Origin of the sequence: Amycolatopsis sp. NPDC048633 (assembly GCF_040650695.1) — a bacterium.
Classification (GTDB): domain Bacteria; phylum Actinomycetota; class Actinomycetes; order Mycobacteriales; family Pseudonocardiaceae; genus Amycolatopsis.
In genome coordinates this window covers 614,799-726,511 of sequence record NZ_JBEZHS010000001.1, presented here as the reverse complement: position 1 = coordinate 726,511, position 111,713 = coordinate 614,799, and the positions used below count along the sequence as shown (strand labels likewise).

113 protein-coding genes and 1 tRNA gene (2 of these 114 cut by a window edge) are annotated in these 111,713 nt (G+C 69.7%); 51 read left to right on the top strand and 63 right to left on the bottom strand.

Going from position 1 to position 111,713, the window contains the following annotated elements; translation table 11 throughout:
* The 8 genes from AB0C38_RS03630 to AB0C38_RS03595 all read left to right on the top strand — a co-directional run.
* On the top strand, positions 1–385 hold the 3' portion of the coding sequence (locus AB0C38_RS03630; RefSeq protein WP_360667476.1) for a hypothetical protein. 260 nt of this gene lie to the left of the window's left edge; 385 of the gene's 645 nt are visible here — the last part of the coding sequence; its start codon lies off the left edge, out of view; its stop codon occupies positions 383–385.
* 140 nt (positions 386–525) lie between these two features.
* The gene (locus AB0C38_RS03625) at positions 526–1,164 is read left to right on the top strand and encodes an HNH endonuclease family protein (RefSeq protein ID WP_360665870.1); all 639 of its coding nucleotides are present in this window, start codon (positions 526–528) and stop codon (positions 1,162–1,164) included.
* Between the two features lie 144 nt (positions 1,165–1,308).
* Positions 1,309–2,919, top strand: coding sequence for an ABC transporter substrate-binding protein (locus AB0C38_RS03620; protein ID WP_360665867.1), 1,611 nt, complete (start codon positions 1,309–1,311; stop codon positions 2,917–2,919).
* Entirely contained in the window at positions 2,916–3,869 is a 954-nt protein-coding gene (locus AB0C38_RS03615) for an ABC transporter permease (protein ID WP_360667473.1), read from the top strand. Before AB0C38_RS03620 ends, AB0C38_RS03615 begins: the two co-directional genes overlap by 4 nt.
* On the top strand, positions 3,862–4,677 hold the full coding sequence (locus tag AB0C38_RS03610; protein WP_360665864.1) for an ABC transporter permease: 816 nt from the start codon (positions 3,862–3,864) through the stop codon (positions 4,675–4,677). Before AB0C38_RS03615 ends, AB0C38_RS03610 begins: the two co-directional genes overlap by 8 nt.
* Positions 4,674–6,236, top strand: a complete 1,563-nt coding sequence (locus tag AB0C38_RS03605) for an ABC transporter ATP-binding protein (RefSeq protein ID WP_360665861.1) — start codon at positions 4,674–4,676, stop codon at positions 6,234–6,236. Before AB0C38_RS03610 ends, AB0C38_RS03605 begins: the two co-directional genes overlap by 4 nt.
* A gap of 69 nt (positions 6,237–6,305) precedes the next feature.
* Positions 6,306–7,199 carry a glycosyl hydrolase family 18 protein gene (locus tag AB0C38_RS03600; protein WP_360665859.1) on the top strand — a complete coding sequence of 298 codons (894 nt, stop codon included), beginning with the start codon at positions 6,306–6,308 and terminating at the stop codon, positions 7,197–7,199.
* A gap of 17 nt (positions 7,200–7,216) precedes the next feature.
* On the top strand, positions 7,217–8,323 hold the full coding sequence (locus AB0C38_RS03595; RefSeq protein WP_360665856.1) for a glycosyltransferase: 1,107 nt from the start codon (positions 7,217–7,219) through the stop codon (positions 8,321–8,323).
* Here the strand turns inward: AB0C38_RS03595 and AB0C38_RS03590 are convergent.
* A complete protein-coding gene (locus AB0C38_RS03590; RefSeq protein WP_360665853.1) occupies positions 8,307–10,184 on the bottom strand; it encodes an FAD/NAD(P)-binding protein in 1,878 nt (625 codons plus the stop codon). The genes AB0C38_RS03595 and AB0C38_RS03590 overlap by 17 nt on opposite strands.
* Before the next feature lie 399 nt (positions 10,185–10,583).
* On the opposite strand from AB0C38_RS03590, the gene AB0C38_RS03585 reads away from it, so the two are divergent.
* From AB0C38_RS03585 to AB0C38_RS03575, 3 genes are all read left to right on the top strand, one after another.
* Positions 10,584–11,729, top strand: a complete 1,146-nt coding sequence (locus AB0C38_RS03585) for an LLM class flavin-dependent oxidoreductase (RefSeq protein ID WP_360665851.1) — start codon at positions 10,584–10,586, stop codon at positions 11,727–11,729.
* Positions 11,730–12,076: 347 nt separating this feature from the next.
* Positions 12,077–13,336 carry an MFS transporter gene (locus AB0C38_RS03580; RefSeq protein ID WP_360665848.1) on the top strand — a complete coding sequence of 420 codons (1,260 nt, stop codon included), beginning with the start codon at positions 12,077–12,079 and terminating at the stop codon, positions 13,334–13,336.
* 381 nt (positions 13,337–13,717) lie between these two features.
* A complete protein-coding gene (locus tag AB0C38_RS03575) occupies positions 13,718–14,824 on the top strand; it encodes a GGDEF domain-containing protein (RefSeq protein WP_360667471.1) in 1,107 nt (368 codons plus the stop codon).
* A gap of 6 nt (positions 14,825–14,830) precedes the next feature.
* Here AB0C38_RS03575 and AB0C38_RS03570 read toward each other — a convergent pair whose 3' ends face one another.
* The gene (locus AB0C38_RS03570; RefSeq protein WP_360665845.1) at positions 14,831–15,475 is read right to left on the bottom strand and encodes a TetR/AcrR family transcriptional regulator; all 645 of its coding nucleotides are present in this window, start codon (positions 15,473–15,475) and stop codon (positions 14,831–14,833) included.
* Between the two features lie 89 nt (positions 15,476–15,564).
* On the opposite strand from AB0C38_RS03570, the gene AB0C38_RS03565 reads away from it, so the two are divergent.
* Entirely contained in the window at positions 15,565–16,788 is a 1,224-nt protein-coding gene (locus tag AB0C38_RS03565) for an alpha/beta fold hydrolase (RefSeq protein ID WP_360665842.1), read from the top strand.
* Positions 16,789–16,849: 61 nt separating this feature from the next.
* Here the strand turns inward: AB0C38_RS03565 and AB0C38_RS03560 are convergent, their stop codons facing one another.
* Positions 16,850–17,260, bottom strand: coding sequence for a DUF3151 domain-containing protein (locus AB0C38_RS03560; RefSeq protein ID WP_360665839.1), 411 nt, complete (start codon positions 17,258–17,260; stop codon positions 16,850–16,852).
* 229 nt (positions 17,261–17,489) lie between these two features.
* Here AB0C38_RS03560 and AB0C38_RS03555 point away from each other — a divergent pair, with 229 nt between their 5' ends.
* Both AB0C38_RS03555 and AB0C38_RS03550 read left to right on the top strand, forming a co-directional pair.
* The gene (locus AB0C38_RS03555) at positions 17,490–18,671 is read left to right on the top strand and encodes a hypothetical protein (RefSeq protein WP_360665836.1); all 1,182 of its coding nucleotides are present in this window, start codon (positions 17,490–17,492) and stop codon (positions 18,669–18,671) included.
* Positions 18,672–18,688: 17 nt separating this feature from the next.
* Complete coding sequence (locus AB0C38_RS03550; protein ID WP_360665833.1) at positions 18,689–18,964, top strand: PhdYeFM domain-containing protein; 276 nt, start codon at positions 18,689–18,691, stop codon at positions 18,962–18,964.
* A 93-nt stretch (positions 18,965–19,057) separates the two neighbouring features.
* Here the strand turns inward: AB0C38_RS03550 and fbaA are convergent, their stop codons facing one another.
* Together fbaA and AB0C38_RS03540 are read right to left on the bottom strand one after the other, a co-directional pair.
* Positions 19,058–20,089 (bottom strand): class II fructose-bisphosphate aldolase, encoded by a 1,032-nt coding sequence (gene fbaA, locus AB0C38_RS03545; RefSeq protein WP_360665830.1) that lies wholly within the window; start codon positions 20,087–20,089, stop codon positions 19,058–19,060.
* A gap of 153 nt (positions 20,090–20,242) precedes the next feature.
* Positions 20,243–21,067 carry an LLM class F420-dependent oxidoreductase gene (locus AB0C38_RS03540; protein ID WP_360665827.1) on the bottom strand — a complete coding sequence of 275 codons (825 nt, stop codon included), beginning with the start codon at positions 21,065–21,067 and terminating at the stop codon, positions 20,243–20,245.
* A gap of 63 nt (positions 21,068–21,130) precedes the next feature.
* Between AB0C38_RS03540 and AB0C38_RS03535 the strand changes: the two genes are divergently transcribed.
* From AB0C38_RS03535 to AB0C38_RS03510, 6 genes are all read left to right on the top strand, one after another.
* Complete coding sequence (locus AB0C38_RS03535; protein WP_360665824.1) at positions 21,131–22,039, top strand: aldo/keto reductase; 909 nt, start codon at positions 21,131–21,133, stop codon at positions 22,037–22,039.
* Between the two features lie 82 nt (positions 22,040–22,121).
* A complete protein-coding gene (locus AB0C38_RS03530) occupies positions 22,122–23,036 on the top strand; it encodes an SDR family oxidoreductase (protein ID WP_360665821.1) in 915 nt (304 codons plus the stop codon).
* Between the two features lie 10 nt (positions 23,037–23,046).
* On the top strand, positions 23,047–23,520 hold the full coding sequence (locus tag AB0C38_RS03525; RefSeq protein WP_360665818.1) for a pyridoxamine 5'-phosphate oxidase family protein: 474 nt from the start codon (positions 23,047–23,049) through the stop codon (positions 23,518–23,520).
* Positions 23,521–23,601: 81 nt separating this feature from the next.
* Entirely contained in the window at positions 23,602–25,074 is a 1,473-nt protein-coding gene (locus AB0C38_RS03520) for an NAD(P)/FAD-dependent oxidoreductase (protein ID WP_360665816.1), read from the top strand.
* Complete coding sequence (locus AB0C38_RS03515) at positions 25,071–25,922, top strand: metal-dependent hydrolase (RefSeq protein ID WP_360665812.1); 852 nt, start codon at positions 25,071–25,073, stop codon at positions 25,920–25,922. The genes AB0C38_RS03520 and AB0C38_RS03515 overlap by 4 nt, the downstream gene beginning before the upstream one ends.
* Positions 25,919–26,911: a PDR/VanB family oxidoreductase gene (locus AB0C38_RS03510; protein WP_360665809.1), complete on the top strand. Its 993-nt coding sequence runs from the start codon at positions 25,919–25,921 to the stop codon at positions 26,909–26,911. The genes AB0C38_RS03515 and AB0C38_RS03510 overlap by 4 nt, the downstream gene beginning before the upstream one ends.
* Here the strand turns inward: AB0C38_RS03510 and AB0C38_RS03505 are convergent.
* On the bottom strand, positions 26,906–27,190 hold the full coding sequence (locus AB0C38_RS03505) for a YciI family protein (protein WP_360665806.1): 285 nt from the start codon (positions 27,188–27,190) through the stop codon (positions 26,906–26,908). The two genes, AB0C38_RS03510 and AB0C38_RS03505, sit on opposite strands and share 6 nt — an antisense overlap.
* A gap of 201 nt (positions 27,191–27,391) precedes the next feature.
* Between AB0C38_RS03505 and AB0C38_RS03500 the strand changes: the two genes are divergently transcribed.
* From AB0C38_RS03500 to AB0C38_RS03485, 4 genes are all read left to right on the top strand, one after another.
* Entirely contained in the window at positions 27,392–27,964 is a 573-nt protein-coding gene (locus tag AB0C38_RS03500; protein ID WP_360667468.1) for a SigE family RNA polymerase sigma factor, read from the top strand.
* A gap of 91 nt (positions 27,965–28,055) precedes the next feature.
* Entirely contained in the window at positions 28,056–29,207 is a 1,152-nt protein-coding gene (gene nagA, locus AB0C38_RS03495; RefSeq protein ID WP_360667465.1) for an N-acetylglucosamine-6-phosphate deacetylase, read from the top strand.
* A gap of 24 nt (positions 29,208–29,231) precedes the next feature.
* Positions 29,232–29,609, top strand: a complete 378-nt coding sequence (locus tag AB0C38_RS03490; RefSeq protein WP_360665804.1) for a hypothetical protein — start codon at positions 29,232–29,234, stop codon at positions 29,607–29,609.
* Positions 29,610–29,654: 45 nt separating this feature from the next.
* Positions 29,655–30,362 carry a VTT domain-containing protein gene (locus tag AB0C38_RS03485; RefSeq protein WP_360665801.1) on the top strand — a complete coding sequence of 236 codons (708 nt, stop codon included), beginning with the start codon at positions 29,655–29,657 and terminating at the stop codon, positions 30,360–30,362.
* 139 nt (positions 30,363–30,501) lie between these two features.
* Here the strand turns inward: AB0C38_RS03485 and AB0C38_RS03480 are convergent, their stop codons facing one another.
* A complete protein-coding gene (locus AB0C38_RS03480) occupies positions 30,502–31,893 on the bottom strand; it encodes an FAD-linked oxidase C-terminal domain-containing protein (protein WP_360665799.1) in 1,392 nt (463 codons plus the stop codon).
* An 82-nt stretch (positions 31,894–31,975) separates the two neighbouring features.
* Positions 31,976–32,401 (bottom strand): PPOX class F420-dependent oxidoreductase, encoded by a 426-nt coding sequence (locus tag AB0C38_RS03475; RefSeq protein ID WP_360665796.1) that lies wholly within the window; start codon positions 32,399–32,401, stop codon positions 31,976–31,978.
* Positions 32,402–32,586: 185 nt separating this feature from the next.
* Between AB0C38_RS03475 and AB0C38_RS03470 the strand changes: the two genes are divergently transcribed.
* The 4 genes from AB0C38_RS03470 (at position 32,587) to AB0C38_RS03455 (ending at position 37,347) form a co-directional block, all read left to right on the top strand.
* Entirely contained in the window at positions 32,587–33,117 is a 531-nt protein-coding gene (locus AB0C38_RS03470) for a MarR family transcriptional regulator (protein ID WP_360665793.1), read from the top strand.
* Positions 33,114–35,720 carry a DHA2 family efflux MFS transporter permease subunit gene (locus AB0C38_RS03465; RefSeq protein WP_360665790.1) on the top strand — a complete coding sequence of 869 codons (2,607 nt, stop codon included), beginning with the start codon at positions 33,114–33,116 and terminating at the stop codon, positions 35,718–35,720. Before AB0C38_RS03470 ends, AB0C38_RS03465 begins: the two co-directional genes overlap by 4 nt.
* The gene (locus AB0C38_RS03460) at positions 35,717–36,538 is read left to right on the top strand and encodes a YceI family protein (RefSeq protein WP_360665787.1); all 822 of its coding nucleotides are present in this window, start codon (positions 35,717–35,719) and stop codon (positions 36,536–36,538) included. Before AB0C38_RS03465 ends, AB0C38_RS03460 begins: the two co-directional genes overlap by 4 nt.
* 140 nt (positions 36,539–36,678) lie before the next feature.
* Positions 36,679–37,347 carry a DedA family protein gene (locus AB0C38_RS03455; protein ID WP_360665784.1) on the top strand — a complete coding sequence of 223 codons (669 nt, stop codon included), beginning with the start codon at positions 36,679–36,681 and terminating at the stop codon, positions 37,345–37,347.
* A 1-nt stretch (position 37,348) separates the two neighbouring features.
* Here AB0C38_RS03455 and AB0C38_RS03450 read toward each other — a convergent pair whose 3' ends face one another.
* The 7 genes from AB0C38_RS03450 to AB0C38_RS03420 form a co-directional block, all read right to left on the bottom strand.
* A complete protein-coding gene (locus tag AB0C38_RS03450) occupies positions 37,349–37,762 on the bottom strand; it encodes a VOC family protein (RefSeq protein WP_360665781.1) in 414 nt (137 codons plus the stop codon).
* 176 nt (positions 37,763–37,938) lie between these two features.
* On the bottom strand, positions 37,939–38,679 hold the full coding sequence (locus AB0C38_RS03445) for an SDR family oxidoreductase (RefSeq protein WP_360665778.1): 741 nt from the start codon (positions 38,677–38,679) through the stop codon (positions 37,939–37,941).
* A 2-nt stretch (positions 38,680–38,681) separates the two neighbouring features.
* The gene (locus AB0C38_RS03440) at positions 38,682–39,317 is read right to left on the bottom strand and encodes a nucleoside/nucleotide kinase family protein (protein WP_360665775.1); all 636 of its coding nucleotides are present in this window, start codon (positions 39,315–39,317) and stop codon (positions 38,682–38,684) included.
* Positions 39,314–40,147, bottom strand: coding sequence for a PfkB family carbohydrate kinase (locus tag AB0C38_RS03435; protein ID WP_360667462.1), 834 nt, complete (start codon positions 40,145–40,147; stop codon positions 39,314–39,316). The genes AB0C38_RS03440 and AB0C38_RS03435 overlap by 4 nt, the downstream gene beginning before the upstream one ends.
* 2 nt (positions 40,148–40,149) lie before the next feature.
* Entirely contained in the window at positions 40,150–40,959 is an 810-nt protein-coding gene (locus AB0C38_RS03430) for an ATP-binding cassette domain-containing protein (protein WP_360665773.1), read from the bottom strand.
* A complete protein-coding gene (locus AB0C38_RS03425) occupies positions 40,956–41,957 on the bottom strand; it encodes an ABC transporter permease (protein ID WP_360665770.1) in 1,002 nt (333 codons plus the stop codon). The genes AB0C38_RS03430 and AB0C38_RS03425 overlap by 4 nt, the downstream gene beginning before the upstream one ends.
* On the bottom strand, positions 41,954–42,970 hold the full coding sequence (locus AB0C38_RS03420; RefSeq protein ID WP_360665767.1) for a substrate-binding domain-containing protein: 1,017 nt from the start codon (positions 42,968–42,970) through the stop codon (positions 41,954–41,956). The genes AB0C38_RS03425 and AB0C38_RS03420 overlap by 4 nt, the downstream gene beginning before the upstream one ends.
* Positions 42,971–43,089: 119 nt before the next feature.
* Here AB0C38_RS03420 and AB0C38_RS03415 point away from each other — a divergent pair, with 119 nt between their 5' ends.
* From AB0C38_RS03415 to AB0C38_RS03405, 3 genes are all read left to right on the top strand, one after another.
* Positions 43,090–44,127, top strand: a complete 1,038-nt coding sequence (locus AB0C38_RS03415) for a LacI family DNA-binding transcriptional regulator (protein ID WP_360665765.1) — start codon at positions 43,090–43,092, stop codon at positions 44,125–44,127.
* 69 nt (positions 44,128–44,196) lie between these two features.
* Positions 44,197–45,063, top strand: a complete 867-nt coding sequence (locus AB0C38_RS03410) for a substrate-binding domain-containing protein (RefSeq protein WP_360665762.1) — start codon at positions 44,197–44,199, stop codon at positions 45,061–45,063.
* A 151-nt stretch (positions 45,064–45,214) separates the two neighbouring features.
* Complete coding sequence (locus AB0C38_RS03405) at positions 45,215–46,753, top strand: hypothetical protein (protein WP_360665759.1); 1,539 nt, start codon at positions 45,215–45,217, stop codon at positions 46,751–46,753.
* A gap of 9 nt (positions 46,754–46,762) precedes the next feature.
* On the opposite strand, the gene AB0C38_RS03400 is transcribed toward AB0C38_RS03405, so the two are convergent.
* On the bottom strand, positions 46,763–47,761 hold the full coding sequence (locus AB0C38_RS03400) for a glycoside hydrolase family 76 protein (protein WP_360665756.1): 999 nt from the start codon (positions 47,759–47,761) through the stop codon (positions 46,763–46,765).
* Positions 47,762–47,833: 72 nt separating this feature from the next.
* On the opposite strand from AB0C38_RS03400, the gene AB0C38_RS03395 reads away from it, so the two are divergent.
* A complete protein-coding gene (locus tag AB0C38_RS03395) occupies positions 47,834–49,969 on the top strand; it encodes a molybdopterin oxidoreductase family protein (RefSeq protein WP_360665753.1) in 2,136 nt (711 codons plus the stop codon).
* On the opposite strand, the gene AB0C38_RS03390 is transcribed toward AB0C38_RS03395, so the two are convergent.
* From AB0C38_RS03390 to AB0C38_RS03355, 8 genes are all read right to left on the bottom strand, one after another.
* On the bottom strand, positions 49,970–50,626 hold the full coding sequence (locus tag AB0C38_RS03390; RefSeq protein ID WP_360665750.1) for an RNA methyltransferase: 657 nt from the start codon (positions 50,624–50,626) through the stop codon (positions 49,970–49,972).
* Between the two features lie 14 nt (positions 50,627–50,640).
* Positions 50,641–51,033 carry a DUF2784 domain-containing protein gene (locus AB0C38_RS03385; RefSeq protein WP_360665748.1) on the bottom strand — a complete coding sequence of 131 codons (393 nt, stop codon included), beginning with the start codon at positions 51,031–51,033 and terminating at the stop codon, positions 50,641–50,643.
* 111 nt (positions 51,034–51,144) lie between these two features.
* Positions 51,145–51,309, bottom strand: a complete 165-nt coding sequence (locus tag AB0C38_RS03380; protein WP_360665745.1) for a hypothetical protein — start codon at positions 51,307–51,309, stop codon at positions 51,145–51,147.
* 25 nt (positions 51,310–51,334) lie between these two features.
* On the bottom strand, positions 51,335–51,772 hold the full coding sequence (locus AB0C38_RS03375; RefSeq protein ID WP_360665742.1) for an Asp23/Gls24 family envelope stress response protein: 438 nt from the start codon (positions 51,770–51,772) through the stop codon (positions 51,335–51,337).
* 69 nt (positions 51,773–51,841) lie between these two features.
* Positions 51,842–52,153, bottom strand: coding sequence for a hypothetical protein (locus AB0C38_RS03370; RefSeq protein ID WP_360665739.1), 312 nt, complete (start codon positions 52,151–52,153; stop codon positions 51,842–51,844).
* Positions 52,150–52,506 carry an Asp23/Gls24 family envelope stress response protein gene (locus tag AB0C38_RS03365; RefSeq protein WP_360665737.1) on the bottom strand — a complete coding sequence of 119 codons (357 nt, stop codon included), beginning with the start codon at positions 52,504–52,506 and terminating at the stop codon, positions 52,150–52,152. The genes AB0C38_RS03370 and AB0C38_RS03365 overlap by 4 nt, the downstream gene beginning before the upstream one ends.
* Complete coding sequence (locus AB0C38_RS03360) at positions 52,503–53,102, bottom strand: Asp23/Gls24 family envelope stress response protein (protein WP_360665734.1); 600 nt, start codon at positions 53,100–53,102, stop codon at positions 52,503–52,505. Before AB0C38_RS03360 ends, AB0C38_RS03365 begins: the two co-directional genes overlap by 4 nt.
* Positions 53,093–53,656 carry an RNA polymerase sigma factor gene (locus AB0C38_RS03355; RefSeq protein ID WP_360665731.1) on the bottom strand — a complete coding sequence of 188 codons (564 nt, stop codon included), beginning with the start codon at positions 53,654–53,656 and terminating at the stop codon, positions 53,093–53,095. The genes AB0C38_RS03360 and AB0C38_RS03355 overlap by 10 nt, the downstream gene beginning before the upstream one ends.
* A 159-nt stretch (positions 53,657–53,815) precedes the next feature.
* Between AB0C38_RS03355 and AB0C38_RS03350 the strand changes: the two genes are divergently transcribed.
* Positions 53,816–54,001 carry a CsbD family protein gene (locus AB0C38_RS03350; protein WP_360665728.1) on the top strand — a complete coding sequence of 62 codons (186 nt, stop codon included), beginning with the start codon at positions 53,816–53,818 and terminating at the stop codon, positions 53,999–54,001.
* A gap of 42 nt (positions 54,002–54,043) precedes the next feature.
* Here AB0C38_RS03350 and pyrE read toward each other — a convergent pair whose 3' ends face one another.
* The 4 genes from pyrE to AB0C38_RS03330 all read right to left on the bottom strand — a co-directional run bounded on the left by pyrE (position 54,044) and on the right by AB0C38_RS03330 (position 58,686).
* Positions 54,044–54,607, bottom strand: coding sequence for an orotate phosphoribosyltransferase (gene pyrE, locus AB0C38_RS03345; RefSeq protein WP_360665725.1), 564 nt, complete (start codon positions 54,605–54,607; stop codon positions 54,044–54,046).
* A 27-nt stretch (positions 54,608–54,634) separates the two neighbouring features.
* A complete protein-coding gene (locus AB0C38_RS03340) occupies positions 54,635–57,082 on the bottom strand; it encodes an ABC transporter permease (RefSeq protein ID WP_360665722.1) in 2,448 nt (815 codons plus the stop codon).
* Positions 57,082–57,843: an ABC transporter ATP-binding protein gene (locus AB0C38_RS03335; RefSeq protein WP_360665719.1), complete on the bottom strand. Its 762-nt coding sequence runs from the start codon at positions 57,841–57,843 to the stop codon at positions 57,082–57,084. The genes AB0C38_RS03340 and AB0C38_RS03335 overlap by 1 nt, the downstream gene beginning before the upstream one ends.
* A 75-nt stretch (positions 57,844–57,918) precedes the next feature.
* Entirely contained in the window at positions 57,919–58,686 is a 768-nt protein-coding gene (locus tag AB0C38_RS03330) for an SDR family oxidoreductase (protein ID WP_360665716.1), read from the bottom strand.
* A gap of 71 nt (positions 58,687–58,757) precedes the next feature.
* On the opposite strand from AB0C38_RS03330, the gene AB0C38_RS03325 reads away from it, so the two are divergent.
* Positions 58,758–59,441, top strand: a complete 684-nt coding sequence (locus AB0C38_RS03325; protein ID WP_360665713.1) for a hypothetical protein — start codon at positions 58,758–58,760, stop codon at positions 59,439–59,441.
* On the opposite strand, the gene AB0C38_RS03320 is transcribed toward AB0C38_RS03325, so the two are convergent.
* From AB0C38_RS03320 to AB0C38_RS03305, 4 genes are all read right to left on the bottom strand, one after another.
* On the bottom strand, positions 59,438–60,196 hold the full coding sequence (locus AB0C38_RS03320) for a hypothetical protein (protein WP_360665710.1): 759 nt from the start codon (positions 60,194–60,196) through the stop codon (positions 59,438–59,440). The genes AB0C38_RS03325 and AB0C38_RS03320 overlap by 4 nt on opposite strands.
* 190 nt (positions 60,197–60,386) lie before the next feature.
* On the bottom strand, positions 60,387–62,981 hold the full coding sequence (gene clpB / locus AB0C38_RS03315; RefSeq protein WP_360665707.1) for an ATP-dependent chaperone ClpB: 2,595 nt from the start codon (positions 62,979–62,981) through the stop codon (positions 60,387–60,389).
* A 96-nt stretch (positions 62,982–63,077) separates the two neighbouring features.
* Positions 63,078–64,265: an MFS transporter gene (locus AB0C38_RS03310; protein ID WP_360665704.1), complete on the bottom strand. Its 1,188-nt coding sequence runs from the start codon at positions 64,263–64,265 to the stop codon at positions 63,078–63,080.
* Positions 64,266–64,365: 100 nt separating this feature from the next.
* Positions 64,366–64,851, bottom strand: coding sequence for a MarR family winged helix-turn-helix transcriptional regulator (locus AB0C38_RS03305; RefSeq protein ID WP_360665701.1), 486 nt, complete (start codon positions 64,849–64,851; stop codon positions 64,366–64,368).
* 315 nt (positions 64,852–65,166) lie between these two features.
* Here AB0C38_RS03305 and AB0C38_RS03300 point away from each other — a divergent pair, with 315 nt between their 5' ends.
* The 6 genes from AB0C38_RS03300 (at position 65,167) to AB0C38_RS03275 (ending at position 71,787) form a co-directional block, all read left to right on the top strand.
* Positions 65,167–66,342, top strand: a complete 1,176-nt coding sequence (locus AB0C38_RS03300) for a globin domain-containing protein (RefSeq protein ID WP_360665699.1) — start codon at positions 65,167–65,169, stop codon at positions 66,340–66,342.
* A 351-nt stretch (positions 66,343–66,693) separates the two neighbouring features.
* Entirely contained in the window at positions 66,694–67,797 is a 1,104-nt protein-coding gene (locus tag AB0C38_RS03295) for a globin domain-containing protein (protein WP_360667459.1), read from the top strand.
* Between the two features lie 45 nt (positions 67,798–67,842).
* On the top strand, positions 67,843–68,559 hold the full coding sequence (locus tag AB0C38_RS03290; protein ID WP_360665696.1) for a dienelactone hydrolase family protein: 717 nt from the start codon (positions 67,843–67,845) through the stop codon (positions 68,557–68,559).
* Between the two features lie 145 nt (positions 68,560–68,704).
* Positions 68,705–69,460 carry a lytic polysaccharide monooxygenase gene (locus AB0C38_RS03285; RefSeq protein WP_360665693.1) on the top strand — a complete coding sequence of 252 codons (756 nt, stop codon included), beginning with the start codon at positions 68,705–68,707 and terminating at the stop codon, positions 69,458–69,460.
* Positions 69,457–69,990, top strand: coding sequence for a DUF305 domain-containing protein (locus AB0C38_RS03280; protein WP_360665690.1), 534 nt, complete (start codon positions 69,457–69,459; stop codon positions 69,988–69,990). Before AB0C38_RS03285 ends, AB0C38_RS03280 begins: the two co-directional genes overlap by 4 nt.
* A gap of 243 nt (positions 69,991–70,233) precedes the next feature.
* Entirely contained in the window at positions 70,234–71,787 is a 1,554-nt protein-coding gene (locus tag AB0C38_RS03275; RefSeq protein WP_360665687.1) for an ATP-binding cassette domain-containing protein, read from the top strand.
* 51 nt (positions 71,788–71,838) lie between these two features.
* On the opposite strand, the gene AB0C38_RS03270 is transcribed toward AB0C38_RS03275, so the two are convergent.
* The 7 genes from AB0C38_RS03270 to AB0C38_RS03240 all read right to left on the bottom strand — a co-directional run bounded on the left by AB0C38_RS03270 (position 71,839) and on the right by AB0C38_RS03240 (position 78,787).
* Positions 71,839–72,264: a helix-turn-helix transcriptional regulator gene (locus tag AB0C38_RS03270; protein ID WP_155548123.1), complete on the bottom strand. Its 426-nt coding sequence runs from the start codon at positions 72,262–72,264 to the stop codon at positions 71,839–71,841.
* 5 nt (positions 72,265–72,269) lie between these two features.
* Positions 72,270–73,442, bottom strand: coding sequence for a molecular chaperone DnaJ (gene dnaJ / locus AB0C38_RS03265; protein WP_360665684.1), 1,173 nt, complete (start codon positions 73,440–73,442; stop codon positions 72,270–72,272).
* 36 nt (positions 73,443–73,478) lie between these two features.
* Entirely contained in the window at positions 73,479–74,186 is a 708-nt protein-coding gene (gene grpE / locus AB0C38_RS03260; protein WP_360665680.1) for a nucleotide exchange factor GrpE, read from the bottom strand.
* Entirely contained in the window at positions 74,183–76,063 is a 1,881-nt protein-coding gene (gene dnaK, locus AB0C38_RS03255) for a molecular chaperone DnaK (protein ID WP_360665677.1), read from the bottom strand. The genes grpE and dnaK overlap by 4 nt, the downstream gene beginning before the upstream one ends.
* A gap of 179 nt (positions 76,064–76,242) precedes the next feature.
* Complete coding sequence (locus AB0C38_RS03250) at positions 76,243–77,688, bottom strand: alpha/beta hydrolase (protein ID WP_360665674.1); 1,446 nt, start codon at positions 77,686–77,688, stop codon at positions 76,243–76,245.
* Positions 77,689–77,754: 66 nt separating this feature from the next.
* Positions 77,755–77,988, bottom strand: coding sequence for a hypothetical protein (locus AB0C38_RS03245; protein WP_360665671.1), 234 nt, complete (start codon positions 77,986–77,988; stop codon positions 77,755–77,757).
* A gap of 28 nt (positions 77,989–78,016) precedes the next feature.
* The gene (locus tag AB0C38_RS03240; protein ID WP_360665668.1) at positions 78,017–78,787 is read right to left on the bottom strand and encodes a DUF4097 family beta strand repeat-containing protein; all 771 of its coding nucleotides are present in this window, start codon (positions 78,785–78,787) and stop codon (positions 78,017–78,019) included.
* A 175-nt stretch (positions 78,788–78,962) separates the two neighbouring features.
* On the opposite strand from AB0C38_RS03240, the gene AB0C38_RS03235 reads away from it, so the two are divergent.
* Together AB0C38_RS03235 and AB0C38_RS03230 are read left to right on the top strand one after the other, a co-directional pair.
* Positions 78,963–79,496, top strand: coding sequence for a YbhB/YbcL family Raf kinase inhibitor-like protein (locus tag AB0C38_RS03235; protein WP_360665665.1), 534 nt, complete (start codon positions 78,963–78,965; stop codon positions 79,494–79,496).
* A 5-nt stretch (positions 79,497–79,501) separates the two neighbouring features.
* Positions 79,502–79,966, top strand: a complete 465-nt coding sequence (locus AB0C38_RS03230) for a GNAT family N-acetyltransferase (protein WP_360665662.1) — start codon at positions 79,502–79,504, stop codon at positions 79,964–79,966.
* On the opposite strand, the gene AB0C38_RS03225 is transcribed toward AB0C38_RS03230, so the two are convergent.
* The 3 genes from AB0C38_RS03225 to AB0C38_RS03215 are packed head-to-tail and all read right to left on the bottom strand — an operon-like array spanning position 79,944 to position 81,286.
* Entirely contained in the window at positions 79,944–80,378 is a 435-nt protein-coding gene (locus tag AB0C38_RS03225) for a GNAT family N-acetyltransferase (protein ID WP_360665659.1), read from the bottom strand. The genes AB0C38_RS03230 and AB0C38_RS03225 overlap by 23 nt on opposite strands.
* A gap of 21 nt (positions 80,379–80,399) precedes the next feature.
* Positions 80,400–80,960 carry a TetR family transcriptional regulator gene (locus tag AB0C38_RS03220; RefSeq protein WP_360665656.1) on the bottom strand — a complete coding sequence of 187 codons (561 nt, stop codon included), beginning with the start codon at positions 80,958–80,960 and terminating at the stop codon, positions 80,400–80,402.
* Positions 80,957–81,286 carry an SMR family transporter gene (locus AB0C38_RS03215; protein WP_360665653.1) on the bottom strand — a complete coding sequence of 110 codons (330 nt, stop codon included), beginning with the start codon at positions 81,284–81,286 and terminating at the stop codon, positions 80,957–80,959. The genes AB0C38_RS03220 and AB0C38_RS03215 overlap by 4 nt, the downstream gene beginning before the upstream one ends.
* 153 nt (positions 81,287–81,439) lie before the next feature.
* On the opposite strand from AB0C38_RS03215, the gene AB0C38_RS03210 reads away from it, so the two are divergent.
* The 3 genes from AB0C38_RS03210 (at position 81,440) to AB0C38_RS03200 (ending at position 85,446) form a co-directional block, all read left to right on the top strand.
* Complete coding sequence (locus tag AB0C38_RS03210; protein WP_360665650.1) at positions 81,440–83,653, top strand: (Fe-S)-binding protein; 2,214 nt, start codon at positions 81,440–81,442, stop codon at positions 83,651–83,653.
* Between the two features lie 444 nt (positions 83,654–84,097).
* The gene (locus AB0C38_RS03205; RefSeq protein ID WP_360665647.1) at positions 84,098–84,424 is read left to right on the top strand and encodes a DUF742 domain-containing protein; all 327 of its coding nucleotides are present in this window, start codon (positions 84,098–84,100) and stop codon (positions 84,422–84,424) included.
* A gap of 17 nt (positions 84,425–84,441) precedes the next feature.
* A complete protein-coding gene (locus AB0C38_RS03200) occupies positions 84,442–85,446 on the top strand; it encodes a cation diffusion facilitator family transporter (protein WP_360665645.1) in 1,005 nt (334 codons plus the stop codon).
* A gap of 9 nt (positions 85,447–85,455) precedes the next feature.
* On the opposite strand, the gene AB0C38_RS03195 is transcribed toward AB0C38_RS03200, so the two are convergent.
* From AB0C38_RS03195 to AB0C38_RS03185, 3 genes are all read right to left on the bottom strand, one after another.
* Positions 85,456–86,145, bottom strand: a complete 690-nt coding sequence (locus tag AB0C38_RS03195; protein ID WP_360665642.1) for a CAP domain-containing protein — start codon at positions 86,143–86,145, stop codon at positions 85,456–85,458.
* Between the two features lie 155 nt (positions 86,146–86,300).
* Entirely contained in the window at positions 86,301–90,800 is a 4,500-nt protein-coding gene (locus tag AB0C38_RS03190; RefSeq protein ID WP_360665639.1) for a hypothetical protein, read from the bottom strand.
* A gap of 69 nt (positions 90,801–90,869) precedes the next feature.
* Positions 90,870–91,340 carry a MarR family transcriptional regulator gene (locus tag AB0C38_RS03185; protein ID WP_360665636.1) on the bottom strand — a complete coding sequence of 157 codons (471 nt, stop codon included), beginning with the start codon at positions 91,338–91,340 and terminating at the stop codon, positions 90,870–90,872.
* 73 nt (positions 91,341–91,413) lie between these two features.
* Between AB0C38_RS03185 and AB0C38_RS03180 the strand changes: the two genes are divergently transcribed.
* Positions 91,414–92,610, top strand: a complete 1,197-nt coding sequence (locus tag AB0C38_RS03180) for an FAD-dependent monooxygenase (protein ID WP_360665634.1) — start codon at positions 91,414–91,416, stop codon at positions 92,608–92,610.
* Here AB0C38_RS03180 and dcd read toward each other — a convergent pair.
* Together dcd and AB0C38_RS03170 are read right to left on the bottom strand one after the other, a co-directional pair.
* Entirely contained in the window at positions 92,607–93,188 is a 582-nt protein-coding gene (gene dcd / locus AB0C38_RS03175) for a dCTP deaminase (RefSeq protein ID WP_360665631.1), read from the bottom strand. The genes AB0C38_RS03180 and dcd overlap by 4 nt on opposite strands.
* A 23-nt stretch (positions 93,189–93,211) precedes the next feature.
* Entirely contained in the window at positions 93,212–94,405 is a 1,194-nt protein-coding gene (locus tag AB0C38_RS03170; protein ID WP_360665629.1) for an oxygenase MpaB family protein, read from the bottom strand.
* A gap of 110 nt (positions 94,406–94,515) precedes the next feature.
* Between AB0C38_RS03170 and AB0C38_RS03165 the strand changes: the two genes are divergently transcribed.
* Positions 94,516–94,586 (top strand) — tRNA-Gly (locus tag AB0C38_RS03165).
* A gap of 94 nt (positions 94,587–94,680) precedes the next feature.
* Here the strand turns inward: AB0C38_RS03165 and AB0C38_RS03160 are convergent.
* From AB0C38_RS03160 to AB0C38_RS03125, 8 genes are all read right to left on the bottom strand, one after another.
* Positions 94,681–95,766: a site-specific integrase gene (locus AB0C38_RS03160; protein ID WP_360665626.1), complete on the bottom strand. Its 1,086-nt coding sequence runs from the start codon at positions 95,764–95,766 to the stop codon at positions 94,681–94,683.
* A 94-nt stretch (positions 95,767–95,860) separates the two neighbouring features.
* Complete coding sequence (locus tag AB0C38_RS03155; RefSeq protein WP_176174002.1) at positions 95,861–96,079, bottom strand: helix-turn-helix domain-containing protein; 219 nt, start codon at positions 96,077–96,079, stop codon at positions 95,861–95,863.
* A 19-nt stretch (positions 96,080–96,098) separates the two neighbouring features.
* Positions 96,099–97,730, bottom strand: coding sequence for a replication initiator (locus tag AB0C38_RS03150; protein ID WP_360665621.1), 1,632 nt, complete (start codon positions 97,728–97,730; stop codon positions 96,099–96,101).
* Entirely contained in the window at positions 97,730–98,119 is a 390-nt protein-coding gene (locus tag AB0C38_RS03145; RefSeq protein ID WP_360665618.1) for a hypothetical protein, read from the bottom strand. The genes AB0C38_RS03150 and AB0C38_RS03145 overlap by 1 nt, the downstream gene beginning before the upstream one ends.
* Positions 98,116–99,666: an FtsK/SpoIIIE domain-containing protein gene (locus tag AB0C38_RS03140; RefSeq protein WP_360665615.1), complete on the bottom strand. Its 1,551-nt coding sequence runs from the start codon at positions 99,664–99,666 to the stop codon at positions 98,116–98,118. Before AB0C38_RS03140 ends, AB0C38_RS03145 begins: the two co-directional genes overlap by 4 nt.
* Before the next feature lie 337 nt (positions 99,667–100,003).
* Positions 100,004–100,252, bottom strand: a complete 249-nt coding sequence (locus AB0C38_RS03135) for an AMED_5909 family protein (protein ID WP_360665612.1) — start codon at positions 100,250–100,252, stop codon at positions 100,004–100,006.
* Positions 100,239–100,511 (bottom strand): hypothetical protein, encoded by a 273-nt coding sequence (locus AB0C38_RS03130; protein WP_247059402.1) that lies wholly within the window; start codon positions 100,509–100,511, stop codon positions 100,239–100,241. Before AB0C38_RS03130 ends, AB0C38_RS03135 begins: the two co-directional genes overlap by 14 nt.
* A gap of 533 nt (positions 100,512–101,044) precedes the next feature.
* Positions 101,045–101,518: a hypothetical protein gene (locus AB0C38_RS03125; RefSeq protein ID WP_360665608.1), complete on the bottom strand. Its 474-nt coding sequence runs from the start codon at positions 101,516–101,518 to the stop codon at positions 101,045–101,047.
* Positions 101,519–101,747: 229 nt separating this feature from the next.
* On the opposite strand from AB0C38_RS03125, the gene AB0C38_RS03120 reads away from it, so the two are divergent.
* Entirely contained in the window at positions 101,748–102,590 is an 843-nt protein-coding gene (locus AB0C38_RS03120; protein WP_360665605.1) for a GntR family transcriptional regulator, read from the top strand.
* The gene (locus AB0C38_RS03115) at positions 102,587–103,258 is read left to right on the top strand and encodes an HAD-IA family hydrolase (protein WP_360665602.1); all 672 of its coding nucleotides are present in this window, start codon (positions 102,587–102,589) and stop codon (positions 103,256–103,258) included. The genes AB0C38_RS03120 and AB0C38_RS03115 overlap by 4 nt, the downstream gene beginning before the upstream one ends.
* 15 nt (positions 103,259–103,273) lie before the next feature.
* Here the strand turns inward: AB0C38_RS03115 and AB0C38_RS03110 are convergent, their stop codons facing one another.
* The 6 genes from AB0C38_RS03110 to AB0C38_RS03085 all read right to left on the bottom strand — a co-directional run bounded on the left by AB0C38_RS03110 (position 103,274) and on the right by AB0C38_RS03085 (position 109,043).
* Complete coding sequence (locus AB0C38_RS03110; RefSeq protein ID WP_360665599.1) at positions 103,274–103,873, bottom strand: NYN domain-containing protein; 600 nt, start codon at positions 103,871–103,873, stop codon at positions 103,274–103,276.
* A gap of 299 nt (positions 103,874–104,172) precedes the next feature.
* Entirely contained in the window at positions 104,173–105,222 is a 1,050-nt protein-coding gene (locus AB0C38_RS03105; RefSeq protein ID WP_360665596.1) for an ImmA/IrrE family metallo-endopeptidase, read from the bottom strand.
* A 12-nt stretch (positions 105,223–105,234) separates the two neighbouring features.
* Positions 105,235–105,855 carry a hypothetical protein gene (locus AB0C38_RS03100; RefSeq protein ID WP_360665593.1) on the bottom strand — a complete coding sequence of 207 codons (621 nt, stop codon included), beginning with the start codon at positions 105,853–105,855 and terminating at the stop codon, positions 105,235–105,237.
* An 865-nt stretch (positions 105,856–106,720) separates the two neighbouring features.
* A complete protein-coding gene (locus tag AB0C38_RS03095) occupies positions 106,721–107,947 on the bottom strand; it encodes a DUF6596 domain-containing protein (RefSeq protein ID WP_360665590.1) in 1,227 nt (408 codons plus the stop codon).
* Positions 107,944–108,294 carry a YciI family protein gene (locus AB0C38_RS03090; RefSeq protein WP_360665587.1) on the bottom strand — a complete coding sequence of 117 codons (351 nt, stop codon included), beginning with the start codon at positions 108,292–108,294 and terminating at the stop codon, positions 107,944–107,946. The genes AB0C38_RS03095 and AB0C38_RS03090 overlap by 4 nt, the downstream gene beginning before the upstream one ends.
* A gap of 98 nt (positions 108,295–108,392) precedes the next feature.
* The gene (locus tag AB0C38_RS03085; protein ID WP_360665584.1) at positions 108,393–109,043 is read right to left on the bottom strand and encodes a hypothetical protein; all 651 of its coding nucleotides are present in this window, start codon (positions 109,041–109,043) and stop codon (positions 108,393–108,395) included.
* Positions 109,044–109,131: 88 nt separating this feature from the next.
* On the opposite strand from AB0C38_RS03085, the gene AB0C38_RS03080 reads away from it, so the two are divergent.
* Together AB0C38_RS03080 and AB0C38_RS03075 are read left to right on the top strand one after the other, a co-directional pair.
* Entirely contained in the window at positions 109,132–109,509 is a 378-nt protein-coding gene (locus AB0C38_RS03080; protein ID WP_360665581.1) for a nitroreductase family deazaflavin-dependent oxidoreductase, read from the top strand.
* Between the two features lie 8 nt (positions 109,510–109,517).
* Entirely contained in the window at positions 109,518–110,045 is a 528-nt protein-coding gene (locus AB0C38_RS03075; RefSeq protein WP_360665578.1) for a GNAT family N-acetyltransferase, read from the top strand.
* Here the strand turns inward: AB0C38_RS03075 and AB0C38_RS03070 are convergent.
* Both AB0C38_RS03070 and AB0C38_RS03065 read right to left on the bottom strand, forming a co-directional pair.
* A complete protein-coding gene (locus AB0C38_RS03070; RefSeq protein WP_360665575.1) occupies positions 110,035–110,361 on the bottom strand; it encodes an MmcQ/YjbR family DNA-binding protein in 327 nt (108 codons plus the stop codon). The two genes, AB0C38_RS03075 and AB0C38_RS03070, sit on opposite strands and share 11 nt — an antisense overlap.
* A gap of 37 nt (positions 110,362–110,398) precedes the next feature.
* Positions 110,399–111,713: the 3' portion of a bifunctional metallophosphatase/5'-nucleotidase gene (locus tag AB0C38_RS03065; protein ID WP_360665573.1), read on the bottom strand. The gene runs 377 nt beyond the window's last position; only the last 1,315 of its 1,692 coding nucleotides appear in the window; its start codon lies off the right edge, out of view; it ends in the stop codon at positions 110,399–110,401.

Below are 111,713 nucleotides of genomic sequence, written 5' to 3'. Positions count from 1 at the left end.
GACGCCGCTGCAAGCCCTCGCGCTCGCCCTGCGCGGCGAGGTCGACCCGGTACCGCTGATCCGCGACGACGTCGGCGGCGTGGTCGTCGGCCGCGGGGTGCTGCGGCTGGTCCGCGGCGTCGCCTACGCCGACGAGCAGGTGGCGCTGCGCGGGCCGGCGTCGTCGATCGAGGTGACGCCGGACCCGGGCGGGCCGGGCCTGGCCGTCCGGGTGACGAAGGGGACGATCTTCAAGCGGCCGACGACGCTCTACGCACGCGCGTTCCAGATCGGCTGCATCCCGACCCGGCCCATCAGCGACGACGTCGTGCACGAACGCGCGGTGAACAAGTGGACCTGGTACCGGCACACCGAAGATCTCCGGATGGTTCGCGGCGGCGCCTGACCAGCGATTTTCACTTTTGAGTGAACGGTCGGCAACGCAGCGTTCACGAACGGGCAGCAACATGTCACCTATACGTGTTGCACATGCCACTCGGGTGTATCAGGGTTAGCCGTCCCCACACCTGACATGGAGGCAGCAATATGCCAACCAGGCGTGCTGTTCGTCATTCCTTGACTGTCCTCGCCGCCACCGCGGTGCTCTCCGGCACGCTGGTCAGCGTCGCCGACGCCACCCCGCCGGGCATCCCGTCCGCCGCGACGGCGAAGTCCGAGCTGGCTTCCCTGACCGTGCAGGCCGACGGCTCCCAGACCGGCTACAGCCGCGACAAGTTCCCGCACTGGATCGACCAGGGAAACAGCTGTGACACGCGCGAGGTCGTGTTGAAGCGCGACGGCACGAACGTCGTCACCGGGTCGAACTGCGCCGCCACCTCCGGCAGCTGGTTCAGCCCGTACGACGGCGAGACCTGGACGGCGTCGTCCGATGTGGACATCGACCACGTGGTGCCGCTGGCCGCCGCGTGGCGCACCGGGGCGTCGTCGTGGACGACGGCACAGCGCCAGGCGTACGCGAACGACCTGTCCGACCCGCAGCTCATCGCCGTGACGGACAACGTGAACCAGTCGAAGGGCGACAAGTCGCCCGACCAGTGGAAGCCACCGCTCACCAGCTACTGGTGCACCTACGCGGAGATGTGGACCGCGGTGAAGTACAAGTTCAAGCTGACGATCAGCTCCGCGGAGAAGACGGCCCTGACGGACATGCTCGGCCGCTGCTGACCCATACCCGGCACCGCCGCGAAGTCAAGAGGTCTTCGTGGCGGTGCCAGGGTTTGGGACTCCGGTTCAGCTTGTGGGACGGCCTCAAGGGCGTGGCTAGCGTCGCTGGTTGAAGACGCAACCGCTCCCCACTGGAGGCCGTCGGTGTCCCCACTTTCCCGCGCCCGCAACGCCGCGGCCCTGCTCGCCCTGCCCATCCTGCTGACCGCCTGCTCCGCCGCCGGCACCGAACAAGCCGCCGACGCCGGCCCGCCGAAAGCCGGCGGCACGCTACGGCTGGGCATCTCGTCCGCGCCCGACTGCATCGACCCGCAGCAGACCGCGACGAACGCGTCCATCAACGTCGCCCGCCAGCTGGTCGACTCGCTCACCGACCAGGACCCGAAGACCGGCGAGATCAAGCCGTGGCTGGCCGAGAAGTGGGAGGTCAGCGCCGATTCGACGGCGTTCACCTTCCACCTGCGCGCCGGCGCGACGTTCTCCGACGGCAGCCCGGTCGACGCCGCCGCGGTCAAGACGAGCTTCGACGGCATCAAGGCCCTCGGCACGAAAGCACAGCTCGGCTACGGCTACCTCGCCGCGTACAAAGCGTCGACCGTCGTCGACCCGCAGACCGTGCGGATCGAGTTCTCCTCGCCCAGCGCCCAGTTCCTGCAGGCCAGCTCGACGATGTCGCTCGGCGTCCTCGCGCCCGCGGCGTTCAAGAAGACCCCCGAACAGCGCTGCCAGGGCAACGGCCTGATCGGCTCCGGGCCGTTCGTCTTCGAAAGCCTGAAGCAGAACCAGGAGATCGTCCTGGCCAAGCGCAAGGGCTACACCTGGGGTTCGTCGCTGTTCAAGCACCAGGGCGAGGCCTATCTCGACAAGATCGACTACAAGATCGTGCCGGAGCCCGGTGTCCGCACCGGCAGCCTCGCCTCCGGCCAGCTCGACGCGGCCACCGACATCCAGCCGGTCGACGAGCCGCAGTTCACCGGAAACGGCTTCAGCGAGAACATCCGGCCCAACCCCGGCGTCGTGTTCAACCTGCACGCCAACACCACCCGCGGCGTGCTCACCGACGAAAAGGTGCGCCAGGCGGTGCTCAAGGGCGTCGACCGCACCGAGGTCGTGAACACCGTGCTGACGCCGAGCTACAAGCCCGCCACCAGCATCCTCGGCTCGGCGACACCGCTGTACGACGACCTCTCGCAGCAGCTCGCGTACGACCAGAAGGGCGCGGCCGCGCTGCTCGACGGCGATGGCTGGGTGCCCGGTCCCGACGGGATCCGCACCAAGAACGGACAGCGGCTGAGCGCGTCCGTCGTGTTCTCGCCGGTGTTCAACCAGAACCGCAGCGCGTTGGAGCTGATCCAGCAGCAGCTGCGCAAGATCGGCTTCGACCTGAAGATCGAGCAGCACACCAACGCCGAGACCACGCAGATCCAGCTCAGCGGGAACTACGACTTCCTCTGGTACAACGTCACCCGCGCCGACCCGGACATCCTGCGCGGGCAGTTCTCGACGAAGGCCGGCAACCGCAGCAGGCTCACGCCGGGCAACCCGCTCGACGTCGCCCTCGACGCCCAGTCGTCCACTGTGGACAACGCCAAGCGCAAGCCGTCGGCCGACGAGGTGCAGAAGCTGATCGTCGACCACGCCTACGCGATCCCGGTGTTCGAGCTGACCCAGGTCGTCGCGCTGAGCTCGAAGGCGCACGCCGTCGACTTCGAAGCGTCGTCACGGCTGCAGCTCTTCGACGCGTGGCTCTCGTGAGGCGGTACCTGCTCCGCCGCGTCGGGCAGGCGGTGTTCGTGCTGTGGGCGGCGTTCACGCTGTCGTTCCTGATCCTCTACCTGCTGCCGGGCGACGCCGTTTCGGCGAAGCTCGCCAGCGGGGAGGCGGGTTCGTCGGCGACGCCCGAGCAGCTCGCCGCCGCCCGCGCGGAGTACGGCCTCGACTCGCCGCTGCCGGTCCAGTACCTGAAACGGCTGGTCTCGGCGCTGCACGGTGACTTCGGCCGCAGTGTCGCGACCGGCGACGACGCGACGCACATGGTCGTCACGGCGTTGCCGCCGACGCTCGCCGTGACGAGCCTGGCGCTGGTGTTCGCGGTGCTGTTCGGCGGTGGCTCGGCGTTCCTCGGCACGTTCACCCGGTTCCGCTGGCTGCGGCAGGCGCTGCTGTCCCTGCCGTCGCTGGCGATCTCGCTGCCGCCGTTCTGGGTCGGGCTGCTGCTGATCCAGTTCTTCTCGTTCCGGCTGCGGCTGCTTCCGGCGCTCGGCACGCAGGGCTTCGAGACGATCATCCTGCCCGCGATCACCCTCGCGCTGCCCACCGGCGCGATCATCGGGCAGGTGCTGGCGAAGAGCCTCGCGACGCAGCAGGAACAGCCGTACGCGGAGATCGCGGCGGCCAAGGGGGCGAGCCGCTGGCGCGTCCACTTCGGACACCTGCTGCGCAACGCCGCCGTGCCGACGCTGACGGTCGCCGGCGTGGTGGCGGGCAACCTGGTCGCGGGTTCGGTGATCACCGAGACGGTGTTCTCGCGCGACGGCGTCGGCCGGATCACCGCGGCCGCCGTCACCGCGCAGGACGTCCCGGTGGTGCAGGCGGTGATCGTGCTGGCCGCGCTGGTGTTCGTGGTGCTCAACCTGATCGTCGACCTGCTCTACCCGCTGCTCGACCCGCGCATCGCGCGGACCCCGGAGGTGGCCCGTGGTTGACCTCGCCATCCCGGTCGTCCGCCGCCCGGGACTCACCGTCGCCGTCGCGGTACTGGCGTTCGTGCTCCTCGCGGCCTTCGTGCCGAGCTTGCTGACCGGGTACGACCCGATCACCGGCGTCCCGGCCGAGCGGCTGCAGGGGCCGTCCTTCCACCACTTGTTCGGCACCGACGAAACGGGCCGGGACGTCTACGCGCGGGTGATCCACGGCGCGTCGCTCTCGCTGCGGGCCACCGCGATCGCCGTGCTGGTGGCGCTGGTCGCGGGCTCGGCACTCGGCCTGCTGGCCGGGTTTCGCGGCGGCTGGGCGGACACCGTGATCATGCGGATCGTCGACGTCTTCCTGGCCATCCCGCCGATCCTGCTGTCGCTGGCCCTGGTCACGGCGCTGGGCTTCGGCACGACGAACGTCGCGATCGCCGTCGGCATCGCGAACCTCGCGTCCTTCGCGCGAGTCATGCGCGCGGAGGTGCTTCGCGTGCGAAACGGCGTGTTCGTCGAAGCGGCTCGCGCGAGCGGAGTGCGCTGGTCCGGCGTGCTGCTGCGGCACGTCCTGCCGAACGCGGCGGGCCCGGTGCTCGCGCTGGCGACGCTCACGCTCGGCACGGCCGTGCTCGAGGTGTCGGCGCTGAGCTTCCTCGGCTTCGGCGCGACGCCGCCGACGCCGGAGTGGGGCTCGCTCGTCGCCGGCGGGCGCAGCTTCCTGGCCACGGCCTGGTGGATGACGACGTTCCCGGGGCTGACGGTCGCGGCGGTGGTGCTCGCCGCGAACCGGCTGTCCCGCGCCCTGGACGGAGGAGACCGATGACCCTGCTGCGGATCGCGGACCTGGCCGTGTCGTACCAGACGCGGGCCGGGGTGGTGCCGGCCGTGCGTGACGTCGGGTTCGACGTCGACGCCGGCGAAGTGGTCGCCGTCGTCGGCGAGTCCGGTTCGGGCAAGTCGACGACCGCGCACGCGGCGATCGGGCTGCTGCCGCGCGGCGGCCGGATCGACGGCGGTTCGGTCACCTTCGACGGCCGGGACCTGCTTTCCCTGTCGGACAAGCAGTGGCGCGGGGTGCGCGGGCGCGAGATCGCGCTGGTGCCGCAGGACCCGGCGGTGTCGCTGAACCCCGTGCACCGGATCGGCGAGCAGGTCGCCGAGGTGCTGCGGATCCACGGGCTCGCGGACCGGCGGTCCGCCGGTGTCCAAGCGATCGAACTGCTCGAACGCGCGGGCGTCCCCGATCCGTCGCGAAGGGCGCGGCAGTACCCGCACCAGCTGTCGGGCGGTCTGCGGCAGCGCGTGCTGATCGCGGCCGCGCTGGCCGGGCGGCCGAAGCTGATCATCGCGGACGAGCCGACGTCGGCGCTGGACGTCACGGTGCAGCGGCGGATCCTCGACCACCTGACGTCGCTGGCTCGGGAAATGGGCACGGCGATCCTGCTGATCACGCACGACCTCGGCGTCGCGGCCGACCGGGCGTCGCGGATCGTGGTGCTCTCGCAGGGTTCGGTCGTGGAAGAGGGTTCGTCGGTCGTCAGCGCGCCCACGCACCCCTACACGCAGCAGCTGCTCGCGGCGGCGCCGAGCATGACGAGCACCGTGCGGCCGGCCGCGCCGGCCGCCGAGCCGCTGGTGTCGGTGCGGGACCTCGCGAAGACGTTCGACGGCGGGATCCGGGCGGTCGACGGCATCTCGTTCGACATCCCGCGCGGCCAGACCCTGGCGCTGGTCGGCGAGTCCGGCTCGGGCAAGTCGACGACGGCCCGGATGGTGCTGCGGCTGGAGACGCCGTCCGCCGGTTCGGTGGAGTTCGACGGCCAGGACATCACCGCGTTGTCCGGCGCTGAACTACGAAGGCTGCGGCGGCGGATGCAGATCGTCTACCAGAACCCGTATGCGTCGCTGAACCCCAAGTTCTCGATCGAGGACGTCGTCGCGGAGCCGCTGCGGGCGTTCGGGCTGCCGCGCACCCGGGTCCCGGAGTTGCTGGAGCAGGTGGCGTTGCCGGCTTCGGTGGCGCGCCGGAAGCCTGCGGAGCTTTCGGGCGGCCAGCGCCAGCGGGTCGCGATCGCGCGGGCGTTGGCGTTGCAGCCGGACCTGGTGGTGTGCGACGAGCCGGTGTCGGCGCTGGACGTCTCAGTCCAGGCCCAGATCCTGCGGCTGCTGGCCGAGCTGCAGTCGTCGCTCGGGCTGTCGTACCTGTTCATCTCCCACGACCTGGCGGTGGTCCGCCAGCTCGCGGACCAGGTCGGCGTGATGCGCGAGGGCGCGCTGGTGGAGCTGGGCCCGGCCGCGCAGGTGCTGGAAGAGCCTCAGGCGGAGTACACGAAGGAGCTGCTGGCGGCGATCCCCGGACGATCGGTGCAAGAAGTGGGCTGAGACAGGAAACCGGACAAGTTCGACGGTGTGTGTTTCCCCCACCACCGACCGCGACGTATGGTCTGGACCATGCGGAGGATCGGCGTGGCCTTCGTGGCCTTGGTGCTGATGATTTCGGGTGCGGTGCCGGCTTCGGCCGCCGCCGCGCGCAGGGTTGTCGTCTACTACCAGACCATCTACAACGGCTCCACCTACGTCTCGCCGCTGCCTCTGCGCGACGCCGGGGCCACGGACGTCGTCGTCGGAGCCATCCACCTCGACACCAACAGCGTCGTGCACCTCAACGACGATCCGCCGAACGCGTCCAAGTTCACGCGGATGTGGCAGGACCTCGCAACCCTGCGCAGCCAGGGCGTGCACGTGCTCGCGTTCGTCGGCGGGGCCGCCGCGGGCAGCTTCCAGCGGCTCGAAACCCAGTTCGACACCTACTACCCGCTGCTGCGGAACCTCATCCGGACGTACTCGCTCTCCGGCATCGACCTGGACATCGAAGAGCACATGTCCAACGGCGCGCTCACCAAGCTCATCGACGCGCTGAGGGCCGACTTCGGCAGCTCGTTCCTCGTCACGCTCGCCCCGGTCGCGACCGAGCTGAGTGGCGGCGGCGGGCTCTCGGGCCTCAACTACGACACGCTCTACCGCGACCGCGGCAGCCAGATCTCTTGGTTCAACACGCAGTTCTACTGCGGCTGGGGCTCGCTTTCGAGCACGTCGGGATATGACAACATCATCCGCCGCGGGGTGGTGCCGGCGAGCAAGGTCGTCGCCGGGACCGTGACCAACCCGGCCAACTGCAGCGGGTACGTCGCCATGTCGACACTCCAGTCGACCGTGCGGAGCCTCATCGGCAAGTATGCGGACTTCGGCGGGATCGACGGCTGGGAGTACTTCAACTCCCTGCCGGGCGGGACGTCGGCGCCGCAGCAGTGGACGCAGCAAATCGCGCCGGTCGTGAAGGGCTGACGAGTACGCTCGGGGCGGTGCGGATCCTGTTCACGTGCCGCCCGGCGTACGGCCACCTGTTTCCCTTGCTGCCGTTGGCGAACGCGGCGGCCGAAGCCGGTCACGAAGTCGTCTTCGGGACCGGCGAAGCGTTCGTGCCCAAGGTGCGTGACCTCGGCTTCGAGGTCCACCGCGCCGGGATCGGCATCGGCGAGGCGGAGGCCGAAGCCAAGAAGCGGCACGGCGAGGACGCCGGCTTCCTCGACGTCGGCATCACGATGTTCGCCGAGCTGCTGCCGCGATCACTCCTCGAGGACCTGACGCCGCTGCTCCCGGAACTGCGTCCGGACCTGGTCGTCTACGAGATGAGCGACGTCGGCGCCGGAGTGGCGGCGCGCCGCGCGGGCATCCCCGCGGTGTCGGTCGTCATCGGGCGGTCGATGCCGCCGGAGGTCCTGGCGGTCGCCGCCGAACGGCTGCGGCCGCTGTGGGGCACGCTCCCCGCGGACGCGCTCTTCGGCGACGCCTGCGTAGACGTCTGGCCGGACAGCCTCCGCGACCCGGGCACCGCTTCCGTGCCGACGGTGTTCCGGATGCGCCCGACGCCGTTCGACCCCGACGTCCCGCTGCCGCCCCTGCCCGAGGACGGCTTCGTCTACCTGACGCTCGGCACGGTGGTCTTCGGCGCGACGGACGTCCTGCGCGGCGCGATCCGCGCGTTGTCCCGCCTGGACGTCGACGTGCTGGTGGCGCTCGGGCCCGGCGATCCCGCGCTGCTCGGTTCTCTCCCGGACCGCGTCCAGGCGGCAGGGTTCGTGCCGCAAGCCGAGGTGCTGAAGCACGCGGGCCTGGTGGTGCACCACGGCGGCACGGGCACGGTGCTCGCGTCGCTCGCGGCCGGGCTGCCGCAGCTGATCCTGCCGCAGGGTGCCGACCAGTTCGCGAACGCGGACACGCTCTCGACGCTCGGCGCGGCGAAGTCCCTGCTCGGCGACGCGATCCGGCTCGACGCGATCGAGGCGGCGGCCCGCGAACTGCTCGACGATCCGAAACCCCGCGACGTCGCCCGGGGCATCGCGGGCGAGATCGCGGAAATGCCGCCGCCGACGCAGGTATTGGCGGAAATCGTCAGCTGGGCGGGCTGACCAGCGCCAGGATCTCGCGCGCGACGGCGTCGTTCTGGCGGAAGGACTGCGCGTTCGTCCGGGGCCGGGTGAACGCCGCCGCCGAGCGGGCGCTCGTGTGCGGGCCCACCGCGAAGCGGTGCGGGTGCGGCTGGCCGGTGCCGTCGAGCAGGCGGGAGTCCGACACGCGGGTGTGGATCCGGCCCGACGGCAGCAGCGCGCCCGTGACCGGGTCCGTCACCGTCTCCTCGGCCAGCTCGCCCGTGTCGCGCAGCTGCTGGAGCAGGCCGTCCGCCGCCCGGGTGACGCTCGGGCCCGGCAGCCGGGCTTCGACCAGCGTGCGCGCCGACACCGTTTCCGGGTAGCTTTCGCTGGCCGCGACGAACCTGCCGTCTTTCGCTGTCACCCGCATTTCCGCGCCGGCGAAGGAAACCACGCCCGCTTGGTGCAGGGCCAGCAGCTCTTCCAGCCGGCGCGGCGGCGGCCCGCTGGCGTAGTACGAGAAGAACCCGTGGAACCAGCCGTCCATGTCGGACACCTGGGAGGCCGCGTCCAGCCGTCCTTTTTGGACGAGCACCGGGAGCTGGCTGTACACCGAGAGCAGCGCCATGAACGCGCCGAGGTCGGCGCTGAACTCCTGGTCCGCCCGGCGGGCGAGGTCGGCCTCGACGTACTCCCGCAGTTCCTTGCCGAACTCCTCCGCCGAGCCGAACTCCCGGCCTGCCATCGGCCGGTCGAGGTGGTCGAGGTCGAGGCGGTCGGCCTCGGCGGGCACTGCCCGCATGACGAGGTCCCGCATGCCCGGCGAATCCCACGGCAGGTCGGCGAAGGCGTCCGCGAACACGACGAAGTCCATGCGCACGCGGTCGGGGTGCCCGGTGAACAGTTCGCTGTAGTAGCCCCAGGCCAGTTCCTTCGCGATCAGCGGCCAGACGTCCGTGCGGAAGTCGAGGGCCTCCCCGGCGAGGCCGTCCATGGCGTAAGCGTCGAAGAACCTGGGCAGCCGCAACGGTTTGCCGCGCAGCCGGTAGCCGATCTTCGCGTGGTAGGGCACTCCGCGCCGCGAGCCGACGTGCAGCACCGGCTCGGTGCCGCTCGGGTGGTAGCGCAGGCCGCCGCACGGGAGCTCCTCGAACCGGCCGCCGCGGCCCTCGGTCAGCAGGAGCATCAGGTCGACGAACGCCAGCCCGAACCCGCGCACCAGCACGGTTTCGCCCGGCGCGATGCCGGAGTAGTCGACGTCGGCGGTGTAGCCGGCCGGGTAGTAGGCGAGCCCGTGCCGCGCGGCGAACGTGACGAGCTCGCGCTCGCGTTCGTCCGGTTCGGCGTCGAGGTGCCCGACGGTGAACACGACGGCGTCCGCGCGCACGGCCGTGCCGTCGGACAGGCTGACGGTGTGACCGTCGACCTCCACGGCCCGCGCCGCGTGCTCGACGACGTCGATGCCTTCGGGCAGGTCGCCGAGGACCTTGCGGTAGACCCAGGTCAGGTAGGCGCTCTGCAGCCGCCGGGTCGGGAAGTCGAAGCTGTCGAGCGCGGTCAGCTCGGCGGCGACGTCGGGCGGGACCTCGGCGTCGAGTGCGCCGTCACGCACCTTCCGCGCCCACTCCAGCAGCGACGGCCCCGGCCGCACCGGGCCCGCCATCTTCACCGAGTCGTCGGTGAACATCGTGACGTCCTCGGGCATGGAGTTCATCCGCAGCAGCGGTGACTGGTCGTACCGCCACACCCGGCCGGGCCCCGGCGGGAACGGGTCGATCAGGTGCACCTCGAGCCGGCGATCACGCAGGAGATCGGAGTTCGCGCCGAGCCGTTCGAGGACGCCGACCCCGCGGGGTCCGGCGCCCACGACGGCGAGGGTGAACGGCGCGCGCTCGGCCATGGAGCCGAAGTTACGCCGGGGCCTCCGACCAGGGCGTCCTTCCCATACTCCGGAATTCCGGGAATAAAACCAAACACTCCGGTGCGCGGCGCCGGGGCACGTCGGCGAGAGGAGCGGACTTGTCCGTCGTCCACCTGGGCGCCGGGCCTTCACCCCCGTTTTGCGGGAGTCCGGGTGGCGGAGCCCCGCATGGGCACAGTGCCGCACCTGCGAAGACGTGGCGGATGAGATCGGCCCGCCGCACCGCGTCCACACCGCGCAGGACGTGGTCGGCACCCTCCCTGACCGTCGTGTTCAACCGGGCGGCGCCGGGCCTGAGTTCCACCCTGCGGACTGCGTTGCCGCCTGCCTCCCGCCAGGCGTAGCTCTGGCGGTAGCGACGCGAGAGAGGGTGACGGAATGCCGGTGGAGTTCCTGGGCATCGGAGGCACGCACGACGGGTCGGAGACGCACGCCCGCTCGGGCGGGGTGTTCGACAAGGAGTACACGCTGCGCCTGGCCCGCGCGCACGAGGACTTCGGCTGGGACCGGGTCCTGTTCGCGTACGGCTCGGGCTCGCCCGACCCCGCGCAGGCGGCCGCGTACGTCGCCACGAAGCTGGACAAGCTGCAGATCCTGCTCGCGCACCGCCCGAACGTCTCCTCCCCGACGTTCGCGGCGAAGACGTTCGCGACGCTCGACCGGATCTCCGACGGCCGCCTGACGGTGCACTTCATCACCGGCGGCAACGACCACGAGCAGCAGCGCGAAGGCGACTACCTCACCAAGGACCAGAGGTACGCGCGCACGCGCGAGGCCATCCAGATCGTCAAGCAGGCGTGGACGTCGGACGAGCCTTTCGACTTCGACGGCGAGTACTACCGCTTCGCGGACTACGTCAGCGACGTCAAGCCGGTGCAACAGCCGCGACCAGGCGTCTCCTTCGGCGGCTCGTCGCCCGCCGCGTACGCCGCTGGAGGCGCCGAAGCGGACATCTACTGCCTCTGGGGCGAGCCGCTGGCCCAGACCGCGGAGCAGATCGAGTCCGTCAAAGCGGCCGCGAAGGCGGCCGGCCGCACGGACGTGCCGCGGATCCAGGTCGCGTTCCGGCCGATCATCGCGCCGACCGAGGAGCTGGCCTGGGAGAAGGCCTACGCGACCGTGGGGGCGATCAAGGACCGGACGAAGGGCGGGCAGCCGCTGACCCGGCGGCACAAGCTCACCGAGCCCGAGAACACCGGCTCCCAGCGGCTGCTGTCCGTCGCGGCGCGGGGCGAACGGTTCGACCGGGCACTGTGGACCCCGACCGCGGCCGCGACCGGCGGCGCGGGCAACTCGAACGCGCTGGTCGGCACGCCCGAGACGGTCGCGCAGGCGCTACTGGACTACTACGACCTGGGCGTGGAGATCCTGTCGGCGCGGGGCTACGACATGCTCGGCGACACGATCGATTTCGGCCGGTACGTCATCCCGATCGTGCGGGAAGAGGTGGCCAAGCGGGACGCGGAACGCGCGTCCGGGGTCACCCGTGTGCCGGCGGAGGACGCCCTGGCCGTCGACGGCTGAATCCGTTTCCCCTGGTCAGTCCCTCGCTGACCGCTTCTCCTCCAGTAGCCACCTCGCCGCGTCGCGAGGTGGCTACTTTTGCCTCTGGTCCTCCGCCCATCGGGTACGGAATGATCCATTGGTAACTCCTGGGCGACCGGCTAGACACTGCGGGCTATCGTCTGACCCGTTCGGGAAAGCTCCGTGACACCTTCGATACCGGCGAAAGAACCTAGAGATTTACCAACAGTCACGGGACACTGGCTGAGGTAACTCACGTACCGTGACTGCCTCATGACCGATCAGCCTTTTTATCACCAACGGTCATGTGAAGGGCACGGTCTGCACAAGAGGTCGGGAGAAAGCGCATGGCAGCTCCGCGGGATCGCGTCACGTTCCGCGAGGTGTTCGGAATCGCCGAGTTCCGCGCGCTGTGGTTCGGGGAACTGCTGTCGATCGCCGGCGACCAGCTGGCCAGAGTCGCGCTGTCCATCCTCGTCTTCACCGTCACCGGCTCCGCCACGCTGACCGGCCTCACCTACGCGCTGACCTTCGCGCCTTCGCTGCTCGGTGGCATCTTCCTCACCGGCCTCGCCGACCGGTACTCGCGGCGGACCGTGATGGTCGTCGTCGACCTGGCACGCGCCGGGCTGATCCTGCTCGTCGCCATTCCGTCGCTGCCGTTCTGGGCCGTCTGCGTCTTGGTCGCCGGCGTCTCGCTGCTGAACCCGCCGTTCAAGGCCGCCCAGCTCGCGCTGCTGCCGCAGATCCTCGAAGGCGACCGGTTCGTCGTCGGCATGGGCGTGCGGAGCATGACCGTGCAGTCCGCGCAGCTGCTCGGCTTCGCCGGCGGCGGTGCGCTGCTGCTGGCCCTCGACCCGCACGTCGCCCTGGTGGTCGACGCGGCCACGTTCCTGCTGTCCGCCGGCTTCGTCCGGTTCGGCGTGCGGGCCCGGCCGCCCGCCGCGAACGCCGAGAAGCGGAAGCCGTTCTTCGCCATGATCGGCACCGGCAGCCGGGTGGCGTTCGCCAACCCCGCGCTGCGGACGCTCGTGCTGTTCACCTGGCTGATGGGGCTGCTGCCGGTCTACGAGGGGATCGCCGCGCCGTACGTCTCATCGGCGGGCGGCGGGCCCGAGCTCGTCGGGCTCCTGCTCGCGGCCGACCCGGTGGGCAGCGTCATCGGCACGTTCGTGTTCACGCGGTGGGTGCCCGCCGAAGCCCGGCCGAAGCTGATCGGACCGCTGTCGGCGCTGTGCGCGGTGCCCATGCTGGCCGGCTTCGCGCAGCCGAACCCGTGGGTGTCGATCGTCCTCTTCGTCCTGTCCGGCGCGTTCGGTTCGGTCGCGCTGCTCCAGGCGACGGCCTCGCTGACGCTCGCGGTGCCGGATGAGAACCGCGCTCAGACGATGGGCCTGTCCAACACGGGCTTGACGACGATGCTCGGCGTCAGCCCGCTCATCGGCGGCGTGCTGACGGACCTCGTAGGCGCGCAGACGACCGTCGGCATCTTCGGCGTTGCCGGATTGATACTCACGTTGCCGCTCGCGCTCACGTGGTACCGCTCGATGACCGCGGACCGGGACGCCCAGGTGGACGACGAAGCCCCGCGCGCCGAACACGCCTGAATCGCGTGCTCCACGCGCGGGTGTACTAGACCTCGCGACCTTGCGGTGCGCCCTGCTACTGGTCTCTGGTTCGCATCGCTGGTCACCCTTCATTCGGCGTCAGGAAAAAGGTACACACCGAAAGCCCTTGTGGACAGGAGGCAAACGGGCTGAAACTGTCCGTGAGTGGGTTGTCACGGCGCTACAGCGCAAGAGCTTGGGGGAAAAATGGTCACATTGGGGGAACGATCTGGACAAGGCCGGATTCTTGGTGTTGCCGACTGGGCGCTGTGGCGGCGGCCGCCACGCTGGATCGCGCTCACGCTGACCGCCATCACCGCGGCCGTGGCGTGGGCGGTCACCGCCGCCTTCACGACTCCGGCTTCCATCGACCACTATGGCATGTTCGCGCTGCTCCTGGCGCTTGCCGTCGCGCAGAACGAGGTCAGCCGCCGCATCGAGCGGGCCCGCCGCAGCCTGAGTGAAAGCTCCCACGTCAACATGACGTCGGTCTGGCTGATCCCGGCCGGGCTGCTGCTGCCCGCCCAGCTGGTCGCCCTGCTGAGCGTGTCGCTGTACGTCAACATGGCGCTGCGCAGCTGGTCGGGCACCCGCCCCGGACAGGCCCACCGCGTCGCGGCCAACGCCACCACCGCCAGCCTGTCCGCCTGCACCGCCGGGCTCGCGATGCTCGTCTCACCGCAGATCAACGTGCCGGTCGTGTGCCTCGCGGTGGCCACCTACTTCGTCGTCAACGCCCTCCTCACCAGCGTCGGCCTCTACCTGGCCAACCAGGCGAACGCCACCGTCGAGGGCTGCTTGGGGAACATGGACGACAACCTGCTGGAGCTGGCGACCCTGTGCGTCGGCGGGTTGCTGGTCATGGTGCTCACCGACGAGCCCCTGCTGTCGGTGCTCGTCATCCTGCCGCTGTACGTGCTGCAGCGGTCGATGCTGATCAAGCGGCTCGAAGAGCTGGCCACCACCGACCAGAAGACGCAGCTGCTCAACGCCACCACCTGGCAGGACGGCGCGCAGCGGGAGATCTCGCGCGCCCAGCGCGACAGCGGCAGCTTCGGCGCGATGATGATCGACCTCGACCACTTCAAGCGGATCAACGACACCTACGGGCACCTCGCGGGGGACGACGTGCTCAAGGCGGTGGCCGCCGTGGTCAGGCAGGAGACCCGGGCGCACGACCTGGTCGGCCGGTTCGGCGGCGAGGAGTTCGTCGCGCTGTTACCCGCGACGTCCAAAGAGGACGCCATCGTCACGGCGGAACGGATCCGGCAACGGGTCAGCGAGCTGGTCATCAGCACGAAGACCAACGAAGGCGCCGTCGTCGACATCGAACGGCAGACGGCGTCCATCGGCGTCGCCGCCTACCCGCTCGACGGGTCGTCGATCGAGGAAGTGATGGCATCCGCCGACGCGGCCGTCTACGCGGCCAAGGACGGCGGGCGCAACCGGGTGGTGGGGTCTCCCGAAGTGGCCTTGGCCGCGGCTTAGCTGCGCTTACCGCAGCCGGTCGATGACGTCGCTCGCCTTCGCCTGGAGGCGGGCGACTCCACCGACCGTGAATTCGGTGAGCAGGTCGATCAGGGCTTCCTGGTCCGGCGGCTCGCCGTCCCAGGTCGCCTGGACCAGTGACTCCGTCATCGCGAAGAAGAGCGTGACGAGCGCGCGGTCGGCGCGGCCGGAGTCGATGCCGTGCGCGGCCCACCGCTTGCGGCTCGCGTCGGCGTAGACGACGGCCAGCCTCTCCCTCAACCGGGTGAGAGCGGGGTCGCCCGCGCGCTCGGCCGCGCGGAGCACTCCGTAGGCCTCCGGGCTGTCCGCGACGAAGGTGACCATGTTGGCGTAGTTGGCGCGCGCCCAGGCCCGCAGGCCGGGCTGCGGGTCGGTCACCGACGGGCCCGCGATCGCGGCGAACGCGCGCTCCTCGGTTTCGGCCACGACCTCGGCGAACAGCGTCGCGCGGTCGCCGAACTGCTCGTAGACGGCTTGGCGCGAGACGCCGGCTTCGCGCGCGATCTGCTCGATCGTCGCGCCCTGCATCCCGTGCTGCGCGACGACCCTCGCCGTCGCGCGCAGCACGCGGGCGCGCTGCTCCCCGACCGGGAGCTTGCGCGGCCGCCCGCGCGGAGCGGGGCTTGACATCGTGGTCCACCTCACGTGATTCTTTTTCCGACACCTCTGTCAAAAAAGGTGTTCCCCCGCGCACTAGTCCTGCTCAACGAGGAGCAAGCATGCGTATCTTCCCTCGCCGCGCCCTCTCCGCGGCGGTCGCCACGGTTTCCGTTCTGGCCCTGGCGGTACTCGGCCCGCCGCCGGCCTCCGCCGCGTCGTTCTACGACCCTCCTTCGCCCCTGCCGGCCGGCAGCGACGGCGACGTCATCCGGCACGAGACGTCGACGTTCTACCTCGACCCGATCAAGCTGATCAAGGCCGACGCCGGGGTCGAGCGGATCATGTACCGCAGCACCGACACGCACGGTTCGCCGATCGCGGTCACCGGCACGGTGCTGACCCCGCGGGCGGCCTGGCACGGCGCCGGCGTGCGCCCGATCGTTTCCTACGCCGTCGGCACGCAGGGCGAGGGCGACGACTGCGCGCCGTCGAAAGCGCTTGCCGCCGGCTTCGAGTACGAAGGCCCGTTCATCGCCGGGCTGCTGGCGCGGGGCTACGGCGTCGTCGTGACCGACTACGAGGGCCTCGGCACGCCGGGCGACCACACGTACGTCAACCGCGCGTCGGAGGGACACGCGGTGCTCGACGCGATCCGCGCGGCGCAGCGGCTGCCGGAGGCGGGGCTGCCGGACGACGGCCCGGTCGCGATCGCGGGCTACTCCCAGGGCGGCGGCGCTTCGGCCGCGGCGGCGGAGCTGCAACCGAGCTACGCCCCCGAGCTGAAGCTGAAGGGCGCGTACGCGGGCGCGGTGCCGGCGGACCTCGGCGAGGTCGCCAAGAACCTCGACGGCCACTACGCGGTCGGCTTCCTCGGCTTCGCGCTGGTGAGCATGAACTACGCGTACCCCGAGCTGGACATCCCGGCGCTGCTCAACACGCGCGGCAAGCAGCTGTTCGAGCAGGTCCGGACCGAGTGCACGGTGGAAGCGATCGCCGCGCACGCGTTCACGCAGTCGTCGACGCTGACGACCGACGGCCGCTCACTCACCGCGTACCTCGGCGAGGAGCCGTACCGGTCGCGGGTGGCCGAGCAGAAGATCGGGACGCTGAAGCCGACGGCGCCGGTGCTGATCGTCCACAGCGCACTCGACGACATCGTGCCCTACGCCCAGGACCGCGACCTGGGCCGGACGTGGTGCGGCAAGGGCGTGAAGGTGCGGTTCAGCACGACGCTGGTGCCCACGCACGTACTCGGCGCGGTGCGGGCGTTCCCGGAGGCGTTCGCGTGGCTCGAAGCCCGCTTCGCCGGCCTCCCGGCACTCTCCAACTGCGGCCTGTTCTGAAAGCCGTGAAGGCCTCCTTACCGGCTCTTATGGCCGGTAAGGAGGCCTTCACGGCTTTGGGTCACTTAAGGCCGGTGGCCTCCGAAGCGGCGGGGTCGGAGTCGGCGAGGAACGTCCGGCAGCGGTCGTACTCCTCGGTCTCGCCGATCTTCCCGGCGGACTTGCCCAGCACGGCCAGCGCCCGCAGGAACCCCTGGTTCGGGCGGTGCGCCCACGGCACCGGGCCGAAGCCCTTCCAGCCGGCCCGGCGCAGCTGGTCGAGACCGCGGTGGTAGCCGGTGCGCGCGTAGGCGTACGCGGCGACGGTCTCGCCCGCTTCGAAGGCCTTCTCGGCCAGCGAGGCCCACGCCTCGCTGTAGTCGGGGTGTTCGGCCGCGACGGTCGCCGGGTCGTTCCCGGCGTCGAGCGCGGCCTGGGCGGCGGTGTGCTCGGGCAGCAGCGTCGGCTCGGGGCCGAGCAGGTTGTGCGTCATGACCCCATTCTGCCCACGCGCCCGGTTCAGAAGAACAGGCCCGCGAGAACCCCGCCGCCGGCCAGTACCAGCGCGCCGATCAGGACGGCGGCCACAACTCGTTTCGGCATCATGGCGGCACACCCTGCCAACCCGCGCCGGGCGAAAGCAAGTCGTCCACCCGTAGGGGTGAACCCGGGTTTTTCGTGGTCTTTGCGCGGTCGTGACCATGACCGGCCATGATGTCCGCATGGCCAAGGCAGTCGACGTCCCGGTCGTGGACGTGATCCCGCGCAGCCCGATCGGCAAGACCCGGCTCTTCTTCACGCGGTACTGGCACCGCGGCACCCCCGGGCAGCCGACACCGGACTGGGTGCTCCGCTTCTGCTACGGGATGTGGCTGGCGGCGTTCGCGTTCAAGCTGGTGGGCTCGTCGTGGGACATGTCGTGGCACTTCATGTGGCTGCGCGACGACCTGGCGCCGCCGCACCTGATCAACACCGTCGGCACGGTGATCATCGTCGTGCTGGTGGCGATCCACAGCTACACGGGCCTGGGCGCCGACAAGACGTCACTGCGGCTGATGCAGATCGGGCTGCTGACGTTCCTGGTCGCGGCGCCGCTGGACGTCATCAACCACCGCGTCAACGGTCTCGACCTGACCGCGTGGAGCCCGTCGCACATGATGCTCTACCTGGGCACGGGCATCATGCAGGCGGGCGTGCTGCTGGGGTGGCTCCGGTCGTCCCCGCCCGGCCGCTTCCGGACGGGCGTGCTGCTCGCGCTGTGGGCGTTCTTCCTGGAGAACACGTTCTTCCCGAACGGCCAGCAGGAGTACGGCATCCTCGGCCTGCGCGCGTGGGAGCGCGGGGCGCCGGAGGCCGAGCCGTCGCTGCTGGACTTCGCGGCCGGCCAGATCGGGCACCCGGTCGACCGGACCGCGGTGATGCACTTCACGATGCCGATCCCGGAGTGGGTGTACCCGCTGTGGGGCATCGGCGTGATGGCCCTGATCCTGGCCCTGTCCCGGCGCACTTTGGGTTTCCGCTGGGCGGCTTCGGCGGTGGCGCTGGCGTACGTGGCGTATCGGTCGGTGATGTGGCCGCTGCTGCTGGGGATGGGCTTCCCGGTGTCGACGGTGCCGTTCTACCTGCTGGCCGTGGGGCTGGCGGTGGACTTGGCGTTCGCGATCGGCCGCGACCACGGCCTGCTGACAGCGGGCGCGGGTGCGTTGCTGGTGACGGCGTTCGGATACGGGGCGCTGTGGCTGCAGTCACAGTTCCGGCCGTGGGTGCTGGGTGACGCGCACACGGAGTCGGCCCCGCCCGTGGCGTACTGGACGGCGCTGGTGGTGCTGGGCGGGGTGTTCGCCCTGTGGGCGGCGGCCGGCCCGCTGACCCGGCGGCGGGCCGCGAAGCTGGTCTCGGTGTAGCGCGCCACACTTGCTTGGTGAAGATCATCAGCCAGCGGGAGTTGGACGAAAATTTCGCCGCAGTCATGGACGCCGTCGAAGCCGGCGAGACCTTCCACATCGCGCGCAATGGTGTGGAGATCGCCGAGTTGCGACCATTCGTCCAGCGAGGCCGGCTGACCGCGGAGGAGCTGGTGGAACGGCACCAGCGGCTGCCGGAAGTGGATGCGTCCACGATGCGTCAAGAGGCCGATGCGGTGTTCGGCGAAGATCGCATCGATGACGACGACCCCTGGGAGCGCACGCGCCGCTGAACCCCGTGGCTTGCCGTCCCTGCTCGAAGTCGTCGAGGTCTGAACACGACGAAGGGGCCGCCACAGCCGTGGCGGCCCCTTCGTGTGTGCGGCTTACTTGACCTTCGTCCCAGCCGAGCCGAGGGCCTGGCAAGCCTCGACCACCCGCTGAGCCATGCCGGTCTCCGCGGCCTTCAGGTACGACCGCGGGTCGTAGACCTTCTTGTTGCCGACCTCGCCGTCGATCTTCAAAACGCCGTCGTAGTTCTTGAAGAAGTGGTCCACGATCGGGCGCGTGAACGCGTACTGCGTGTCCGTGTCGACGTTCATCTTCACCACGCCGTAGGACACCGCCTCGCGGATCTCCTCCGGGAGCGAGCCCGAGCCGCCGTGGAAGACCAGCTCGAACGGCTTCGCGCCGGCGTCGAGGCCGAGCTTCTTCGCCGCCGCTTCCTGGCCGCCCTTCAGCACGTCCGGGCGCAGCTTCACGTTGCCCGGCTTGTACACGCCGTGGACGTTGCCGAAGGTCGCCGCCAGCAGGTAGCGACCGCGGTCGCCCGAGCCCAGCGCGTCGATCGTCTTCAGGAAGTCGCCCTCGGCGGTGTACAGCTTCTCGTTGATCTCGGCTTCGACACCGTCCTCTTCGCCGCCGACGACGCCGATCTCGACCTCGAGGATGATCTTCGCGGCCGCCGTCTTGGCGAGCAGCTCCGCGGCGATCTCGAGGTTCTCGTCGAGGTCGATCGCCGAGCCGTCCCACATGTGGGACTGGAACAGCGGGTTCTGGCCGTTCTTGACGCGCTCCGCCGAGATCTCGATCAGCGGGCGGACGAAGCCGTCCAGCTTGTCCTTCGGGCAGTGGTCGGTGTGCAGCGCGACGTTGACGTCGTACTTCGCCGCCACGACCTGCGCGAACTCCGCGAGCGCGGCCGCGCCGGTCACCATGTCCTTGACCTTCTGGCCCGACGCGAACTCCGCACCGCCGGTGGAGAACTGGATGATCCCGTCGCTCTCCGCCTCGGCGAAGCCGCGGATGGCGGCGTTCACGGTCTCGGACGAGGTCACGTTGATGGCCGGGTAGGCGAACTCGTTCGCCTTCGCCCGATCCAGCATCTCCGCGTAGACCTCGGGGGTCGCGATGGGCATCGGTATTCCTCCTTGGCAGGGATGGGTCCCGACCGCATCGTACGAGGTGGACCGCCGCCGCACACCGGTCCCCGCACAGAAACTTCTCCGCACGTGGAATCGGTTCAGAAGGAGTGCGTCCGGCCGCCGGGCGAACCGGCGGCCGGACGGGGATCACACCAGTTCGGAAGCCAGCGCGCGGTAGGCCGGCCACGGGTCTTCGTTGAGGACCTGGACGATCACCTGGTCCGCCCCCGCCTCGAGGTGCGCCGACAGGCCACGCGCGATCGTCGGCGCGTCGCCGTGCAGGGCCAGGGCGTCGACCAGGTGGTCGCTGCCCTCACCTTCCAGATCGGCGTCGGTGAAGCCGAGTTTGCGCAGGTTGGCGACGTAGTTCGACAGCCCCAGGTAGTACTTCACCGTCGCCCGGCCGATCGCGCGCGCCTCGTCCACGTCGGTCGACAAGACGACCTTGTGCTCCGGGGCCAGCAGCTTGCCCGCGCCGAGGATCTCGCGGGTGTCGCGGGTGTGCTCCGGCGTCGTCAGGTACGGGTGCGCGCCCGCCGTGCGGTCGCCGGAGAGCTTGACCACCTTCGGGCCGAGCGCCGCCAGGGCCCGCCCACCGACCGGGACCCCCGCCGCGTCCAGGCCGTCGAGGTAGTCGACCAGCGCCGCGTATGGCTTCTTGTACTCCTTCGTCGCTTCGCGGTGACCCGCGCCGACGCCCAGCAGGAAGCGGTCCGGATACTTCGCCGCGAGACGCTCGTACACCTTCGCGATCGACGCCGGGTCGTCCTGCCAGATGTTCACGATGCCGGTCGCGATGACCAGCGACTCCGTCGCCGCGAGGAGGTCGTCCACGGCCGCGAGGTCGCCGGCGCCGGGCGAACCACCCAGCCAGATCGCCCCGTAGCCGAGCTTCTCCGCCTCCGCCGCGAACTTCGCATCCACGTTCGCGTGGTACCGCCAGATTCCGAGCTTGCCCAGTTCGATAGCCATGGAACACTCCAACGCGTGGGACGGCGATTTTCCTCCCGGGATCGGCGAACTAACGTCGGGGTCATGACCAAGCTGGGTAACACCGACCTCGACGTGTACGGGCTCAACCTCGGCGGCAACGTCTTCGGCTGGACGGCGGACGAGCCGCAGTCCTTCGCCGTGCTCGACGCCTACACCGCGGCCGGCGGCAACTTCGTGGACTCCGCCGACCTCTACGGCGGGGGTGGCGGCTCCGAGGAAATCCTGGGCAACTGGCTCGCCGCGCGCGGCAACCGGGACGACGTCGTCGTCGCGACCAAGGTCGGCATGTGGGACGGCCGGCCGGGCCTGTCCGCGAAGAACATCGAGGCCGCGGCCGAGGACTCGCTGCGCCGCCTCAAGACCGACCACATCGACCTCTACTACGCACACCGGGATGACCCGGACACTCCGCTCGAAGAGACCCTGACCGCGTTCGACGCGCTGGTCCGCGCGGGCAAGGTCCGCCACCTCGGCGCGTCCAACTACAGCGCCGAGCGGCTCGCCGAAGCACTGTCCATTTCGGACCAGAACGGTCTCGCGCGCTACGCCGTCCTGCAGCCGCACTACAACCTGGTCGAGCGGGACTACGAGCGCGATCTCGCCCCGCTCGTCTCGCGCGAAGGCCTGGCCACGCTGCCGTACTTCGCCCTCGCGAAGGGGTTCCTCACCGGCAAGTACCGCACGAAGGGCGCGGAAAGCGACAGCCCGCGCGCCGCCCGCGCGGAGTCCTATTTGGACGCCGACGGCGAGCGCGTGCTGGCCAAGCTCGACGAGGTGGCCGCGGCACACGGCGTCTCGGTCGCCACCGTCTCGCTCGCCTGGCTGCGGCAGCAGCCGACGGTCGCCGCGCCGATCGCCAGCGCCCGGACGCCCGAGCAGCTCACCGACCTCATCGCGTCGGTGGAGCTCGAACTGTCCGACGCCGAGGTCGCCGCATTGAGCGAAGCCTGAACCTACTATCGGGTAGCTTACTGGCGGTAAGTTGAGGTACGGTGCCCTCCAGATAGCGACGTGCGACGTCCAGGAGGGCACCGTGGCCAACCCGTTTTCGCTGCTGAGCGGCACCAAGAAGGTCGACGGCAAGGTCGTGCTGATCACCGGCGCCGCCCGCGGCATCGGCGCCGGGCTGGCCGAACGCCTCGCCGCCCGCGGCGCGAAGGTCGCCCTCGTCGGACTCGAAGCCGAGGAACAGCAGAAGGTCGCCGACCGCATCGGCGCCAACGCAAAGTCCTGGGAAGCCGACGTCACGAGCTGGGACGCGCTCGAAGCCGCCACGGCCGGCGTCGTCGAGCACTTCGGCGGCATCGACATCGTCATCGCCAACGCCGGCATCGCGACCGCGGGCTTCGTCCGCTCGGTCGACCGGGCCGCGTTCGAGAAGGTCATCGAGGTCGACCTGCTCGGCGTCTGGCGCACGTTCCGCGTCACGCTCCCGCACGTCATCGAGCGCAAGGGCTACCTGCTGGCCATCTCGAGCCTCGCCGCGATCACGCACGCGCCCGGTATGGCGAACTACTCCGCCGCTAAGGCCGGCGTCGAGGCGTTCTCCAACAGCCTCCGCGCCGAAGTCGCCCACCTGGGCGTCAAGGTCGGCGTCGCGCACCCGACGTGGATCCGGACCGACCTGGTCGAGAGCGCCGACGCGCACCCGGTGTTCGGCAAGCTCCGCTCGTCGATGCCCGGCCTGATCGGCAAGACCTACCCGCTGGACGTCGCCCTGGACGACCTCGAAGCCGGGATCCTCAAGCGCGCCCGGACCATCCACGTGCCGCGCTGGGTCGGCGGCCTGAAGCTGATCCGCGCGTTCCTCCCGCCGATCATCGAAATCGGCTCCCGCAGCCGGGTACCTTCGGCGGACAAGGCCGCGCTGGCCGACATCGAGGCGCGCGGCGCGTTCGAGTCGGCGGTCACCGGGCACGGCGGCCGCGCGGCGACGACGAAGTCGTAGGGAGCCGCGCATGTCGCGTCGGGACCAGATCCGGATGACCGAGGACGAGGTGCGCGCGTACCTCGGCGAGCAGAAGGTCATCAACGTCGCCAGTGTCGGCCCGAACGGCCGCCCGCACCTCGCGCCGCTCTGGTACTTCCCGCACGAGGACGGCGTCGCGACCTGGACGTACGGCACGTCGCAGAAGGCGAAGAACCTGCGGCGGCTGCCGGAGGCGACCGTGCTGATCGAAGACGGCGACAGCTACGAGAAGCTCCGGGGCATCTCGCTCGAAGCCGACGTCCAGCTCATCGAGGACACCGCGGAAGTCACCCGGATGGGGATCACGCTCATGCAGCGGTACGCGGGCGCCAAGCCCGGCGACCCCGTACCGTCCGAACTGAGCGCCTTCATCGCAGGTCAGGCCCCGAAACGCATCGGGCTGATCTTCCACCCGACGAAGATCGTCAGCTGGGACCACACGAAGCTCGGCGGGACGTACTAGTCGGTAGGGAGTACTTCCAAGTAACTGTTACTTGAGGTAACGTCATCTGCGCAGCATCCTCGAAGCAGCGGAGGCCGACAGATGACCGAGCGGTTCAAGGTCGTGATCGTGGGCACCGGGTTCTCCGGGCTCGGCCAGGCGATCCAGCTCGAAAAGGCCGGCATCCGGGACTACGTGATCCTGGAGAAGGCCACCGAGGTGGGTGGCACCTGGCGCGACAACTCCTACCCCGGGTGCGCGTGCGACGTGCAGTCGCACATGTACTCGTTCTCGTACGAGCAGAACCCGGACTGGTCGCGGTCGTTCTCGCCGCAGCCGGAGATCTTCGACTACCTCAAGGGCGTCGCGGACAAGTACCGGCTGCGCGAGAAGATCCGGTTCGGCGTCGAGCTCACCGGCGCGCACTGGGACGAGCAGGCGCGCCGCTGGACGGCGACCACGAAGGACGGCCGCGAGTTCGTCGCGCAGTTCCTCGTCTCCGGCGTCGGCGGCCTGCACATCCCGCAGGTCCCCCAGCTGCCCGGGATCGCGAAGTTCAAGGGCCAGACCTGGCACTCCGCGCAGTGGAACCACGAATACGACCTGCGCGGCAAGAAGGTCGCCGTCGTGGGCACCGGCGCCAGCGCCGTCCAGTTCGTCCCGAAGATCGCCCCGGACGTCGCCGAGCTGACGCTGTTCCAGCGCACGCCGCCGTGGATCATGCCGAAGCCCGACCACGCGATGCCGTCGTGGGCGCAGACGCTGTTCAAGCGCGTCCCCGGCACCCAGCGCCTCTACCGCAACGCGCTGTACTGGTTCCTCGAAGCGCGCGCCATCGGCTTCAACGGCCACCCGGCGATCATGAAGGCCGGCGAGCTGATCGCCAAGCGCAACATCGCGAAGGGCATCAAGGACTCCGTGCTGCGCAAGAAGGTCACGCCCGACTACACGATGGGCTGCAAGCGCGTCCTGATCTCCAACGACTACTACCCGGCGCTGGACCGGCCGAACGTCGACGTGAACACCTCCGGGATCAAGGAGGTCAAGGCGCACTCGATCGTCGACTCCGCCGGCGTCGAGCACGAGGTCGACGCGATCGTCTACGGCACCGGGTTCAAGGTGACGGACGCGCTGGAGTACCTCGACATCACCGGGATCGACGGCCGCGACCTCGCCAAGGAGTGGGCGGCCGAAGGCATGCAGACCCACAAGGGCATCGCGGTTTCCGGCTTCCCGAACCTGTTCTTCCTGCTCGGCCCGAACACCGCGCTGGGCCACAACTCCGTGGTGTTCATGATCGAGTCGCAGTCGCGGTACGTCGTCGACGCCATCAAGCTCGCCGGCTCCCGCGACGCCGCCGCGCTCGACGTCCGGCCGGGCGTGCAGGACAAGTTCCAGCGGGACATCCAGGACAAGCTGGTCAAGGGCGTCTGGACGCAGGGCGGCTGCAAGAGCTGGTACCTCGACGCCAAGGGCGTGAACCGGACGATCTGGCCCGGCTTCACCTGGCGCTACTGGCTGGAGACGCGGAAGGTGGACCCCGCCGACTTCGAGCTGTCCGGACGCTCGTCATGACGGACGAGCAGCTCGTCCTGCATGCGCGGGACGTGAAGTTCGACTGGGCGGCGCTGCCGATGCACTGGATCCCCGGCGAACCGCAGGCCACGCACACCATCAACGTCCTGCACCTGGCGCTGCCCGAAGGCGAACGCTGGTTCGTCGAGGTCTTCAAGCAGGCCGTGCCGCTGATCCGCGACGAGCGGCTCAAGGCGGACGTCCTCGGTTTCATCGGCCAGGAAGCGGTGCACGCCGAGGCCCACGCCGGCGCGGCGTCCCACCTCGAAGCCGCCGGTGTCCGCGTGCGGCCGTACATCGCGCAGATGGAGTGGCTGTTCCGCAAGCTGCTCGGCGACCGCGACCTGACCGGCCAGGCCGCCGAGGAGTGGCTGGTCGAACGGCTGGGGATCGTCGCCGCGATCGAGCACTACACCGCGTTCCTCGGCCAGTGGGTGCTCGACGCGCCCCTGGAGGGCGCCGGGGCCGACCCGGTGATGCTCGACCTGTTGCGCTGGCACGGCGCCGAAGAGGTCGAGCACCGGTCCGTCGCGTTCGACCTGTTCATGCACCTCGACGGCCGGTACACCCGCCGGGTGCGCAGCATGGCGGCGGTGACACCGGTGCTGGCGTGGGTGTTCCTCCGCGGCACGCGGTACCTGATGCGCAACGACCCGACCCGCCCAGGTCGCGCGACCTTCCGGGGCTACCGCCGGGCGGCGAAGCGGGAGCTGCTGCCGACCGGGCGTCAGCTGCTGCGCGAGATCCGGCCGTACTTCCGGAAGACCTACCACCCGTCGGAGACCGGGAGCACCGAGCAGGCGGTGGCCTACCTGGCGAGCTCGCCCGCCGCGCGGGCGGCGGGGTGACCCTCGGCCAGCCCACCCGGCTGGACGGCAGCGACCGGACCGACCACCTGATGTCCACTTTGGTCGGTGTCGTGGGCGCGTACCGCCGGTTGTCGCGGTTCAGCGGAAAACGGCGGCCGCCGGTGCGCGCGGTGGACCGGAACCTGCCCCTGGTCGTCGAATCCGTCGAAGCCGAGACCGAGGACGTCGTCAGCCTGCGCCTTTCGAACGGCGGGCCGCTGCCCGGCTGGCGGCCGGGCGCGCACCTCGACCTCGTGCTGCCGTCCGGGCTCGTGCGGCAGTACTCGCTGTGCGGCGACCCGTCCGAAAAGGACCATTACCGCATTGCGGTGCGGAAGATCGGCGTCGCGTCGGCCGAGGTCCACTCCCTGCGGCCGGGCACGCGGGTCACCGTGCGCGGCCCGCGGACGGCGTTCCCGTTCGTCGGCGGCGGGCCGTTCCTGTTCATCGCGGGCGGCATCGGGATCACGCCGATCCTGCCGATGGTCCGCCGCGCGACGGCCCTCGGCGCGGACTGGCGGCTGGTCTACACCGGCCGCAGCCGCGAATCGATGCCGTTCCTCGACGAACTGGCGGACGACGACCGCGTGTGGATCCGGCCGGACACGGAGTACGGCGTCCCCGCGTCGGGCGCGGAGCTCCTCGACGGGCTGCCGGACGGCGCTTCGGTGTACTGCTGCGGGCCGGTGCCGATGATCACCGGCGTGCGCGTCGACCTGGAGCTGACCGGCGCGAAAGCCGTCCACTTCGAGCGGTTCGCCCCGCCGCCGATCGTCTCCGGCGCGCCGTTCCAGCTGACTCTTCGCAGGTCAGGACAGGTGCTGGACGTCCCGGCCGACCGGACCGCCCTCGACGTCCTCCTCGAGGCGCGACCGGGCACGCCGTATTCGTGCCGCCAGGGTTTCTGCGGGACGTGCGCGGTGCCGGCGGCCGGCGGCGGGTCGATGCGGATCTGCGTCGACCGCGCCACCACCGTGCTCGACCTATGAGCCCGCGGGCAGCCAGGCGCCGATCACCGGCTTGAACTCGCGGATGCTGCGGTCGGCGATGACGCCTTCCAGGAAGTACGGGTCCTGGTCGATCGTCTCCTTGAGGTGCGCCTCGTCGTCGGCCTGGTAGAGCGTGAGACCGCCGGAGCCGTCGCCGAGCGGCCCGGCGACCGCGACGCGCCCCTCTTCGGCCAGCTTGCCCAGGAACTCGCGGTGCCGCGGCCGGACCGCCGGCATCTTCTCCTGGACGTAGGTGATTTCGACGAGGAACCAGGCCATGTGGATCTCCGGGGTCGGGCAGGGGCGGGACGGGACCGACGCTACCCGGGTCGTCGCCGTGTCCCAGCATCCGATCTGTGGCGCGGGGAGGCCAACCCGATAGGCTGGGCGTGCGTCAGTACCTGTGTGAGCGCTGTGAATACCGTGAACCTGCTGACGCGACACACCGTGCAAACCGGGGTCGAGGACAGGCAGGGGTTCATGCTCGAGGGCAATGCGGAACGCAGTGTCGAGGCAACCCTCGGCCACCTGCGGGTCATGGACGGTCCGGCCCCGGCTCAGACGCCGGCACCGCTGAACCTCGAAGACCTCTACCGCCAGCACCGCATGCGGCTGGTCCGGCTGGCGATTCTGCTGGTGGACGAGCCCGCGACAGCGGAAGACGTGGTGCAGGAGGCTTTCACCGGCCTGCATCGCAACTGGGGCCGGCTCCGGGACGCCGCGGCCGCCGTCGGCTACCTGCGCACCGCCGTGGTCAACGGCTCTCGCAGCGTGCTGCGCCGGCGCAAGACGGCCCGCGAGTACGTGCCGCCGCACGCGGTCAACGCGCGGTCCGCCGAGAGCCTCGCGATGCTCTCCAGCGAGCACCAAGCCGTGGTCAGCGCGCTGTCCAAGCTGCCGCCCCGCCAGCGCGAAGTGCTGGTGCTGCGTTACTACGGTGGGCTGAGCGAGGCCGAAATCTCTGAGGCCGCAGGCATCTCCAAGGGTACCGTTAAGTCGACCGCCAGCCGGGCGCTCGAGGCACTCCAGAAGGCCATGCAGGCCCCACAGTGACCCGGGTGGACCATTCCGATCACTGAGTCGTATCACCATGCTTGGTCCAGACCAATATATGCTGGGGTGCGTGAGAGGCGCCGGAGATTTCGTGATCATGGGCGGCCGGGTCGCTGCCCCGGACCGTGTACTCGACGACGGCTGGGTGGCCGTCTCCGACGGGCGGATCGCCGGCGTGGGTTCGGGGACCCCGCCGTCCGGCGAGCACGTGGACGTCGGTGGGGCACTGGTCGTGCCTGGATTCGTCGATACCCACTGCCACGGCGGGGGAGGTGCTTCGTTCACCTCCCTCGATCCCGACGAGCTCCTGACGGCGGTGCGAGCGCACCGCCGGCACGGCACCACGACCATGCTCGCCAGCCTGGTCTCCGATCCGGTGGACATCCTGCGTGAGCAGGTCGCCGCGCTGCGTGAGATCGTCCAGGACGGCGAGGTCGCGGGCATCCACCTCGAGGGGCCGTTCATCTCGAAGGCCCGCTGCGGGGCGCACGACCCGGAGACGCTGCTCGAGCCGGACACCGGCACGGTCGACAAGCTCCTGCGGGCCGGCCAGGGCGCGATCCGGATGGTCACCATCGCCCCGGAGCTGCACGGCGGCGTCAAGGCCGTCCGGCAGCTGGCCGAATCGGGCGTCATCGCCGCCATCGGGCACACCGACGGCGTCGAGGAGCAGCTGCTGCCGGCCATCGACGCGGGCGCTTCGGTGGCGACGCACCTGTTCAACGGCATGCGGCCGCTGCACCACCGCGAGCCCGGCCCGGTCGGGGCCCTGCTCGATGACGAGCGCATCACGATCGAGCTCATCTGCGACCTGGTGCACCTGCACCCGACCGTCGTGCGGCTGGCGGCGAAGCACGCGGGCCGCAACCGGACGGTGCTCATCACCGACGCGATGTCGGCCACCGACGCCGCCGACGGCCGCTACACGCTGGGCCGCCTCGAGGTCGATGTCCACGACGGCGTCGCCACCCTCGCGGACAACGGTTCGCTGGCCGGCAGCACCCTGACGATGGACACCGCCTTCCGCAATCTGGTCCGGGGTGCGAAACTCGGCATCCTCGACGCGGTGCACGCGACGTCGCAACGGCCCGCCGAGCTGCTCGGCATCGCCGACCGCACCGGGATGCTGTGCCCCGGGTACGTGGCCGACATCGTCGTCCTCGACCAGGACCTGCGGCCCGCGAAGGTGCTCCGCCGGGGTGAATGGGTCGCCGAGGTGGGTACGGCTACCTTGAGTACCTGATTTTCGACGAGCGGACGGGCGGAGATGAGCGAGCCGAAGGACCCCGAGCAGCTGCTGGCGGACGCCCTTCGCGCGCAAGCCGTCTTCGCCCCGCAGGCCTCCCCGCCCGCCTCACCGCCGGCTCCCGAGCGCGAGTCCGAGGCGAGCACGGACGCCGTCCCGGCCAGCGCGATCAACGAGCTGCCCTCGGCGTACGGCCTGCTCTCGGGCGCAGGGGAAGCCTCGCTGGAGCGCGAGCGCGCGGCACTGGACGCGGCGTCCGAAGCGCCCACGGCGTACCACCCGCGTCCCCCGGAACCGCCGCGGCAGGGCGCGCAGCTGCCCGCGTACTGGATCCTGCTGCTGGCGGTGCTGCTGGGCCTCGCCGCGGGGTCCGTGGTGGGCTTGCTCACGCTGGTCTGACCGGGTCTCAGTAACGACTCAGGGTGACCCTGTACCGTTTTTGGGGTGATTCTCGCCCAGAGCACGGTCAACACGATGTCCCTGCTGCCGTCATGGCTCGACCCGCAGCACCTGCTGAGCGGCCTGACCACGCCGGTCATCGCGGTGCTCTGCCTGATCATCTTCATCGAGAGCAGCGTCTTCCCGGTGCTGCCCGGTGACTCACTGCTGTTCACGGCCGGCCTGTTCATCGCGAACGGCACCCTCGACGCGCCGTTGTGGCTGGTCTGCGTGCTGGTGACGGTCGCGGCGCTGCTCGGCAACGTGGTCGGCTACTACCTCGGCTACTTCGCCGGGCCCAAGCTGTTCAACCGGCCGGACTCGAAGATCTTCAAACAGGAGTACGTCCACAAGACGCACGAGTTCCTGGAGAAGCACGGCCCGAAGGCGGTCGTGCTGGCCCGGTTCGTGCCGTTCGTCCGGACGTTCATCACGTGGATCGCCGGCATCGGCCGCATGGACCCGAAGCGCTACTTCACGTACACGGTGATCGGCGGCATCCTGTGGGCCGCGGGCATCACGGTGCTGGGTTCGCTGCTCGGCGGCGTGTCGTTCATCGCGAACAACGTCGACGCGATCTTCGTGCTCATCGTGCTGGTGTCGGTGGTCCCGATCCTGCTCGAGTACTTGAAGGCGCGGCGCGAGAAGAAGGCCGGCGCGGTGGCGGAGACCGACCCCGAGGTCACTCAGCGGATTCCGCGGGTGCGGGACTGAGCTTCGCTCAGTGAGAAGGGCCCCACCGGTCGGCGGTGGGGCCCTTTTCCGTTCCGGCCGGCTGCGACGTCATGAACGACTCGTTCACCGCGTCCGACGTCATGAACGAGTCGTTCATGACGTTCGGCGAGCGCGCAGGTCAGGTCATCGAGAACATCGAGCCCGGGTTGAACAGGTTCTCCGGGTCCAGCGCCGCCTTGATCTGCCGGTGCACTCGCATCCCCACCGGCCCGATCTCGCGCTCCAGCCATTCCCGCTTGATCTTCCCGACCCCGTGCTCGCCGGTCACCGTCCCGCCGAGGGACAGCCCGATCTCCAGAATCTCGTCGAAAGCACGCTGAGCCCGCGCGAACTCGTCCGCGTTGTCGGGCTGGTAGACGATCGTCGGGTGCATGTTGCCGTCGCCCGCGTGGCCGACCACCGCGATGCGCAAGCCCACCTCGGAGCTGATCTTCTCGCAGCCGCGGATGAGCTCGGCGATGCGCGTGCGCGGGACGCAGACGTCGTCGGTCAGCCACTGGCCGTACGTCTCCAGCGCCGTCAGCACCACCCGGCGGGCCTGCAGCAGCATCCGGCCCTCTTCGAGGTCTTCGGTCATGTACGCCAGGTCCGCGCCGCAGTCGACGCAGATCTGCTCCAGGGCCGCCAGCTCGCGCCGCGCCACCTCGCCGCCCGCGTCGGACTGGCCGAGCAGCAGCGCCTGGCAGTCCGATCCCGCGCCGAGGTCCGTCTTCAGGTACGCCTCCGACGCCTTGATCGACGACGCGTCCATGATCTCCAGCAGCGACGGCACGAGTCCTTCGCGGACGACGCGCGCGACGGCTTCTCCGGCGGCTTCGGTCGTCGTGAAGCCCGCGACGAGCGTCGCGGGGGCCTGGGGCAGCGGCTTGAGCTGGACCGTCGCCTGCGTGATGACGCCGAGCGTGCCCTCGCTGCCGACGAACAGCCGGGCCAGGTCGTACCCGGCGACGCCCTTGACCGTGCGCCGGCCGGTCTTGAGCAGGGACCCGTCGGCCAGCACGACCTCCAGGCCCAGCACCGAATCCGTGGTGACGCCGTACTTCACGCAGCAGAGGCCGCCGGCGTTGGTCGAGAGGTTGCCACCGATCGTGCACCAGTCGTAGCTCGACGGGTCCGGCGGGTAGAACAGCCCGTGCTTCTCGACGGCGTTGCGGAAGTCGAGGTTGACGACGCCCGGCTGCACGACGGCGAGCCGGTTGCCCGGGTCGATCTCGACGATCTCGTTCAGCTTGATCAGCGACAGCATGACGCAGCCGTCGATGGCGTTCGCGGCGCCGGACAGGCCGCTGCCCGCCCCGCGCGGCACGATCGGCACCGCGGCTTCGGCGCACGCCTTGACGACGGCCTGCACCTCCTCGACGTTCGCGGGCAGCACGACGGCGAGCGGCTGGCCGGAGGGCGCCAGCGGCATCATGTCGCGCGCGTACGACGCGGTGACGTCGGAGTCGGTGAGCACGGCGCTCTTGCCGAGCAGGTCGCGGAGCCGGGTGACCAAAGCTTCGTCGCTCATGGCCTCATGGTAAGCCCGGCCAGTCCGCACTGCGGAACTTCTATTTCAAAACCGCTGATTCAGCGCAGTGCGGACCAGGAGCTCAGCGAACCAGGCCCAAGAGCTTCTCCACGTGCACTCGCAGCAGCACCCGCTGGTCGCTGACCATCGCGTCGCGGTACTCGTCCCAGTCGGGGTGCTCGCCCGCCGCGCGGCGGTAGTAGTCGACGAGCGCTTCGACGGTTTCGTCGTCCCGGGAAGCCGCCGGCGCGGTGAGCGAAGCCCGTCCTTCCGCGACGACGTAGCTCCAGCCGTTCTCACTGCCCACGTGGTAGGTCACCCGCGGGTCGCGGCGCATGTTCTTCGTCTTCGCCCGCGTCTCGGTGATCGACGCGATGATCGTGTTCGTCTCCGCGTCGTACAGGTGCGTGATGGTGGACAGCTGGGGCCGCCCGTCGCGGCGGATCGTGGCCAGGACGCCGTGGCCGTGCGCGGCGAGGAAGTCCTTCAACGCTGTGTCGTCGGTCATACCCCTACCAACCCGCGGCCGCCGCCCTTGTTCCGGGAGCCCGCCGGAAATCTGCTTGCATACGGCAACTAAAGTGTGTTCCGACACATCGGCCTGCCCTCCGCTTGCATAACCGCTAGTGAAGGCACATCCTTGCCTGAGGCAACTAGTTGCAGCCGCCAACCAACGCCGTTGAAGGATCCCTCATGGCACCGAACAGCTCCGCCACCCGGCCCAAGGCCGAACTGGACCTCGCCGACCAGCTCGGGCACGAGCTCGTGCGCTTGGTCCGGCTGATCAACAAGGCGAAGTCCCAGGTGTCCAAGCAGGGTCCGGACGGGATCGAGCGGGCGGCCTACGCGATCCTCTTCACCCTCATCCACGAGGGCCCGCAGCGCACCAGCCGGCTCGCCGAGTCGCTCCACTCCGAGATCTCCACGATCAGCAGGCAGTCGAGCTCCCTCGTCCAGCACGGACTGGTCGAGCGCCAGGCCGATCCCGAAGACGGCCGGGCCTGCCTGCTCGCGCCGACGGCCGAGGGCATGCGGGTGTTCGAAGAGAACCGCAAGCAGCGCAACCAATGGCTGGCCGAAGTGCTCGGGGACTGGACCGAAGGGGAGATCCAGACCCTGAACCGGCTGTTCGGCCGACTCAACACAGGTATCGAGAACCACTCTCCACAGCTGGCCGACGCGCAGGCGTCACCCGCTGCACCGGCCAAGGGGGCCAACGCATGAGTTCCACCACCGAAGCACCCGCACAGTTCGAGGTGGGTCAACCACCCCGGCTGAGCCACCGCCAGATCGTCACGATCCTGAGCGGCCTGATGTGCGGCATGTTCCTCGCCGCGCTCGACCAGACGATCGTCGGCACGTCGATCGTCAAGATCGCCAACGACCTGCACGGCTTCGACCTGCAGGCCTGGGCGACCACGGCGTACCTGATCACCTCGACGATCGTCACGCCGATCTACGGCAAGCTCTCCGACATCTACGGCCGCAAGCCGTTCTACCTGGCCGCGATCACGATCTTCGTCGCCGGTTCGCTGGCCTCGGCCTTCGCGCAGTCCATGTACGAGCTGGCCGCGTTCCGCGCGGTGCAGGGCCTCGGCGCCGGCGGTCTGATGTCGCTGGCCATGACGATCCTCGGCGACATCGTGCCGCCACGGGAACGCGCCAAGTACCAGGGCTACATCCTGGCCGTGTTCGGCCTGTCCACCGTGCTCGGCCCGGTGCTGGGCGGCTTCTTCGCCGGCATCGACCACGCCGGCAGCATCTTCGGCTACGACATCCACGGCTGGCGCTGGGTCTTCCTGATCAACGTCCCGATCGGCATCCTCGCCCTGTTCGTCGTCGCGCGGGTCCTGAACGTGCCGCACGAACGCCACGAGCACAAGATCGACTGGTGGGGCGCGCTGACGCTGGTCGTCGCGGTCGTGCCGTTCCTGATCGTCGCCGAACAGGGCCAGAAGTGGGGCTGGGGCGACGGGAAGGCGATCCTCTGCTACGTCGTGGGCGCCGTCGGCGTGATCGCGTTCATCCTGGTCGAGCGGTTCATGAAGGAAGCCGCGCTGATCCCGCTGCGGCTGTTCAAGAACTCGACGTTCACCGTGGCGATCATCGGCGGTGTCATCGTCGGTGTCGCGATGTTCGGCGCGATCACGATGATCCCGCAGTTCATGCAGGTCGTGCAGGGCTACACCCCGACCGAGTCCGGGTTGCTGATGCTGCCGCTGATGGCGGGCATCATGACCAGCTCGATCGTTTCGGGCCGGCTCACCGGGAAGACCGGGCGCTACAAGATCTTCCCGATCGTCGGCACCATCCTGATCGCCGGCGGCGCGTTCTTCTTCGCGCAGGTCGAGTACGACTCGCCGCTGTGGCACCCGCTGGTCGCGGCCGCCATCATCGGTCTCGGCCTCGGCCAGTGCATGCAGACGCTGATCATCGCGGTGCAGAACGCGGGCCCGCGCAGCGACATGGGCGTCTCGACCGCGTCGGCGACGTTCTTCCGCCAGATCGGTGGTACCGCGGGTGTCGCGATCTTCCTGACGGTCCTGTTCAACACCCTGATGCCCAACATCACGAAGGCGTTCGGCGGTCAGCTGCCGGCCGGCGCGGGTGCGAACATCGGCAACCTGTCCGAGAACACCAGCGTGATCCAGACCCTGCCGGACGCGATCAAGACGCCGATCCTGGTCGGCTTCACCGAGTCGATCACCACGGTGTTCTACATCGCGGGTGCGGTGGCGCTGCTGGCCACTGTGGTGCTGCTGTTCATGAAGGAGATCCCGCTGACCAACGCGGCTCCCGCGGCGGCGACCATGGAGGGCGGCGAGGCGCTGCTCGACGCGGACGAGCACGACTTCGCCGACGAGCCCACCGAGATCGTCGAGCCGGTCAAGCCGTTCGACCGCGAGCCGGCACTGGTCGGCGGCGGGAAGCACGCCTTGAACGGAAACGGGCACGGTGACTACCAGGCCGTGTCGGGTGCGCTGCCGATGCCGATCACGAGCTCGGTCGCCGACTCCGAGGTCGACGTTCCCGTCGGCGCGGGCGGCGTGCCGGTGGTCGGCCACGTCCGCCGTCAGGACGGCAGCCACGTGTCCGGCGCGGCGCTGACCCTGATCGACCAGCGCGGCCGCCAGGTCGCGCGGGCCACCGGTGCCCCGGACGGCAGCTACTCGGTGCCCAGCCAGGGCCCGGGCGCGTACGTCCTCATCGTGTCGGCCCACGGCCACCAGCCGCAGGCCTCCAGCGTCGTGATCAACACCGGGCCGGCGACGGTCGACGTCACGCTCACCGGGTCCGGCGAGCTGACCGGCACCGTGCGGGCGGGCGCCACCGGCTCCCCGCTGGCGAACGTCACGGTGACGCTGACCGACGGGCGCGGCGAGGTGAACGGCGCGTTCATCACGACCACGGACGGCACCTACGCCTTCATCGGGGTCGGCGCCGGGGCCTACACCCTGGTCGCCAGCGGCCCGGGCTACCGGCCCGTCGCGGTGACGCTGACCGTGCCGGACAGCGGCGTGCTGCGCCACGACGTCGAGCTGTCCAGCTCGGTGCAGCTCACCGGCGTGGCGCGGACCGAGGGCGACCGGATCGTCCCGGACGCGCGGATCACCGTCCTCGACGCCGAAGGCAACGTCGCGGCCGTGGCCCGGACCGACGGCGAAGGCCGGTACCTGGTGAGCGACCTGCCCGCGGGCGCGTACACCGTGGTCGCGAGCGGCTACCCGCCGGCGACCAGCCAGGTGGAGCTCACCGGCGGCGAGGCCGGCCACGACGTTCGGCTGAGCTACGACCAGGCCCTCGACGAGCTGGTCGACCGGTCATGAGTGGCTTGCGCGCGACCTTCCGCACGGCCGAGGGCTGGGCGGTGGAGCACGCGGTGCTCACCGTGACCGACCCGGCCGGGCGGCAGGTCGCCCGGCAGGCGGCCGACGTCCGCGGCGACGTGGTCACCGACGCGCTCGCGCCGGGGACGTACACGGCGGTCGTCACGGCGGCCGGGTACACCCCGGTCGCCCGGACGGCGCAGATCGCTTCGGACGGCTCGGGCGCGCTCGGCGACGTCGTGCTGGCCCCGGTCGCCGAGGCGATCGACCTGCCGCCCGCCGGGCCGTGGACGATCGACCCGATGCACTCGTCGGTGGTCGCGACCGCCCGGCACCTGGGCATCGCGAGCATCAAGGCGCGGTTCCCGGACGTGTCCGGCCGGATCGAGATCGGCCGCCCGGCCGAGCGGTCGTCGGTGCACGCCGAGATCAAGGCGGCGAGCATCGACACGAACATCCGGATGCGCGACGACCACCTGCGCTCGCCGGACTTCCTCGACGTCGACGTCCACCCGGTGATCACGTTCACGAGCACCGGCCTGCGCCAGCGCGGCGTGGACACGTGGACGCTGGTCGGCGACCTGACGCTGCACGGCGAGCGCCGCGAGATCGAGCTGGAGCTGACCTACGGCGGCTGGGGCCCGGACCCGTGGGGCGGCGTGCGCGTGGCGTTCCACGCGGAGACGACGCTGCACCGGAACGACTTCGCGATCAACTACAGCGCGATGGTCCGGGCCGGCGTGGCCGCGGTCGGCACGAGGGTGAAGGTCGAGCTGGACGTCGAAGCGGTCCAGGGCGAGTCGCTGCCGCAGTTCTGAGCGCAAGTCCGTGAAGGCCTCCTTACCGGCTCTTACAGCCGGTAAGGAGGCCTTCACGGCTTGTACGAGCTGAAACTTCCGGGCCGCTCGATTCGACCGTTCGCCGCGGGCTGTTCACCTGGGGCACGTAGGCTCCCTGTGTGAACGTCGTGAGCTTCGAGGCCGCGGGCGTCGGCGTGAGCTGGCTGGACACCGCCGGTCCGCTGCTCGTCTGGGTGATCGTGCTGAGCTTCGTGCTGGTCGAATGCGCGCTGATCATCGGGCTTTTCCTGCCTGGTGACTCGCTGCTGTTCGGGGCCGGCGTGGTGCTGGCCCAGCACGGTTCGGACGCGAACGCGTGGTTCCTCTCGGGCGCCGCGCTGATCGTCGCCGTGCTCGGCAACCAGATCGGCTACTACATCGGGCGCACCAGCGGCACCAAGCTGATCGCCCGGCGCGACGGCAAGGTCCTGAACCGCCAGGCCCTCGACCGCGCGCAGAAGTTCCTGGACAAGCGAGGGTTCTTCGCGATCGTGGCGGCCCGGTGGATCCCGTGGATCCGCACGCTGGCCCCGCTGATCGCCGGCGCCGCCCGGATGGACCCGCGCCGCTTCATGATCGCGACGGCGCTCGGCGGCCTGCTCTGGGTCCCGACGCTGGTGCTGCTCGGCTACTACGGTGCCGGCCTGCTGGACACGCTGCCGTGGCTGAAGACGGCGGCGCTGTGGATCAGCATCGCGTTCTTCGTGTTCGGCACGGGGTACGGCGTGCTGCGCTACCGCCAGGAGATGCGCCGCCCCGTCGAAGAGACGGACGACGCGCGCGCCTGAGTCAGAGTTCCGGGTCGGCCCAGATCTCGAGCTGGATGCCGTCCGGATCGCGGAACACCACGACCTTCGAGCCTTCGAACGTGCGGGACGGCGCGGCCGGCAGGTACGAGACGCCGAACTCGGCGAGCCGGCACTCCCACTCGGTCAGCTCTTCGGTCGACTGCACTCTGAACGCGACGTGGTCGAGCCCGGTTCTGCGTTCGTCGAACCCGCGTCTTCCGGTGTCCGCGTGCTGGACCAGCACCACGGAGAACTCGTCCCCGGCGGACCGGAGCACGACCTTGCGCAGTCCCGTGTCCGGCTCTTCGCGCCGGGTGACCTCCTCGAGGTCGAGAACGCGTACGTACCAGGGCACGCTGCGGTCCACGTCGGTCACGGTGAGCGCGAGATGGTGCACGGACATGAGTTTTGCCATGGCTCTGGAAGCCGTCCTTTCGCGTGGCGGCTCCCCAGAGTTGCACAGCGTTCGCCGGCCGAAACGAGGGTGACCAAGTTCCCCGTCCGATCGTGATCTCGTCGTCTCCGGGCGTCTCAGCAGGCGGACGCCGGTGACTGAAGGTTATTCGGGTTTGCCGGACGGTACTCGGTCGGTCACCGGCCGCCACCGACGTCGAGCACCGCGCCCGTGGTGAACGACGACGCCGGCGACAGCAGGAACAGCACCGCCTCGGCGATTTCGGCCGGCTGCCCGGCGCGGCCCAGCGGGATCTGCGGCGCGTACTTCGCCATCCTGTCCGGCAAGCCGGCGGCTTCGTGCAGGCCGGTGTGGATCATCCCGGGCGCGACGGCGTTGACCCGCACGTCCTCGCCCGCGACCTCCTGCGCGAGCCCGAACGTCAGCGTGTCGACGGCGGCCTTCGACGCTGCGTAGTGCACCCACTCCCCGGCCGAGCCGGTGCGCGCGGCCGTCGAGGAGATGTTGACGATCGCGCCGCCGTCGCCGCCGTACCGCGTCGACATCCGGCGGACCGCCTCGCGGCAGCACAGGAACACGCCGGTCACGTTGACGTCGAGGGTCCGCCGGACGACCTCGACGTCGTAGGAGTCGAGCCGCCCGGGCGTGTTGCCGACGATCGCGGCGTTGTTGACCAGCGCTTTCACCGGCCCCAATGCCGAGGCCGCGTCGAACAGCGCGCGGACGTCGTCCTCGACGGAGACGTCCGCGCGGACCGCCAGCGCCTGACGACCGTGCTCACGAACCAGCGAAGCGACGTCCTCGGCCGGCCCGGGATCGCCGGAGTAGTTGACCACGACGTCGTACCCGCGCGAGGCCGCGAGGGAGCAGATCGCCGCCCCGATCCCCCGGCTACCGCCGGTGACGATGAGCGTCATCGTCAGATCGCGAAGTTGGCCAGCGGAAGGTTCTCCAGCACGAGGTCCGCGCGGTCGCGCGTCTGGGAGATGAGGTCGGCGTTGCGCTGGTCCGAGCCGAGCGCGCGCTGCCGGGCCTCGACCAGTGAACGGCCGTAACGGCGGTGGCGCGACACGAGCCGTTCGATCCGCTCGGGCTCGTCCGGCGCGAGGAACCAGGCCTCGGTGAGCAGCGCCCGGATGCCGCTCCACGGGTCGTCCGGCAACAGCAGGTAGTTGCCCTCCGTGATCACCAGCTGGACCTCCGGCGGCACCGCGACGGCCCCGGCGATCGGTTCCTCGATCTCGCGGCGGAACTCCGGCGCGTACACCGTCTCGCGACCTTCGGCGAGCCGGCGGATCAGGTGGTAGTAGCCGGCCGCGTCGAACGTGTCCGGCGCGCCCTTGCGCTCGGTGCGCTCCAGCCGGCGCAGCTCGACCTGCGCGAGGTGGAAGCCGTCCATGCCGACCACGGCGGCGCGCGAGCCGAGCGCGTTGGCCAGCGCCCAGGCCAGCGTGGTCTTGCCGGACGCGGGCGCGCCGATGATGCCGAGCACGTTGCGCTGCCCGCGCACGGTCAGGCCCTCGGCCCGGGCCAGCAGGTCGTCGAACCCCGTCATGTCCTGTTCCTTCCTGCGATCGCGGTCGTCCACGACCGCGGTCCCACATGCCGCACCCGTTCGGCGGCCACCTCGTTGGCGAAGCGAATCCGGTCCGTCACCGTCGGTTCGCGCGTCACGGCCACGGCGAGCGCGCCGTGCCAGACGTCTCCCGCACCTAGTGTGTCTCGCGCTTCCACGTCCGCGACAGGCACCTCACCCGAGCCGCCGTCCGCAGTGGACCACCGCACCGGGCCGGGCCCGGCGGTGGTGATGACGGTGGGGACGCCGCGCTGGTGCAGGTCCGGTTCCGGCGCCCGGAAGTGGGCGGAGCACGCGGCGATGTCGACCAGCGGGAGGAGCGCGTCGAGCACCGGCTTCCAGCTCCCGGCGTCGAGCACGACCGGCACGCCCTCGGCCTTGGCCGCCTTCGCGACGGCCAGCGCGAGGTCCGGGTGGTGGCCGTCGACGAGCACGACGTCGGCGTCGAGCGTGCCGCTCCAGGTGGCGCCGGACCCGGCGGCGTTGCGGGAGACGACAGTCCTCTCGCCGTCGCGCTCGCGGACGGCGACGGCACTGACCGGCGGCGGATCGGACAGCGATGGGTCCAGGTCGACGACCCGCACACCGTGCGCTTCGAGGTCGGCGCGGGCGAGCGCGGCCAGCGGGTGTGCACCGAGGACGGTCAGCAAGGTCGCCTCGGCCCCGAGCGCGGCGGCCGTCACCGCGGCGTTCGTCGCGGGCCCCCCGGCCGCGACGTCCACCTGCAGCGACTGCACCTTCTCGCCCGGTGCCGGAAGCTCGGTGACCCGCTGGACGACGTCCACGGTGCACAAGCCCGCCAGCAGCACTCTCACTTCAAGCCGGCCACGTGGGTCGCGGCTGCCGCCTCTTCGATCTCGCCGTTCTCGTTGAGCCGCAACGCACCCGTGAGCAGGCCGACGACCTGGTTCATCGAGTGCGTCTTCGGCGAGACGACCGCGACGCGCTTGCCGAGTCGGTGCACGTGGATGCGGTCGGCGATGTCGAACACGTGCGGCATGTTGTGGCTGATCAGCACCACCGGCAGGCCGCGGTCGCGGATCCGGCCGATGAGGTCGAGCACCTTGCCGGACTCGGCGACGCCGAGCGCGGCGGTGGGCTCGTCCATGATCACGGCCTTGGTGCCGAACGCGGCCGCGCGGGCCACGGCGACGCCTTGGCGCTGACCACCGGAAAGCGTCTCGACGGGCTGGGAGATCGACTTGATGTTGATGCCCAGCTCGTCGAGGATCCGCTGCGCCTCGGACCGCATGGTCGCGGTGTCGAGCTTCCGGAACAGCCCGAACGGGCCTTTGAGGCGCTTTTCCCGGCCCAGGAACATGTTCGACGCGATGTCGAGCGCGGGCGCGACGGCGAGGTCCTGGTACACCGTCTCGATCCCGTAGTGCCGGGCGTCCAAAGGGGACTTGAAGTGGACGGTCTGACCGTCCACTTTGATCTCCCCCTCATCCGGGATCACCGCCCCGGACAGGGTTTTGATCAGCGACGACTTTCCGGCGCCGTTGTCACCGACGACAGCGAGCACCTCGCCGGGGAGCAGGTCGAAGTCGGCACCGTCGATCGCGGTGACGCGGCCGTAGCGTTTCACCAGGCCACGAGCTTGCAGGATCGGTTCGGTCATGACTGCTGCTGCCTCCTCGCGATCCGGTCCACCACGACGGCGGCGATGAGCAGGGCCCCGGTGGCGAGGTCCTGGTAGTTGCCGTCGACGTTCATCTGCGTCAGCCCGGACCGCAGCACCGCCACGACCAGCGCACCCATCAGCGTCCCGAGCACCGAGCCGCGGCCGCCGAAGAGGCTCGTCCCGCCGAGGACGACGGCGGTGATCGAGTCGAGGTTGCCGAGCTGGAACTGGTTCGGGTCGGCGTTCGGCGTCCGGCCGAGCGCCTGCCAGGCCGCGAGGCCGAAGGCCAGCCCGGCCACGATGTACACCGAGAGGACCGTGCGGTTGACCTTGATGCCGGACAGCCGCGCGGACTCCGGCGCGTTGCCGACCGCGTAGACGTGCTTGCCCCACGCGGTTTTCGTCAGCGCGTACCAGATCCCGAGGTACATCAGCAGCGCCAGCGTCATGCCGTAGGTGATCGGGATGCCGCCGAAGAGGTAGCGCTTGGTGCCAAGCCACTGCAGCAGCCCGTCGGTCACCGGCACGGCCTGGCCGCCGGCGATCAGCTTGGACACCGCGGTGAGCATGGTGAACGTGCCGAGCGTGATGATGAACGCCGGCAGTTTGATCCGGGTGGCGAGCCCGCCGATGAAGATGCCGACGATGACCGTCAGCACGACGCCGGCCAGCAGCGCGACGAAGCCGTTGGTGCCGGCGGCGGCGAGCTTCGCCATGATCAGCGTCGCGACGACCATGGACGCCGCGTTGGACAGGTCGATGCCCGCGATGAGGATGACGAGCGTCTGGCCCAGCGCGAGCGTCCCGACGACCAGGGACTGCTGGACCACCGTGGACAGGTTGTCGAGGTCGAAGAACGTGTCCGTGGCCAGCGAGAACACCACGATCGCGACGATCAGCGCGAGGGCCGGGCCGACCGCGGGAGCGCGGAGGAGGAACTCGCCGAGCGACTCACGTTCCTTTGTGGACGGACGAGCGACGGTTGCGGTGGTCACTTCGCGCCTCCCCAGCAGTTCTGCAGGCCCCACGCGGTGTCGTGGCTTTCGACGCCGGGCAGGGGCTTGTCGGTGATCACCGCGGACCCGGTGTTGACGAAGCCGGTCGGCTTCTTGCCGGTCTTCGCGTACTCGACGGCGGCGAGCACGCCCTGTTCGGCCATCTTCTTGGGGAACTGCATGACGGTCGCGGCGTACTGGCCGTCCTTGACGTTCTGGACGCCTTCGCAGCCGCCGTCGATCGAGCCCATGACGATCTGGCCGGTGAGCCCGCGAGCCTTCAGCGCCGCGTACGCGCCGCGGCCCATCGGCTCGTTCATCGAGTAGACGGCGTTGATGTCGGTGCTGCGCTGGAGCAGGTTCTCCATGCCCTGCTGGGCGAGGCTCTGGTCGCCGTTGGCCGCGGTGTGGCCCTTGATCTCCGGCGAGCCGTCGGTCAGCCCGATGCCCTTGAGGAAGCCGCCGTGGCGCTGGGTGTCGACCGAGCTGCCGGCCGTCCCGTCGACCATGAGCAGCTTGGGCGGGACCCCCTTGAGCGCGGCCTTGACGTAGGCGCCCTGCTGCTCGCCGGCCGCGAAGTTGTCGGTGGCGAAGGTGGCGTCGACGGCGTCGGGCGGTTCGGTGGCGGTGTCGAGGGCGATGACCAGGACCCCGGCGTCGCGGGCGTCCTTGATGGCCTTCAGCACGCCGGTCGAGGAGCTGGGCGTGATCAGGATCGTGTTCACGCCCTGCTGCATGAGGTTCTCGATGGCGCGGACCTGGCCGTCGTTGTCCCCGTCGAACTGGCCGGCGAGGGCGTTGAAGTCGGCGCCGTTGGCCTGCGCGGCCGCTCTGGCGGAGTTGCGCAGTTCGACGAAGTAGGGGTTCGTGTCGGTCTTGGTGACCAGGCCGACCTTCGCTTTGCCACTCCCGCCGGTGTTCGTGCTGCCACCCCAATGGCGTTCGACGGTGCACCCGGTCGTCGCGGCGAGCACGGCGGCCAGTGTGAGTGCGATGAGACTTCGCTGTCTCATGGGTTCCCACCCCTTACGGAAGACACGGTGTGTTCGAGGGCTTGCCGATGGTCGGGAAGGTAGACAGACTGCACCGTGGACGCAAGCGTTTGCGCAAACGCTTGCCGGAAAGGATTGGCATGCCCCAGCCGAGATCATCGCGGCCGACCCAGCGGGACATCGCCGAGCTCGCCGGCGTCTCGATCACGACCGTCTCGCACGTCGTCAACGGGACGCGGGCGGTCGCCGAGGACACCAAGGCGGCCGTCCTGCGGGCGATCGAGACGACCGGCTACACCGGGGACGCGATCGCTCGTTCGCTGGTCACCGGCGGGACGCGGTCGATCGGGATGGCGATCTCACTGGTCGCCAACCCGTACTTCGCGACGCTGATGCAGGCGATCGAGCGGGAGGCGTCGGCGCACGGGTACACCGTGCTGCTGGCCGACACGCACGACACCGCGGGCACGGAGCGTGACACCGTGCGGGCGCTGCGCTCCCGGCGCGTCGACGGCCTGCTCATCACCCCGGCCCCGGGCGACGGCCCGGTGATCGGCGAGCTGGTGTCGCTGGACGTGCCGACGGTGCTGATCGACCGGCTGACCACCCGCGCCGACGTCGACCAGGTGGGCACGGAGAACATCCAGGCGACGTCGGCGCTGACCGCGCACCTGGCGACGCTCGGGCACCGGCGGATCGGGATGATCAGCGGCACGCCTGGGCTGTCGACGAGCGAGGAGCGCGTGCTGGGCTACCGGCTGGGCCTCGGCCGGTCCGGCCTCACGTGGTCGTCCGACCTCGTGGCCTGCGGAAACTCGTCGCACGAAGGCGGCTCGCTGGCGTTGAGCACGCTGCTGGCCCTGCCCGAGCCGCCGACGGCGCTGGTCGTCGGGAACGACAGCATGATGGTCGGGGTGCTGCACGAGGCGCGGCGGCGCGGGCTGAAGATCGGGCGCGACCTGCCGGTGGTGGTCTACGACGACGTCGAGTGGGCGGACCTGGTGGATCCGCCGCTGACGACGATGGCGCAGCCCATCGAGGAGATCGGGCGGCAGGCGGTGCGGCTGCTGCTGGCCCGGATCAACGACCCCACGCGCAAGGCCGAGACGGTCCGGCTGGCACCCACTCTGCGTCACCGTGAGTCGTGCGGCTGCCCGCCGGTTCACTCACATCAGTGATTCTGCGGCCTCGACGCCTCGGCGTGGCCGCTCAGCGGATACCTTTCGGCTGAGCGTCTGCGAGGGCTTATGACCGCACTATCGCCGGAGCTCCGGTTGTGGGACCCCCCGGTCACCTACCGGATCGGCGTCGCGATGGGTACGCACGCGAACCCCTACTCGGGTGAGCTGCTGCGCTCGATCAGGGCAGCCGCGGCGCAGGCGGGCTGCGACGTCACGCTGGCCGACACCGACGACACGGTGAGTGAAGAAGCGGCGCTGGTCCGCGCGCTGCGGGCGGACCTCGTGGACGGCGTGCTGCTGGTGCCCTCGGCCGGCGACGAAGCGGTGATCAACGGCCTGGTCCGGATGGGCGTGCCGACCGTGCTGGTCGATCGCGTCGCCGCCCGCAACGACGTCGACCAGGTGGGCACCGAGAACGTGCACGCGGTGGCGTCCCTGGTGAAGCACCTGACCGAGGGCCGGCACCGCAAGATCGGCTTGATCTCGGGCGACGAGGGCTTGGACATCAGCCGCGAGCGCGTCCGCGGCTATCGGCTGGGCCTGGAGCAGGCGGGGCTGCGCTTCAACCGCGAACTGGTGGAGTGCGGGTTGTCGACGTCGGGTGGAGCGGCCCGCGCGACGGCCAAGCTCCTCGACGGCTGGCCCTCCCCGACCGCCCTGGTGGTGGCGGACGAGTCGATGCTGGTGGGAGTCCAGTACGAGGCGCATCGCCGCGGCATCCGGATCGGCTCGGAGCTGGCGGTGGTCGGCTACGGCGACATGGAGTGGGCGCGCCGGGTGAGCCCGGCGGTGACGACGCTGGCCCAGCCGGTAGCCGACATCGGCCGGCGCGCGGTGCAGCTGGTGCTGTCCCGCATGGCGGATCCGGACCGGCCGCCGGAGACGGTGTCGCTGACGCCCCGGTTCCTGCACGGCGCCTCCTGCGGATGCTGAATCCGGCCTGCCGCGGCTGAGGACGATGGCGGTCATTGGCCGGTTCCGGACGTCGCGGAGTGACTATCTGTCCCAGTACGTCACATAGGGTGCACTTGTTGTTATCGTCGTCGCGCTCCCGGCCGTGGGAGGCGAAAACGGGGGAGTTCCGATGAGTGGGCAGTACATGAGCGGAAGCGTTTATTCGGCTTCCCTTTCGGCGGCACTCAACGATTTCTGGCAGACGCTGGAACGCCGCTGGGTCAAGGACGCCGGGCAGACCCTGCGGGGCGGGACGAGCCAGATCGACGGCGCGCCCTCGCCCGCCCGGTGGCAGGTCCCGCCCGAGTCGCGAGGCCACCTGACGACCTGCCCGATCGTCGCGTGGGCCGTCAACGACGGCACCCAGGCCACCCGCCCGTCCGCCGACGCCTGCGACGGGTGGAGCGTGCCGGACGCGAAACACGTCGAATGCCGGGCGGCCGACGTCTTTTCCCAGGTCGGGGACTGGGCGTGGGCGAAACGGGAACAGCTGGCGACCGGGGTCCCCGATCTCGCGGGCGGGCCGGAGCTCTCGTCCCTCGAGGACGCGCAGAAGAGCCTCCTGAAAGCCGACGGGACGATGCGACCGGAGGGATCGGTCGACGCCTACACCCTGCCCGGCATGGTCGACAAGCTCGCGATCCGGGACGACGGCAACAACAACCGGGCGTGGATGGCCGGGTGGACCGGACTCGCGGCGAACAGCCTCAAAGGCGGCTTCCTTTCGACGGTCGGCCCCACGCTGAAGAACCAGAGCGTTCTCGTGCGGTGGCTGGCCAATTGCTATTCCTTGCGGGCCACGACGATCCACGCCACCCGGAACAACATCCTCCAGCTCATCGCCCAGGCCACCAGCGAGCTTTTCGAAACCGCGCCGGTGCCGGCGAAGGACACTCCGAAGGCGAAGGTGGCGGTGAACGCCGCCAGCCAGGCATGGGGCATCGCCACGACGGTCGCCAAGGCGCTGGGCAAGGAGGCTCCGGGCAGCGTCGGCACGGCGCTGACCCTGATCGGCTTCCTGGTCGACGTCGCGGCGAGCATCGACGAGGCGAAAGTGAACGAAGGGCTTCGGTTCCCCCAGCTGAGCACCTTCTTCGCCCACCTGGATTCCGCTGTCCGCACCCTCCACAGCGATCTGGACGAAGCCGAAGCGGACTACCAGAAGGCCGTCACGGCCGTCGAGCAGCGGATCGCCGGCGTCGACCGCACGGCGCTGGAACTCTACGACTTCACGAAGAGCAGTCCCGACGGCGACGACACCGACCCGTCCGCTTCCGGCCGGTACGCCGTGGACGTCGTGGTGGTCCTGGAGATCTCCCAGCACTGCTACGACGCCGCCACGATCTACTCCGGCCTGCTGAGCGACGTCGCGACCGCCTCCTACTCCGACGGGCAGCTGGTGGGCCGAGGCGCCGTCCCCACCGCGGCGGACACCGCCTTGATCGCGTTGCGCGGCGACGTCGAGACGTTCTTCCAGAAGACGACCGAGCGGTACCTCATGGCGGCCGACCGCATCAAGAAAGCCGCCGAGAAGTACGCGCAGGGTGACGAGGAGCAGAAAGACCGGCTCCACGCCGCGATCGCCGACTGGAAGGAATCCAAGGTGGGCGAATACGGTAAGCGCGGCCAGATCGACCTCGACCCGCGCAAGGACGGCTACCAGAACTGACCCGCCCGCTCACAGCGTCGCGGCGGCCTCCAGCAGCATCCAGCCACCGACCTGGACGGACATGTCCCGCTCCGGCACGTCCTCCGGCAGGGGCAGTCCCGGCGCCGGCCGGTCCCAGAACGCGCTGAACAGCGGACCCTCGGGCGCATCGGTCGCGCCGGACCAGCACGCCTCGGCCGACGTCAGCACCAGCGACCGCGCCACCTCGGCCTCCGGGCCGGGGAGAGCGTGCGCCGCCAAGGCCAGGTACCGCGCCAGGATCGCCGCGAACAGACCGCCGTCGCCGCCGCTCTGGCCGCGGAGCACTCCACCCGGGGCGCAGTGCTCCGCCACCGCGCGCACCGTCCGGGCCGCATTGTCCATTTCGGACAACTCCAGGCACGCGCCGAGGTAGACCCCTTGGCAGTACGTGTAGATGTGCTTCACCAGCTCGCCCGTGTCCGCCCGGATCCCGTCCCAGACCAAGCCGGTCACGGGATCGACCAAAGTGGACGTGAGCCAGTTCGTCATCTCGCGGGCGCGCGTGCGGTTCCCCGACCGGGCGTGGAAGATCGCCGCCGGGCCGTTGGCCGGGGCGTTCTTGAAGTCGTCGCCCCGGCGCCACCAGATTCCGCCGCCCGCCGCCGGCGTCCAGCCCGAAAGCAGCTGTGAGTCGATCGCCGCGACCGCCGGGCCGACGTCGATCCCCAGCGACGAAACCCGTTGCAGCGCAAGGCCGAGCCACGCGATGTCGTCGTAGTACTCGTTCGTCCACCGGCCGAAGTTGCGCAGCCGCACCGAACTCACGAAGGACCGGATCGAAGCCAGCCGCGCGGGCGTGGGCGAACGCAGCTGAGCGTCGACCAGCGTGTCCAGCAAATGGGCCTGCCACCAGTAGTTCCAATGCCAGTGCAGCCGCTGGTCGAGCGACGCCGGCCAGCGGCTGCGGCCCAGCACCGTCGACGGCAGCCCCCACACCCGCCGCAGGTGCCGGGCAGTCACCGCGCGTTCGGCGGCCGAGACGTCCATGACGCAATCCTGCCTTGCCCATCGACATACCGCTCGGTATGTTGAAGGACCCCGACGGCCTGCGAGGTACTCATGACCACGGCACACGTCACCTGTCCGCTGTGCGAGGCGACCTGCGGGCTCGAGGTCACGCTCGACGAAAACCAGCAGGTCACGCGCGTGCGAGGCGACGAGCACGACGTCTTCTCGAAGGGCTACATCTGCCCGAAGGGCGCGTCGCTCGGCGCGCTGCACCACGACCCCGACCGGCTGACCGCGCCGCTGCTCAAGCGCGACGGCGAGTTCGTCGAGGTCAGCTGGCAGGAGGCCTACGACGAGATCGACCGGCGCCTGCCGCCGATCCTCGAGGAGCACGGCCGGGACGCCGTCGCCGTGTACGCGGGCAACCCCGGCGTGCACAACATCGCGCTGACGCTCTACAGCCGCGTGCTCTACAAAGCCTTGGGCACCAAGAACTTCTACAGCGCGACGTCGGTCGACCAGATGCCGAAGCACTATTCCTCCGGCACCCTGTTCGGCGACCCGCTCGCCATCCCCGTGCCCGATCTCGACCGCACGCGGCACCTGCTGATCCTCGGCGCCAACCCGCTCGTCTCGAACGGCAGCCTGATGACCGCGCCGGACATCCGCGGGCGGCTGCGCGGGATCCGCGAGCGCGGCGGCAAGATCGTCGTCGTCGACCCGCGCCGCACGCGCACCGCGCAGTTCGCCGACGAGCACCACGCCATCCGGCCCGGCACCGACGCGCTGCTGCTGTTCGCGCTGGTCAACGTCCTGTTCGCGGAGAACCGCGTGCGGCTTGGCAGGCTCGAAACCCACCTCAACGGTCTCGACGACGTCCGCGAGCTGGCTCAGCCCTTCACTCCCGAGGCCGTCGCCCCGCGGACCGGGATCGACGCCGCCGAGATCCGCCGGATGGCCCTCGAGCTGGCCACCGAAAACGCCGTGGTCTACGGCCGGATCGGCACCACGACGCAGACGTTCGGCACGGTCGCGAGCTGGCTGGTCGACGTCCTCAACGTGCTCACCGGCAACCTCGACGAGCCGGGCGGCGCGATGTTCCCGCTCGCCGCGTGCCAGCCGACCGGCAACCGGCGGCCGTTCGCCGTCGGACGCTGGCACAGCCGCGTGCGCGGCTACCCCGAGGTCGTCGGCGAGCTGCCGGTCGCGACGCTCGCCGACGAGATCGAAACCCCGGGCGACGGCCAGGTCCGCGCGCTGATCACGGTCAGCGGCAACCCCTGCCTGAGCACGCCGAACGCCGGGCGCCTGAGCGAAGCCCTGAGGCAGCTCGACTTCATGATCTCCGTCGACGTCTACCTGAACGAGACGTCGCGCCAGGCCGACGTCATCCTGCCCGGGCCGTCGCCGCTCGAACGGCCGCACTTCGACCTGGCCTTCTACCAGCTCTCGGTGCGCAACGTCGCCAACTGGACGCCGGCGACGTTGCCGTCGAAGCTGCCGCAGGAGTGGGAGACGATGCTGCGGCTCACCGGCATCGTCACCGGTCAGGGCCCCGAAGCGGACGTCGCGGCGCTCGACGACTTCGTCGCCGGCGAGACCGCGCGCCGGAACAAGCTGGAGATCACCGGGGACCGCACCGGCCCGGCCCGGCTGGTCGACCTGCTGCTGCGCGCCGGCCCTTACGACGTCACGCTCGCGGACCTCGAAGCCGCGCCGCACGGGATGGACTTCGGGCCGCTGAAGCCGCGGATCCCCGAGGTGCTGTGCACCGCGTCCGGCCGGATCGAGCTGGCGTCGGAGACGATCGCCGCCGACGTCCCGCGGCTGCGCGCCGAGCTGGACCGCCCGCTCGACGAGGGTCTCGTGCTGATCGGCCGGCGGCACCTGAGCTCGAACAACTCGTGGATGCACAACCTGAAACCCCTGGTCCGCGGCGGAAACCGCTGTACGGTCCTGGTGCACCCGGCCGACGCGACGCGCCTGGGCCTCACCGACGGCTCGCTGGCGTCGGTGACCTCGCGCGCCGGAAAGCTGGAGGTGCCGGTGGAGGTGACGGACGAGATCCGCCAGGGCGTGGTGAGCATCCCGCACGGCTGGGGCCACGACGCCGACGGCTCACGCACCCGCGTGGCGCAGGCGAACCCCGGCGTCAACTCGAACCTGGTCACCGACGAGACGCTGCTCGACGTGCCGTCGGGGACTTCGGTGCTGAACGGGATCCCGGTGGAGGTCGCGCCGGCGTAGCTACCAGGCCGTCGACAGATCGGCGTGCTGCCGGACCCACGCGTGCATGACGATCCCGGCCGCGACGCCCGCGTTGATCGAGCGCGTCGTCCCGAACTGGGCGATCGACACCACCAGGGACGCCGCTTCCTGCGTGCCCGTGGACAGGCCCGGTCCTTCCTGGCCGAACACCAGCACGCACTCACGCGGCAGCGACGCCGTCTCCACCGGCTCGGACCCCGGCGTGTTGTCGACCGCGACGACCGCCAGCCCGTGCTCGTCAGCGAACGAAGTCAGCCCGGAGACGTCGTCGTGGTGGCGGAGGTGCTGGTAGCGGTCCGTCACCATCGCGCCGCGGCGGTTCCAGCGGCGGCGGCCGACGATGTGGACCTCCGCCGCCGCGAACGCGTTCGCCGTGCGGACCACCGTGCCGATGTTGTGGTCGTGCTGGAAGTTCTCGATCGCGACGTGGAACGGGTGCCGTCGGCGGTCCACATCGGACACGATCGCCTCGCGGCGCCAGTAGCGGTACGCGTCGACGACGTTGCGGCGGTCGCCGTCGCGCAGCAGGTCCGGGTCGTACCGCTCGTCCGCCGGCCAGGCACCCGGCCACGGGCCGACGCCGACCTCTTCGCGGCTGACCCACTCGGTGGGTCCGGCGTCGGGGGAGGTGCTCACCCCCCGATTGTCGCCTAGCCCAGACGCACCCGGTGCGTCCGGGCGTCCTCGCTGTGGTCGCGGTGGCGCCAGCGGTGGTAGACGCCGACGTAGGAGTAGACGACCACCGCGATCGCGACGACGCCGATCGCCGGCAACCACGACTGGGGGAACACCGTGCCGTACAGGTAGTAGGCGTTGAACCCGCCGGGCAGGTCACCGAGGCCCTGCTGGTGGCGGAAGTAGTTCTCCAGCGCGGTGAACGGGCACGGCACCGGCGCGACGTTGACCAGGATGCCCCAGGCGACGGCGAACATGTGGACGAAGATCAGCTTCGGCCAGCGCCAGGCGATGAATCCGCCGAAACCGATGAGAAGCAAGGCCAAGAGGTGTACTGCGACAGTAACTTCCGCCAAGAACTTCGCCACCACACGCCCCCTTCACCGAACCCCCTACCAGCGACTTTACTCCGCTGATCCAGTTCGGCTGCCCCTAAGAATGCCCAGGCGTGTGATGTTTAACCCACCGGAGCAACCCGTTCACCCCGGCGGTGACGGAGGAGTTACACCCGGTGGGAATTCCGGTGGGCGTTTTGCCGGGTACTTCGTCGGCTCCTCGTGCGGGTACTGCTCGGGCGGCTTCTTCCACGGCGGCTGGTGCCCGGGCCGCTCCGGCTGCTCGTCGGGCTTCGCCGGCTCGTCCATGCCCTCGACGGTACGCCGGGCGGGGTCAGCGCACCCGCTCGCTCGGCGCGGGCTCCTCGTCGCCGGGCAGGTGGACGTCGCTGACGTTGATGTTCACCTCGACGACCTGCAGCCCGGTCATCCCTTCGATCGAGGTGATGACGTTGCGGCGCACGGACCGCGCGAGGTCGGCGATGGCGACGCCGTACTCGACCAGGATCTGCAGGTCGACGGCCGCCTGCTTCTCACCGACCTCGACGGCGACGCCCTGGCCGGCGCTGGCCGACGCGCCCGGGATGCGGTCACGCAGGGCCCCGAACGCCCGCGCCGCGCCGCCCCCGAGGTCGTGCACGCCGCTGACCTCGCGCGCGGCGAGCCCGGCGATCTTCTGCACCACGGTGTCGGCGATCGTGGTCGTGCCCTGCTTGGTGACGAGGGCGGCAGTTTTAGAAGTCTCAGCAGTCTTCTCGGCCGTCACGGTCATGGAGATCCTCCCTGAATGTCCTGAGCCCCAAGGCTTTTCGTAGCTAAGGACCCGCGGGACGGGAGAGGCTCACTGTGACGTGGGTCTCGCGAACGCCGCGCCGTCGAGGTCGGTGACGACCAGCCGCAGCCGCGCGTTCTCCCACTCCGTCCCCACCAGCACGGGACGCACCACCGCCGCGGCCAGGTCCAGCAACGGCGGGATCGGCAGCCGCGTCGCGATCAGGCGGATCTGGACGACCTCCGGCGACAGGTCGACCGCCTGCCCGGCCCAGTCCACCGGCAGCCACGTCGTCCCGGGGGAAACCGGGGTGGCCGGGCGGAGGCCGTCCACCGCTGCGAGGGCGCCGACGATCTTCTCGACGGCTTCGGTCCCGGTCACCGGTCCTCGATGTCCATGATGGACACCGAAACCTCGTCGACGACCAGGCCGGTCTGCTCGGTCACGAACCGCGCGACCGCGCGCTGCACCGCCCGGCCCACCGCCGCGGCCTGGTCGGCCGACGCTGTGACCAGGTCGATCTCGACGGTCACCCGGCCGTCGGTCGTGCGGACCCGGACGCCGTCCGCCGGCGCCGGGTCGAGGCCCTTCCAGCGCTGGCGGGCGGCCCGCGTCCACGCCGTCACCAGGCCACGCAGGCCCGGTTCGAGCCGCACCACACCCGCCGTGCCGATCGCCGCCCGCGCCGCCACACTGGCGATCACCGGATCGGCGATGACGTAGTCCACGCTCATTCCCCTGGCTCCCCGACGGTGTCTTCCGCGACTGTGTCTTCCCCGGCAGCGTCTTCCTCGAAGATGTCGTCCACCAGCAGGTCGAGCTTCGCCAGCGTCAGGCCCACCCGGGCCGCGGCCGCCGCGGTCACCCGCTCCCGCACCAGCGCCAACGCTTCACCGCCGGTAGCGTTCCGGACACTCACCGCGAGGGTGAGTTCCACTTCGACGAGGCCGTCCGCGCCCGTCCGCAGCCTGCAGCGGCGCGCCCGGACGCCGTCGACCGTGTCCGCCGCGTACCGCAGCACGGCCGCGACAGCCTGTTCGCTGATCTCGACGATCCCGGGTTCCGGGGTCGGCAGCGCCACCATCGAGCCGCGCCGCACCTCGGCCCGCACCGCCGACATGATCCGGCCGAACAAGGCCGGCGGCACGTCGTCCTCGGCCACCAGTTCCGCGGTGGCTTCGCGCAGGGCCAGCAGGCTTTCGCGCGCGGCCCGGCAGTGCGGGCAGGTCAGTTCGTGTTCGTCGGCCAGTCCGGCGCCGACCGCGTCGAGCCGTTCCCACACCTGCTCGACGTCGCGTTCGCAGGGCAGCTCGTAGTCCGTCATCGCCATGGCTTCATCACCTCCGCCAGCTGGGCCCGGGCCCGCGCGATCCGGCCGCGGACCGCGGTCGCGTTCGCGCCGACGACTTCGCCGATCTCGTCGTAGGACCGGCCGTGCACTTCGCGCAGCAGCCAGCACGCTCGCTGTTCCGGCGTCAGCTGCGCCAGGGCCGCGTTCAACGCCGCGAGCTGGCCGCTGACCTGGGCGGCCCGCTCCGGCTGGAGGTCGGCCCGCGGCGACTCGGCGGTGTCCAGGTCGACGTCCGCCTGCGGCCTGCGCGCGCGGATCGCGTTGAGACAGCGGTTCGTGGTGGCCCGGTAGAGCCAGCCGACGAACGCCGCGTCCTCGCCGAGCTGGTCGAGCTTGCGCCAGGCGTTGAGGAACACCTCCTGCACGACGTCCTCGGCGTCACCGCGGTGCGCGAGCATCTTCACGGCGAGCCGGAACATCGGCCCCTGGTAACGCAGCACGAGCTGCTCGTACGCCCGGACGTCACCGTCTCGCGCGCGGCCGACGAGGGTCGCGTCATCGAGCGGCGTACCGGGTTCCGCGCTGGTCGTCACGGCACCTCCTCGGAAGGAGGACACGGGCGCGCGGGAAACGTCACGGCCTGATTGTGGGTGACGGGCGTCACCGGGGCGAGTCCGTGACGATCACGCGCCTCGGTGGTCTTCACGGCACCAGGGCGCCCGCCGGGGCGCCACCGGACCGGGAGGTACCCCATGTCGCTGGGCGACAAGATCAGCAACAAAGCCGAGGAGCTGAGCGGCAAGGCCAAGGAGACGGCCGGGTCGGCCACCGGCGACGAGCAGCTGCGGGCCGAAGGTCAGGCCGACCAGGCGAAGGCCGGGCTGAAGGGCGCGGTCGAGAACGTCAAGGACGCCGCCAAGGACCTGTTCAAGAAGTGAACCCGGGGCCGGGGACCGCGACGGCGGTCCCCGGCCGGCCGGTCAGTCCAGGCCGAGGTCGTCCTTGCCGAGGACGTAGCGGTACTCCAGGCCTTCCTTCTCGATGGCCTCTCGCGCCCCGGTGTCGCGGTCGACCACCGTCACCACGCCGATCACGTTCGCACCCGCTTCACGCAGGGCCGCGACCGCCTCGAGCACACTGCCGCCGGTCGTGGACGTGTCCTCCACCGCCAGCACGCGCTGCCCCCGGACCTCCATGCCCTCGATGCGCCGCTGCATGCCGTGTTCCTTGACCGACTTCCGGACGACGAACGCGTCGAGCACGACCCCGTCGGTGGCCGCGGAGTGCAGCATCGCCAGCGCGACCGGGTCGGCGCCGAGCGTCAGCCCGCCCGCGGCGACGTAGTCCCAGTCCGAGGTGAGCTGGCGCAGCAGCTTGCCGATCAGCGGCGCGGCCGCGTGGTGCAGCGTCGCGCGCCGGAGGTCGATGTAGTAGTCGGCTTCCTTGCCGGACGCCAGGGTCACTTTTCCGTGCACCACGGAAAGATCGGTGACCAGCCTGGCCAGTTCGAGTTTCGCCGCTTGATCCAACCCGGGGTACGCCACGGCCGAGAGTCTTACACACGGCCGTTCTCACTCACCGATGGATGTGGCGTCGACCGCACGCCCGCGCGTCGCCGCCCAGGCCGGGACGAGGATCGCGACGAGCGAGAGCACCACGGCGATCGCGAGCACCACCAGGTAGATCGCAATCGGCCCGGACGGCAGCAGCGATCCGCTCACCACCAGGCAGAACGGCACGATCGAACCCGCCGAGACCAGCGTCCCGAGCAGCACCGCGATGGTCGCGATCAGCCCGCCTTCGACGCCGGCCATCCGCAGCACCTGGCCGCGGGTGAACCCGCTCAGCCGCTGCAGCCCGAACTCGCGACGCCGCTTGGAGGTGGCCATCACCAGCGTGTTGACGACCGAAATCACCGTGTACGCGATGATCATCCCGACGAGCAGGTAGTTGACCCACGCGCCGATCTCGTTGCCCTTCGCGTGCGCCGCGATGAGCGCGTCACGATCACCGACGATCACCGGCATTCCGGCCGTCGCCTCGCGAAGCCGTGAAGTCAGCGTCGCCGTGTCGACGCCTTCGGCCGCCCGCACCAGCAGCTGCGGGGCGAGCCCGAGCGTCGTGTGCGGAGCCAGCAGGGACGCGGGCAGCACGAGCCGTTCGAACCCGGGGCGCTGGCTCTCGACGGCGGTCACCCGCACGTCCACCGGCGTGCCGTCGCCGAGCCGCAGCGACAGCGTGTCGCCGACGTGACGGCCGAGCGTGTCCGGCAACGCGACGGCGTTCCCGGTCAGCTCGCTGACGCCGAGCGCGGGCCAGCCGTCGTCGTCCTGGTTGGAGTCGTACGGCTTGTCGACGAACACCGTGCTCGTGACGTACTCCGAGGCACCCGCCACACCCGGGATCGCGGTGACCCGGCCCAGCACCGACGGGTCGAGCCCGGCCGGCCCGGCGACGACCGCGTCCGCCCGCAGGTCCTCGGTGTACGCCTGGTTCGAGACGGCTTCCTGGGTGGTCTGCAGGTAGATGTTGGCGGTCGCGATGCCGACCGCGAGCATGATCGGGGTGACCGCGCCGGCCGTCCGCACCGCACCTACGCGGGTGTTGAGCAGCGCGACCCGGCCGGTGACGCCGCTGAAGGCGTGGACCGGCCAGCGCAGCAGCGCCGCCGTCACCTTGGTGACACCGGGGCTGATCGCCGCGAGCCCGAACGCCCACAGCATCACCGCGGGACCGGCCGTGCTGGCCGCGACCGGGCCGGTCATCACGGCGACCGTGACGATGGCCAGCGCCGTCCCGCCCGCGAAGCACAGGATCGCGGTGATCAACCGGATCGGCGTCAGCCAGCGCCGTTCGACAGCGGCTTCCGCCAGCGCCTCGGTCGGGCGGACCTTCGAAGCCCGCCGGCCGGCGACGAAGGACGCGACCACGACGGCCAGCAGCGACGCGCCCGCGGCGACCGTCGCCGGGAGCCAGCCCTGCTCGAACCGCAGCACGTCCGGGACGACGTGGTTGGCCGCGAGCTCGCCGAACAGCCACCTCCCGAGCACCGGCCCGAGCGCGACCGCGGCGGCGACCGCGAGCAGGCCGACGACCAGCGCCTCGCCGAGGACCATCCGCCGCAGCTGGCGCGGGGTCGTGCCGATCGCCCGCAGCAGCGCGAGTTCGCGCTGGCGCTGCTGGGTCGACAGCGTGAGCGTGCCCGCGACGACGAACACCATGACCATCGCCGAGAGCCCGCCGGAGACGGCGGCCAGGATGATGAGGTTCTCGCCGCTCTGGCCCACCTCGGGGAACTCGAGGCCGCCACGGTCGGCGCCGGTCGTCACGACCCCGGCGTCCCCGACCACGGCCGACACCGCGGCGGCGTCCCCGCCGAAGACGCCGATGGCGTCGAACTGACCCGGGTGCCCGGAGAGCTTTTCCGCGTCGGCAGTGGCGAAGAACAGCGCGGAATCCCGCATGGCCTGCGGCGCTTCGGCGATGCCGGAGATCCGGTACTCGCCGACGCTGCCGTGCGCGGCGACCGGCACCGTGTCCCCGACGGCGAGCCCGAGCCCGGCGTCGACCACGACTTCGCCCGGCTTCGGCGCTTCGCCCTTCAGCGTGTACGGCGTCAGCGCGGCGGAATCCCAGTCGTGCCCGAGGGCGCTCGCGGCGCCGGCCTGCGCCGGGAAGCTGACCTCGCCGACGACGTTCGTGACGCCGGGGACCGCGCGCAGGCGGTCGGCCAGCGCGGCGTCGACGCGGACGCGTTCGGGCAGGGTCGCGTTCTTGAACTTGTGCTTGTCGTCGGGGTCGAGGGTCGCCGGGTCGTCCTCCGGCAGCGCAAGCGTTTGCTGCCCGCCGACGACGATCGGGGCGGCGGCCAGCCGCTGCACCGGCGTCTCGGACCGGATGCCCGTCTCCATCAGGCCGCCGCACGCCGAGACGATCAGCGCGCCGAAGAACACGGCGACGAACGTCGCCAGGAAGGCGCCCTTGCGCAGGCGAAGGGTGCGCAGTGCCAGCATGAACATCAGGCCCGCACCGCCATCCGGTCCCAGGCGCCCAGGTGGGTCATCCGCTCGGCGACGGCGGCCGCGGTCGGCCGGGCCAGCCGGCCGGCGATCCGGCCGTCGGCCAGGAACACGACCTCGTCGGCGTGGGACGCGGCGACCGGGTCGTGCGTCACCATGATCACCGTCTGGCCCGACGCCCGGACGGACTCGCGCAGCAGGCCGAGCACGTCGGCGGCGGTGCTGGTGTCGAGCGCGCCGGTCGGCTCGTCGGCGAACAGCACGGCCGGGTCGGTGACCAGGGCCCGCGCGATCGCGACGCGCTGCTGCTGCCCGCCGGACAGCTGCCCGGGCAGGTGCTTGCGGCGCCCGTCGAGCCCGACGTGCGTGAGGATCCGCGCCACGAGCCGCTTGTCCGGGCGCTTGCCGGCCAGCTGCAGCGGCAGCACGACGTTCTGCTCGACCGTCAGCGCCGGGAGCAGGTTGAACGCCTGGAAGACGAAGCCGACGCGGTCGCGCCGCAGCTTCGTCAAGTACGTCTCGCTCTTGCCGGCGAGGTCCTGGCCGTCGAGCACGACGCGGCCCGACGTCGGCCGGTCGAGCCCGGCCGCGCAGTGCAGGAACGTGCTCTTGCCCGAACCGGACGGGCCCATCACCGCGGTGAACCCGCCGCGCGGGAACGCGATCGAGACCCCGTCCAGCGCGACCACGCCTTCGCCGTACTCCTTGCGCACGGCCTCCAGCCGGACCGCGTCGGCTGCCTCGTTCCACCCAGTTGTCATGGGGAAAACGCTAGGGAGGTAGCGCCCGGACCACCCTGGTGCAGACGCGCGTTTCCGGGGTAGGGACAGCCCTACTCAGGTGCGGCCCTTGCCGCCGAAGCCGCCGCTGATCCGGCGCAGCACCGCGCGCGGCAGCAGCCCGCCGATCGCGACGACGGCCTTGTACTGCAGGCTCGGCACCGAGATCACCTTGCCGCGGCGCAGGTCCGTGAGCGCCTCGCCGACCACCTGTTCGACACCCAGCCAGGCGATTTTCGGGCCAGGCTTGCCGATGCCGGCCCGCTGGTGGAACTCGGTCGCGGTGAAACCCGGGCAGAGCGCCATCATCCGGACACCCTTCGGCAGCGACGCGGCGATGCCTTCGGTGAACGACGTGACCCAGTTCTTGCTGGCCGTGTACGTCGACCCGCGGCCGCTGAAGAACCCCGCGACGCTGCTGACCTGGATGATCTCGCCGTGACCGCGCTGGATCATGCCGGGCAGCGCGGCCCGGGTGAGCCGCAGGACGGCGGTGACGTTGACGTCGAGCTGGCGCTGCAGCGCGTCCGGCGGGATCGTCCAGAAGTCGCCGTTCAGCCCGAACCCGGCGTTGTTCACCAGCAGGTCGACCGGACCGGCCGCGAGCCGCTCCTCGACCGCCGTCCGTCCGTCCACTTCGGACAGGTCGGCCGGGAGCACCTCGACGCCGACGCCGTGCTTTTCCCGCAGCTCAGCGGCGTAGGCCTCCAGGCGCGCGGTGTCGCGGGCGACGAGGACGAGGTCGTACTTCTCGGCGGCGAGCGTGCGCGCGAACTGCGCGCCGATGCCCGCGGTAGCTCCGGTGATCACAGCGGTGGTGGTCATGTGGGTGAACGATACCCACAGGTCAGGGCCTCGGGGTGCAGGCGTTTCACACCCGGGCTATCGTCCCGATCATGGGTAAGCACAGCAGGCGCAAGAGCGGCTACCTGCCCAAGATCGCCGCCGGCGCGGCGCCCGTGGCCCTCCTGTTCGCGGCCCCCGCGACCGTGCTCGCGGCCCCGGCCGAACTCACCCTGCCCCTCGACCACCGCCACACGACCACCCTCGACAGCGACGACGACACGCTCTCCGCGAGCCGCCGCGACGTCGTCGTCAAGCAGCTCGGCGACGCCCGGCTCGCGTCCGACCTCACGGAGGCCGTCGCCACGCGCGGCGACCGCGTGGGCGTCGTCGAACGAGCTCACCAGGGCGTCTGGCTGGCCAAGGATGTCGACGTCCTCAGTGAGAACGCCGAACAGCTCGACACCGGGCTCTTCGCGGGAGACCTGACGGGCGGGGTCGCCACCCGCCACTCGTCCGGGCAAGCCGTCGACCTCGGCCAGCTGGGCGCGGTCGGCACGGCGTCCGAGCAGCACGTCATCGGCAGCTTCGCCGGCGTCCTCGACGTGGGGCAGAAGCACGAGCTGGGAGGCCAGCTCGGGCCGGCATCCGGCCTGGTCAAGGCGTCCCACAGCCTGTCATCGGGCTCGTTAAGCGGCGACCTCGGTGTCGACCACGTGGTCCACGTCCAGGGCGCGCTGGACCACCACCCGTCGGCGGCCGTCAGCGTGGCCGACCAGCAGGTGCTGTCCCTTTAGTCCTGCGCCGGCGGGTCCACGGGCTGGTGCTGGACCGGCGTCCCCGCGGCGGGGGTCGGCGGGGTGCCGCCGATGGACGGGATGGGCGCGCTCGCCTGGTGGCGGCCCGCGTCGTAGTCCTCGTCGAACGGGTCGACGATGTCCGCGATCTCGCCGAGGTCGCGCAGCAGGCGCTCGAGCCGTGACGGGCCGGCGGTCGGGACGACGCTGGCGAGCACCCACTCGGCCTCGAGCCAGGCCACGCCGACGTCGCCGCCGAGCTGGTCCGCAGCGTCGACGAGTTCCTGGGTGATCACCGCGCGGGCGCCGTCGGCGTCGTCCGCGAAGGCGTAGCGCGAGCCGATCGGGCCGAGCATCTCCGGCATGTCGGCGCGCTGGAACGGCACGCTGGACAGCCACATCTCGATCGGGATCCGGTGCTTCTTGTTGCAGCGCACGGCGACGACGACGGCCGGGATCTGCCCCTCGGACTCGATGTCGAAGATGAACACGGGCCGCCGGCCATCGGAGGTGAAGGTCGACCCCGCGACGACGTTCACGGCGGCGTCCGCGCCGAAGTAGCCGATCGCGCCGTTGGACCACTGCTGCGGCAGCCGCTCGTCCTCCTCGACGAACTGCCAGCCGCGCAACTGAGCCCAGCGCATGCGCTCGCGGTTGCGCGAGCCCTCCTTCGCCCGGTCGGCAGCGAGCAGCCCGAGGCCCGCCACCAGGGCGACGGCCGCGATGACGAACCAGATCCACGCCGGAATACCCACGCCGTGCAGGGTATCGCCTGCTACGCCGAAGAGATGATCGCCGGTACCCGTGTCGCCGGGCCCGTTCGGACCAATTCCCCGTCGCCAGGTCGACAAATCGCCATCTCAAGCCACTTTGGACGGCCGGAAAGGCGTGAGGGCCACCTTGAGGGACTCTATGTCCCTCAAGGTGGCCCTCACGGCTTTGGCGTCAGACGCGCTCGACCGTCAGCCCGTCGCCCGCTTCGATGTCCGGGATGTCGACGCGCACCGTGTCGCCGTCGCGGACCTCGCCCGACAGCAGCTCCTTCGCCAGCTTGTCGCCGATCGCCGACTGGACCAGCCGCCGGAGCGGGCGGGCGCCGTAGATCGGGTCGAAGCCGTTGAGCGCGAGCCACTCGCGGGCGCCGGCGGTGACCTCCAGGTTCAGCCTGCGCTGCGCCAGCCGCGCGGCCAGCCGGGCCACCTGGATGTCCACAATGGACGTCAGCTGCTCGGTGCCGAGTGAGTGGAACACGACGATGTCGTCGAGCCGGTTGAGGAACTCCGGCTTGAACTGCCGCTGGACCACCGACAGCACCGCGTCCCGCCGCTGCCGCTCGTCCAGGTTCGGGTCGGCGATGGCCTGCGAGCCGAGGTTGGACGTCAGGATCAGGATGGTGTTGCGGAAGTCCACCGTCCGGCCCTGGCCGTCGGTCAGCCGCCCGTCGTCGAGGACCTGCAGCAGCACGTCGAAGACGTCCGGGTGGGCCTTCTCCACCTCGTCGAGCAGCACCACCGAGTACGGCCGGCGCCGGACGGCCTCGGTCAGCTGCCCGCCCTGGTCGTACCCGACGTACCCCGGCGGGGCGCCGACCAGGCGCGCCACCGAGTGCTTCTCGGCGTACTCGCTCATGTCGATCCGCTGGATCGCCCGCTCGTCGTCGAACAGGAACTCCGCCAGCGCCTTGGCCAGCTCGGTCTTGCCGACGCCGGTCGGGCCGAGGAACAGGAACGAACCGGTCGGGCGGTCGGGGTCGGCGACGCCGGCCCGGCTGCGGCGCACCGCGTCCGAGACGACCTGCACGGCCTCCTTCTGCCCGATGACGCGCCGGCCCAGCTCGTCCTCCATCCGGAGCAGCTTGCCGGTCTCGCCTTCGAGCAGCCGGCCCGCCGGGATACCGGTCCACGCGGCGACGACGTCCGCGACGTCGTCCGCGCCGACCTCTTCCTTCAGCATCACGTTCTGCTGGCTGGCCTCGCTCGCCGCGGTGGCCGCTTCGAACTCCTTCTCCAGCGCCGGGATCCGGCCGTAGCGCAGCTCGGCGGCCTTGCCGAGGTCGCCGTCGCGCTCGGCGCGTTCGGACTCGCCGCGCAGCTGCTCGAGCTGCTCCTTGAGCTCGCGGACCTTCTCGATGGAGCCCTTCTCGTTCTGCCAGCGCGCGGTCAGCGCGGTCAGCGTCTCACGCTTCTCCGCCAGCTCGGCGCGCAACGTCGCCAGCCGATCGCGAGAAGCGGCGTCGCTTTCCTTGGCGAGCGCCATCTCCTCGATCTCCAGGCGGCGCACGGCGCGCTCGACCTCGTCGATCTCCACCGGCCGCGAGTCGATCTCCATGCGCAGCTTGGACGCGGCCTCGTCGACCAGGTCGATGGCCTTGTCCGGTAGGAAGCGCGCGGTGATGTAGCGGTCGGACAACGTCGACGCGGCGACCAGCGCGGCGTCCGTGATCCGGACACCGTGGTGCACCTCGTAGCGCTCCTTCAGCCCGCGGAGGATCGCGATGGTGTCCTCCGGCGACGGCTCGCCGACCAGCACCTGCTGGAAGCGCCGCTCCAGGGCGGCGTCCTTCTCGATGTGCTGGCGGTACTCGTCGAGGGTGGTCGCGCCGACCATCCGCAGCTCGCCGCGGGCGAGCATCGGCTTGATCATGTTGCCCGCGTCCATCGCGCCCTCGCCGGTCGCGCCGGCGCCGACGATGGTGTGCAGCTCGTCGATGAACGTGACGACCTCGCCCGCGGAGTCGGTGATCTCCTTGAGCACGGCCTTCAGCCGCTCCTCGAACTCGCCGCGGAACTTCGCGCCGGCCACCATCGACCCCAGGTCGAGGGCGATGACGCGCTTGCCGCGCAGCGATTCCGGCACGTCGCCGGCGATGATGCGCTGGGCCAGGCCCTCGACGATGGCCGTCTTGCCGACGCCCGGCTCGCCGATCAGGACCGGGTTGTTCTTCGTGCGGCGCGAGAGCACCTGCACGACCCGGCGGATCTCGGTGTCGCGGCCGATGACCGGGTCGAGCTCGCCGGCGCGGGCGCGCGCGGTGAGGTCGACGCCGTACTTCTCCAGCGCCTTGAACGTGCTTTCGGGGTCCTCGCTGGTGATCCGGGCGGAGCCGCGGACCTTGACGAACGCGTCACGCAGCGCATCCGGCGTGGCGCCGTGCCGCTTGAGCAGGTCGGCGACCTGGCCACCCTCGGTGGCGAGCCCGACCAGCAGGTGCTCGGTCGAGACGTACTCGTCGCCCAGCTCGGTCGCCAGCTTCTGCGCATGCGTCAGCGACTTCACGGCGAACGTGTCGAACTGCGGGCTCGACACCGTCGCGCCGGTCGCGGACGGCAGCGCCGCGATGAGCGGCTCGAGCTCCTTGTGCACCACCCCCGGGTCGGCCCCGACCGCGGTCAGCAGCGGTGCGGTCAGCCCTTCACCCTGCGCCAGCAGGGCGCCCAGCAGGTGGGCGGCCGCAACGTGCGGGTTGCCGGCCATGGTGGCCGCCTGCGCCGCGGACGAGATCGCCTGCTGGGTCTTCGTGGTCGGGTTGAAAGCGTCCATCCCTCACCTCATGCTCGATACTTCAAAAGTCCAGGTGACAGGCCTGACCGAGACCTGACACTATCCTTAACGCACGAAAACTTGAGTCTGTTCCGCTCAACTCTGACCGGGTGCGACGGCGCTCGCCGGCAACCGGTGGCCCAGCGTCCCGAGCCCGGCCACCGCGAGGCCCGCGCACGCCCCGACCAGCACCCAGGGTAACCAGTCGGCCACCGAAAACAACGCGACCACCGCGGGCGCGAGCACCTGCGCCACGGTGAACGCGTATTGGTACGCAGCGAGATAACGGCCGCGGGCGACCGGAGGTGCCGCGGCTTCGGCCAGTGCACCCGAACGCGGGCCGAAGACCAGGTCACCCGCGGCGAACACCAGCGTCGAGAGCAGCAGGTACACCACCCGCCAGCCCTCCGGCACGAGCAGCACGCCGAGGCTGACCACGCACCACGCGGCGAACAACGCCGAGCCCGCGCGCATCGCGGCGATCCGGGTCAGCCGCGCGGTGAGCCGCAGCGCGAGCGTGCCGCCGACACTGGTCACCACGGTCAGCAGCGCGAGGATCGCGCCGGGCAGCCACGCCGGGCCGTGCAGCCGGTCGATCACGAACACCGGCGTGCCGATGAGGAAGAAGTCGAGCGAAAGGCCGAAGAGCCCGCTGAACAGGATCAAGGCGAGGTACGGCCGGTCACGGAGCACCTTGACGGACCGTTCGTCGTGCTGCTTGTGCGGCCGCGCGAGGTGGACGAACAGGGCGAGGATCGACGCGGCCGCGAAGAACGTCACGACGTCCAGGACGAGCGCGATGCGGTAGCCGGCCGTGCCGAGCCAGGTCAGCAGCGCGCCCGCCACCAGCCCACCGAGGCCGAAGCAAGCGGCCCGCACCATCCCCACCTCGGCGAACGGCCGATCCTTCGGGACGTCGCCCGCGACGTCGGCGATGAGCACGAACAGGGAGCTGTAGAACAGCTGCTGGCCGGTGGCGAGCAGGACGGCGGCGGCCACGACCGGGCCCACGCCGTCGGCGAACAGGTACGCGGCCGCGCCGGCGGCCTGCAGCAGCTGGGCCCCGATGACCACGGCCCGCGGCCCGACGCGGTCGACGAGGCGGCCGGCCAGCGGCGGCACCACGAGCCCGCCGACGGTGCCGAGCGTGACGGCCGTGCCCGCCACCACGAGCGGCACACCGACCACCTGCGTCACGTAGACCAACGCCCATGGGAGGAACAAACCTGAGCCGAAGTTGTCGATCCCCAACGCGCACAGCAGTGCGACCCGGCTACGCGTCACAAATCGACGTTAACCCTGTGGCACACCGCCAAGTCAGGACCGAACGGCCACATTCCGGCGTGCAAAATGCAACTGCCGGTGTTACCCCGGCCGCCGCGCGTCACTTGGTCGTGTCGGCCAGGCAGGCGGCACTGCCGAGGGCGCGGCGCAGGTCGGCGTTCATCTCGGCGAGCCTGCCGATGAGGTCGGTGACGCGCTCGTCGTCCCAGCCGCCGAGGGCCGTCTCCATGAACTCCAGGTAGTTGGCCCGCCAGCGGGTGAGCTCGGCCCGGCCCTTCTCGGACACGCTCACCAGGGACGCGCGGCCGTCTTCGGGCGCGGGACGGCGGTCGACCAGCCCGGCGGCGGACAGCTGCGTGATCTGCCTGCTGACCACCGACAGGTCGACGAACCGGCGTTTGGCCAGCTCGGACGGCCTGGCTTCGCCGTTCTTCGCGAGGTCGGACAGGAGCATCGCGGCGGCCGGGTGCAGTCCCGGCTCGCTCTGCCAGGCCTGCATGATCCAGGCGTGCTGGAGCTGCGACGCGGTCTTCAGCTCGCGCATGAGCTCGACCCGGACGTCGTCGTCGGTGTCGTCGAAGCCCATCGGACCCCTCCCGCCATTACTTGTGCAATACAAGCTTATTGCCGATCGCTTGCGTGAGCAAGGATCATCCCGGTGAGGTCGCCCACGCCGCGGACGGGCGCAATACACCCGGTCGGACCAACAATGCGGGCAAAAGGGCGGTCGACGGCTACCCTGCGGACGGGCCCGCGCGCGGCCCCGGTGAGTGACGAGGTGGACGTAGTGGCGAAGGACCCAGGAGGCGGCTGTGAGCGGAACTGCCGTCACCGCGTCCGGCCCGGCGGTGAATGATCGAGTGCCGTCGTCCCTCCGTCCCCGGCGAGCGAACACCACCCCATGACAGCCGACTCGGTCAGCCCGTTCCCCAGGTCCTCGGCCCCGCGTGAAGCCCCCGCGGCCGTCGTGGCGATGGTGCAGCTCATCCGCGACAGCTGGGCGAAGTCCGAGCCGTACATCGCGGAGATCTCCCAGTTCTTCTACGGGATGCTGTTCACCCTCGCGCCGACCACGCGCGACTTCTTCCCGATCAACATGGAGATCCAGCGCGGCCGGCTGGTGCGCGCGCTGGTGCACATCGTGCAGATGGTGGACCGGCCCGACGACCTCGCGCCGTTCCTGCGCCAGCTGGGCCGCGACCACCGTAAGTTCGGCGTGGTGCCCCGGCACTACGAAGCCGTCGGCACCGCACTGCTGGCGTCGCTCAAGAACCACCTCGGCCCCGAGTGGACCCCCCAGGTCGAACGCGCCTGGGCCGAGGCGTTCACCATCGCCGCACGAGCCATGCAGGACGCGGCCGCGGCCGACACGAACCCGCCGTCGTGGCAGGCCACCGTGGTCGAGCACCGGCGGCTGACCTGGGACCTCGCGCTGGTGCGGCTGATGCCCGGCCAGCCCGTGCCCTACCACCCCGGCCAGTACATGAGCGTCGAAGTCCCGCAGCGGCCGCGGCTGTGGCGCTACCTCTCGCCGGCGAACGCACCGCGTGAGGACGGCGGCATCGAGTTCCACGTCCGCGCGATCGACGGCGGCTGGGTGTCCAGGGCGATAGTCAGCCACACCCAGCCCGGCGACGTCTGGCGGCTCGGTCCGCCACTCGGCCGGCTGACGGTCGACCGCGAATCGTCACGGGGCGTGCTGATGGTCGCGGGCGGGACGGGCGTCGCACCGTTGCGGTCGATCCTCGACCACCTCGCACTGTGGGGCGAGAACCCGAAGACGTGGCTGTTCTACGGCGGACCCGCCCGCGAGGACCTCTACGACCTCGACGAACTGCGCACGCTCGCGTCCACCAACCCCTGGCTGAACGTGACGCCGGTGGTGGAGCGCGGCGGCGACGTGCCCGGGTTCGAGCAGGGCACGCTGGCCGAGGCGATCACGCGGTACGGCGCCTGGCCGAACCACGACATCCTCGTGTCCGGCTCGCCGGCGATGATCCGCGCGACGGTGTCGCGCATGCTGGTGGCGGGCAGCGCGCTGGACCAGATCCAGTACGACCCGTTCACCATCGACTAGACACCTCCCATTGTGCGCACCCGTCCGGTGCACAAATCGAACGAACCACGAGAATTGTTACGCGAGTCTCGTAAACCTTCCGGGTGATCATTTTTACGCTGCGCCAGACGGGGTTGACCCGGTGTGGCGAAATTGCTCCGTTCGAGCGGACCGCGCGGAATCACGCGCATCTGCACGGGAATTCGCCTACAGTCGGGAACCCTCGGGGACGGCACGCCACAAGCGACGCTGCATGCGCGTCGCCAAAAGCCTTTGCACGACTGGAGATTACCAATCCCGATGAGTGCTGAATCACTGAAGATCTCCGCGCCGCCCGAGACCGTTCCCGTTTCGGCCGTGGAAGGTCGCGAACTGGCCCGCCTTATTCGTGAAAGTTTTGCGGAGATCGAACCGAAAGCGGACGAACTGGCACAGTACTTCTACGGCGCGTTGTTCGTGGTCGCGCCGGATTGCCGCGACCTGTTCCCGGCCTCCATGGCGAACCAGCGCAGCCGGTTGCTGCGCGCGCTCGTCTACGTGGTGCAGATGGTCGACCGGCCCGACGAGCTGGTCACCTTCCTCGGGCAGCTGGGCCGCGACCACCGCAAGTTCGCCGTCGTCTCCCGCCACTACGACGCCGTCGGCGTCGCGCTGCTGGCCGCGCTGAAACGGTTCCTCAAGCAGAAGTGGACGCCCGAGGTGGAGTGCGCGTGGACGACGGCGTACGGGCTCATCGCCAAGACCATGCGCGAGGCCGCGCAGGCGGAGACCGGGCCGGCGTCCTGGTCGGCGCGGGTGCTCGACCACCGCAAGCTGTCCCGCGACGTCGCGATGGTGCGGGTGCAGACCGAGGGACTGCTGCCCTTCCGGGCCGGCAGCTACGTGAGCGTGGAGGTCCCGCAGCGGCCGCGGATGTGGCGCTACCTCTCCCCGGCGACCGCGCCGCGCGGCGACGGCCAGATGACGTTCCACGTGCGCTCGGTGCCCGGCGGCTGGGTCAGCGGCGCCATCGTCAACCACACCAAGCCGGGCGACACCTGGCGGCTCGGGCCGGCGATGGGCACGCTCAACGTGCGCCCGACCGCCACCCGGAAGAAGCTGCTGATGATCGCCGGCGGCACCGGGGTCACCCCCTTCGTCTCGATCCTCGACGACCTCGCGCACTGGAAGCGCAACCCGCCGGTGCACCTGTTCTTCGGCGGCAAAAGACCCGAGGACCTGTACGCGCTGGACGACCTCCGGCGACTGACCGCGGTGTCGAAGTGGCTGACGGTCACCCCGGTGACCGAAGAGGGCGCGATCCCGGGCGGCGACCGCGGCACGCTCGCCCACGTCGTGACCCAGCGTGGCGCCTGGAAGGACCACGACATCCTCGTCTCCGGCTCGCCCCCGATGATCCGGGCGACGATCGCGAAGCTGCTCACCGTCGGCGTCGACCTCGAACGCATCCGCTTCGACCCGTTCACCCTGGACTGAGGAACCCCTCGGCAGGCCGGGCGGATTCTCGCTATGTTCGCCGATATGGAGATGACTATTCCGGTTTCGGACGGCACCATCGGCGGCTACCTCGCGGAGCCGCCGGGCGAAGGACCGCACCCGGGCGTGGTGCTCATCCACGACGCGTTCGGGCTGAGCCAGGACACGAAGAACATCACCGACCGCTTCGCTGCCGACGGCTACCTCGCGCTCAGCCCCGACCTGTACGCACGCGGCGGCTTTCGCCGGTGCGTCCGCCGCGTCTTCTCGGACATGTTCGCCAACCAGGGCCGGACGTTCGACGACATCGAGGCGTCGCGCGCGCTCCTGGCCGGCCGCGCGGACTGCTCGGGCCGGATCGGCATCGCCGGGTTCTGCATGGGCGGCGGCTTCGCGCTCGTCGCGGCGTCACGCGGCTTCGAGGCGTCGGCGCCGTACTACGGGCAGCTGCCGAAGAACCTGTCGGTGCTCGACGACGCGTGCCCGATCGTCGGGAGCTTCGGCAAGAAGGACTTCTCGCTGCGCGGCGCGGCCGCGAAGCTCGAGACGGCACTCACCGAGCGTGACATCCCGCACGACGTCAAGGAGTACCCCGGCGCGAGCCACGGGTTCGCCAACAAGATCGAGGTCGCGCCGCCGCTGAACCTGCTGCTCAAGGTCATCGGGTTCACCTACCACCACGAGGCGTCCGAGGACGCTTGGCGCCGGGTGACGTCGTTCTTCGGCGAACACCTGCAGCAACCGGCCCGACCTTCGCACTGAGCCGAGCGGGCTAGCGAAGTCTCCGAACGGCTGTTGTTTGTTGACCGTTGTGCCCGAATCACCTTATGGTCTAGACCACATCTTCCCCGGATGTGCTCGTTCGTCCTCCCTCCGGAACAAAGCTGTTCCCCCTCGAGGAGCCGAAATGACCTGGAAACGCAAGCTCTTCGCGGCCGCTGCCGGTGCTCTGCTCGCCCCGGTGCTGGTCGTCGTCCTCCCCGCCGCCACCGCGAGCGCCCACGGTTACGTCTCGGACCCACCCAGCCGGCAGGCCAACTGCAAGGCCGGGAAGGTCCCGAACTGCGGTCAGATCGTCTACGAACCCCAGAGCGTCGAAGGCCCCAAGGGCCTGCGCAGCTGCAACGCCGGGCTGGCGCAGTTCGCCGAGCTGACCGACGAGTCGAAGCCCTGGCCGGCCAAGTCGGTCGGCACCTCGGTGACGTTCAACTGGGTGTTCACCGCCCGGCACGCCACCAAGAGCTACGAGTACTACATCGGCAACACGCTCATCAAGTCGTTCGACGGCAACGGCCAGCAGCCCCCGGCGACGGTGCAGCACACGGTGAGCCTGGCCGGGTATTCCGGCCGGGTGAAGGTGCTGGCGATCTGGAACATCTCCGACACGGCCAACGCGTTCTACAGCTGCGTCGACCTCCAGATCGGCGGTGGCGGCGGAACCACCCCGCCGCCGACCACGACGACACCGCCGCCGACCACGACCCGGCCGCCGACCACGACCCCGACGACGCCGCCGTCGAGCGGCACGTGGGCGGCGGGCACGGCGTACAAGGCCGGCGACGTGGTGACGTACAGCGGCGCGAGCTACCGCTGCCTCCAGCCGCACACGGCGATCGCGGGCTGGGAGCCGCCGAACACGCCTGCCCTCTGGCAGCGTCAGTGAGAGTGTTGCTGGCCGTCGTCGCGCTGCTGCTGACCGGCTGCGGCGCGACGGCGGCCCCACCCGCGTACAACGCGGCCGACGTGATGTTCCTGCAGATGCTGATCCCCCAGAACCAGCAGGGCATCGAGGTCGTCCGCCTGGCCAGGGACCGGCAGCTCCCGCCGGCGCTGAAGGAGCTGGCGGCGGCGATCGAATCGACGCAGCTCACCGAAGTGGACGACATGAAGCGCTGGCTGCGCGACTGGGCCCAGCCCGAGACGATGGACATGAACCCCCAGGCCCACGCGGGCCACGGCGGCATGAAGATGACCTCGCCGGACCTGGTGGGAACGCTGAAGACGGCTCCCGACGCCGAGTTCGCCCGCAAGTTCCTCGACGTGCTGACCGGTCAGCAGCAAGGAGCGGTCGAGCTGGCCCAGACGGAGACCGGGACGGGCGGCGGAGTCAACGCCCAGGCCCGCGACCTGGCTCGGCGGGTCATCGAGTCGCGGAGCGCCGAGGTCAAGCAGCTGTTGAACTTCAAGGCGTGACGTCCCGCAGCGCACCGCGAGCAGCCTCCCCGCCGGGCTGCTCGCGGTCCGCGTTATTCGCTTGGCCGTGCTTCAGCGCCACGTTAGCCTCGTGATCATGACGTTCTCCTACGCCGTCTTCGCGAGGTTGCGTACCCGCCGCTAGCGGCGGCGCACCGATCTCTTTCCCTGCCCGCCGTTCCGGCCTTCGCCGGGCGGCCGCTCTCGTGCTGCCCGGCTCCCTCCAGAGCTGCGGAGCATCCCTTGAACTCCCTCCTGCCCGAACACACCCACCTGCGCGCGGACCGCGTCGGCGTCACGCTCGGGTCCCGCCGGGTCCTGCACGACGTGAGCGTCACCGTCTCGGCCCGGTCTCGGCTGGCGATCGTCGGCGAAAACGGGCGCGGCAAGACCACGCTGCTGCACGTCCTCGCCGGGCTCCGGGCGCCCGACCACGGGACCGTCCACCGGACGGGCACGGTCGGCGTCGCCCGCCAGGCGCTGCCCTTCCGGTCCGGCGAAACCGTCGGCACGCTGACCACCGAGGCGTTGCGCGAAGCCCACGAAGCACTGCGAGCCCTCGATGCGGCGACCGAGAATTTCGCCGAAGACCGTTACGCCGCAGCACTCGACGCGGCCACCCGCCTCGACGCGTGGGACGCCGAACGCCGCGTCGACATCGCCCTCGAAGCCCTCGCCGCCTGCACCGACCGGACCCGCGAGCTCAGCACGCTTTCGGTCGGGCAGCGCTACCGCGTACGCCTGGCCTGCCTGCTCGGCGCGCGGCACGACTTCCTGCTGCTCGACGAGCCCGGCAACCACCTCGACGCCGGCGGTCTCGCGTTCCTCACCGACCGCCTGCGCGGCCAGGACGGCGGCGTCGCGCTGGTCAGCCACGACCGCGCGCTGCTCGGCGACGTCGCGACCGAGTTCCTCGACCTCGACCCCAGCCCGGACGGCCGCCCGCGCAGCTACGCCGGCGGCTACCAGGCCTGGCGGGACGGCCGCCGCCGCGACCGCGAACGCTGGGTGCAGGAGTTCGAGGAGCAGCAGGACACCCACCGGCAGCTCACGCTCGCGGTGACGCAGGCACGCGACCGGCTCAGCACCGGCTGGCGACCGGACAAAGGCACGGGCAGGCACAAGCGTCAGTCCCGCGCCCCCGGCGTCGTCCAGTCGCTCAACCGGGAGCGGGCGGCGCTGGAGGCACACCGCGTGACCGTGCCTGAACCGCCGTTGTCGTTGCGGTGGCCCGATTTCGGTGCAGGTCCCCGCCGGTCGCTGGCCGGCCTGCACGGTGTCGGCGTGACCGGCCGCCTCGCGGGCCCGGTCACGCTGACCCTCGACCGCGGCGACCGGCTGCTCGTCACGGGTGGCAACGGCGCCGGCAAGTCGACGCTGCTGTCGGTCCTCGCCGGCGAACTGCCGCCGTCAAGCGGAACGGTCCAGCGGGCTCCCGACGCGCGGATCGCGCTGGTGGGCCAGGAAGTCCCGGCGTGGCCGGAAGAGCTCACCGCTCGTCAGCTGTTCGAGCGTGCCGCGGTTCCGTTTTCGGCCATGGGTCTGCTCGACGCCGAGGCGCTGCGGACGCCGGTCGGCCGCATGTCCCAGGGCCAGCAACGCCGGCTCGACCTCGCCCTGTGCCTGGCCGGGCGGCCGGACCTGCTCGTCTTCGACGAACCGACCAACCACCTGTCCGCGGTGCTCGTCGAGGAGCTGACCGAGGCCATCCGCGATACCCCGGCCGCGGTCGTCGTCGCGACGCACGACCGGCGGATGCTGGCGGATCTCGCGTCCTGGCCCCGGCTGAACCTCTGACGCACGAAGGCCTCCCCGATGAATTCGGGGAGGCCTTCGTCGCTCGGCGGGTCAGCGGCGCTTGGGACGCCAGACCACCATCGCCGTCTGCTGGTTGAGCGGGACCAGGTCCCGGCGGTACGACGCGTGCGCCGCCGCCGCGGCCTGCTCGCCGGCCACATAGGCCGCGGCCAGTTCCTCGGTCAGCTCCGCGAGACGGGCCCGCAGCGCGTCGACCTGGTTCTCCAGCTCGATGATCCGCTTGATGCCGGCGAGGTTGACGCCGTCCTCTTGCGACAGTCGCTGGACTTCGCGCAACAGCGCGATGTCCCGCATCGAATAGCGCCGCCCACCACCGGACGTGCGGCCCGGGGACACCAGGCCCTGCCGGTCGTAGGTGCGCAACGTCTGCGCGTGCATCCCCGCGAGCTGCGCCGCCACCGAGATGACGAACACCGGGGTCTCTTCGTCCCCCTCCTGGGGAATCCCGCCGAACATCCCACTCACCTGCCTTCGAGCAGCTCAGTGATCTCGGGCCGGGGGTCGTGCCCGGCCATCGACTCGGCGTACGCCTGCAATGCCTCGCGCGCCTTGTCGTCCAGTTTGGCGGGAATCGCCGCGGTGAGGGTGACGAGCAGATCACCTTGCGAGCCGTCGCGCTTGGCGATGCCCTTGCCACGCACGCGCAGCACCCGGCCGCTCGCGGTGCCCGGCGGCACCTTGAGCGAGACCTTGCCTTCGAGCGTCGGCACCGTGATCGTGGTGCCGAGCGTGAGCTCGGTGAAGTCCACCGGCACGGAGATCGTCAGGTCGAGGCCCTTGCGCCCGAACAGCGCGTGCGGAGCCACGTGCACCCGGACGTACAGGTCGCCCGCCTGCGCGCCACCCCGGCCCGGCTCGCCCTGGCCGGCCAGCCGGATCCGCTGGTCGTCATCGACGCCCGACGGGATCCGGACGGTCAGCGTGCGGGTCCGCGTGCTGACGCCTTCGCCGCCGCACTCGGGGCACGGGTCGTCGATGATCTGCCCGCGGCCCCGGCAGTCGCGGCACGGCTCCGAGAACGCGAACGCCCCCTGGCTGCGGCTGACGAGCCCCGAACCGGAACAGGTCGGGCAGGTCCGCGGCGAGGTTCCCGGCTTCGCGCCGTTGCCGCCGCACGACGAACAGGTCGCCGGGCTCGACAGCCGCAGCGGCAGGGTCGCGCCCTTGACCGCCTCGGTGAAGTCGATCCGGACGTCCGTCTCGACGTCGGCCCCGCGCTGGGGCCGGTTCGCCGTCGCGCCTGCCGTCGTCCGGCCGCGGCCGAACAGCCCGCCGAGGATGTCGCCGAGCCCGCCGAAGCCGCCCTGCTGACCGGCGCCGGCCTGGCCGAAGATGTCCCCGACGTCGAAGTTGCCGGTACCGCCGCCACCGGGGAAGTTGAACCCGCCCCCCGCGCCGCCGAACAGCCGCCGTGCCTCGTCGTACTCCTTGCGCTTGCTCGCGTCGGAGAGCACGCCGTAGGCCTCGGAGACCGCCTTGAACTTCTGCTCCGCCTGCGCGTTGCCGGAGTTCGCGTCGGGGTGGTTCTCCTTGGCCAGCTTGCGGTAGGCCTTCTTGATCTCGTCGGCCGTGGCGTCGGAGGAGACGCCCAGTTCACGGTAGAAGTCCTTACCGACCCATTCCCGAGCACTCATCGGGCGCCTCCTCCTTCCAGCTCAACCGGATCCTGCTTACTGCTGCTGCTCATCGACTCCGCCGTCGAGCGGCAGCTCGCCACCGACGGGCGGGTGCTCCGCCGGGCCGCCGGGCTCGTGGTCGGTGACACCGACCAGCGCCGCCCGCAACACCCGGTCGCCGAAGCGGTAGCCGCGGCGCATGACCACGGTCACCGTCGGGCCCGCCACGTCCGGCGAGGTGTTGTGCTGCACGGCCTCGTGCACGCTCGGGTCGAAGGGCTCGCCCTCGCTGCCGAACGACTCCAGCCCCGCGCGCTGCAGGCCGCTGATCAGCTTGTCGCCGACCGCCTTGAACGCCCCGGTGAGGTCACCGTGCTGCTCGGCCCGCTCGAGGTCGTCGAGCAGCGGCAGCAGGTCGTTCACCACGGTCGCCTTCGCACCGAGGACGACCGCCTCGCGGTCACGCTCGACCCGCTTGCGGTAGTTGGCGTACTCCGCCTGCAGGCGCTGGAGGTCGGCGGTGCGCTCGGCCAGCTCCTTCTCGACGTCGGAGAAGACCGACACCGAGTCGTCCACAATGGATTCGCCAAGCGAGGGACCCGCGTGCTCCACGGGTGCTTCCTCCGGCTCCGGCGCGGCGTGGGCCGGACCGGGCGGGCGAACCTGCCCGGTCTGGGGGTCCACCCGCCGCCGATCCCGCACGACCACCGGCTCCTCGGGGCCGCGGCCCTGGTTCTCGGATTCGTCGTAGCTGTGGGTCACTTCTTCTCGTCCTCTTCGACGATCTCGGCGTCCACCACGTCATCGGCCTTGGCCTGGCCACCGGCCGCACCGGCGTCGCCACCGGCCGCGCCCGGGAAGCCTTCAGCACCGGCCGCACCCGCGGCCGCGTCGGCGTTCGCGTTGGCGTAAAGGGCGGTGCCCAGCTCCTGCGAAGCGGTGTTCAGCTTCTCGATCGACTCGCGGATCTTGGCCGAGTCGGTGCCCTTGAGCGCCTCGTTCGACTCGTCGATCGCGGACTTGACCTTGCCCTTGAGGTCCTCGGGCAGCTTGTCGTCGTTGTCCTTGAGGAACTTCTCGGTCTGGTAGACCAGCGTCTCGGCCTGGTTGCGGGTCTCGGCCTCTTCGCGACGGGTCTTGTCTTCCTCGGCGTGCGCCTCGGCGTCCTTGACCATCCGCTCGATGTCGTCCTTCGGCAGCGCGGAGCCACCGGTGATCGTCATCGACTGCTCCTTGTTCGTGCCCAGGTCCTTGGCCAGGACGTGCACGATGCCGTTCGCGTCGATGTCGAAGGTGACCTCGATCTGCGGCACGCCACGCGGGGCGGGCGGGAGACCGGTCAGCTCGAACATGCCGAGCTTCTTGTTGTGCGCGGCGATCTCGCGCTCACCCTGGAACACCTGGATCTGCACCGACGGCTGGTTGTCGTCCGCGGTGGAGAAGATCTCCGAGCGCTTGGTCGGGATCGTGGTGTTGCGCTCGATGAGCTTGGTGAACACGCCACCCTTGGTCTCGATGCCCAGCGACAGCGGGGTGACGTCCAGCAGCAGGACGTCCTTGACCTCGCCCTTGAGGACACCGGCCTGCAGCGCCGCGCCGACCGCGACGACCTCGTCCGGGTTCACGCCCTTGTTCGGCTCGCGGCCGCCGGTCAGTTCCTTGACCAGGTCCGACACGGCCGGCATGCGGGTGGAACCACCGACGAGCACGACGTGGTCGATGTCGCCGACGGCGATGTTCGCGTCGCGGATCACGTTGTTGAACGGGTTCCGGGTGCGCTCGAGCAGGTCCGAGGTGATCTTCTGGAACTCGGCGCGCGAGAGCTGCTCGTCGAGGAACAGCGGGTTCTTGTCGGCGTCGACCGTGATGTAGGGCAGGTTGATGCCGGCCGAGTTCGAGCTGGACAGCTCGATCTTCGCCTTCTCCGAAGCCTCACGGATGCGCTGCAGCGCCATCTTGTCCTTGGTGAGGTCGATGCCGTTCGTGGCCTTGAACTTGTCGACCAGCCACTTGACGATGCGCTCGTCCCAGTCGTCGCCACCGAGGTGGTTGTCACCGGAGGTCGCGCGGACCTCGACGACGCCTTCGCCGATCTCCAGCAGCGAGACGTCGAACGTGCCGCCACCGAGGTCGAAGACCAGGATGGTCTGTTCCTTCTCGCCCTTGTCCAGGCCGTACGCCAGCGCGGCGGCGGTCGGCTCGTTGACGATGCGGAGCACGTTCAGGCCGGCGATCTGGCCGGCTTCCTTGGTGGCCTGCCGCTGCGCGTCCTCGAAGTACGCCGGGACGGTGATCACCGCGTCGGTGATGGTCTCGCCCAGGTACGCCTCGGCGTCGCGCTTGAGCTTCATCAGCACTCGCGCGCTGATCTCCTGCGACGTGTAGTTCTTGCCGTCGATCTCGGTCTTCCAGTCGGTGCCGATGTGCCGCTTCACGGACCGGATCGTCCGGTCGACGTTCGTCACGGCCTGGTTCTTCGCCGGCTGACCGGTCAGCACTTCGCCGTTCTTGGCGAAGGCGACGATCGAGGGAGTGGTCCGGGAGCCTTCCGAGTTGGCGATGACCGTCGGCTCGCCGCCCTCCAGGACGGCGACGACCGAGTTGGTCGTGCCGAGGTCGATGCCGACCGCTCGCGCCATGGTGCTTTCCTCCTGTGTAAGCCTGCTGTGTACGTGACCTGCACGTTCTTCCTCGCCTTGAGCGAGGCTCTGGCAAGTTTAGTCGGGCCTCCGTGCGCCTCGTCAAGTCGGACTTGAGTCGACTGCACTCAACCTTCGTATCCAGCCTAACGAGCCGGTCCGGGTTCTTGTTCCCGGGTTCAGCGGCAGATGTGGTCCCGACCGGGTGTGACACCTCTCACCAGGTAGTCCACCTCCGCCGCGCGGGCGCACGCGGAGTTGAACAGCCCCGTGTGGCCGTCGTCGGTGCGGGTCAACAGGGCTGCGCCGTCGATGCTCGCTGCCAGGCCGCGGGCCCAGGACAGTGGTGTCGCCGGGTCGTGGGCGCCGCCGACCACCAGGATCGGTGGCGTGCCGTGGACCGGGTGGGGCCGCGGTGGGTTCTTCGGCGGGACCGGCCAGCCCGTGCAGCCGCTGGTGAAGTCCCAGAACTCCGAGTACCGCCAGCTGTGCGGCGCCACCGCGCGGAGCAGCCCGGCCAGCACCCCCATGTCCGCCGGCCCGGCGAACGGCGACGGGAAGTCGTGGCAGCCGATCGCCCGGTACGCGCCGTAGATCGGGGACAGGAACTGGTTCCGCTCGGTCAGCCCCTTGGCGTCCGGGAACTCGCCGCCGGCCGCGGCCAGCGCCTTCCCCAGCGCCGGCCACTCGTCCCGGATGTAGAGGTGGTTGTAGACGCCGGCCGAGATCTCGTCGGCCGTCGCCGGACGCCCCAGGTCGCTCGCCCACACCGCGCCCTGCGCCGCCCGGGCCACCACGTCGTCGTAGAAGCGGAGGACGTCCCGGCCACGCAAGGCGCAGTCAGCCGAGCCGTGGCACCAGTCCGCGAACCGGACCAGCGCGTCTTCGGTCGCCGCCGCCTCTTCGAGGATCGCCTGGCGCAGCGGCCGGGCGTGGTCGACGGCGCCGTCGAGCACCATCGCGCGCACCCGGTCCGGGTGCTTCGACGCGTAGACCGCGCCTAGCTCGGTGCCGTACGACAGGCCCAGCCACGAGATCTTCGACTCGCCGAGCGCCGCGCGGATCGTCTCGATGTCTTCGGCCGCACTCTGCGTGTCCGCGTTCGCCAGCAGCGGCCCGGTCCGGGCCAGACAGTCTTCGCCCGCCGCACGGTTGTGCGCCACCAGCGCGTCGAACCCCGGGCGGGACGACGGGAACCGGTCGAGCGCCGGATCGAACAACGTCGCCGGGTCGCACGTGATGCGGGGCGTGCTGAACCAGTCACCGCGCGGGTCGAAGCCCACGACGTCGAACCGCTGCCGCAGCCGCGCGAGATCCGGCGAGGCCAGCCCGCCGAACTGGACGAACCCGACGCCGGAGCCGCCCGGCCCGCCCGGGTTCACCAGCAGCGAGCCGATCCGCCTGCCCGGATCGAGCGCGGGCAACCGGGCCAGCGCGAGCCGCGCCGCCCCCAGCTCCGGCCGCGCGCGGTCGATCGGCAACTCGACCGTCGCGCATTCGGCTGTCGGTTCCTGCTGCGTCGCGCACGGCCGCCACACCGGCGGCGAAGACGCCGAGGCGACGGCCGGTACCGCCGCCAGGACCACGACCGCCGCGATGACCGCGACGACCCGGCGCACGTCCATGATGGTGTTCCTCCCCTGCACGCCGGCTTTCGGCGTGCTTCCTTCCTAACAGCGACCACCGACGGTTCAGGAGCGGTGGCCGGTCCAGGAAGAAAGGAAGAAATCGGGTTTTCCTTGCCGCACAACGACTTCCGCCGGAGTGCCGACCCAGGAAGTCACTCGATAGTGGGAATCCGCGGCGACCGGCACCCCCTGCGCCGGCGCCGCGGACTCCTCCCCCCTCGTGAACGCCACGACGCCGAACATCGCGACGGCCCCCAGCAGCGCGGCCGCCAGCACGCGCCGTTCGATCTTGACCATGGTGAAAAATCCCCCGTAGTAAGGAAAGTCAGGCCGCGCGGACCGTGACGCTGCCGCTGTCGGTCGTGAGGTCGAGCGTGTTGGGCGCGGAGCCGTCGGTCGGGACGTCGATGGTGCGGCTCCCGCTGTCGCTGTCGCCGACGACGCGGTACGGCCCGCCCGGCACCTCGACGTCGACACTGCCGCTGTCGGCCTTGATCTTGACGTTGTTCGCCTGCGCCAACGTGAAGTCCACGCTCCCGCTCGACGCCGTCACGTCGACCGGCCCGCGCACCCCGGTGCCCTTGATGCTGCCCGAGTCGGCGTGCAACTGGACTTCGCCGACGTCCCGCAGGTCGATCCCCCCGCTGTCCAGCCGCAGCTTCACCAGGCCGGGCACGTCTTCCACCCGGGCATGCCCGGAGTCGGCCTGGACGTCCACGCTCGCCACCCCGGCGACGTCCAGGCCGCCGGAGTCGAGCTTGCCGCTGACCGGCACGCCCGCGGGCACGACCACCTCGAAGTCGACCGAGCAGTTGCTCCCGCAGTCGGTGAGCACGAGCTGGTCGCCGTCGACGTGGAAGAACGTGTCGCCCGGGTTGCTCCGCCAGTGGTAGTCGATCTGCTGGTGCACCGTCGACGGTCCCGTCCCGGTGCGGATCTTCACCGACCCCGAGTCGCCTTCCAGCTTCACGCTGCGAATGGTCTCCGAAACGGTCTTGGTGTTCTCGAAGTCCGATCCCCAGCCCCAGCCGAACGCGGTCGCCAGGCCGACGCCGATCAGGACGATGCCACCCAGAGCCAGAAGCGGGCGCGCCATGGTCGTTGGTCCCCTCAGTGATGTTTCCCCTGCGTGAGGAAACGTTATGGCCAGGTGAGGGGGCGGCACATGGGGGTAACCCCCCGAAAGACCCTGAGATCCGTCCCTGACACGCGGGGGTGGCTCGGGGGGCCTAACCTGGCGCCAGGCTCCAGTTCCGTGATCAGGAGGATCCATGCCGCAAGCACCCGGCCCGTACGAATCCCTGCCCGACGTGCCGTCCTTCACCCTCCGCAGCACCGACGTCGCCGACGGCGAAACCCTCGCCACGCCCCACCTCTCGGGCATCTTCGGCGCCGGTGGCGAGGACCGTTCGCCGCAGCTGGCGTGGGAAGGCTTCCCGGCGGAGACGAAGAGCTTCGCGGTCACGTGCTACGACCCGGACGCCCCGACCGGCAGCGGGTTCTGGCACTGGGCGGTGTTCAACCTCCCGCCGTCGCTGACGGAGCTGGCCTCCGGCGCGGGCGACGGTTCCGGCCTCCCCGCGGGAGCGGTGACGCTCAAGGGTGACGGCGGCGTCAAGCAGTTCCTCGGCGCGGCGCCCCCGCCCGGGCACGGCCCGCACCGCTACTACTTCGCGGTGCACGCGCTCGACGTCGACAAGCTGGAGGTCCCGGAAGACGCGACGCCGGCGTTCCTGGGCTTTAACATGTTCGGGCACACCTTGGCTCGCGCGGTGATCACGCCGGTGTACGAGAACAAGGGCTGAGTTCCGTGAGCGGGCCCGGCGCCGGGACGGATCGGTGCTGGGCCCTGTCGATCCGCGTCGCCGGCCCGGACGACTGGGCCGAGTGGCGCGACCTCCGCCTCGGAGCGCTGCGCGACGCGCCCCAAGCGTTCAGCGCCACCCTCGCCGACTGGGCCGACGCACCCGAGCAGCGCTGGCGAGACCGCTTGGCAGGCACCCACAACGTCATCGTCGACGCCGATGGCCGAGCCGTGGGAATGGCGACCGGCTTCCCGCGCGGCGACGCCGTCGAACTCGGCACGATGTGGGTCGCCCCGCACGCTCGCCGGCGCGGGGTCGGCGAGGCGCTGGTCCGCGCGATCCTGGCCTGGGCCGAACCCAGACCCGTGACACTGCAGGTCGCCGCCGGTAACCGGGAAGCCACGAGCCTCTACCGGCGCCTCGGGTTCACCGGCGACGGCCGGCTGTTCAGCGCAGGGCTTCCTGGTTGACGCCTTCGCGCTCCAGGTAACGGCCCTTGGTGTGCTCGCCGAAGCCGAACTGCCGGTACAGCCCGTGCGCGTCGGCGGTGTGCAGCATCCAGCGGAAGCCGGCGCCGGGCCCGTTGTCGATCATCTCCCGCACGAGCTCCTTGCCGAGCCCGGCGCCGCGGGCGGAGTCGACGACGAACACGTCGGCGAGGTAGGCCGACCCGACGCCGTCGGAGAAGGCGCGTGCGAAGCCGACCAGCTCGTCGCCGCGGTAGGCCCCGACGACCCGCCACGAGCCGGCGACGGCGTCCTCGACCTGCGAGCGCGTGCGCCAGCGGCCCCAGTAGGCCTCGGTCGAGAGGAACTTCCACACCACGTCGAGGTCGAGCCGCGTCCGATCATCGTCGAGCTCGTAGTCACCGAAGGTCCGCATGATCCGAAACTAAGCCAGGCGTCAACGCGGTTTCATCAGGTAGTCCACCACCGGCCGCAGCTCGTCCGCGGACGGCGGCTCGTCGTCGATCAGGCCCTGGATCAGCAGCCCGTCGATGCCCGCGAGGAACACCCGGAACGCCACTTCGTCGTCGTGGCGGACCATCGACGTCAGGACGTCCAGCCAGCGACGCGCGGCCGGGCGCAGCTCCGGCTTCCGCGCCGCCAGCAGGTACAGCTCGTACTCCGCCATCGTGCGCCCGCGGCGCGGCCCCAAGGCCTCCGCGAGCAGGCCCGCGACCTCCTCGGCCCCGCGCGAACCGCGTGACCGGGCCCGGTCGATCATCCAGTAGACCTCGGTCGCCATGTCGCGGGCGCACGAGATGAGCGTCGCGATCAGCAGGTCGTCGAGCGACGAGAAGTGGTACGTCGTGGACGTCGTCGGCACCCCGGCCTCGGCCGCGACGATCCGGTGCGTGACGCCCGCGACGCCGTCTCGCTCGATCACCCGCAGCGTCGCCCCGATGATCTCCGCGCGCCGCTTGTTCCCGCGGGCCTTGCGGCCGTCGACCTGCATCTTCACGTCGACGCACTCCCGAGCTCGATCAGCACCACACCGCCGATGACCAGCGCCAGCCCCGCGATCATCGCCGCGTTGATCGGCTCCTTCAGGAACACGACGCCGATGATCGCCACCAGGGCGACGCCGGCCGCGGCCCAGATCGCGTAGGCGACACCGACCGCCAACCCCATCTTCAGCACCCGCGCCAGCGCGACGAACGCGATGGCGTAGCCGACCACGACGATGATCGACGGCCCGGCCTTGGAGAAGCCCTCGGACAGCTTCAGCGACACCGTCGCGGACACCTCCGCGGCGATCGCCAGCGCGAGGAGAAGGTACGCACCCATAGGGTGAAAACTACCTGAACGATCGTCCCGAAACAAAGAGCGACGTACACCACATCGGTGGGACTTAGGGCCACTCAACGGGTTACTCATCAGTAAGGACGGTTAGTCTCCCGGCACCACCACTGATCCATCCGGACGAAAGGCACCCGAACGATGGGCGCTCTGCAACTGACGCTCGGCGGGATCTCCGTCGTGCTCGGCCTCGTCGCCTGGGGCATGTTCGCCGCGACGATCGCCCGTTTCGTGCGGGTGATCCGCCTCGGGCAGCCCGACTCGACGCGCAACGGCCCGATCACGGGGCGCATGAAGACGCTGATCAAGGAGTTCGCCGCGCACACGCGGATGAACCGCAAGCGCAGCGTCGGGCCCGCGCACTGGCTCGTCATGTGGGGCTTCCTGCTCGGTTCACTCGCGCTGTTCGAGGCCTACGGCGAAGTCTTCGTCCCGCACTGGGGCTGGCCGATCCTCGACGACTTCCCGCCGTTCCAGCTGCTCATGGAGCTGCTCGGGGTCGGGACGATCGTCGGCATCCTGGTGCTGATGGCGATCCGCCAGCGCAACCACCCGCGCCGCGCCGACCGCCAGAGCCGCTTCCAGGGCTCCAACTTCAAGTGGGCGTACTTCATCGAGGCCGTCGTCCTCATTGAGGGCATCGGCATCATCGGCGTCCGCGCCGCGAAGGCCGCCCTCGGCGCGCACGAGACGCCGACCTGGGCCGCCTTCGTCTCGAACCCGCTCGGCGAGCTGCTGCCGGCCAGCCCGAACCTGGTCACGGTGTTCGCGTTCGTCAAGCTGATGAGCGCCACGGTCTGGCTGATCGTCGTCGCCCGCACGATGACCATGGGCATCGCCTGGCACCGCTTCAGCGCGTTCTTCAACATCTACTTCAAGCGCGAGCAGGACGGCGGCGTCGCCCTCGGCGCGCTCAAGCCGATGATGAGCGGCGGCAAGGTCCTCGACCTCGAGGAAGCCGACCCGGACGAGGACACCTTCGGCGTCGGCAAGATCGAGGACTTCAGTTGGAAGGGCTGGCTGGACTTCTCCACGTGCACCGAATGCGGCCGCTGCCAGGAGCAGTGCCCCGCGTGGAACACCGGCAAGCCGCTGTCGCCGAAGCTGCTCATCACCCAGCTGCGTGACCACGCCTACGCGAAGGCGCCGTACCTGATGGCCGGCGGCAAGCGCGACATGGCCGGTGACGAGGTCGGTCTGTCCGGCGACAACATGTACGCGGGCATCGACGTCCTCGCCATCGCCGAGTCGCAGAAGGCCCTGATCGGCGACGACGGCGGTGTCATCGACCCGGACGTCCTGTGGTCCTGCACCAGCTGCGGCGCCTGCGTCGAGCAGTGCCCGGTCGACATCGAGCACGTCGACCACATCGTCGACATGCGCCGCTACCAGGTGATGATCGAGTCGTCGTTCCCCAGCGAGCTGAACGGCATGTTCAAGAACCTGGAGAACAAGGGCAACCCGTGGGGCCAGAACGCCAAGGACCGGCTGGCCTGGACCGAGGACCTGGACTTCGAGGTCCCGGTGTTCGACGGCGACATGGGCGACGCCGAGTACCTGTTCTGGGTCGGCTGCGCCGGCGCGTTCGAGGACCGCGCGAAGAAGACGACGCGGGCGGTCGCCGAGCTGCTGCACATGGCCGACGTGAAGTACAAGGTGCTCGGCTCGGAGGAGTCCTGCACCGGTGACCCGGCGCGGCGCGCGGGCAACGAGTTCCTCTTCCAGATGCTGGCGCAGCAGAACGTCGAGATCCTGAACTCGGTGTTCGAGGGCCGGGAGCGCAAGACGCGCAAGGTCGTCGTGACCTGCGCGCACTGCTTCAACACCCTCGCCAACGAGTACCCGGAGCTGGGCGGCCAGTTCGACGTCGTCCACCACACGCAGCTGCTGAACCGGCTGGTTCGCGAGAAGCAGCTGGTGCCGGTGGCGCCGGTCGCCGAGGACGTCACCTACCACGACCCGTGCTACCTCGGCCGTCACAACAAGGTCTACGACGCGCCGCGTGAGCTCGTCGGCGCGACCGGCGCGCGGCTGCGCGAGATGCCGCGGCACGGCGACAAGTCGATGTGCTGCGGCGCCGGCGGCGCGCGGATGTGGATGGAAGAGAAGATCGGCAAGCGGATCAACGTCGAGCGCGTCGACGAGGCGCTCGGCACCGCGCCGTCGAAGATCGCGACCGGCTGCCCGTTCTGCAAGGTGATGCTGAACGACGGCCTCACCGCGCGGCAGGCCGACGGCGCCGCGAGCGAAAAGGTCGAGATCGTCGACGTCGCGCAGATGCTGCTCGAGTCGGTCAAGCGCAAGCCGGAGCCGAAACCGATCGCCCTCGGGGCGCCGTCACTCGCGGAAGAGTGACACCGATCGAATATGTGCACGGCCCCGGTCAGGACTTCCTGGCCGGGGCCGTTTTCATTGCGAAAAAAGGGACATTCGCGCATTTCCGTAGCCACTGAGCTACCCGTGGTCACCGATCTTCATGTCCACTAGCTGGGATTTTGTCACGGCAATCGATTTCCCGAATAATGTTCACGATATTCACCGAAATGGCCCATCAGGCCAACAAGAAACGTTGGCCAAAAGCCCAGTAGTCCGGCGTATCCTGGCCTTTCCTCGCCGCCACCGCTGCCAGCGAGGCCACTTCGACGATGACGGAATCAGGGGGCAGCGAGGATGGGCGAGGACCTGCGGACCACGGCGGGCGAACGCGGAGAAGACCCTCTTCACCCAACCGGTCGGCACGCCCTCCGCACCATTCCGCCCGTCGATCCCCTCGGCCAGCTCCCCCTGCAGCGGACGCTCGTGCGCCCGTACGTCCTGACGCGCGGCCGGACGAAGTCGCGGCGCCACCTGGCGATCGAGGCCCTCGTCTCGACGCGGGCCGGCGCGCACTGGAACGGCGCCCGGCTGACCGGCGAGTTCCGCTCGGTGCGCACGCTCTGCCACCACCCGCGCTCGGTCGCCGAGGTCGCCGCCCGGCTCAGCGTGCCGCTCGGCGTCGCCCGGGTCCTGCTCGACGACATGGCCGAACAAGGCCTGGTCACGATCCACGACACCCGCGTGAACACCGACGGCCGTCCGGCCGTGGCGCTCATGGAACGCGTGCTGCACGGCCTGCGCCGCCTCTGACCATTACGCTCACCAAGGTGAGTGAGGAACCCGCAAAGCCCGGTGGCGAAAGCACGCTGACCGTCCTGCTCGCCGGCGGGGTGAACCTCGCGATCGCCATCATGAAGCTGATCGCGGGCATCATCACCGGCTCGGGCGCGATGCTCTCCGAAGCGGCGCACTCGGTGGCCGACACCTTCACCGAGGCGCTGCTGCTGACCGCGTTGAAACGCTCAGACCGCCCAGCCGACCGCGTACACCCCTTCGGCTACGGCAAGGAGCGCTACTTCTGGTCACTGCTCGCCGCCGTGTCGATCTTCGCGTCGGGCTCGATGTTCGCGCTCTACGAAGGCGTTTCGACCCTGTTCGGGCACGGCGAGGCGCAGAGCACGTCGATCCTCAGCTACATCGTGCTGGCCGTGGCGTTCCTGCTCGAAGGCACGTCGTGGCTACAGGCGGTGCGCCAGACCGTCCGGGAGTCCAGGGCGGAGAACCGGTCATTCTGGGCATACCTCCGCCTGATCGACGACCCGGCGCCGAAGACCGTGCTCTTCGAGGACTCCGCCGCGCTGATCGGCCTGATCGTCGCCTTCGCGGGCATCGGACTGCACCAGATCACCGGCTCCGAGGTCTGGGACGGCGTCGCGTCGATCGTCATCGGCGTGCTGCTCGCCTTCGTCGCCTACCTGCTCGGGCGGACCAACCGTGGCCTGCTCATCGGCCGCCAGGCCAACCCGGAGATCGTCCGCGGCGTCCGCGACCACCTCTCCGCCGCGCCGGAGATCGAGGCCGTCGTGGACCTGCAGACCATGCTGATGGGCACCGACCAGGTGCTGGTCTGCACCCGCGTCGACTTCGACGACTCGCTCGGCGCCGGTGACGTCGAACGCGCCTGCGTCCGGATCGCGGCCGAGCTGACCGAGTCGTTCAACGACGTCACCGAGGTGTTCATCGAGCCGGTCCCGCGGACGGATCCCGACCTGCGCGCGACCGTGCTGGCCCGGTACGGCGACATCGCGGAGCGGTGGAACAACCCGGCCTAGCTTCGCTGCTCAGTACCCGAAGTCCTGGACCCAGTAGTTGCCCGCCTTGGTGAAGCCGACGCCGATCTTCGTGAGCGAGCAGTTCAGGATGTTCGCGCGGTGGCCCTCGGAGTTCATCCAGGCGGTCATGACCTGCGACGCGGACGTCTGGCCCTTCGCGATGTTCTCCGCGCCCGGCTTCGAGTAGCCGGCGCTCTTGATGCGCTGGTCGAACGTCACGCCTTCGGGGTTGGTGTGGGCGAAGAAGTTCCGGGCCGACATGTCGTCGCTGTAGTCCTGCGCGGCCTTGGTCAGGTGCGATTCCTCGCTCAGCGGCTTGCAGCCCGCCTGCGAGCGCTCGTCGTTGACGAGGCTGATGACCTGCTCCGTGGTCGAGGAGGCGACGCGGGCCGCGGCCTTGGTGCTCGGCGGCGGGGCCGCTTCCGACGTCGGCGGCGGCGGGGCCGCGGAGGTCTCGGTCGGGGTCGGTGCCGCGCTCGACGTCGGCGGCGCCGGGGAGTCGCCCGTGGCCTGCTTCGTGGCCGGGGCCTGCCCACCGGCGAGCTCGGTGCCACTGCCGCCCCCGGAGCCTCCCGGTGCGTCGGGCAGCACCAGGGCCGCGGCGCCGAGCTCAGCGGTGTTTCCTTCGGCGGTCGCCATCCAGGTGCCTGTCGCGGCGGAGAAAACGCCGAGCAGCACACTGAGTGACACCATCACCACGCGAGCACGTTCACCAATGGGGGACACGGCGCGAGAACGTATCACGGAACGATTACAGCGAGAACCCTGCGAACGCTCTGGTCACATTTCTTCGGCCGGGCATTCGACGACCGACATGGACGGCACGGCAATCGGACGCTCCAGCGTTACTCCGTTCAGCCGCCTCGAACTATGAAGGTGGCCTCGCCGGACGCCGTCACCGGGCGGCCGGTCGGATCCTGGCCGGTGACGGTCGCCTTGCCGGTGAAGCCCTCTTTGCCGGCGATGATCGTGCAGGTGTAGGTGATTTCGGCGTCCACGGCCAGGGCCGGCGCGGTGTGCGCGCACGACGTCGTGTGATCGTCCACGACGGACACGGCGGTGAGCGGGACGTCGCCGGTGTTCTTGACCAGAACCGCGAACGTGACGGTGTCGCCTTGGTGGACTTCGTACGGTGTCGCGTCCTTCATCAAGGCGATCTCGGGGTGGACGACGTCGACTTTCGCTTCGGTTTTCGATTGCACGGAGCGATTGGTCGGGTCGATTCCCGTTACTTCCGCGGCGGTGGTGAAGTCGTTGTCCGGCGCTTTCCGGGTGCACGTGTAGGTCTGGGTCGCCGCGGCTTCGAGCTTGTCGAACTTCTTGGCGCAGTCGCCGTCGTCCACAACGGACACGCTGGTCAGCGGGACGTCACCGGTGTTGTGGACGACGATGGTGAACGTGACCTCGTCGCCCACCCGGACCGTGTCGGGCTTCGCGTTCTTCGTGAGCCGCACTTGCGGGTGAATGACGTCGACTTTCGCGGTCGCGACGGCGGTGATCGGCGGGCCGACCGGCGCGGTGGCCTTGGCTTCGACGGCGCTCACGACGTCGTCATCCGGTGCCGTCGTGGTGCAGTCGTACTTCTGTGACTCCTTGGCTTCGAGCTTGTCGAACGCCTTCGCACAGGCAGGTTCGCCGGTGATCCCCACGGCGGTCAGCGGGACGTCGCCGGTGTTGGTGACGGTGACCGTGAACGGCACGGTGTCGCCTTGGCGGAACGGGCCTTTCGTGTCCTGCGTGACGGAGAGCGCGGGGTGCAGGACGGTGTAGGACGCGTCGTCGGTCGCGCTGACCTGGCGGTTCGTCGGATCGGTGCCGGTTGCGGTGGCGGAGCTCACGAAACTGTCGGTGCCGGCGTTTACCGTGCAGGAGTGGCGCTGGAGGGCGCCGGGAGGGAGGGTGCCGATGGACTGAGCGCACGCCGGAGTGCGACTGTCCGCAATGGACACGTCGGTCAGCGGGACATCGCCGGTGTTCGCGACGACGAGGGCGAACGTGACGGTGTCGCCTTGCCGGACCTGCGCGGGCGTGGCGTCGTTCGTGATGGTGACCGCCGGGTGGATGACATCGACCGGTTCCCCGGCGGTGGCGGTCACGGGACGGTTCGTGGCGTCGGTGGCGGTGACGGCCGCGGTGGCGATGAAGTCGGCTTCGCCGGCGACTTGAGTGCAGCTGTAGTTCTGCGTGGCTCGCGGTTCGAGTGAACCCAGGGATTTGGCGCATGCCGGTGCGCCTGGATCAGCCACGGAGACGTCGCGCAGCACGCTGTCGCCGGTGTTGGTGACGGTGATCGTCGAGGTGACGGTGTCGCCGGGGCGGACGGTCTTGGGGTCGACGGTCCTGGTGGCCGCGATGGCCGGGTGGATCACGTCGACTTTCGCGGTGCCCTGGGCGCTGACCAGCGGGCCGACGGGTGGCTTACCGGTGACCTGGACGTTCGCGGTGAGGTCGTCAGCCGGCGCGGTGAGGGTGCAGGCGAAGTCCCGGGTGGCGCCGGGTTCGAGGCCGCCTTCGAGGACTTGGGCGCAGCCGGTGGCTCGCGCCTGCGGTCCGGTGGCCCTCGGGGCGGCGGTTCGGTTGCCCTGGCCGCCGGTGGTCGGCACGCTTTCGCCGGCTTGCTGACCAGGCACCTGCGAATCCGTGACCCGCAGGCCGGTCAGCGGTACGTCACCCGTGTTGCGCACCGTGATCCGCAGCGGCACCGCGTCGCCCTCGCGGAACGGGCCGCCCGTCACCTCCGCGGTGACCGCCACGCCCGGGTGCTGCACGGCGAATGCGGCCTCCGCGCTCGCCGTCACCGGCCGGGCAGTCGGGTCCGTGCCTGTGACCGCCGGCTTGTTCGTGAAGCCGGTCGCACCCGCGACCGTCGTGCAGGTGTACGCCGAAACCGCCTGCGGCTGGAGCGTCCCGAGCGGCTTCGCGCACTCCGCGACCTGGTCGTCCGCGACCGCCACGCCGGTCAGCGGCACGTCGCCCGTGTTGGTGGCGGTGATCGTCCACGTCACCGTGTCGCCTTCGCGGACCGCCGCGGGCGAAGCCTGCGCGGCGAGCGCCACCCCCGGGTGGATCACGTCGACCACGGCGTCGTCGGTGACCTTCACCGTCCGGCCGAGCTGGTCCTTCCCCGACGCGGCCGCCGTGTTGGTGAAGTCGTCCGGTGGGGCCGGCGCCGTGCAGGTGTACGTCTGCCTGCCCTGCGGCGGCAGCGCGCCGATCGCCTTGGCGCACGCCGGTGTGTGGTCGTCGGTGACCGCGACCTCGGTCAGCGGCGCGTCGCCGGCGTTGGCGACCGTGATCGTGAACGTGATCGGGTCGCCGGCGCGCACGACGCCTGGCGCGGCGTCCTTCGTGAGCGTCAGGGCCGGCGTGATCACCGTGACGGCCGCCGCCGCGGTGGCGGCGACCGGCTGGCCCGCGAGGTCGGTGCCGGTGGCGGTCACGTGCGACGTCGTCGTCGTGGACGGGTTCGCCGTGCACGTGTACGTCTGCGTCGCGCCCGCGGCCAGGCCGTCGAACGTGCGCGAGCACGACGTCGTCGTGTCGTCGGTGACCTTCACCGGAGCGAGCGGGCTGTCGCCGGTGTTCTTGACCGCGACGGAGAACGTCACGGCGTCGCCCGCGTGGATCACCGGCGGGTCCGCGGTCTTGGTGACCTCGACGGCGGGCGCGATCGTCGGGGCGGGCGCGTCCGCGGTGGCCGTGACCTCCTTGCCGAGCTCGTCGGTGCCGGCCGCGCTCGCGGTGTTGACGCCGTCGGCGATCGGGGCCTTCGCCGTGCACGTCGCCGTGCGGCTTTCGCCGGGGGCAAGGTCCCCGGCGAGGGCGCACGAAGGCACCTTCGCGTCGGTGACCCGCACGCCCGAAAGCCCGGTGTCACCGGTGTTCGTGACCTTGATCGTGAAGGTCGCGGTGTCGCCGGCGCGGTAGGCGGGCTTGTCGGCCGTCTTCGTCATGCCCAAAGACGGGTGCACGACGTCGACGGCGGCGGACGCGGTGCCGTCGAGCACGTCGCCGAGCGTGCTCGTGCTGGTCACCTTCACCGTGTTCGTGAAGTCGTCGGCCGGGGCGGGGCCGGTGCAGTCGTAGGTGACCGTTTGGCCCGGGGCGAGCGTGCCGAGCGGCTTGGCGCACGCCGGGAAGGCGTCGTCAGCGACCTGGACTCCGGCCGCCGCGACGCTGCCCGGGTTGGTCACGGCGACGGCGAACGTCACCGGTTCGCCGGCGTGCGCCTGGGGCCGCGTCGCGCGCACGGCGATCTGAAGCTCGGGCACCGGCACGGAAAACGTCAGGTTCTGCGCGAGGTAGGCGTCCCCGCTGGTGACGAAGGCGAGCTTCGCACTCGTCGCACCGGCGGGGATGTTGTCGACGTTGAACGCCTTCGCGTCCACGCTGAAGTTGTTCTTCACGCCCGGCGCGGCCGCGTTGTCGGCGTTGGAGACGAAGAAGTTCGACGTCCCGCCGGTCGCGGGTTCGGCTGCCGGGGTGCCGTCGACCAGGAACTGGTCACCGGAGCCACCCCAGTCGCCGTCGTAGGCGGTGACGCCGATGTGTGCGTCGGGGGCCGCCGCGCGGAAGCCGGTGATCGTGGTTTCCGTAGGGACGTCGGAGGCCTGGACGTGTCCGTCGTAGACGACGACCTTGCGCTTGTTCGGCGCGAAGTCGGGGTTGCGTGCCGGATACGCGTAGACCAGGGCGACCGACCAGCCGCCGACGCAGTCGAAACCCTGGGGTGCCCAGATGTTGCCGACGGTCACGTCGAGCGCGGCGCCGGTCGGCGCGCCCGCGAACTGGCTGGTCACGTCGGCGTTCGCGGAGTAGTACGGGCCGTCTTCGGCGAAGGCCGACGGCTTGACGTCGACGGGCTTCGCGCTGCCCACCGAAAGTCGGACGTTCTGCGTGGCGGGGTTCCCGGGCGGCGGAACGGCAGGCACGCCCTCACGAAAACCGCAGGTCTTCCCCGTCGTGTTGCCCGCCCAGTTCAGGCGGGCGAAGACGATCCGGGCGCCGGGCGGGATGCGAACGGACGCGCTCGCGGAGTCGAACGTGCCGGGGTCGGCGTCGACGTCGGCCCACTGCATGAAGAAGTCGTCGTTGACCAGGGTGTCCTTGCGGTCCGCGGTGTTCGCGCACGCCGCGGGGGTGTCGACCGCGCCGGCGGTCGGCGCGTGGTCGGCGGCGACCGGGCAGCGCAGGACGCCGTTGCCCGCGTACAGGAAGTCGCCGTAGACGACGTCGTCGTAGCCCACCGCGAAGGGTGGGGCGCCGGCCGCACCGGCCGACGGCACGAGTGCCGAGGCCAAGAAGACCAGTGCCAGAACGAGAACCAGGCGAAGCGGTCTTTCGGGCAACGGCACTCCTCGCCACCTCCGGGGCCGAGACGACCTGAGGAGCCTGGCACGAGAGCAGGCCTCGCGGGCCGAATCTCACCCGTCCGTGGATCCGGTCAGCTTCACCGTCGATTCGTGGGTGAGGGCCGTGGCCGCCTCGACGAAGCCGATCACCGTGCGGAGCTCGTCGTCGGTGTAGCGGTCGCACAGCTCGTACATGCGCTTGACGAGGTTGTCCCACAGGTGCACGCCACTCGCGATGGCCTGTTCGTCCAGCGCGATGAGGACGCGGCGGCGATCGTCCGGGTGCGGCCGACGGCCGACGATGCCCTTGCGCTCCAGCCGGTCGATCATCGCGGTCACCGACGCGGGCGCCAGGCCGGAGAGCCGCGCCAGGTCCTTCGGCGTCTGCGGCCCGAACCGCGCGAGGTAGTCCAGGACCTTGCTGTCGACCGCCGACAGGCCCCGCGTCTCGGAGATCGCGGTGTGGAACATGACCGTCTCCGTCGACAGCTCCCGGGACCTGAGCAGGACTTCTTCGACCAGGTTCGCTCGCTCGCTTGACACGAGCCCCAGCCTAGCCCACTCTTTAGTTCGACAGAACGAATTAGTTTCTAAGAGATTCGAGGGGACGAACGAGATGACACGGACACTGATCATCGGGGGCGGCATCGCGGGCACGATCACGGCGATCGCCTTGCACGAAGCCGGGCACGAACCGGTGCTGTACGAGGCGTACGACCGGGGCGCCGAGGGCGTCGGCGCGTTCCTGACGCTGGCGGTGAACGGCCTGGACGCACTGCTGCCGCTGGGCCTCAAGGACGTCGTCAAGAGCACGGGCTTCGACTCGCCCCGCATGTCGATCGGGCTCGGCAACGGCACCCGGCTGACCGAGTTCACCCTCGGCGGCACGCTCCCGGACGGCACGGTGACCCAGACCGTGCTGCGCTCCGACCTCTACGTCGCCCTGCGCGAAGAGGCCGCCCGGCGCGGAATCCACGCCGAGTACGGCAAACGCCTGATCGGCGCAAGCCAGACGTCTTCGCAGGTCAGGGTGGAGTTCTCGGACGGCTCGCACGTCGAGGGCGACCTGCTGGTCGGTGCCGACGGCCTCCGTTCGCGCGTCCGCACGATCATCGACCCGGACGCGCCGGCGCCGCGGTACGTGCCGCTGCTCAACACCGGCGGGTTCGCCGAAGGCCTGACCCTGCCGGACGAGCCGGGCGTGCTGAACATGGTGTTCGGCAAGCGCGTCTTCTTCTGCCACGTCGTGAGCCCGAAGGACGGCCGCGTCTGGTGGTTCGCGAACCCGGCGCGCAAGACCGAGCCGACCACCTCCGAGCTGACGACGCTCGCCGGCGAGAAGCTACGTGCCGAGCTGCTCCACCTCGTGGCGCGCGACCGGACACCGGCCGCCGAGATCATCCGCGCGACCCGCGACGTCTACCCGGCGTGGCCGACGTTCGACTTCCCGACGGTCCCGGTTTGGCACCGCGGCCGCATGGTGATCATCGGCGACGCGGCGCACGCGACGTCACCGGCGGCGGGCCAGGGCGCGTCGATGGCCATCGAAGACGCCGTCACGCTGGGCAAATGCCTTCGTGACGTACCCAGCGTCGAACAGGCACTGACCACCTACGAGGGTCTGCGGCGCGAGCGCGTCGAAGCCGTCGTCGCGGCCGGCAAGCGCAACGGTGACGGCAAGGTGATCGGCCCGGTCGGGCGCGTGGTCCGCGACTTCTTCATCAAGCGGGTGTTCTCGAAGCCGTTCGACGAGGACCCGAACGCCTTCATGTGGAACCACCACATCGACTGGGACGAAAAGATCGACGCTTAGCGCCAGGTGTCGACGCGGTGGAAGTTCTTGTACGCCCGGCTCGGGGTCGGGCCGCGCTGCCCCTGGTAGCGGGACCCGGCCTCACTCGAGCCGTACGGGAACTCGGCCGAGCTGGAGAGCCGGAAGATGCACAGCTGGCCGATCTTCATGCCCGGCCAGAGCGTGATCGGCAGGTTCGCGACGTTCGAAAGCTCGAGCGTGATGTGCCCGGAGAAGCCCGGGTCGATGAACCCGGCGGTCGAGTGCGTGAGCAGCCCGAGCCGGCCGAGCGACGACTTGCCTTCGAGGCGGCCGGCAAGGTCGTCGGCCAGGGTGACGAGCTCGAACGTCGAGCCGAGCACGAACTCACCCGGGTGCAGCACGAAGGGCTCCTCGCCCTCCTTCTCGACCATGGACGTCAGCTCGTCCTGCTGCAGCTGCGGGTCGATGTGGGTGTACTTGCTGTTGTTGAAGACCCGGAAGAACCGGTCGAGCCGGACGTCGACGCTGGACGGCTGGACCATGCCGGCATCGAAGGGGTCGATGCCGAGCCGGCCGGCGTCGAGCTCTTTGCGGAGGTCACGGTCACTGAGCAGCACGCCGCGCAGCCTATCCGGTGGGCTCAGGCGGCCCGCATGTGCTGCGCGTAGGTCGTGTCGGGCGCGAAGAGCTTCTCGAGCCGCTTCACGTACCCGCGGCGTCCGGCCTCGCCGAGCCGTTCCTGCAGCGCGGTGGCACCGGGGATGAACCGCCGCACGGTCTCGGCGGCGAAGTTGACGCCCGCCACGGCGACGATCGCGGCCTGCGCGACGGGGTCGTTCGGCAGCCCGAGGAAGTCGGCGTTGGTCTTCCCGAGCACGAGCCGGCTGATCGACGAGTGCACGGCGACGGAGACGTGGGAGAGCACCTTCCCGACGGCGCCGCGCCCCTCGCCGACGGCGGCGTTGGCCTCGATCAGCGCCTTGGCGAGGCGCTTCGAGTCGTCGTCCGGGATGAACTCGGTGGCGGCGAGCAGCCAGAGCAGGCGCCAGGCGTCTTCTTCGGAGGTGGGCAGCAGCTCGTCGTCGACGCCCATGAGCCAGCCGATGTAGCGCCAGAGGTGCAGGATGTCGCCGCGCTCGCGGGCGGAGTAGCGGAGGCCGAGCAGCTGCGTGCCGAAGACGTAGACGAGCGAGAAGAGGAGGAGGGTGCCGGCGGTCTGGACCTGGTTGACGGGCCGGTCCCAGGCGTCGTAGTCCCAGTCGTCCCGCCGGTTCATGGCGGCGCGCACGTGGGCGTGCACGAGCCGGATCCGGAGGGCGGAGGCGTAGCCCTGCTCGCCGTGCTCGAGGGCACCGGGCGTGGTGACGTCGATCCACCAGGTGGCGGTCTCGACGAGCCGCCGGGTGGCCTTGTATTCGATCTCCCCGGTCCCGACCAGGGATTTCGTGGCGCGGGACGCGAGATAGCCGCCCATCAGCGACATGTCGCCGAGCGGGAAGAGGCCGAGCAGCCCGGCCCGTGTGATGGCTTTGGCTCCGCGCTCGAGCCGCTCGTCGTCGACCCAGTAGGGCTTGGCGTCGACCTCGTCGAAGAAGGCCTTGAGCGGCCCGTCGGTCTCGACACCGTTCTTGAGGGCGTCCTCGAAGAGCTTCCGCCCCTGCCCCTTGGGTTGCTGCGCCATCCAGGCGACGACGTCGTCGGCCCGCTGGTCCTGAACCTGGGCGAACTCCCGCAGCCGCGCGACCTGCCGTTCGTCACCCCGGATGTCCCCTTCGACGAACAGCCGCTGGGCCAACCGGAACCCGCCTTGCCGGAACAGCTCGGGCTCATCCATGGCGCTCACCTCCGAGGTCGACAACAAGTGTTGTCACTTGCGCCGCGGACGTCAAGGAGGGAGGGGTCTGGACACCGGGATCATGCTGCCGTGTATGCTTGCGGCGCACTGCGGATGTAGTTCAATGGTAGAACATCAGCTTCCCAAGCTGAATACGCGGGTTCGATTCCCGTCATCCGCTCTCAGAGAGAAGCCCCAGGTCACAGGATGTCTACTGTGGACCTGGGGCTTTCTCTATCTCTGGTCTTCACTTCTCGCGTGCCATTAATGTGCCATTAGCCGACCGGCACCGGTTGGCCGTCCTGATCTTCGTCGTCGTCCGGAGTGACGCCCTTGCGGTGCCGGTCGACAAGCTTGGACAGCCGGTCTGCGATCTGTGCGTCCGCATCGCTGGTCGCCCGCTGATAGATCAGGGCTGCCCGCATGTCGTCGTGGCCCATCCGCGCCATCAGGTCCTTGGTCGAAGTGCCGGCCTTCGACGCCCAGATGTTCCCGGCGTGTCGAAGGTCGTGGAAGTGCAGGCCCTTGAGCCCCATCTTCTCCACGACCTCAGTCCACCTGGTCCGCTGACTGAAGTTCGGCCGGCGGACCGCGTGCCCAGCTCGCTCACCCGTGAAGAGCAACGCGTCCTGCTCCGGCTTGACCCAGGTCTCCAGGTGCCGCAGCAGGTCACGGCGAACCGCCGTCGGAATGATCAGCGTCCGAACACCCGCCCGCGACTTGGGCGGACCTACGACGAGCCCACGGCCGGGAATCTCGACCATCGCCCGCGACACCCGCACCCATGACGCGTCCTCGGCGACGTCGCTTCGACGAAGCGCCGTCACTTCGCCCCATCGCAGCGACCCGAACGCGGCGAGCAACACGAGTGCCCGGAACCGCTCCGGCATCCGGCTGGCTAGGTCGAACACCTGGGCCACGGTGATGATCGGCCGTTCGTCGGGGTTCTCCTTGTCAGCACCACGGACCCGGCAAGGGTTGCGCGGGAGGATCTTGTCCTCATCGACCGCCGTGTTCAGGATCGCCCGCAGCAGCCGGTACGACTTGGCGGTCACCGACTCCGAGACGCCCGCCGTCAGCCGGTCCGCCCGCCACTGACGAACGACCGCTGCGGACAGCTTGCCCAGCTCGACCCCGCCGAGGTCCGGCGCAATGTGCTTACGCAGCAACCACTTGTACAGCTCGACCGTGCGCGGACGCAGTCCCGGACGTTGAGCGATCCACTGGTCCGCGTAGTCGCCGAGCTTGCGCTTCGCACGTTCCGGGTCGATCCACTCACCCTGCATGATCTGCGTTTCCACGCCCGACAGCCATTGCTCAGCGGTTCGCTTCGTGTCGAACGTTTTCGGCGCCGACCGCACGACCCCATCCGGACCGGGGTAGCGAGCCTGCCACCGCCCGGACGGAAGTTGCCGAACACTCCCGAAACCGCGATGCCCTTGTTTGTTCGCCATGTCAGGCCGCCCTTCCCAGGTCCCGCCGGACCGACGCCCGCGTGATCGGCTCGACCCGGCCGGCCTGCATGAAGCTCTCCAGGTCTTCCAACGCGAACCGGACGTGCACCCCGGCCTTGTGAAACGCGATCCGTCGTTCGGCGATCAGCCGACGCACGAACCGAACCCCCGTGTTCAGGTAGACGGCCGCCTCATCAACCGTCAGATACTTCGTTTCCATGCGATCCCCTCCCCAGGGTCTAAGCAGCCTGCTGAGTTGCCGAAGTTTCTGGATCACTCCCCGGTGGCCCAGCCGCAGCGAGTAGCGCCCGGTCGTACTCGGCCCTCCACGTGATCCGCTCGGCGATCGCGTGCATGACCAGGTGTGGCCGGGGCGGAACGTGCGGGTCGCCGGGCTCGACCTTTCGCCACACCAACCGGGCCGGATCCGGTTGCGGCTTCTCGATCCCGATCGCCGCTAGGGCCTGCTGCACGAACGCTTTCCGGTCGGCTTTGTGGTCGTCGAGGGTCTTGCCCGACCACTTCCGCGACACCAGCACCCGCCGCCCCGGCAGCCCGAGCGTGGTCCGCCGATGGGCGCGTCCCTTGCAGTGCCCCGGCGTGGTCTTACCGTTCGCGCCCTTGGGCTGGACCCCGTAGAGCAGCCAGACCGCGCACCGAGGCGAGCACGGCGTCACGGACAACTCGGCGTGCAGCCGGTCGTGGTGATCACGCAGCCGCGCCGTGTTCGCCTCGACCACCTCACCTGTCGACTTCGTGAGGTACTTCGTGAGGTAGCCGATGTGACGGCCGGCCTCTTCAGTCCCGCCGAGGATGCCCTTCGAGTGCACCTGCCGCCCGAAAGTCACGACGTGCGCCGGGTCCTCCACCTGGTCCACGGCGTCGTCCCAGGTAGTCAGCGGTTCCCAGGTGTCTGGGTCGAGGAACGCCCGTGTGTCCGGGTCCCAGACCGGCAGCCGGTCCGCGTAGACGACCTGGTCGTGGTTGGGCCACCAGACCTGGTGATAGGTGGCTTCGGTGACCTGTCGGATGACGTCGTGCGGGATGGCACCGCGGATCGCCGCGTGCAGGTGCGGAGCAGCCCGCTTCTGCGGCTCCACCGTGGCGAAGTACTGCGCATCCCAGCCGATCACGCGGCGGAGGTTCTGCCACCACCGGTCCACCAGCGCCGAGAAGTGCACCGCATCCCGAGCAGCCCGCCGGTAGTCATACCGGGACGGGTCGACCGGGGCCCCATCGCGGACCGGGCCGTAGGAGTCACAGGTCAGCGTCACGAACATCGACGGGCGGAACTTGCCCGCGTACTCCCGCCCGACGGTGGTCTTCGCGACCTTCTGCCGAGGCAGGTTCGGAGCATCCTGTCGCCGGCGGGTCGACCGCTTCACTGCCCGTTTGGTCGGCACGTCGAGGGCGGGCAGCCGGCCCCGCATCCCGAGTTGCCGAAGTTCCGCGTCGACCCCGACGACCTCCTCCCGCAGCTCCTCCGCCTCCACCTGGTCGTGCTCGACCACCTCCCGGTAGGCCGCGACCAGGTCCGCGCGGTAAGTCAGCAGCTCTTTGTGATCCTCCGAGGGCGGCTCGGCGGTGAGGGTGGGTTCTTCGGTCATGTGCCAGCCCTCACGGCACTGGGCCTGCCGAAGCGCCTTCGCCTTTCGGGCGCAGGGCAGGCACACCGATTCCACTGTGGAGCCACACGGGACCGGGACGTAGCGGAGTTCGCCGGTTTCGGTGTCGCCGACTTCCATCGTGAACGGGCGGACGCAGACGCCGTGCTTCTCCGCCGTCGCGCGAATGACGTCGGTAGCCAGCGGTGACCGCATCCGTTCAGCCCGTGTCCCGGCAGTGGCCGGCGGTGTCGTTTCGGACGTCATCAGGCAGCCACCTCCCCGGAGCGGGACCATTGCCACAGCACGAACACGGGCATGGCCTGCCGCGACCCGGCGGGCAGGTCCGGGAACACGTCGTCGGAAAAGTCGACCGCGCCATAGACGTAAACCGGGACACCGCAAGGCATCCGACCGTTGACGATCAGGTGCACCGACGACCCGGGACGAGTCCGCCAAATCTCAGCGGACACCCCGTCGAGCGTCCCGGCCCAGGTCACTAGCGCCGAGGCCACCTGCGGCACCTGACGGGCGACATCGAGTTGCACTGTGACCGGGCGCGAGTCGGACGTCACCAGCACGGACGCCACCGGTCCGAACGCGTGCAGGTCAAGGTGGTCACGGATAGCATCGAGGAAGACCATGGTCGTGTTCACGCGGCCACCCCCTCGCCGCCGAAGCTGGGCCGGTCCACGACCCCACCGTTGGTGACGTACTGCTCCAGCGCCTTGACCGTCTCGTCGGAGACCCAGCCCGCTCGGATGCGCAGGGGTTCGCGGATGCCTTCGCCCCAGACGAACCCGACCCCGGCTTCGGAGTCGCCGATCCGGTTGGCCCACGCGCCCCGCTCATAAGCACCGTCGCCGAGGACCATGCCGACGTGCGTCTTCGACGTGACGCGCAGGCACACGCGCCGAGTGAACAGCTCCCGGACGGGCACGGTGTCCTTCGTCGGCTCCTGCACGTACCCGCGTACCGAGATGTTCAGTGCCCGCCCTTGGGTGTTGAGCAGGGCGACGCGTTCGACGATCTGTTCACGGGTCTTGCGGTCGGTGTACTTCGTGAGCGCGCCGATCTCGTCGAACTCCAGCAGCTCAAGCGGGTACTCCGTCGACAAGGGGATACTGCGGACACGGCCGGCGAACTCCCTCTTACGGGATTCCATCTCCTCCACCAGGCCGTCGAGCACCTCGAGCGCGTCCTTCCCCGACACCGCATAGCGAGCGAAGATTCCGCGCCCGTAAGCCAGCTCCATCCCCTTGGGATCGATCCCCGACATGCGCACCAGGCCGGAGCGGATCGCGGGTGCCGCCGCGACGAGCGGGCACCACATCACGGAGTTCTTGCCCGCACCAGAGGCACCGGCGGTCAGGCAGTGCGCGCCCGAGCCGAGCAGCGGCACGCGCCAGTCGTGGCCATATTCGGTCCGACCGGCCCAGACCTTGCGGAGGTCCACCGCGGATTGCCCCTCCGGCAGTGCAGGGGAGTGCACGAGCGCGGCCAGCTGGTCCCGGCGTTGGAAGTCGACGGAGACCACGTTCGGCTTCAGTTCCCGTACCTGGCAGCGTGCGACGTTCCGGGCTGAGGCCAGCGCGCGGGCCGCCTCGTCGAAGTCCTCCGGCTTTTGGCCGGGCACGAGCTGTACCCGGACCTCATCCCAGGACGGGCCGGAGCGGACGCCGAGGACCTTGGGGATCTGCACCCCGGACTGCTGGGCCGTTGCCTGCGAAGCCTTCCGACGACCGACCAGGTTGACGGTGACCTCGACCGGCAAGGCGGCGTCTCGGACGCTGAGGCCGCAGGCGTGCAGCCAGCCGGGCAGCTTGAGGTGGTAGACGGCCCAGCGCAGCCACCATGACCGCAGGGGCCGGCCGCACCACTGGTCGAACGAGGTCACATCGATCAGCCGCCACACCCCGAGCAGCAGCGCCAGACCGCCGAGATTGACCACCAGCCACACCCAGCCGACCCAGACGCACCACAGGTAGACAGCGATCACGGTCAACGAGGTGCGCCAGTGGATCACGACCTGGGAGAACAGCCAGAACACGACTTTGCAGGCCCACCACAGGCCGACGAACACGACCACCATCGCGGTCAGCAGCTCAGCCATCGACGCCAACGCGCGCCCGATCTTGGCCAGCACCCACACGCCGAGGCCGAGGCCGGCCAGGGCGATCACGAACATTCCGGGAGAGGTCATCGCCGACCACCACCCAGCACCGCCGAGAGATCCAGCGGCAACGCCCCCAAGCACGGGGCGCACTTGGTCTCGCCGGGCAGCAGCCGAGCGAACCGCTTGCATTCCGCGCAGCGCGAGCGGGTGACCCCCGCTGGCGATGGTTGCTTGTCATCGTCTAGCGTCTGCATTGTTCACACCTCGCGGTTGTGGACAGCGCAGGAGCGGCATGGTTGGTAGCCGAGTTTCCGCTTCTGCGCCTTACGGTTCCGCGTCACCGGAAGAGGACGCGTTTCAGCGCCGCACGTCATAGCGCACGGTTTTTGTTGCAGTGATTGACTTACTGTGTCTCTACACAGGACTATTCTGTCTTGGACTTCGCCGCTTGGATCGCCGCCGACACCTCCGCCGCCTTGCGTCGTTCGAAGTCCGCCCAGTACAGCGCCTCGTGGTGATGCCCCCGGTCGACGTCGGCGATCGTCTCGTACATCCGTGCGTTGGCCTGCCGAAAGGCCAGCCATGCCGACGGATTCGCGTTGGGCGCGGGCCGGAGATCCATCGCGATCTCGTGCGCGTCCCCGAGGGTGCGCGGTTCCTTACGCTTGTTCATCACGCACCCGCCGGGCCGTCATGCGGGTTTCGAGGAGCGCCGCCAGGTCCTCCGCGCCGTCGCGGAGCTGGCGAAGGAACGTCACGCACGCCGGCCACATCGCCGGGTCGTCCGGCGGCCGGAGCATCACCACGCACGGCGCCCCTTCGAGCACCAGCATCGGTGGGTGCGTCGGCTCCGAACCAGTCTCCTCGACCGTGAGTTCCGCCTGCGGTCCCACGACCCACGTCACGCCGAACCCGTCCCATCCGGTCGACATGCCCTACCTCATCTCGAATGCCGTACCCGTCGACGCGGGTGTCCCACTTGTCGGCCTGGATCTCGAACGCCTGAGCCGCGGAAATGACCGCCGCGTGCGCCCAGGCGGGAAGCTCGAACTCGGCCGCAAGGTGACGCCACGCTGCGGCAACCGCCCGCGACACCGACGACAACTCGGCATCCGACGCGGTCGGGTATCGGGCGTAGGCCAGCTCCCAGGCTCGCACCAGCTCCCACCGAGTCATGGCATCTCCCCTGGTCGACGATCCGAATCGGCGCGGCCGAACTCCAGGTGCGCCCGCCTCATGAACTCCTCGGCAGCCACCGCCGACGCGTGACGCGCCCAGAGCGGTGCAGCCAGATCGGCGGACAAGGCACGCCAGGCGACTGCCACAGCGTGGTAGGCGAGAGCAAGACGCCGCACCGCCGCCAGGTCATCCGAAGTCGACCTCATCGCGGCGAACAGTGCGGACGTCTGCTCCGCGTATGCCTCGTTCCACCGAGCGACCGCCTCACGCGACGGCCGCCCCGCCATCACGCTGCCTTCTGCTGACTGCCCGAGCCCTCATTGGCTGGCGTCTTCGCGGCAGCCTGCTTCGAGCCGGCACCCCGCCCCGGCTCACGCATACCGGTAGCTCGCAGGACCCAGCCCTGGTACTTGAACTTCTCGCCCATCACCCGGGCCTCGACCATCAGGCCCTCGAACACGACGGGCCGGAAGTCGAACCCCTGCATCGCCGCCGGAGGCGGAACGGGCTGGACCCGGTCGAGCAGGGTCACGGTGGCCGACTTGTCGCGGTCCTTCTCCGCCGACGGGTCGGTCACGGTGACCTTCCACTGGGGCAGGCTGGTCTGCTCGTCGATCTTCTGCTTGGGCTGCTTGCCCCGAGCCTTGTCCTCGTTGGAGACGTACTCCATGTCCGGCGTGACCGGACCCACGATCGCCGCTCCCGCCGGGAACACGGCGTCGTGCTCGATCTCGAAACGCGTTCCGCGCTGCACTGCCATGTCGGTTCCTCCTGGTCAGGCGCCTCACTCGACGCTGCCGTACTTGGCTGACTTAATTAGGTTACCTAGGTTGACTAGCCAAGTCAAACAAGTCGCAAGCGGCCTAGACCACTAGGTCGCCTAGACAGGCTCACCCTCGGTCGGCGACACTGGGGATTGCAGTTGACGACACTTGGGGATTGCAAAAGCCCAATTTCAGTTACTTGGTGATCAGAGGCGAAGGAGAGCCGTGGCACTCGATCCGGACGACCCGCGACCGCCCTACGTGCAGGTGGCGAATGCACTGCGTGCGGCTATCCTGACCAGGAAGTTCACACCGGGCGACAAGCTGCCATCGCGAAACGAGCTGGCAAAGACATACAACGTCGCGCCAATGACCGTTCAAAACGCCATCCGCGAACTGCGCGATGAGGGCCTGATCGTGTCGCGCCAAGGCAGCGGCGTCTTCGTTCGAGAACGCACCGAACGCCCCGTCGGACTCCGACCGCACATCGAACGCGCCTTCGAAGCCGAGGAGGTCACGATCGACTTCGCCGGCTTCTCCGGCGAGACCTTGCACGGCGTCATCACCGAACCGCTGGACAAGATCCGAATCGGCCGGCTCCGGCCAGAATCGATCACCGTCCGACTGCTGGTCCCAGACCCGACACAGCCGTGGTCCCTCCCGGTCACGGTCGACGACCACGCCGACAGCCCGCTCTTCCGCAAGCGCGCCGAAGAGATCATGCGGCGACACACCCTCGCCATCGTCGACTCGGTGACCGAACTCGCCGAGATGGGCCTAGTCAACAAGGCCACGGCACAAGTTCGCGTGCACCCGGCGCCGCCGATGTTCAAGCTCTACCTGATCAACAACGAAGAGACGTTCTTCGGCTTCTACCCGGTCCGCGAGCACGTCATCAACTTCGACGGCGAGACCCAGGCGATGTACGACCTCATGGGTAAAGACGCCATCCTCTTCCACCACTCGATCAATGACGATGACACGTCCACGGGCTCGCAGTACGTCGAGCAGGCCAAGGCATGGTTCGACAGTCTGTGGAACAGCGTCGCCACGGACTACCAGCGATGAAAGCCGCGGAGGTGCTCGCCCGCGCACGCGCCCTGCTCCTCGACTTCGACGGCCCCGTTTGCTCCGTCTTTTCAGGCATCCCCGCGTCCACGGTCGCCGGCCAGCTCCGTGACGTACTTGCCGATGGCGGACACGCAGACCTACCCGAATCCATTGCAACCAGCGCCGACCCGTTTGACGTTCTTCAGTACGCTGCCACGCTTGGTCAAGACGAGGCCCGTTACGTGGAAGCCGCCTTCGCCGCCCACGAAGTCGAGGCAATTTCCAGCGCAACCCCTGCAAGCGGCGCACACGAACTCATCGACGCGTGGCACCGATCCGGCCGGCCACTAGCCATCGTCAGCAACAACGGCACGCCAGCTGTCAGCGCTTATCTAGACCTCTACGATCTCCGCAGGTCGATCAACTTCGTGTCCGCGCGGACCAACTCGAACGCCGCGCTACTCAAGCCGAGCCCCCACCTCTTGCACCAGGCTGTCAGTGCACTCGATGTCACGGCAGGCGAATCCGTGTTCCTCGGCGACTCGACGACCGACATTGAAGCTGCTCAGGCTGCGGGCATCCGCTCGATCGGCTATGCGAACAAACCTGGTAAGGGCTCCAGGCTCGCCGCAGCCGGGGCCGACGCAACCATCGAAGCCCTTACCGGCCTCGCAACCATCGCATGATCGATTGCTGTGGATCTATGGCCTCGGCGGAAGGTAGTTCCGCCGATCTCGGGTCTTCACCATGTCGCCACCATTGAGTGCTGTGTGCCAAAGGCGTCGCCCGCCAGCAATGCGGAGCACCCGGGAGCCTTGCCAGCCTGCCGTTTCGATCTTGGCACGTCGCTCAGATACGGCCATCTCCAACGCAGGTTCAAGGTCAGTGTCGTGCGACGCCAGCACGACTACGTCGTACGCAGGGTCAGCAGCTGCCTTGACTACGTTGAGTGCGACCAGTACGTCGATGCCCTTCTCCTGGGCTGGCTTGCTCGGCCACGAAGGCGGGTACTTCAGGGTTCGATAGGTGACCTCTACGAGCGCGCTCCGGGTCCACTCGGATCGCTGACGTTGAGAGATGCCGTACATGAACGACTGCCGGTGATTGCTCGGCTGACCTCGGAAGATCTTCACCGACGCGAGCTCTGCCTGCTTCTGCTGGGCATCTCGCTGGTTCCCTGCACGCACCGTGAGAACTTGTTTGGCGAAGAGTAGGGGATCGATCAGGCAGTCTTCTGCCGGCGAGCCGTTCGGAGCGAATAGATCATGGGCTGTCAGATGGATGTTCTGGTAGTCGATCACTACACATACTTGTGGAGCCCGCATCGCGTCTCCCAAATAAAAAGCCCCGCCAGTCCCGGAGGACGGCGGGGAGCAACCAGTCCAAGATACAACACTCTAAGGGTCGGGGGGACAGCCGTTCGTGTTACAACTCACAGTAGGGCTCCCTAGAAGAACCTTGCCTAGAGCACGTACCCCCTGCTCAGCAGGTGCAAGTGAGCGCCGAAGCCGCGCCCTCGACTTCCACCCGATCGCGGTACAGCCAAGGAGCCCTCATCAGAGTTGGCGCTCACGCTCAGCGGACGATCATGTTCCGCACGTTAACGCACGGCACGCAGCGTTGGTCGCAGGTCGGGAGCGAACTCGTCCAGAAGATCTTCAGATGGCATACCTAAGCCTCTAGCAAGTTCGTCAACCGAGTACGCGTGATCGCCCAAGTGGACTTGCACCATGTCTCGAAGCACCGAAGGTGCCTCTCGCTCCAGAGGCATCGGCTCGATCGGCAGGTAGCCGAGCTTGTTCATATAGGCGTGCAGACTCCGACACCGAGAAGTTGTGATGTATCCGAGGTGTTCAGCTCGGAGGATCACGGACTGCATCGGCACTCTCCAGTAGGGCTTCAACGCTGCGGCCCTCTTGAGGTCCAGGTTTTGGAGGTCTCGCTGGATCTCAGAAGCCGGCATCAGCAGCTCCTCAGCAAAGGAGTCCGCCTCACGTTCCGCATCATCCCTAGGAGGCTCCCCCTCATGCATCACGATATGACCCAACTCATGTGCAAGTACGAATCGCTGGCGCTCCGGAGTCAGAGTCGAGTTGAGGACAAAGAGAGGGAAGGAGTCCGGATGCCACACGCTGATGGCGTTGATTCGATGCGTCCCGAAGTCGCGACGAACCACTACTCCGCCAGCAAGTTCGACCGCGTTGACCAGGTTTCCTAAGGGGCCCATTGGCAAGCGCCAGGTGGCTCGGAGACGTCGCGCCGCTTCAGCTGGGCCGCCTACTTCATCAGGGTCTAGGTGCGGGATGTGCAGCGGTGAATCAACCTCAAGGCCGTTGGTAAGCCGTTGGATTCGCATCCGTAAGAGGTTTACCCGGGCCTGGATCCGCTTCAGCGTCTTCTGAGGCAAGCTCTGCTGCTTGCGGTGGAAGAAACTGGCACTACCAAACCCGTATACGTCGTCAGGCCATGAGAGCAGCTCGACAGTCACTCGCAAGTGGGGTGCCACCTTGCTCAGCTCTTCGTCAGTCAAGGGACGCGTGCCAATCTCAGCTTTGCTAAGGCTCGACTGTGGCACCCCGCAGGCGTCACCAAGTTGCTTCTGTGTGAGCCCTTGCGCATCCCTGGCGGCTGTCAGCATGCGCGGGATCATCCCGGGCTCCTCCTACTCCGTATCCTCGACGCGGCGGCGTCGAGTACTGCGCACTCCAGGCTTGATCACAGTCGGGTCGGTGGTGGTGACCGACGTGATCGGCGCAGTATGCACGCTCGCGATCTCGGAGATGTCGATAGGCGCCCAATAGTGATCACCGTCAACCGAACAAGTGACGGCAAGCTGCGACATCGCCGTAGCGAGGTCGTTCAGGCGATAGCCAGCCGTCAAGTGGGTCACCGGCTGCACTGCCATGTCGGCCAGCTCCAACTGGTGAGCATCGAAGGTCAGGGTCTGCTGCGTGGCATTGCTGGAAGTCTTCAGCGACTTACCTCGGAACTTCTTGAAGCGAAGCACGAGCTTGTCGTTGAACCGCAGGACCAGTAGTCCTCGCTTGCGAGCCACCGTGACGCCCGGAGTTCCCAGGAAACGGGTCTCGGCTGCAGCTGCGATGAAGTCATGCAGGCTGCTCGCACGAGACCGCGTTGATACGTCATTAGGAGAGCCAGGCACCTCAGCGACCCAGTTCTGCCAGCGTGTCCAGGCCGTCAGGAAAATCTCCTGGAGGTCCTGGAGATGCGGCGCCAGCAGTTCGCGGCACCGATCGCGGTCAAGAGGCTTGGACACTGTCACAAGGCAGAGCCTGCCAGGTTGCAAAACCCTTGTCAAATATTCCGGACCCAATTCAGCTAGCCGAGCGTGAAGACACCTTGACAGCCTTCCCGACTTGGGAGCCAACGGGAAGCCCCACGCGGGCGCTTCTTGCCGAACTTGGCTCTATGGGATCAAGGCGCCGCCAGCGGCGGCGCGCATGTCACCTGCCGTTCGGCGCCCCCACCCGCTCGCGACACGGACGGCCTGCCGCTCCGCTCCGGCCGCCGGCCGCCGAGTGGGGCCGCCGCATCGATCGATCGCATAGCGCGCCGCCGCTGGCGGCGATCAGCTCATCGGCCTAGTTACGCCAGAGACGCACGCTGGCAGGGTCGAAGCCATGCCACCCTCCGACCGCGCTACAGCAGACGCTCACGCCGCAGCAGCACGTCAAGCTATCGAGCAGGGTAGGAACAGCGCCGACCCGATCAGTCTGGCCACGGCCGAAGCGCTCCTAGCCGTCTTCCACCAGCTCAAGCACATGGATGACCACTCGGTCGCCTCCGACCAGGTATCCACTCTGATTGGGGCCATCGACACGCTCACCTACAAGCTCCCTGATCACTAGCGGCCCGGCACCCCGAAGCCGGATCGTGACAACGGCCGGTAGCACCGCGTCAAGGCGGGGAAGCGTGCCTTGACCCGGCACCACCGGCCGCGTGCTGGCTTCGTATCGGGGTGATGGAGGAGGTCTGGGTGGGCCGCTGGCCATGCCATTAGCGTGCCATTCAGGCCGGTCAACCAAGGTCAACAACGGGTACCGCGAGACAGCCCCGTCCGCAGGTCAGAGGCTCTTTCGAGCATGATCACCCTGGTTCCCAAGCTGAATACGCGGGTTCGATTCCCGTCATCCGCTCTCATCGGAACCCCGGGTATTTCGCCCGGGGTTTTCGCTTTTCAATCTGCTTCGCAAATGCGCCGTGTGCGCGGCAGGCAAACCCGTTTCCACCGCGCGATCCAATGCCTTCGACGCCGATGGCGAACCCAAGCGGTGCAACAACTCCGCCCGGGACGCGTGCCACCACGGGTAGTCCTCCAGACCTGGCAATGAATCCACCAAGGCCAACCCCGCCGAAGGGCCATCCCTTTCCGCCACCGCAGCAGCGCGGTTGAGACGGACCACCGGGGTGTCCTGCACCGACAACAGCACGTCGTACCAGGAGATCACCGCGTCCCAGTTCGTCTCCTCGTACGACGGCGCCAGATCGTGGCACGCCGCGATCGCTGCCTGGACCACGTATGCGTTGGGTACCGATGGCGTCCGGCGGAGGCCGATGCCCACCAGCTCGACGCCCTCCTTGATCAACGAGTCGTCCCATCGTGAACGGTCCTGCTCGGCCAGCAGCACCGGCACGCCCGAGGAGAACCGGGCCGCGCGGCGGGCGTCCTGCAGCAGGACCAAGGCCAGCAACCCCAACGCCGTCGGCTCGTCAGGCATCAGCGATGCCAGCAGCCGGGCCAGGCGGACCGCCTCCGCCAGCAGGGCAACCCGGCCTGTGTAGCCCTCGTTGAAGATCAGGTACACCGTCGACGCCACGCCGGCCAGCCGCGACGGCAACTCCGGAGCAGACGGCACCCGGTACGGGATGTGCGCCTGGGCGATCTTCTGCTTCGCCCGCGTCAGGCGCTTTGCCATCGTCGCCTCGGGGACCAGCAGGGCGCGCGCCACCTCCGCCGTCGACAAACCGCCTAGCGTCCGGAGCGCCAACGCGACCGAAGCGTCCAGCGACAACGCCGGGTGGCAGCACGTGAAGACCAGCCGGAGCAGGTCGTCGCGGACCGAAACCGGGTCCGGGAACGGGTCGACGGCCGGCATCGCGTCCGCCTCCTTCCCGAGCCGCTTCGCTTCGCGGCGGACGACGTCCACCGCGCGGCGGCGGGCCGCCACCAGGAGCCAGCCGCGCGGGTTGTCCGGGACGCCGTCGCGCGGCCACGTCTCGAGCGCGCGCACGACGGCGTCCTGGACCGCGTCCTCGGCGAGGTCGACGCTGCCGGTGACGCGGACCAGCGTGGCCAGTACCCGGGTGCCCTCGTCCCGGACCAGCCGCGCGACCGCGTCCCCGGCGTGGGTCACTGGCCGAAGTCGACGACCGGCCGGACCTCGATCGCGCCGTCCCAGGCGCCCGGGATGCGCGACGCGACCTTGACGGCTTCGTCGAGGTCGGCGCATTCGAGCAGGTAGAAGCCGGTCAGGGCTTCCTTCGTCTCCGCGTACGGGCCGTCGCTGGTGACGACGTCGCCGGCCTTGCCACCGGTGACGCGGATCGTCGTCGCGGTCGCGGTCGGGTACAGCGCCGCGCCGCCGCGGATCACGGCCTGGGCGCCGTCGTGGAACTCGTTGTAGTCCTTCATCATGTCCGCGGCCTCGGGCTTGGTCGGGTCGACGTCGGAGGCGTAGATGATCGCGGCGTACTGGGGCATGGCTGCTCCTCACAGGTCCTGACCGGCGCCGATCGCCGGCTCTCACTGTAAGGACGAACGGCGCCGACGTCCCCTGGACAACCGCGCCGGACTTTTTCTCAGCCTTCGACGATCTCCCACTCGGAGTCCGCGGTCTCGCGGTCGTAGACCTGCCCCGGCGCCGCCTTGAGCACCGATCGGACGTCCGGGTACAGGTTCGCGACGTGCTCCAGCTCCAGGCCTTCCACCTCGAAGTCCTCCGCCTCGGGGACCTCGAAGCCGACGAACAGCCAGGTGCCGTCCTGTTCGCGGACGACCTGGCGGACCGCGCGCACCGGCTGCTGCGAGCCGGTCGGGATCTCCGTCAGACCGGTGCTGATCTGGGCTTCGTCGTCCGGTGAGCCCGCGAACTTCCAGGCCGCGCGGCGCTGGCCGAGCAGCCGGATGTCCTCGTCTTCGTCGTCGGAACCGGTCACCGACGACAGCAGCCACGTGCGGCGCTCGGGGTCCCAGTCGGCGGCCATGCCCGTCGGCAGGCCGGCCAGCGCGGCCAGCTGCGGGAGCAGCTCGAAGGCCTCGCGCACCGACATCTTGCCGAAGCTTTCGCGGTTGACCACGACGTCCTCGGACAGCTCGGTGCCGTCGCTGATGAACCAGTCGTCCTCGTCGTCCAGCACGACGAAGCCCAGCGCGTCCGGATCGTTGACCAGGGCCAGGGCGATGATCACCGGCGCTTCCGGGTCCTGGCGCAGCGGCCATTCCGTCGACATGCGCCATATCCCACCATCGGCGCGCCCGGCGCCGAGACCCGGGGGTCACCCGATCGATTAATTCATCAAGCGTTGATATCATCGGTCCATGGTGCTGCCCAAGGGACTCGCCCGCTTCAACCGCGTGGCGACCAACCGGATCAACAAGTACGTCGTGAACTGGGCGCCGGGCTTCGGCATGCTGGTCCACAAAGGACGCAAGTCCGGCAAGGAGTACCGCACACCGCTGAACGTCTTCCGCACGGACGACGGCTTCGTCGTCGCCCTCACCTACGGGCCGGACACGGACTGGGTGAAGAACGTGCTGGCCGCGGAGAGTTGCACCGTGGTCACCCGGCGGCGTAATTACCGCGTGCATTCCCCCGAGCTCGTGCATGATGAGTCGCGCCGAGCGATGCCGACGCCCGTGCGGCAGTTCCTCGGCCTGCTGAACGTCCACGACTTCCTGCTGCTGAAGCGGGACTAGGGGGAGAAATGCTTGACGGGGAGCTCGTCCGGCTGCGCGCGCTCGAACCGGAGGACGCCGAAAAGATCCACGCGTGGCAGAGCGACCCCGAGGTCAGCCGGTGGATGGACAACAGCCATCCGCGGTCGCTCGCGCAGATCCGCAAACGCGCCGAAGAACGCCCGCTCAACAGCTACGAGCTGGTCATCCTGGGGATCGAAGCCGACGGCCGGCTCATCGGCATCGTCGACCTGCGGGACGCCCAGCCCGAGGTCGGTAACGCCGAGCTGGACATCTACATCGGCGACCCGGAGTACCGCAACGGCGGCGGCTACGGCACCGAGGCGCTGCGCCTGATGTGCCGCTACGGCTTCAACTCCATGCGGCTGCACATGATCACGCTCTGGGTGGTCGCCGAGAACGAGCGCGCGCGGCACGTCTACCGGAAGGCCGGGTTCGCCGAGGACGGCCGCCACCGCGAGGCGTTCGTCGCGCCCGACGGCGAGCGCCACGACATGATCCTGATGAGCCTGCTCAAGGGCGAGCTCAAGTGGTGAGCCGCCGCGGCGCCTTCCGCCGCCACGCCTCTTCGAGCAGCTCACGCAGCTGATCGACCTTCACCCGATCGAGGTCGACGATGATCGAGCCGGACCCGTCGTAGTGCGGTGTCGTGAAGAAGGCCGCGTCGCCGGAATCCAGCAACGCGGCCTTCTCGTCGAGCCCGCACATCACGACCAGGCCGCCTTCGGCCTCGGTGCGCAGCCGCGCGAAACCCTTGCCCGCCACCTTCAGCGCGGGCGTGCGGTACCAGGTCGACGCCTCGACCTCGGGCAGTTCCGAGGCCAGGCGTACGACGTCTTCCCAAGTCGTCATGGGTCCATTGTCGACCCGGCGTCTTGGAAGAACCGGATCACGGCAGCTGCGTGATCCGGTCGGCCGCGGGCGGGGCCAGGTTCGGGTGGGCGCCCAGGTACGCGATCAGCGCGTCCAGGTCCACCGGTCCGCCGGCCAGGTCCGTGCCCTTGGTGAACTCGGTGAAGCCGTCCCCGCCGGCGGCGAGGAAGTTGTTCACCGACACGCGGAACGTCGCCGCCGGGTCGACCGGCGTGCCGTTCACCGTGATGTTCGAGACCCGCGAGCCCTGCGGCGCGGACGCCGAGTAGCTGTAGTGCAGCGAGCTCGAGATCTGCAGGATGCGCGTGGTCGTGCCCTGCCACTGCTGTTCCAGCACGTTCTTCAGGTTCGCGCCGGTCAGCGTGATCGTCTGCATGATGTTCGCGAACGGCTGGACGGTGAACGCCTCGCCGTAGGTCACCACGCCGTCGCCCTCGTTGTTCGCGGACGACTGGTACGTCAGGTCGGCGCGGATGCCGCCCGGGTTGGTGATCGCGACGACCGCGTTGTTCGACTGCGTGCCCGCGAGCTGCGCGTCGGCGATGACGTCGCCGAGCGAGGACTCACCGGCCGCGTTGCCCGCCGCCGGCAGGTCCGCGGTGATGGTGCCGACCTGCCGGTTCGCGATCGGTGCCGCCTTGCTCTTGGCGTCGGCGACCAGCGCCGCCACGGCCGGGTCCGGCGTGACCGTGCGCGTGACGATCTCGTTGTGGGCCTGCGTGGCCGACCGGACGACGTCGCGCGTCTTCAGGTTGATCTTCAGGTCGACGACCGACAGCAGCCGGCCGAACGACGAGCCCTGGATGACCGTGCGCGGCTGACCGGCCGGGTCGTTGATGACGCAGTTGTACTGCTGGTGGCTGTGGCCGGTGAAGATCGCGTCGACCTTCGGGGTCACCGCCTTGGCGATCGCGGTGGCCGGGCCGGGCAGGGTCTTGCAGTCGTTCGGGCCGGTGGCCTCGGTGTTGTCGCCCTGGTGCAGCAGCACGACCTGCGACTTGACGCCGAGGAAGTCGAGCAGGTTCGCGGTGCGGTTGATCGCCTCGACCTCGTCACCGAACTTCAGGCCCTTGATGGCTTCGGGCGTGACGACGGTCGGCAGGTCCTTCAGCGTCGCGCCGATGACGCCGATCGGGACACCGCCTTCGAACTTGACGGTGAACGGCAACAGCGCGGGCAGGCCGTTGGTGAAGTACACATTGGACCCGAGGAACGGGAAGTCCGCACCCTTGAACTTCTTGTCGAACTGGCAACCGTCCGTCGGGTTGCAGCCGCCGAACTGCATGCGCTGCAGCTCTTTGTAGCCCTCGTCGAACTCGTGGTTGCCGACG

Coding starts and splice junctions, on each gene's coding strand:
- AB0C38_RS03525 (WP_360665818.1), top strand. CDS start 23,047: ATGTCGCGTCGGGACCAGATCCGGATGACCGAGGACGAGGTGCGCGCG.
- AB0C38_RS03235 (WP_360665665.1), top strand. CDS start 78,963: ATGCCGCAAGCACCCGGCCCGTACGAATCCCTGCCCGACGTGCCGTCC.
- AB0C38_RS03155 (WP_176174002.1), bottom strand. CDS start 96,079: ATGGAAACGAAGTATCTGACGGTTGATGAGGCGGCCGTCTACCTGAAC.
- AB0C38_RS03575 (WP_360667471.1), top strand. CDS start 13,718: ATGTTCGCGCTGCTCCTGGCGCTTGCCGTCGCGCAGAACGAGGTCAGC.
- AB0C38_RS03490 (WP_360665804.1), top strand. CDS start 29,232: ATGAGCGAGCCGAAGGACCCCGAGCAGCTGCTGGCGGACGCCCTTCGC.
- AB0C38_RS03335 (WP_360665719.1), bottom strand. CDS start 57,843: ATGACAACTGGGTGGAACGAGGCAGCCGACGCGGTCCGGCTGGAGGCC.
- AB0C38_RS03325 (WP_360665713.1), top strand. CDS start 58,758: ATGGGTAAGCACAGCAGGCGCAAGAGCGGCTACCTGCCCAAGATCGCC.
- AB0C38_RS03270 (WP_155548123.1), bottom strand. CDS start 72,264: ATGTTCGGCGGGATTCCCCAGGAGGGGGACGAAGAGACCCCGGTGTTC.
- AB0C38_RS03415 (WP_360665765.1), top strand. CDS start 43,090: ATGCCCCAGCCGAGATCATCGCGGCCGACCCAGCGGGACATCGCCGAG.
- AB0C38_RS03515 (WP_360665812.1), top strand. CDS start 25,071: ATGACGGACGAGCAGCTCGTCCTGCATGCGCGGGACGTGAAGTTCGAC.
- dnaJ (WP_360665684.1), bottom strand. CDS start 73,442: ATGAGTGCTCGGGAATGGGTCGGTAAGGACTTCTACCGTGAACTGGGC.
- AB0C38_RS03560 (WP_360665839.1), bottom strand. CDS start 17,260: ATGACGCACAACCTGCTCGGCCCCGAGCCGACGCTGCTGCCCGAGCAC.
- AB0C38_RS03475 (WP_360665796.1), bottom strand. CDS start 32,401: ATGACCGACGACACAGCGTTGAAGGACTTCCTCGCCGCGCACGGCCAC.
- AB0C38_RS03090 (WP_360665587.1), bottom strand. CDS start 108,294: ATGCCCCAGTACGCCGCGATCATCTACGCCTCCGACGTCGACCCGACC.
- AB0C38_RS03135 (WP_360665612.1), bottom strand. CDS start 100,252: ATGAACAAGCGTAAGGAACCGCGCACCCTCGGGGACGCGCACGAGATC.
- AB0C38_RS03590 (WP_360665853.1), bottom strand. CDS start 10,184: ATGGCCGAGCGCGCGCCGTTCACCCTCGCCGTCGTGGGCGCCGGACCC.
- AB0C38_RS03580 (WP_360665848.1), top strand. CDS start 12,077: ATGGCAGCTCCGCGGGATCGCGTCACGTTCCGCGAGGTGTTCGGAATC.
- AB0C38_RS03085 (WP_360665584.1), bottom strand. CDS start 109,043: ATGTCGACGGAATGGCCGCTGCGCCAGGACCCGGAAGCGCCGGTGATC.
- AB0C38_RS03180 (WP_360665634.1), top strand. CDS start 91,414: ATGACACGGACACTGATCATCGGGGGCGGCATCGCGGGCACGATCACG.
- AB0C38_RS03420 (WP_360665767.1), bottom strand. CDS start 42,970: ATGAGACAGCGAAGTCTCATCGCACTCACACTGGCCGCCGTGCTCGCC.
- AB0C38_RS03105 (WP_360665596.1), bottom strand. CDS start 105,222: ATGATCCCGCGCATGCTGACAGCCGCCAGGGATGCGCAAGGGCTCACA.
- AB0C38_RS03565 (WP_360665842.1), top strand. CDS start 15,565: ATGCGTATCTTCCCTCGCCGCGCCCTCTCCGCGGCGGTCGCCACGGTT.
- AB0C38_RS03300 (WP_360665699.1), top strand. CDS start 65,167: ATGACAGCCGACTCGGTCAGCCCGTTCCCCAGGTCCTCGGCCCCGCGT.
- clpB (WP_360665707.1), bottom strand. CDS start 62,981: ATGGACGCTTTCAACCCGACCACGAAGACCCAGCAGGCGATCTCGTCC.
- AB0C38_RS03225 (WP_360665659.1), bottom strand. CDS start 80,378: ATGCGGACCTTCGGTGACTACGAGCTCGACGATGATCGGACGCGGCTC.
- AB0C38_RS03520 (WP_360665816.1), top strand. CDS start 23,602: ATGACCGAGCGGTTCAAGGTCGTGATCGTGGGCACCGGGTTCTCCGGG.
- AB0C38_RS03330 (WP_360665716.1), bottom strand. CDS start 58,686: ATGACCACCACCGCTGTGATCACCGGAGCTACCGCGGGCATCGGCGCG.
- AB0C38_RS03365 (WP_360665737.1), bottom strand. CDS start 52,506: ATGAGCGTGGACTACGTCATCGCCGATCCGGTGATCGCCAGTGTGGCG.
- AB0C38_RS03075 (WP_360665578.1), top strand. CDS start 109,518: ATGCTTGACGGGGAGCTCGTCCGGCTGCGCGCGCTCGAACCGGAGGAC.
- AB0C38_RS03445 (WP_360665778.1), bottom strand. CDS start 38,679: ATGACGCTCATCGTCACCGGCGGTAGCCGGGGGATCGGGGCGGCGATC.
- AB0C38_RS03125 (WP_360665608.1), bottom strand. CDS start 101,518: ATGGCAGTGCAGCGCGGAACGCGTTTCGAGATCGAGCACGACGCCGTG.
- AB0C38_RS03505 (WP_360665806.1), bottom strand. CDS start 27,190: ATGGCCTGGTTCCTCGTCGAAATCACCTACGTCCAGGAGAAGATGCCG.
- AB0C38_RS03605 (WP_360665861.1), top strand. CDS start 4,674: ATGACCCTGCTGCGGATCGCGGACCTGGCCGTGTCGTACCAGACGCGG.
- dnaK (WP_360665677.1), bottom strand. CDS start 76,063: ATGGCGCGAGCGGTCGGCATCGACCTCGGCACGACCAACTCGGTCGTC.
- AB0C38_RS03570 (WP_360665845.1), bottom strand. CDS start 15,475: ATGTCAAGCCCCGCTCCGCGCGGGCGGCCGCGCAAGCTCCCGGTCGGG.
- AB0C38_RS03500 (WP_360667468.1), top strand. CDS start 27,392: ATGCTCGAGGGCAATGCGGAACGCAGTGTCGAGGCAACCCTCGGCCAC.
- AB0C38_RS03405 (WP_360665759.1), top strand. CDS start 45,215: ATGAGTGGGCAGTACATGAGCGGAAGCGTTTATTCGGCTTCCCTTTCG.
- AB0C38_RS03130 (WP_247059402.1), bottom strand. CDS start 100,511: ATGTCGACCGGATGGGACGGGTTCGGCGTGACGTGGGTCGTGGGACCG.
- AB0C38_RS03450 (WP_360665781.1), bottom strand. CDS start 37,762: ATGGCAAAACTCATGTCCGTGCACCATCTCGCGCTCACCGTGACCGAC.
- AB0C38_RS03380 (WP_360665745.1), bottom strand. CDS start 51,309: ATGGACGAGCCGGCGAAGCCCGACGAGCAGCCGGAGCGGCCCGGGCAC.
- AB0C38_RS03250 (WP_360665674.1), bottom strand. CDS start 77,688: ATGGACGTGCGCCGGGTCGTCGCGGTCATCGCGGCGGTCGTGGTCCTG.
- AB0C38_RS03210 (WP_360665650.1), top strand. CDS start 81,440: ATGGGCGCTCTGCAACTGACGCTCGGCGGGATCTCCGTCGTGCTCGGC.
- AB0C38_RS03465 (WP_360665790.1), top strand. CDS start 33,114: ATGAGTTCCACCACCGAAGCACCCGCACAGTTCGAGGTGGGTCAACCA.
- AB0C38_RS03080 (WP_360665581.1), top strand. CDS start 109,132: ATGGTGCTGCCCAAGGGACTCGCCCGCTTCAACCGCGTGGCGACCAAC.
- AB0C38_RS03535 (WP_360665824.1), top strand. CDS start 21,131: ATGACCAAGCTGGGTAACACCGACCTCGACGTGTACGGGCTCAACCTC.
- AB0C38_RS03215 (WP_360665653.1), bottom strand. CDS start 81,286: ATGGGTGCGTACCTTCTCCTCGCGCTGGCGATCGCCGCGGAGGTGTCC.
- AB0C38_RS03285 (WP_360665693.1), top strand. CDS start 68,705: ATGACCTGGAAACGCAAGCTCTTCGCGGCCGCTGCCGGTGCTCTGCTC.
- AB0C38_RS03070 (WP_360665575.1), bottom strand. CDS start 110,361: ATGACGACTTGGGAAGACGTCGTACGCCTGGCCTCGGAACTGCCCGAG.
- AB0C38_RS03585 (WP_360665851.1), top strand. CDS start 10,584: ATGCCGGTGGAGTTCCTGGGCATCGGAGGCACGCACGACGGGTCGGAG.
- AB0C38_RS03555 (WP_360665836.1), top strand. CDS start 17,490: ATGGCCAAGGCAGTCGACGTCCCGGTCGTGGACGTGATCCCGCGCAGC.
- AB0C38_RS03430 (WP_360665773.1), bottom strand. CDS start 40,959: ATGACCGAACCGATCCTGCAAGCTCGTGGCCTGGTGAAACGCTACGGC.
- AB0C38_RS03140 (WP_360665615.1), bottom strand. CDS start 99,666: ATGACCTCTCCCGGAATGTTCGTGATCGCCCTGGCCGGCCTCGGCCTC.
- AB0C38_RS03470 (WP_360665793.1), top strand. CDS start 32,587: ATGGCACCGAACAGCTCCGCCACCCGGCCCAAGGCCGAACTGGACCTC.
- AB0C38_RS03115 (WP_360665602.1), top strand. CDS start 102,587: ATGAAAGCCGCGGAGGTGCTCGCCCGCGCACGCGCCCTGCTCCTCGAC.
- AB0C38_RS03360 (WP_360665734.1), bottom strand. CDS start 53,102: ATGGCGATGACGGACTACGAGCTGCCCTGCGAACGCGACGTCGAGCAG.
- AB0C38_RS03625 (WP_360665870.1), top strand. CDS start 526: ATGCCAACCAGGCGTGCTGTTCGTCATTCCTTGACTGTCCTCGCCGCC.
- AB0C38_RS03245 (WP_360665671.1), bottom strand. CDS start 77,988: ATGGTCAAGATCGAACGGCGCGTGCTGGCGGCCGCGCTGCTGGGGGCC.
- AB0C38_RS03395 (WP_360665753.1), top strand. CDS start 47,834: ATGACCACGGCACACGTCACCTGTCCGCTGTGCGAGGCGACCTGCGGG.
- AB0C38_RS03600 (WP_360665859.1), top strand. CDS start 6,306: ATGCGGAGGATCGGCGTGGCCTTCGTGGCCTTGGTGCTGATGATTTCG.
- AB0C38_RS03305 (WP_360665701.1), bottom strand. CDS start 64,851: ATGGGCTTCGACGACACCGACGACGACGTCCGGGTCGAGCTCATGCGC.
- AB0C38_RS03290 (WP_360665696.1), top strand. CDS start 67,843: ATGGAGATGACTATTCCGGTTTCGGACGGCACCATCGGCGGCTACCTC.
- AB0C38_RS03460 (WP_360665787.1), top strand. CDS start 35,717: ATGAGTGGCTTGCGCGCGACCTTCCGCACGGCCGAGGGCTGGGCGGTG.
- AB0C38_RS03410 (WP_360665762.1), top strand. CDS start 44,197: ATGACCGCACTATCGCCGGAGCTCCGGTTGTGGGACCCCCCGGTCACC.
- AB0C38_RS03400 (WP_360665756.1), bottom strand. CDS start 47,761: ATGGACGTCTCGGCCGCCGAACGCGCGGTGACTGCCCGGCACCTGCGG.
- AB0C38_RS03375 (WP_360665742.1), bottom strand. CDS start 51,772: ATGACCGTGACGGCCGAGAAGACTGCTGAGACTTCTAAAACTGCCGCC.
- AB0C38_RS03480 (WP_360665799.1), bottom strand. CDS start 31,893: ATGAGCGACGAAGCTTTGGTCACCCGGCTCCGCGACCTGCTCGGCAAG.
- AB0C38_RS03340 (WP_360665722.1), bottom strand. CDS start 57,082: ATGTTCATGCTGGCACTGCGCACCCTTCGCCTGCGCAAGGGCGCCTTC.
- AB0C38_RS03170 (WP_360665629.1), bottom strand. CDS start 94,405: ATGGATGAGCCCGAGCTGTTCCGGCAAGGCGGGTTCCGGTTGGCCCAG.
- fbaA (WP_360665830.1), bottom strand. CDS start 20,089: ATGCCCATCGCGACCCCCGAGGTCTACGCGGAGATGCTGGATCGGGCG.
- AB0C38_RS03350 (WP_360665728.1), top strand. CDS start 53,816: ATGTCGCTGGGCGACAAGATCAGCAACAAAGCCGAGGAGCTGAGCGGC.
- AB0C38_RS03150 (WP_360665621.1), bottom strand. CDS start 97,730: ATGACGTCCGAAACGACACCGCCGGCCACTGCCGGGACACGGGCTGAA.
- AB0C38_RS03240 (WP_360665668.1), bottom strand. CDS start 78,787: ATGGCGCGCCCGCTTCTGGCTCTGGGTGGCATCGTCCTGATCGGCGTC.
- AB0C38_RS03440 (WP_360665775.1), bottom strand. CDS start 39,317: ATGACGGGGTTCGACGACCTGCTGGCCCGGGCCGAGGGCCTGACCGTG.
- AB0C38_RS03540 (WP_360665827.1), bottom strand. CDS start 21,067: ATGGCTATCGAACTGGGCAAGCTCGGAATCTGGCGGTACCACGCGAAC.